Origin of the sequence: Thermocrinis jamiesonii (genome assembly GCF_000702425.1) — a bacterium.
Classification (GTDB): domain Bacteria; phylum Aquificota; class Aquificia; order Aquificales; family Aquificaceae; genus Thermocrinis; species Thermocrinis jamiesonii.
Window position 1 is genome coordinate 1 of sequence record NZ_JNIE01000004.1, and the last position, 111429, is coordinate 111429.

Genomic DNA, 111429 nt, shown 5'->3' on the forward strand with positions numbered 1-111429 from the left:
CGCTTTTACTTCTGTGATAGGAGCACTAAAATATGCACCACAGCTTGGGATAGACAAAGACATAGCGGGCGCATACGTGATAGGAAGAAAAGCTTTAGGTTTTAAGGAAGAAATCCCAGAGAACTATCTAAAACTTCTTTCAGACAAGGAATACTTGGAGTATGCAATCTGCACTTACGAAAAGAAAGAAAAAGAGCTAAAAGAAAAACTCAAGAAAGAGACAAACCAATACAAAAGAAATGCCATAAACTCTGAGCTAAAGCAAGTTCAGAAGGCAAAGGACTTGCTTTTAGAAAAACTTAAAAGCCTTCAGGACGAGCCAAGTTCCTGTGAGGGAGCCAACGGAAGGAATCCCAAGCAAGGAGGGACTAAAAAAGTCTCTCAAAGTGCTTGGCAAGTTCTGAAGGCAGCCCTCCTCTTCCCTGTTCTTGGAAAGATTCTACCAAGGGACCTTTCTCCTCTGAAGCCTTTATTGGTGGAAGGGGCGTGGGACAGGGTGAGGAGAAGGTTAGTTCCCTTAGAGGTTGGGGGGACGTCCCAATGAGGGATTTTTCAAACAGCCTCAGCAGTGGTAGCATCCCACCTGGCTATATGAAGAAGTAGCCAAGAGACCAACTCCTCTTCTATAAATTTCTGAACTTCCTTTGGCTCTTTATGCTTTCTCCACCGTTCCAAAAGTTCGCCTATTCTTTTTCTCATGCTGTCGTGTTCTGCTTTGTGCATGGGATAGGCAAAAAATTCTGCTTCTCTCATCAACTCCTCTTCCGTTGTGAAGTGATCCTCTATGTCCTGAATCAAAAGCTGGAGCAGTTGATCTACCACATCTGCGTTTCCCTCTTGGCAAGCTTGATGAAGCTCGTTTATAATCTCCAGCTCATCCTCGTGCAATGCATTCATTATCGCATTGGAAACCATCGGCAAGTCCTCTTTTCTTAACACCATCCTCAACACCTCCTTAAGTTAGTAAGTATAAACTTACTTATTAGAAAAAAGATGACAAAGCTCACGTTTTGATAAAATCTTTGGTGCCATGGGAGAGATTTTTATAGTAGGTCTTGGTAGAATGGGGCAAGGAATAGGGAGGAGGCTTGTTAGGTTTGGACACAAGGTCGGGGGCTTTGATGTAAATCAGAAGAGTAGGGAAGAGGCAAGTGGATATTTCTCAGTTTTTGATAGTTTGTCCTATGTGAAAGAGTTCTTTGAGGGAAGAAAGGTGGTTTGGCTTATGGTTCCTCACGGTGTGGTAGATGAAGCAATAAAAGAGATCGTGCCATACCTTGACAAAGAAGACATTCTAATAGACGGTGGAAACTCTTACTACAAAGATTCACAAAGAAGGTATGAAGAGCTAAAAAGCAAAGGGATTTACTTTTTGGACGTGGGGGTAAGCGGTGGAGTGTATGGAGAGGAGCTGGGATACTGTCTTATGGTGGGAGGGGACAAAAACGCTTTTGAGTTTGTGGAACCTATGTTGAAGGACCTTTCTTACGAAGGAAGGGGTTATGCCTACCTTGGTCCTTCTGGAGCGGGACACTTTGCTAAGATGGTTCATAACGGCATAGAGTATGCCATAATGGAAGCTATAGGAGAAGGCTTTGAACTGCTAAAAGAGAGTGGTTTTAATTACGACCTTAAGGAAATCGCAAGAATTTACAACACGGGAAGCGTTATAAGGTCTTGGCTTATGGAACTTGTCCAAAAATCCTTTGAGGAATTTGGAGAGCTTGAAAACATAAAGCCCTACGTAGAAGATACTGGAGAAGGTAGATGGACTACTTTGGAAGCTGTGGATTTGGGAGTGCCTGTGCCAGTTATAGCCCTTTCACTTTTCATGCGCTTCAGATCCAGACAAGAAAACTCTTTTAGGGACAGACTTTTGGCTGTTTTGAGATACCAGTTTGGAAGACACAGCATAAAGAAGCATGAATAGACCTAAGGCAATCTTCATCTTAGGTGGCACCGGAGACTTGGCAAAGAAAAAACTTCTGCCTGCACTTGCAAAAATTAGAAAAAACAGAGATGACTTAAAGGTAGTTTATTCATTGGCACGTTCCAAAAGCGAGGAGTGGGAAACTATAGCCTGTAATTTAGACCCAGACTTTAGAATTTTTTGCAACTTCATTCCCTTTGATGTCTCAAAGTGGGAAGATTATCTAAGATTGGGTCAAGTTTTGGAAGGGCTTAGTGGATACGAGCTCATATTTTATCTGTCCCTTTCGCCATTCCTTTATGAGCAGGCTATACTAAACCTTGGAAGACTGCTGAGAAACTTTTCCAATCCCAGAAAGCTGGTGGTGGAAAAACCCTTTGGTTTTGATTTGAGCTCTGCCCAAAAGTTAAACAACCTTCTTTACAGATACTTCATAGAAGAAGAAATATACAGAATAGACCACTTTTTGGGAAAAGACACTGTCCAGAACATCTTCTCCCTTAGGTTTTCTAACACCATATTTGAGGGGGTATGGAACAAAAACTTTATTGACCATGTGCAGATAGTGGCAATAGAGGATGTGGGTGTGGAAAACAGAATAGACTTCTACGATAAAGTAGGAGCTGTAAGGGACATGCTACAAAACCATCTACTTCAAATGCTTGCCTTTACTGCGATGGAACCTCCCTGTCTTATGACTCCCCAGTTTATAAGGGACGAAAAGGTTAAAGTTTTGAGAAGTTTAGACATATCCGAGTTCGTTAAAGGACAGTATGAAGGATATCCCAAGGAAGGCTCTCGCACAGAAACTTTTGTGGCAGTTAAAGCTTACATTGAAAACCTAAGATGGCAAGGTGTGCCTTTTTATCTTATGACTGGGAAAAAGCTTGGCAAAAAGCTCACCCAAATTACAGTGGTGTTTAAAGAAATCCCAAAAAGTTTTGTCTCTTTGTTGGACTGTGCGCCAAAGCAAAATCGCATAACCTTTCAGGTAGCACCAAAGAACAGCCTAAGCATAGCCTTTGAACTAAGACCACCTACGGGCAAGTTTATAGCATGTCCAATAGAAACTGTTATGGAATATAACATAGAAGAATCCATAGGACAACCTTTGCCAGAAGCTTATGAGACCTTACTTGAGGACATACTGGACTCGGATCAAAGCCTTTTCATAAGAGCGGACGAGATAGAGGTAATGTGGGAAAAGGTAGAACCCTTGCTTTCTGAACAGGAGCTGGAGGTCTATAAGGAAGCTACTATCCCCAACGGTGCCATAAAGCTTATGGAAAAGGACCGTAGAAACTGGATCCTGTAGATGGAGAAAAGATTACTTTTGCTATTCCTTAGGCTTTCTAATGTTTTCCTCAGAAGAAAGGACCAAATAAACATCGCACTGGCAGGCGGTAAAACACCTATGGAATTTTACAGGCTTCTTTCAAAACAAAACTTGCCTTGGGAAAAGTTCTCTTTCTTTTTAACGGACGAAAGGTATGTTCCGCTGGACTCTGACAAAAGCAATTACAAGAACATAAAAGAAAACCTGGGAGAAAAGGCTAAGCTTTATCCGGTGGATACAAGCCTTCCCATAGATAGAGCTTGCGTGGAGTATTCAAAGCTTTTGCCAAAAAGTTTGGACATAGCCCTTTTGGGAGTGGGAGAGGACGGACATACCGCTTCTTTGTTTCCAAGGGCAGAGTGTAAGAAAGTTACCGAAAAGGTATGTATTTCTTCAGCACCCGATGGAACACAAAGAGTTTCTCTAAGCTACGAGTATTTAAATCTTTCTTGCGTGGTGATCTTTGCTTTAAAAGGTCCAACAAAAATAGAAGCATACCAAAAGCTGTTGAGAGGGGACGATATACCAGCAAGCAAAGTAAAAGGCAGAAGAAAAACCTTTGTAGTTTTTCAGCCATAAAAGTTCTTCGCATTTTGCCCTGCGTTGTGTTATAATTTCTAATAAGTCTGTGGGTCCAAAAGGGGACCCATGTCAAATTGGCAACTGAATATGGTGTGGTTTCCTTAAAGGGTATTCCTCTAATTCTTTTAGTGATGGGCTTCGGAGGGCAATAAAATTGTGGTTTTTACTACTTTCTTCTTCTTGCGTCTCATAACTTTTAAATTTATGCCTTTATGCAAAAACATAAAGTCATAATTATGTAATTGCACAAAGTCATAATTATGCACGATTGTTTAAAGCATTGGGAGACAAGGACTTAAATTTGACAATAACACACTCAACTTTGCACAACCTCGGATTTTCGGAAAATAACCTTCATTTGCGAGGGGTACCCCCTTGATAAAATTATTGATTTGTCTTATTTTGATTAAGGTGGTAAGTTGGGGTTCTAAGCCCACTGTGTGGGATGGAGACAACTCACGCTCTATTCTTGTTATCGTCGTTTCCGAGAGTTCTAAGCCCACTGTGTGGGATGGAGACGCTTCTCTACCGACAATATCCTCAAACCTAAAAGACTGTGTTCTAAGCCCACTATGTGGGATGGAGACTGGCACTACCTCCTTTTATTGGATTTTTTGTTTCTTTGTGTTCTAAGCCCACCGTGTGGGATGGAGACACTTGCTTTGCTGGGATTTTGCCCAGCGGAGAATGAGTTCTAAGCCCACTGTGTGGGATGGAGACATCATGCACCCACACTTCTTCAAATGGGGTTTCAATCACTGTTCTAAGCCCACCGTGTGGGATGGAGACATATCTGGTCTTAGTTTATGGATTACGTAATCGTTATAGTTCTAAGCCCACTGTGTGGGATGGAGACTTCCAGCCAGTTTCCTTCAAAGACTATTGTCTTTACCTCTGTAGTTCTAAGCCCACTGCGTGGGATAAGGAGCTTACCTTTGTTTGGCAATTTGACAGCAACGTGAATTTGAAAGATGGAAAACGGATTCATAGCTTACCTTCTGATAGTGATTGCTCTCTTTTTGTTTTTTGGCTTAGCACTTTTGGTTTTAGCATACTTTCTAAATCTCATCTCTGAAGCCTTTCTTCTCGTCGCCTCTTTTATAAAGCTCGCAAAGCTTTTTAGACCAAAAAAATTTCTGAATTCCCAATGAACTGTGTGGAGTTGAAATAAAGACTGTGATAAGCTTGTTTGCCTGTGGAGTTGAAAATGAAAAAACTCCTTTCCTTTGCACTCTTTGACTCCGGAGAGACTATTCTTGGAGCGCTAATTTTTTCCACCTTTTATCCCCTTTACATAACTCAGCACATAGACCCCAAGCTTTACTCTTTCTTATACGGCCTTGCTTTCTTTTTTTCCTTTTTTATAGCCTTGCCTTTGGCAAAGGTGGCAGACAGCAAAGCCTTCAGAAAGCAATTTTTCACACTCTTTACCCTTTTGACCGTTTTTATGGGTGCGTTTTTGAGCTTAACAGCGCACAATCCACAAAGAAACCTCTTTATTTACCTGTGCATGGTAGTTTTTCACCAACAGGCTATGGTGTTTTATAACTCCCTGCTTGCGGGGCTTACTCAAAGAGGTTTTGCCTCGGGCTTTGGAGTGGCCTTTGGATACTTAGGGTCTTCCGTAAGCCTTATCTTTTTGGCAAGTTGGCTGAAAGTGCCGGAGGTATTCTATCAGGTTTCCCTTCTGTTTTTGATTTTAGCCCTTCCTGCCATAGCAAACTTGCCCAACCCATCTTCCAAAAAAAGAGTAAGCATAAGACAAGTAATAAGCGACAAAAAATTCTTACTTCTCATACTTTCCATCCTAAGCCTTACCGAAGTAGCCAATACGCTTATAGCCATGATGGGTGTTTATCTGAAGAATGCCTACATGCTTGAGGAAAGGGAAATCTACAGGGTGATAGGGCTATCTGCTTTGGGTGGAGTGCTGGGTGGAATAGTCTTTGGAGTGCTAACGGACAAGTTGGGAGTTAGAGCGGTTTTCCCTATGGGGTTTCTACTTTGGCCTTGTTTTTTACTTTTGCTATTTTTCATACCAAGGGACTTTGTTTTGATCTTGGGACTTTTGGGAGGGCTTTCTCTTTCGCACCTTTGGACTACCTCAAGGGTTTTGCTGATAGAAAGGTTTCCCGCAGAAGAAGTTTCCGTCAGGATGTCCTTTTTGTCTTTAACTGAAAGGATCGCATCCACCACAGGGCTTTGGACCTGGAGCCTTTTTATGCTTCTTACTCAAAACAACTACAAGCTGTCCGCTTTGTTGATGATTGTCTTCCCAACGCTGGGTTTTTTACTTTACTGGTTTTCCAAAAGATAGCATTCCCACCTGGGTGGGCTTAGGTTAATTCCACAACCAAGGGAAGAAAGGTCGTAAATTTTAAAGTGCTTTGGTTCAGATGGTGTATGAACAAACAAAAAAGCGGTAGCCTGAGGTATGTATTTGTCCTTTTCCTTCCAAGACTTTATCGTCAAGATGATTTTTCTTAGCTCTTCCTTTACCTGTTGGGAGGTAAGCTTAGTTTGGGAAGAATTGTCCCTAAGTATCCACACGCCTTCTGGGATGTTTTCCAATATCTCCAAAGCCCTGTCTTCTGAAGGTATCCCGTAAAAACGCACAGTATAATTTTAATTCACTATGGAAATTTTTGTGCTTGATACCAGCGTTTTCACAAATCCAGACATATACTCACAGTTTGAAAAGGATCAATTGGGAGCCATAGAAAATTTTCTCTCTCTTGCTTCCCATGCAAAAGCCCAGTTTTACATGCCCACCTCTGTTTATGAAGAGTTTAACAAGATGGTCTCTTTGGGAGAGCTAAAGCCAAAGTTTGAGCTTGTGGTGCGCATAAGGTCTCCAAGACGGTTTAATCTAATGATCCCGGCGGAATTTCTGTATGAGTTTATAGAAGAAGTAAGATACAGAGTAAATAAGGGTTTAAGGGTAGCAGAAGAGCACACAAGGGAAGCGGGCAGGCTTTCAGAAACAGAAACTGGCAAAGTGATAAACAAGCTTAGGGAAAAATACAGAGAAGCACTCCGAAGTGGAATAATAGACAGTAAAGAAGATGCGGATGTTTTATTGCTTGCCTACGAATTGGACGGAATCCTCATAACAGGAGATGAAGGACTACATCGTTGGGCAGACAGGGTTGGAATAAAGCTCGTAGACCCAAAGAGCTTTAGATACATCTTGGAAAGCTTAGCAGGTATTAGATGATAGCTATCATATTGCATACTTTAAAAATCTTCTTATCTTTTGACTAAAACTTTTTAAGGAGGTAAGCCATGCAGCAAGCAGTTTATAACTTTTTTGCTACAGAGAGGGCAGTACAAGAGGTGACACGTATAGCGAAGGAGAACAACATAGCAGAGCCTATCCTAAGGATAAGGGTTGTCCCAGGAGGTTGCTCTGGGTTCCAATACGCTATGGGCTTTGACGACACCATAGAGGAAGGAGATTTCGTCTTTGAATTTCCTGGACTGAAAATAGCCATAGACCAGTTCTCTATGCCATACGTAAATAACGCAGAGCTTGACTATGTAATGGACTTTATGGGCGGTGGTTTCACAATAAGGAACCCGAACGTAACTGGAACTTGCGGTTGTGGAAACAGCTTCTCCTGCGGATAAGCTTATTCCCCCCTCTGGGGGGTCTCCACCACATACACTTCTACTTCTTCAGGTGCTAACTTTTCTAAGGAAATAAGTAGTTTATAGGGGTTGCTAACTTGGACCTTAAGGGTATGTTTTCCCGCAGGCAAGCCCCTAACATCCACAAAAGGTTTAACTCTATCTATCATATCCGTTGATACTAACCTTTCTATAAAGGCTATCTTCATCCTGACTTTTTTTCTGGAGAGCTTATACGTGTATTTTTGCTCTGTGTTTCTTATTTCCAGTTCCTTTTCTATGGATATCACCGACTTTGTTCCAAAATTGACTGCAAACCAAAAAAGAAAACCTATGATTAAAGCCAAGGCTTTGTAGTGAAGGTCTTCCAAAAAGAGCTTCCTCAACATGCTAACTGTTCTAAATGTTCGTAAAACTCAGGATAGGAAATTGCTACACAATCTGGATCGTCTATGATTGTTTCACCTTCTGCTACAAGTCCTGCAATGCTAAAGCTCATAGCTATTCTATGATCTCCGTAGGTCTTTATGACAGCTCCCTTAAGATATTGTCCTCCTTCTATAGAAAAACCATCCTCATATTCTTCTACCTTAGCACCCATTCTCCTTAAGTTCTGCACTATAGCCTTAATTCTGTCACTTTCTTTTACCCTCAGCTCTTGCGCACCCCTTACTGTAGAAACCCCATCCGCAAAAGCCATAAGTATGGCAAGGATGGGAATTTCGTCTATTAGAGTTGGCACCTCTTCTTCTTTAACCTGAATAGGCTTTAGCGTATCTGCGTATCTAACGTATATGTCAGCTACCTGTTCCCCAGATATTTCCCTAAGATTTTCATAGCTCAACTTTACTCCCATTTCTCTTAGCTTTCTAAAGAAGCCGTCCCTTGTGGGATTTATAAGCACATCTTTTAGCAAAACTTCACTACCCTTCAAAAGAACTGCACCCGCAGCAAAAAAGGCGGCAGAAGAAGGATCTGCGGGACAAACCACATAGGCAGGCTTAAGAGTCTGTCCTCCTTCTAACTTTACTACCCTTCCTTTGTCCGTATCGTAAGATACAAGTTCCACACCCATAGCCTTTAGCATTCTTTCCGTGTGATCCCTTGACAAGTAGGGTTCATAAACCTCTGTTATACCCTCAGCCCTTAGACCGGCAATAAGAATGCAGGACTTTACCTGGGCAGAAGCCTTTTTGTTAAAGATTGAAATACCTTTCAAATGGCCTCCTCTTACCGCTATGGGTAGTTTATCTCCCTTCTCCCTACCGTCTATTTTTGCGCCCATTTCCCTTAGGGGTTCCACAACGCGCAACATAGGTCTTCTTTTCAAACTTTGATCGCCTGTTAGCACTGAAAAGAAAGGTTGAGTGGAAAGCACACCTAACATAAGCCTTGCGGTAGTCCCCGAGTTTTTTGCATTTAGAATTTTTGTTGGTTCCTTTAGCAAAAAGTTTGACCCCTTTATTTTTAAGGTCTTGCCCTTCTTAACAATCTTAACACCTAAGGCTTTTATTATGCTTAGCGTAGCTAATGTGTCTTTGGACTCAAGCCAGTTTTCCACCACACTTTCGCCTTCTGCCAAGGAAGGTAGAATAACCGCCCTGTGGGAGATAGACTTGTCAGACGGAACCCTTAACTCTCCCTTCAAACAACGGACTTTCTGTATGATCTTCACACTTTACGATTATAAGAGATTTCAGGTCTTCTTTGCTTACAACTTGTATCCTCTTTTGAGGCCGGGTAAGTTTATAATTTTTTCTCTATGAAAGACATCAAAGAATATAATCACTTAGAAGTTGAGAGCAAACACTCCCAAAGATGGCTATCCTTAGCCATATACCACAGTCCAAAGCCTAATCCAAAGAATAGATTTTCGGTGGTTATTCCACCGCCTAATGTGACCGGGTCCCTTCATATGGGGCATGCTCTTAACATAACCCTTCAGGACGTAGTCTGTAGATGGCAAAGAATGCTTGGCAAAGATGTGGTTTGGGTTCCAGGGTTTGACCATGCGGGTATAGCTACGCAATACGTGGTGGATAAAAAGGTGCAGGAGGAAGGAAAAAACAGGCTTGAAATGGGAAGGGAGGAGTTTCTAAAGAGGGTGTGGGAATGGGTGCCACAGTCAAGAAACAGCATAAGGGACCAGCTTGTAAAACTTGGTGCCAGCGTAGATTGGAAAAGAGAGAGATTTACCTTGGATGAGGGCTTTTCAAGGCTTGTTAGATATGCCTTTAAAAGGCTTTACGAAGAAGGTTTGATATACAGAGGGGAGTACATAGTAAATTGGTGTCCTAAGGACCTTACTGCCCTTTCGGACCTTGAGGTGGAACACGAAGAGGAAGAGGGAAAGCTCTATTACATAAGGTATCCGTTGGAGGGAGAAGAAGGGTTCATAACCGTTGCAACCACAAGACCGGAAACTATGCTTGGAGACACCGCGGTAGCGGTCCATCCAGAGGACGAAAGATACAAAGCTCTTGTAGGCAAAAAAGTTAGACTTCCTTTTGTAAATAGAGTAATACCCATAATAGCGGACGAGAGGGTTAAGCCCGAGTTTGGAACGGGGGCAGTAAAAATCACTCCAGCTCACGATCCTTTGGACTTTGAGATTGGTAAAACCCATGGGCTTGAAATGGTACAGATAATGGATGAGTTTGCAAGGATCAACGAAAATGGGGGAGAGTTTGCGGGGCTTGACAGATACGAGGCAAGAAAAAGGATAGTGCAAAGATTAGAAGAACTTGGTCTTCTTGAGAAGGTAGAAAACCACAGACACAGCGTAGGAAAGTGCTACAGATGTAAAACTGTCCTTGAGCCTATGGTATCCACTCAGTGGTTTGTCAAAGTTTCGGACCCAAGGATAAAAGAAAGGGCAGTGCAGGCGGTGCTTGGATTCCTTCAGAAAAAAGGAAAAGAAACTAACCTTCAGATCTTATACACCCAGGGGTTGGAGGTCACCCTAAGGGTAGTAAAGGACCATCAAACAAAGCTTGTGGTTTTCATAAAGGAAGGCGTGGAGTTTGTGGTGGGGAAAAAGGACGGAGAAATATCCTATATTTACGTTCCCGAAGGCAGAGAGGACCTGTTGCAGATCGCAAAGGATCTTGGTGAACAATTCAGCAAAGCTAACCTTGTAGTCAAAGTCAAAGATGGTGCGGTTCTTATAAGGGAAGGTTTGGAGGAAAAGCTAACTGGCAGTCTTCTTTTCATTGCAGACCAGGAGGGGCTGAAATTAGAAGACAAGCTTTTGGAGAGTGGAGAAGTATTTTTGGAGGCGGTTCAAAAGTCTTTAAAGGTCAAGTGGGAAAGAAATCAAAAGGTTTGGGAAGAGGAAAGAAGAGTTCGCTTTGTGCCGGAAAATTGGAAAAAGATATACCTTCAGTGGATGGAAAATTTAAGGGATTGGTGCATATCCCGTCAGATATGGTGGGGGCATCGCATACCCGTTTGGTATTGCAAAGATTGCGGACATATAAACGTTTTTACAGATGACGACTTTGACCGAGTTTATGACAAACTTATTTTCAACCTTCTTGCGGACGGAAAAATAAAGGAAGAATTTACACCAGAGGAGGTAGAAGCGGTTTTAAAGTCTCCATCCTTTGTCCATCCAGAGCTAACCGTGCTTGAATTTTACAAAAAGTTTGTCTTTCACAAATACCACGCTACGGATGTCTCTGCCCATTCCCTTAGGCTTTTCTTTACGCAAGACCTCAATCCCACCGCACTAATAACAAACAGAAGGAGCAGATATAGGTATAACCCTCAAACAAAAAAGTTTAGGTTTGTGCTTTATTGTAAAAAGTGTAGGTCGGAAAATCTTGAGTGGGAAAGGGATGTGTTGGATACTTGGTTTTCCTCTGCCCTTTGGCCCTTTGGAGTCTTTGGCTATCCCGAAAACACGGAGGATCTAAAGAGCCTTTATCCAACTAACCTTCTTGTGACGGGCTTTGACATAATCTTCTTCTGGGTTGCCCGAATGATCATGATGGGAATGTTTTTTATGGAAGATATTCCCTTTGAGGATGTTTATATACACGCTCTTGTGAGGGACGAAAAAGGACAGAAGATGTCAAAAACAAAAGGAAACGTCATAGACCCACTTGATATCATAGAAAAATACGGTGCGGATGCTCTAAGATTTACCTTAGCCATTCTTACCCAGCAGGGAAGGGATGTAAGGCTTTCGGAGAAAAGGTTTGAAGGGTATAAACACTTTGCCAACAAGCTTTGGAACGCAGGAAGGTTTATACTTCTAAACCTGGATGAGGACATTTTGTCCAAGATGCCCTACATGGCACCACCAAGGTGGGAAGACCTGTGGATCCTTACGCTTTTGAACGAAACCACCCAAAAGGTAAATAAAGCCCTTGAGGAATATGAGTTTTCCTTGGCCTGTCAGAGCCTTTACGAGTTTGTCTGGTCAGAGTTTTGCGACTGGTATATAGAGATGAGTAAGTTGAGGCTCTATGCGAAGGCTCAAAGCGAAGAGGAAAAAGACAGGATAGAGAAGGAAAGCATAACCGCTCAAGCCTTTCTTTTGATGGTGTTTGACAGGATCCTAAAGCTTCTTCATCCCTTTATGCCCTTCATAACCGAAGAACTCTACCATCATCTTCCTACTTCAAACAAAGAAAGCCTTTCCCTTGAGAGCTATCCCACCTACAACCCTCAAGAAGTGTATCCAGAAGCAAAGGAGAAAGTAGAAAGGCTAAAGCAGATAATCACATCCATAAGGTCCCTTAGAAGCGACCTAAGGATAGAGCCTTCTAAAAAGATAAAGCTTTTCTACAGAGCAAACCAATCTTTGGAGTTGGTAAAAGCCTTTGAAGACTACATAAAGGCTCTGGCAAAGGTGGAGGAGCTTGTGGAAGTTTCCGACAGACCCTCTGGCTGTATAGCAGGTTTTTCAAAGGACTTTGAATTCTTCATACCGGTAGAAGGAAACGTAAATGTTCAGGAGCTTTTGCAGTCTTACAGCAAAAAACTTTCGGAAGTGGAGAAGACCTTGAACACTTTCCAAAAAAGACTGGAAAATCCCCAATTCTTAGAAAAGGCACCGGAGGAGGAAGTGGAAAAAGTAAAACAAGCGGTCCAAGAGCTGTCCCAAGAAAAGGAAAAGATAAAGTCCCTCATAGAGCTTTTGGAAGAGGTGATGTCAGGCTCCCAGATCTCTGATTAGCTTTTCTATTCTTTCCCTTAGTTCGTCCCTTATTTTTCTGAAAAACTCAAGCCTTTCTTCCTCTGAACCTTCGGCTTTTGCGGGGTCCGGAAGGCTCCAGTGTTCCCTTTTTGCACCCGGCACAAAGGGACAATTTTCGGCCGCGTCATCGCAAAGGGTTATAACCAAGTCAAGTTCTCCGTAAGGTATGTTCTGTAAGGACTTAGGATATTGAGAAGAAATATCTATACCTACCTCTGCCATAACCTTTATTGCTAAGGGATTAACAGAGGAAGCAGGATTGGAGCCTGCGGAGTAAATTTCTAAAGCCTTGTTATATAGCTTAGCAAAATATTTGGCAAAGCCTTCGGCCATCTGACTTCTAGCAGAATTTCCCGTGCATATAAAGCCTATCTTCATTATAAATAATTATAAAGCCTTCTCTTTTTCCCAAACGTTTTTGCAGGATTAAGCACTTTACTAATTTCTCACCCGACGTATATTTTGTGATATAATTATTTTTTTGGAGGTAAAAAATGAAGAAAGGAATACATCCAGAGCTTAAACCCACAAAATTTGTATGCGGTTGTGGAAATACATTTACCCTACTTTCCACAAAAGGAGGAACCGTTTATCTTGAATCGTGTAATGCATGCCATCCTTTTTACACTGGAAAGTTAAGGATAAAACCCTTTTTGTTAGAATCTACCACTAAGTCCGAAAATGCTTCCTAAGGACTTAGAAGAAAAGTTAAAAGCTATCCATCAAAAATACTCTCAGCTACAGTTAAAACTTTCAGACCCAGAGGTTATAAAGGATAGGCAGTTATACCTAAGGCTGAGCAAAGAATTTAAAGATTTAGAGCCTGCCTATGAGGCTTACTCAAGATATATGAAAATACAAAAGGAAATAAGTGATGCAAAGGAACTTTTGAAAAGTAAAGAGTTTGAAGACTTAGCAAAAGAAGAGCTAAAGAGATTGAAAAAGGAAGAGGAAAATTTAGAGAAGGAAATAAAGAGACTTCTCCTTCCTACCGATGAAAGGGATACAAAAAATGTCATCTTAGAAATAAGGGCAGGAGTTGGCGGAGAAGAAGCTGCTCTATTTGCGGCAGACCTTTTGAATATGTATCAAAAGTATGCAGAAGAAAAAGGTTGGAAGTTTTCCATACTTACCGCACAAAAAACCAGCTTGGGTGGCTACAAAGAAGTAATAGCTTTGGTAGAAGGTAAAAATGTCTATTCTAAGCTAAAGTATGAAAGCGGGGTTCATCGGGTTCAGCGCGTTCCAAAGACAGAAGCAGGAGGAAGGATACACACCTCTACCGCAACGGTAGCAGTCCTTCCTGAGGTGGACGAAACGGAGGTGGAAATAGACCCTAAGGATTTAAAAATAGAGACCTTCAGAGCAAGTGGTGCGGGAGGACAGTATGTAAATACCACAGAAACTGCAGTTAGAATTACACATATTCCTACGGGTATAGTGGTGTCATGCCAAGACGAGCGGTCCCAGTTTCAAAACAAGATGAAAGCCCTGAAAATTCTATACGCACGGGTAAAGGACTACTATGAAAGACAAAAAGAAGAACAAATAGCTAAGGAGCGCAGAGAACAGGTAGGTATGGGAGAAAGAAGTGAAAAAATAAGAACCTATAACTTTCTCCAGAACAGAGTAACGGATCACAGAATAAACTATACCTCTCACAGGCTACAGGACATACTAGAAGGAAAGTTGGACGAAATAATATCCGCTTTAGAAGAGCACGAAATAGAAGAAAAGCTAAAGTTAGTTCTCCATCAAGTTTAAGCTGTGGAGCTCAGAGAATTACTTAAAAGACTTGACATAGTGGATGTTATATCCTCATATATAGATTTACAAAGGACGGGCAACAACTACAGGGCAAGGTGTCCCTTTCATCCAGATGATACTCCATCTCTTTACGTATCTCCTTCAAAGGGTATATGGAAGTGTTTTGGTTGTGGCGTGGGAGGGGACGCAGTAAAGTTTGTAGCTCTGTATGAGAACATAAGCTATACAGAAGCGCTCTTGGAATTGGCTAAAAAGTATAAGTTGCCTGTAAAAGTTAAACTTAAAAAGAAGGACGATAACGTACTGATTGCCCTACGTATGGTGGCAGAATACTATCACAATAATTTGAAAGAAAGTCTTCAAGCTTTGGAATATCTCAAAAACAGAGGTATTCAGGAGAGGACTATAAAAAAGTTTCAGCTTGGCTATTCTCCCTCCTCGGAACAGCTGGTTAGCTTTTTAAGAGAAAAACAAATCCTGGAAATCTACGAAAAGACGGGGAACATTACAAAGATAGACGAAAAACACTACAAAGACCTGTTAGCCGGCAGGCTGATAATCCCAATAAGGGACATAAAAGGGCACGTAGTGGGTTTTGGTGGAAGGTCCTTAAAAGAAAACAGTCCTAAATACATAAACTCTCCGGAGACAGAATTTTTTAAAAAAAGAGAAACGCTTTATGGATTTTATGAAGGGCTAAGCTATATTAGGGAAAAAAGAAGGGTCATAATTGTGGAAGGATACTTTGATGTTATGAGTATGCATCAAGAAGGTTTTCCAGAGACTGTAGCACCCATGGGCACATCCCTTGGACCGGATCATGCTAAGATCATATCCGCTTACGCTGAAGAAGTCATTTTAATGTTTGATGGAGACGAAGCAGGAAGAAAAGCCATAAAGCAAACCGCACCCCACCTTCTAAGGGAGGGTTTGAAAGTCAAAGTTTTCCTTCTTCCAGAAGGAGAGGATCCAGATACCTTTGTAAAAAAGCAAAAGAAAGAACTTCAAAACGCACTGAAAGAAGCAAAGGACATCTTCAGTTGGCTATTGGCAAAAAAAGACAGTAAAGCCATAGAGGATTACCTATACTTTTGCGGTTTTGTTAAAGATAAACTCCATCAAATTGACCTTTTAACTACCCTTTCTAAAAAAACCAACATACCCGTTTCTGTTCTTGCGGATAAACTGCCCAAACATCAAGAAAAACCAAAGGAGCAAGCAAAGGAAAAGCTTAGTTTTCACGAAAGGGTTTTCCTTTTTGGATTGTATAATGGTTTGGGAAATAAAGAAGATCTATACAAACTCAACCTATCGCCGTATGCCATGGAGCTTGCAGAAGCTATACTTAGGGAGGACTATCACCTTGTGCCAGAGGAGATAAAAAACCAAAGCCTTTACAATTTAGAGAGAGCTTTTGAAGAAAGTTTAAAGCATCTGATGATAAAGGGTAAAGTGGAAGAGAAAACAAGCTTGCAGGAAATAAGGCAAAGAAAGACCACAGTCAGACTAAGAGGAATAAAAGAGGATTTATAATACTCTTTGCAGGAGGTAAGGTATGGATAGAAAGCTTTTGGAGAATTTAACTGTCCAAAGGGAAAGTCCAGAGTATCTTCAAATAAGCATGGCTGCTGCTATGACCTTGGGTATAGTGCCTGGACAGTTTTATAGAAATACAAAACTTAGTTGTATAAATACGCTTCTGACCTATCCTTCCGGATGCCATGCTACCTGTGCTTACTGTGGTCTTCAGAAGGCAAGGGAAGTGGAATACTCAAAGAAGAACTTCATCAGGGTTGAGTGGCCTACGGTAAAGCTGGATGAGATAATAGATAGGGCAGAAAAGGTAGGACATGTAGAAAGACTGTGCATAGCCCAGATAACTCACCCAAGAGCCATAAGGGACACCAAGGAAGTGTTGGAAAGGGTTGTAAAGAGGTTGGGAGATAAGATCTTTGTTTCTTTATTGATAAACGCCACGGGCACAACCTATCAGGATATACTTGATTACAAAAGGCTTGGGGCGGACACGGTTACAGTAGCAATAGACTGTGGAACACCGGAGGTGTTTGAAAGACTAAGAGGAAGACCTATGAACAGCCCTCACAGGTGGGAAACATTCTGGAAAGTTTTGGAGTGGGCTTGCGATGTGATGGGGGATGGTTATGTAGGGTGCCACCTTGTGGTGGGACTGGGAGAAACAGAGCAGGAGATGATAGAGACAATTCAAAAAGTTAGAGACTTAGGGGCAAGAACTCACCTTTTCTCTTTTTGGCCCGAAGAAGGTTCAATGATGGAGAAAGAACCGCCCTGTCCCGCACCTCAGTTTAGAAGAGTTCAGTTTGCAAGGTATTTAATAGACAATCAAATAGCCCGATATGAGGACATGAAGTTCAACGAAAAGGGACAGGTTATAGACTTTGGCATTCCAAAGGAAACCTTTGAAGAGCTTTTCTGGAGCGGAAGGCCGTTTATGACTTCTGGATGTAGAGGGAAAACTACCGAAACCGCTTGCAACAGACCCTTTGGAGACAGCTCACCAACAGATATAAGGAGCTATCCTTTCAAGCCTAACAGAAAAGATTTAGAAAGAATAAGAAAACAGCTCTTTGATTACGAGATGACTACAAACTATCCGGACATACTAAATCCAAGCGTGTTTAGATATCAATGAGCTTGGAAGGTTTGATAGCAGACTTGGGTTATGCAGGATTTGCAGGGTTTGTGGTTGGCTTTGCGGTAAAAAAGCTGTTGAACCTTTTTTTGATGCTGATGGGACTTTACCTTCTCTCCCTTTTTTGGCTTCAGAGTAAAGGCTTTATTGATATAAACTGGACCCAGCTTTGGGTCCTTGTAAAATCTTTGTTCTCTGGAGTGGATGAATTCGTCAGGGGTATTTTTAAAACAGTAGCCTTTTCTTCTGCCTTTTCGGCAGGTTTTTTCTTGGGATTTAAAACAGGATAGAAAGTGAAAAAAAACATAGTTTTGTGCATAACCGGTGCCAGCGGAAGTATCTATGGATACAGACTACTTGAAGTCCTTTATAGTATGAACTTTCACTTGGACCTTATAATTTCTACCGCAGGCGCTGTGGTGCTAAAAGAAGAGTTAAATCTTTCGTTAAAAGACGTTAAGCAAAAGTTTCCAAAGGTTCGCCTTATCTCTGAGAAAGCTATAGCGGACAGAGTAGCCAGCGGTTCAAGACTGATAAACTACGCTGGCGTTTTGATTGCCCCCTGCTCAATGAGCACGCTCGGTTGCATAGCAAATGGTATAAATCAAAACCTCATCCACAGAGTTAGCGAAACAGCCCTAAAGGAAAAGGTTCCGTTGGTTCTGATCATCAGAGAAGCTCCCTATTCTTTGATCCATTTGGAAAACATGCTCAAAGTTGCCAAAGCAGGTGCTGTTATCCTACCTGCCAGTCCCGCTTTTTATCACAAACCCAAAAGCATAGAAGAGATGGTGGATTTTGTAGTAGGTAAAGCTTTGGATTGCCTAAGGATTGAGCATAACCTCTACAAAAGGTGGAAAGCAGAAGAGCTCCCCTCCGCATAGACAAACATTCCATGCATACTCACCCTTAAGGGAGAGATTTTTAAAATATTTAGGTAGGTTGTTCGAAAAATCCTTCATTGGGATGTCCCTTCAGCAGATAGAAGATTTTTCGAAGCAGCTTTATATTTAGGCGTGAAATTAATGAATAGTTGCAAGACCAAGGATTAAATTTTTTTTTATTATGTGGAGAGTGCTTTATCGTGTATTGGTAGTTTTATTGGTAATTTTCGCAACAGCTTACAGTGCTCCTATACCATTTCTCAAGCCCTCTTTTCTAAATCTGAAAGAGGATTTAGAAGATTCGGTCCGTGAAGGAAAGTATCTGTTTATTATGTTTCATCAAGAGGGCTGTCCTTTCTGCGACAAGATGAGAAGGATTACCTTCCAAGATAAAGATGTGCAAAACTATTACACAAAACACTTCAATATGGTGGAGATAGACATAAGGGGAAGTTTGGAAGTAGTGGATTTTGACGGTAAAAAGCTCACAGAAAGACAGTTTGCTTTAAAGCACGGCGTTAGGCTAACACCCGTCTTTATGTTCTTTGACAAGAAAGGCGAAGTTATAGCCAAAGTGCCTGGCTACATAGAACCGAAAGAGTTTATACTTATAGGAAGGTGGATAGTGGAAGAGCACTACAAGAGGACTAATTTAGTTAATTTTTTGAGAGAAAATAAAAAATGATCCTTTTCTTCCTGCTTCTGCTTTCCCTATGCTACGGGCAGGAGGTTGTCAAGCTTGACATAAAAAAAGCCTATCAGTTGGCACTGAAAAACAATCCGGAAATTAGAAAAATGCTAAACGAGTTATCCTCTTTGGAAGCACGGGAAGTGGAATCCAAGCTTTTTTTCCTTCCCAACATAGTCTTTGGAACGGGTGTTATTTATAACTCTCAAAGGAATGAATGGGAAAATCCTTACGGAATTAGTTTTTTGAGCACGCTGTATGAATACAGAAAAACAATACCTAAGATAAGATCTGCCAAACTTAGAACGGAAATACAGAGAGAAGTTAAGAGCCAGTTGGAGAAAGAGCTAAAAGTTACTCTTCTTGAGCTCTTTGTGCAGGCAGAGCTTTTGGCAAAACTTACAGAGGTGAAAAGGGAAGAGATGGCAATAGCCTTTGTTAGGTTTGATAGAGCAGTTCAAAGAAAAGAGCTGGGTCTTACCACAGACTTGGAGGTGTTTAAACTTGAAGCGGTATATAGGGAAAAGAGGGCTGAGCTAATAAAAGCGCAGTATGAGTATAACCAAACCCTATATAGGATAAAAAAGCTGGTTGGGTTGAAGATGAATGATTTTATAAACTTGGAAAGTATACACTTTGAGCCAAAGAGGGGAAGCCTTGATAAAGAAAAACTACTTAGTATAGGTAAAGAAAAGAGCTCAACTCTGAGGATAAAGAGGCTTTTACTTGCCATGTATGATCATAGATTGGAAGAGTCCAAAAGGTTTTTTGACCTTAGACTGCAACTAAGGGGAGAGATAGGAAACACTTTAAGGACAGGAGCCCCCATAACTAAAGCATACAGCCAAGAAGGTTGGCGCGTTGGTGTGGAGATAATACTGCCGATCTTTGATCCAAGCGCTCCCTTTAATCTAATTGAACTTAGCAATCAAAGAAACTCTTTGCTTTTGGAGATTGAGGACTCTATAAAACAGCTTGAGCTAATAATACATTCAGCAGATTACGAATATTCTTATCTCATCTCCAAACTGGATCATGCATTGGTTATGGACAGGTATGCAGAGGAAAACCTCACCCTTAGAAGGTCCGAATACGAACTTGAGCTTGCCTTTGATTTGGGCTATGCGATGGCAGAAAAATCCGAGTCAGAAAGACAGGTTATGAAAGCAAAATACGAAATAATGCTGTTCCTTGCTAAACTATACAGTACTCTTGGCTTAGATCCGTTTTTAGTTTTGGAGGGAAGCCATGATTTTATTAAGTCTGATTAGTCTTTTGATGTTTTCCTTTGGTTTTTCTCAGGAAGTGGAAGTTCATGCTATAGTCAAGGGGGTAGTGAAAAAGATCTATGTGAAAGAAGGGCAAAGAGTAGAAAAAGGCCAACTGCTTGTGGAGATAGATCCTTCCCTTTATCTTTCGGAGATTGAAAGACTTAGAGCACAGCTCTTAGCCCAAAGGCTAAAACTTGACAAAGTTGAAAGGGATTTCAAGAGGTATGAAAGCCTTTACGAGAGGGGGTTACTCTCAAGAAGTGAATACGAAGATTGGAAGAACAAATATGAGAGGGAACAAGCCGTGTATCAGTCTATCCAATCTGAGCTCAAAGGTTTGGAAAAGTTAGTGGAGTACTGCAGAATAGTTTCTCCTACCAAGGGTGTGGTAAAAAGGTTGCTGGTCAGAGAAAACTCCTTTGTAAATGGAAAGATGAGCCCCCATCTTCTAATGGTTATTGAGGATAGGTGAATTTGGGATTTTCTAAAGATCACTCTTCTTCTATCAAACTTTCTATTGGGACTTCTTTTAGTCTTTCCACACCGTAAGGATTGGCTACCCATGGGACTTTCAAAAAAGGGTAGTCAGCGGAAGAATGGCAGTTTATGACTATCTTTGTTCTTATAAACCCGTTTCTTTTCAACAGTTCTGCCTCTTGCATTGAGAGGGGCTCTTCCCTTGCTACTGCATAGAGTAAGCCTTTAGTCTTTAAGATTTGAACCAAAAACTTTACTTTTTCAGACCTTTCTTTTAAGAGCTTTGGTAAGCTTCTTTCTCTTCCCATAAACCTGTCTATCTCTTTCTGTTTTTCTCCAAGCTTGACAAGAAAATTTAGCCACTCATCCACCATCTGTAGGGAACTAAAAAACCTTAGAATCTGTCCGGTTGGAGCAAAGTCCAAGACCACATACTGATACTTAGGGAGAAGTTCAGCAAGCTTGTCAAACACGGCGGTTTCTAAGGAAGTGGGGGAAGAGGATATGAGAGATGCAAACTTCTTTGCCCCTTCAAGAACAGACATTGATACACTCTCTTCCAAACTTTTTAGAACTCTGGTTACATACTGCTCTGCGATCCTTTGAGCGTCAAACTCCACCGCATGTAAGTTTGGGGAAACTTGCACAATCTCACTTCCCACAGAAACTCCTAAGATCCCAGATAGAGAGTGGGCTGGGTCTAAGGAAGCCAAAAGGGTGGAACCCTTTTCGGAGAGCCTTAACGCCAAAGCGCAGGCTAGCGTACTTTTCCCAACGCCCCCCTTCCCACCGAACATATAAACCCTTTTTAGCAACACGGCAAAAAGCTCAGGCTAAAATGCTCTAAACCCAAGGTCCTGTGCCAAAGATGAAACTCCGAGAGAAGTTCTGGATAGAAGTCTAAGATGTATATTCCAAGAGGATTATCTAAACCAAACCAGTCTAAGAACATACAAAAGAGAAGGGCAGACCTCAGATCTCTGAAGTCCGCCTCCACCGGTCTTTTGAAGTGAAGCAGAACAAATTCCGAAAGAAGTTCTCTTATTTTACGCTCAGAATCCACTTAGCAAGTTGCTGGGCTTCTGCATCAGTCACGTTCTGAGGAGGCATAGGCACAGGACCCCAAACTCCAGCTCCACCCTTTTTGATCTTACCAGCCAAGTAATTCACAGCGTCTGGTTTGCCCGCATACCTTTTAGCTACGTCTGCATAGGATGGGCCTACTTTCTTTGCCTTCAGGTCGTGGCACGCCATACAGCCCTTTTGCTTAGCAAGTTGCTCACTGGCAAAAGACACACTTGCAAGGCCTACCATCAAGAGCACGAAAACCTTCTTCATGACAACACCTCCTAAGCAAGGTTATTCAAAGTATTATAATATAAGAAACTTACCTAAAAAGAACATGAAAATTGGTATCTTTGACTCGGGTGTAGGTGGATTAACTGTTTTAAAGGCACTTAGGGAAGAGCTACCCTCTGTGGATTTTTTTTACTTGGGGGACACGGCCCGGGTCCCCTACGGAGGCAAGTCCAAGGAAACTATTCAAAGATACAGCCTTGAGTGTGCGGAGTTTTTGCTTTCCTTTGGTGTAGAGCTTTTGGTAGTTGCCTGCAACACCGCCAGCGCTTATGCTCTGGAGGCTTTGAAAGACAAACTTTCCATTCCAGTAATAGGGGTAATACAGCCAGGAGTGGAAAAGGCTATAAAAATTTCCAAACAAAAGAAGATCGGGGTAATAGGAACACGGGGCACAATTCAAAGCAAGGCCTATCAAAAGCTTTTGGAAAGCTATGGCGCACAGGTTTTTGCAAAGGCTTGTCCTTTGTTTGTCCCACTGGTAGAAGAAGGCATACTAAACGGAACCATAGCTAAAAGCGTTATAGAATACTATCTTCAGGAGCTGAAAGGTAAGATAGACACACTTATACTTGGTTGCACCCATTACCCTCTCCTGAAAGAGCCTATAAAACAGTTTATGGGAGAGGTGGATGTGGTAGATTCGGCAGAAGCGGTTGCTAAGAAGGTTAGTCAGATAGCAAGGAATGAGGGTGAAGGTAACCTAAGGCTTTTCTTTACAGACAATTCTCCTAACCTTAGAGCTATGATAAGGCTAATACTTGGACAGGATCTGAAGTTTGAAATAGTGCCAGTTCTTTGTAGGCTTTAGTGTTATGCGAGTGTTGGTGCAAAGAGTAAAAGAGTCGTGGGTTGTGGTTGATGGAAAAGAGGTTGCAAGAATAGGAAAGGGATTGAATCTATTGCTTGGTATAAGGGTGGGAGATACGGAACAGTTGGCAGACAAGCTCGTGGAGAAGGTAGTAAATTTGAGAATATTTGAAGATGAAAGGGGAAAGTTTAATTATTCTTTACTGGACGTGGGTGGTTCTGCACTGGTGGTTTCCCAATTTACCCTCTACGCAAATACTCAAAGGGGCAGAAGGCCAAGCTTTGAAGAAGCAGAAAAGCCCGAAAGGGCAAGACAGCTTTACGAGTACTTTGTAAAGAAGCTTTCCGAATATGTGCCGGTTCAGGCAGGCATCTTTGGTGCTCACATGGAGGTTTTTATCCTAAACGACGGCCCAGTTACTATACTATTAGAGCTTTAAAGCTCAATTTCTAAGAGCATACCAAAGGGAACAGCCAACCCACTAAGGTATAACGTGCCCGGTTTAAGCAAAGGCAGTAAATTCAAAAGCTTCCAATCCCTTTCTCCAAAGAATACAGACACCGCATCCAAATCGTTTTTCGTCACAAGCCTAAAAATGGCTTGAGTGTTCATTTGGGAGAGTATGTATTTGTTTAGGTTTGCTGGTCTTTGGGTTATGGCTATAAGCCCAACTCCAAACTTTCTCCCTTCAAGGGCGATTCTTTTTGTCATCTGCAAGGCTATGTTTTCTCTTCCTGTGGGCAAATCTGTGGCTCCTCTTTCTGGTGCAAAGTTGTGAGCCTCTTCAAGAACTACCAATCTTCTTTTTCCATCCTTCATAGAGGAGAGGAATATTTCTTTCATAATAAGCCCCACAATGTTAAGGCGAGACTCTGGATCAATAAGGTCACTCAGATCACACAAAACTATTCCCCTTTGAGAGCTAACGATTTGCGTAGCCTTTTGCCAGACATCTTTCTGATTTCTTGTAGATTCTTCCCCAAAGTCCCTTGAGAGTAGTTCTAAAAGCTCTTGGGAGTATTCTTTGATGTCCTTGGGTGCGTCCAAGAGCATATCCTCCAAAGACCTTTCGCTGTAGGCTATTTTTCTCAAGTCTGGTTTTAAAAGCTTTCTTATTTTTCCAAAAAAGCTTTTCTCTTCTGTAGATTTTTCACTTATATCAATTCCATACCTTTTGAAAAGCTCCTTTACATCATCCACGCATATTGGAAATAGGGTATAGGGAATTTTCACATACTCCAGATTGTCATCTCCAAGCCTTTTATGGTATTCTCCAAACAGGTCTATAACAAACACCTGTGCGTAGTTTAGGTCTTTTATGTTTTTTAAAAGCCTTGCTACAAAGGTGGTTTTTCCAGAGCCTGTGGTGCCTAAGACCGCCATGTGCATACTGGCAATCTTTGTAAGGTCTAAGTAAGCTGGAGTTTTAACTCCAAACAACCTTCCTGCAAATACTTTAACGTCCATAGGGTAGCCCGACATGTTGGTGCTCATAAGCTCCAAAAGCTCTTCCTCTTCGTCCATTTTCAATAACTGCGTTCCAACGTCCAAAACCCTCAAGGGAACACCAAAAGAGCTTTCTTTTTCCTCCTCTTTGGTTCTTACATATTCACAAACCATATGAACTCTTCCAACTTTTATCCTTCCACTTTCTTCCGCCATACTGTTTATCAATGCAACAACCCAGTCTTTTTGCACCATTTTCACGTTTTGCAAAAGGTTTTCCATGCCTAAGCTGTTTATGTGGTTTATCTTGCAAACCAGAAAACCTTTTTCTGTATTTACTTTTAAGAAACTTTGCTCGGGTAATTCCTCCAAAAGAAGCACGTCCAGTTCTGTGGAAGAGTAAGACCTTATAACTACCGCCACTGTCCTTTTGTCTATCTTTACCGATTCCTTCTTTACAACTTCCCAAAGGTCCAAAAGCTCTTTAATTTTAGCTCTATCTTCTAAACTCACCACCGCTTCTAAGTTGCCCTCCATAACTCCCGTATAGGTAAGGTTGGCAGAACCTACGTAAGCCTTCTTGTCATCCACTATTACAAACTTTGCATGCAACCTCGGATTTATGTAGATCTCACCGCCAAAATCTCTAACTGCTTTAAAAACTCTGTAGTCGCTTATTTCAAGGTCCTTTTTTTCGCCAGCTCTGAGTATAACCTCCAACTTTACTTTGGGCTTTATTGCCCTTATGAGCTCTTCCAAAATCTCCCCCCTAATCCAAGCGGAGACTATCTTTACAGATTCTTTCGCAGAGGATACATCTTCCAATAATTTCTGGAGGATCATAATATTAAATTATCTTACAGGCACCCCCACCGAATATTCATAAACCAGCGTGCCTCCAAGGTTGCCCTGATAGAATACTCCTAAAACCAAAGCAAGACAGAGAATTAAATGCAAAATTCTAAACGCAGGATTTTTGTTTATTAAAAAACTAAACAAAAACACCGCCAAAGACAAACCAAGCAAAACAAACCCTACGCTTTGGTGCGTGTGAAGGATCTCTTGCGCTTTTTCTTCTATGGGAATGTTTGCCATGCTTTCGTGGGCAATATAACCAGTTGTTACAGAGCCAGCTATAGCAAAAAAGCTCAGAAGGGAAAGGGCTATGATGATGTCCCTTTCTCTTCTTTTAGTCAGAGAGTAAAAAGCAGATACCAAGAAAAGGATAGTAGGTAGGGCTATTGAAAAGTGAGTGGTGGGCGGATGTAGCTTAACCACCGGCGGATAGTGGATTTTTTCTTCGGGCTTTAACTCTTGGGTTGGCACTTTTTCGTGGGATAGTGCAATGCTTAGACCTAAAGCCAGAACCAACAGTATCTTTATCATGCCAGAACCTCCTAAAACCACATCCTCAATCCTACTAAAAAAGTGCTTTCTTCAACTTTTCCCCTTAATTCCTTTGTTTTTCCGTAGTTTCTTTCCCAAGAAAAGCCCACATAAGGAGCTATTTCTCTTTTTATTTCATACCTTAGCCTGATAGAAAGTCCTACATTGCTTATTCCCTTACCTATTTCAAGCGGTTCTATAGTTTTAGCGCTTGCTAAAACTTCCACTTCCGGCTGAAGCACCAATCTTTGGGTTAAAAGAAGGTCATACTCTGCTTTTAATTTTCCGTAAGGCTCTCCTTTGTGAGTGAGGTAAAAACTAAGCTCAGTTTCAAACCAATAGGGAGCCAATCCTACCAATTCTACTGCAAGCCTGGTTCTTCCCTCGTCTTTTTTTCCCGCATAGCCACCCCCAACCCTTATGTCAAAAAAGCTAGAGATAGCCTTTCCAAAGAGCAGGTCTGCCCTTTCAAACTCCCAATCTCCCCTTTTTAGTTCTTTCTTTGCTTCTAAACTAAGCCATAATTTGTGATAATCTCCTCCGTAAAAAGAATCAAGCTCTAAATTTAGGTTTTTTTCCTTTTCTCTGTATTCCAACTTATCCACAAAAACACCCCAATACCTTATTGGATGCATAGGCTCTATGGGATAGAACTCCTGCCCAAAGGTCAGAATAGGTATAAAAATTACAAAAAATATTTGCCTCATCATCCCACTTTCACTATCCTAAACATTCCTGCGTCCATGTGATACAGGATATGGCAATGAAGAGCCCAATTTCCATAGGCATCCGCCTTGACTATAACCTCCACCACCTCAGCTGGCTTTACGTCTATGGTATGCTTTCTTGGGTTTAAGGTGTCTCCCCCGTTGTCTAAATACATCCACATGCCGTGAAGGTGTATAGGATGGTGCATCATGGTGTGATTTATGAACACAAACCTTACAGTTTCTCCATACCTCAAAGGTATTACATCTTCAAACCTTGAGCTTAGCTTTTTGCCATCGTAAGAATACATCCTCCAGATGAATCTCTCCATGTTTCCTACCAAATGGATCTCTATGGTGCGTTCTGGTTTTCCTATGGGATACTCCTCTGCACTTACAAGATCTGCGTAGGTTAGAACTTTGTGCTTTTGATTTCTCAGCCCTACCCCAGGATCGTCAAGCTTTGGCATAGGGTTACTTACTACCATGTCCGCATCCACACCAAAAGGGTTTTTACTCACATCCAACATCATCTTATAGCCCTCGTGGTGATGATTGTGTCCGTGGCCCATGTGTCCGTGATGTCCCATATCCTCCATAGTCAGTTCGGGCACTTCTCTCTTTGGTGGTGGGACTGCTTTCATACCTTTCCTTGGGGCAAGGGTTCCCATAACAAAACCGCTCCTGTCCATAGCTTCTGCGTATATGGCATAGGCTTTTTCTTCTTTTGGTTCTACGATTACGTCGTACGTTTCTGCTATAGCAATACGAAACTCATCCACATCCACCGGATAGACATTTTGACCATCCGCTTGGACCACTGTCATCTTTAAGCCGGGTATTCTCACATTAAAATAGGTAGCAGCCGATGCGTTTATAAACCTTAGCCTTACCTTTTCGCCCGGTTTAAAAAGAAAGGTTGGATTCTCTTCCGTGGTTTGGCCGTTCATCAGGTAGGTGTAGGTATAGCCTGTAACATCTGCTATGTCTCTTGAGTCCATCCTCATCTGAGCCCACATGAGCCTTTCTTTTAGGGTTGGATAAAAGCCCTTTTCCCTTGCCTCCCTTAAAAAGTCCCCCAAAGTTCTTTTTTGAAAGTTGTAATATCCCGGGTGTTTTTTTAGGTTTGAGAGAATACGGTGAGGGTCTTCGTCCGTCCAATCGGAAAGCATGATCACATAATCCCTATCTGCTTTTATAACATCCTCTTCCTTCGGCTCCAGAATAAGCGGACCATACATACCCAACTGCTCTTGCATCAAAGAATGAGAGTGATACCAGTAGGTGCCATATTGAACAACCGGAAACCTGTAAGTAAATCTACTTTTGGGAGGTATTCCGGGGAAAACAACACCGGGCACACCGTCCATCTCATTTGGCACAAGCAAACCGTGCCAGTGGATAGAAGTAGGCTCATCCATCTCGTTTATCACATGAATGACCACTTCCTTTCCTTCCTTAAACTTAAGAAGGGGTGAGGGTAAAAGGCTGTTTATCAGAGTTCCCACTCCCCTTCTTTGTCCCACCTCCACAGGCTCCTTTCTTACAACCAACGTATATTCCAAAAGCTCATCCTTTTCTCTGGCATCTGCCACCTCAAGCCTTCTGAAAGCGGAAAAACTCGGAACAGAGTAGGCAATGCCAAAAAGAAGCATAAGCTTTAAAAAGTCCCTTCTATGCCAGCTCATTTTACCACCTCGTATTTATCTTCGTATCCACCTTTCCCGCTCTTGATTCCGTGAGGAGAACCAACACCTTTTATGTTTTTGTCCCTAAGAACTAACCTTACACCCTCCGGTGGCACATGACCCTCTATGAATCTTCCATCATAGACCATAGTGTGGCAAGACCTTAGGTTTATAGGAATGTTCAGCTTGCTTTTTATTCTATCCAATTCCTCGTAAGAAACTTTGACTTTATTGATTTTGAACCCCTCCTTTTCCAACTTGGAAAAGTAAGACGTGCAACATCCACAGTTTGGATTGTAGTAAGCTGTTATCTCTGGTTTTGCAAAGGCAAAAAGCGAAAAGACGAAAAAGAAAACCAAGCTCATCTTAGCATCTCCTCCATCATCTTTTTCATATCTGGGTTTCTTTCAAACATCTGCTTCATCATCTCCCTTCTTTCTTGCATCATATACCTCATCATCTCCTCCATATGTTTTGGATCCTCCATTACTTTCATACATCTATGAACCTGGGGGCTCATCCTGTGGTGATGATCTTGGCTTTGCTGAGCATAAGAAACTAATACAGAAACAACTAGTGTAAGGAAAGCTAAAAAAGACAGAACTTTTACCATAGCTTCACCTCCTGCTTTAAGTATATGAACTACCCGACGTTAATTCAAGCCTTTTATTTATCGTTATTTGTGCAGTTAAATTAATATAAAAAACAAACGATGATATAGCTCACCTAAGTGTTTGGATCTGTATGTTATTTTTATAAAAAACCATAAAGGAGGGTGTAGTATGGAAACTTTAGCCTTTGAATATAGAGCCTACAAGCCAAGACCTTTTACAAAGGAAGAAAGAGCACACACCACCATACTTTTTGGTGGGCTCACCTTTAAGCACGAAAGACTCATGGAAGGAGCCTTGGAAAATATGGGATACAAGGCAAAAGCTCTTCCAAACATAGAAAGGATTGACTTGGACATAGGCAAAGAATACATAGACGTAGGTGCTTGCTGTCCTACTACCTTTACAGCGGGAAACCTGGCAAGAACTCTTATGAACATTGAAAAGTCAGAAGGTAGGGATGCGGTTAAGAACAATTACGTATTTGTTACAGTGGGAGCATGCGGTCCATGTAGATTTGGACAGTATCACGAGTCTTACGAAAGGGTTTTGGAAGGGTTAAACCTCAAAGACTTCAGGATCTTTCTTTTGGACCTTTTACAGCTTGAGCAATCTGTAGAGGGTGGGGGTTTGGAAATAAGCATGCCACTTACTTTGGGGCTTGTTTTTTCCATGTTTATGGGGGACTTACTAACAGATATGGAGTATGCAATTAGACCTTACGAGGTTAAAAAAGGACAAACGGACCAAGTTTTAAATCAAAGTGTAGAGCTTTTATACGAAAAGCTAAAAAACAGACCTATTGTAGGTAAAAAGCTTAGGAATTTGCTTTGGCACATATTCACAGACTACTTTGTAAAGGCTCTCGAGGAAGTAAAAGCGCTGTGGAGCGAGATAGAAGTGGATAGGCTTCAGCCAAAACCAAGGGTGAAAATAACTGGGGAGTTTTGGCTTCAAACTCACGAAGGAGATGGCAACTATAACATAAAAAGATGGTTAGAAAAAGAAAACGCAGAAGTAATACCACCACCTGTGGCGGTTTGGATGGACTATCTGATAAACATGGAGCTTTTCAAGCTGGAGGATGCCAAGCCTTTTGTGAAGAGATACTATCTAAAGAAAGCTATAATTTCCTTTTTTGCATGGCTTTACAGAAGAACTTACGACAAGCTTAGAAAAGCTCTAAATTACATTCCCAATCCACTGCCAGACCAGAGAGAACTAAAGGAGCTTGCAAGACCTTACTTTTACTACAGATTAACCGGCGGTGAAGGGCACATGCTCATAGGAAAGGCTCTATATTCGCTCAAGCACAAACAGGCTCATATGATATGCGAGCTATCTCCTTATGGTTGTTTGCCCAATACTATGTCCGTTGGAGCTATGGCAAAGGTCTTGGCTGACTATCCGGATTTGCTTTATGCACCCATAGAAGTAAAGGGCGATTCGGAGGTGCATGCATACTCTCGTTGTCAAATGGTGCTAACAGAGGCTAAAAGAAGGGCAAAGCAGGAGTTTGAAGAGGTCTTAGAAAAAACAGGTTTAACTATTGAAAAGATAAGGGAGTTTGAGGCAGATCATCCAGAGCTAAGAAGGGCTACCTACAGGGTGCCAAGATACGGTTATATTGGCACTGCAGCCAATTACGTTTATCATATAGCAAAGCTGATGGGGAAGGTAAGATGATAGTCGGTATAGATGTAGGTAGCACTACCTGCAAGTATGTTTTGGTGGACGATAACGGAAAGATATTGGACAAAGCCTACGAGAGACACAATACGAAGACCGCCGAAAAGGTTTTGGAGTTTTTGCAAAGACTTGAAAAGCATTACGGTTTGACCGCTGGCAGAGACAGGGTCTACTTTACGGGCTCTGGTGCTACGCTGTTGGCTCCGTTGGTGGGTGGTAAGTTTGTTCAAGAAGTGGTAGCAGTTTCTACTGCGGTGGAAAAACTACATCCGGACGTGAGGTTTGTAAGTGAAATAGGTGGGGAGGACATGAAGGCTATCTTTTTTAAGGAGGTGGAGGGCAAAAGGGTAAAGCAGGTGTTTATGCAGAATGCTTGCGCAGGGGGAACGGGAACTTTTATAGAAAAGACCGCAAGAAAGCTTGGCATTCCACAGGAAAAACTCAGTTCTATGGGATACATAGGCTATAGTCTGCACAAGGTTAGTGCTAAGTGTGGTATATTTGCGGAAGCTGACGTGAATACTCTTCAAAAAGCTGGAGTGCCGGCAGAAGAAATAATGGCATCCCTTTTTGAGGCGGTGGTCTATCAAAATCTGACACAGCTCACAAAGGGAAATACTCCCATGTATAAGGTGCTACTTTTGGGAGGTCCAAACCTATTTTTCAAGGGGCTTCAGGAAGCCTGGAAGGTTCATCTCAGAAGAATCTGGAAGGAAAGAAACATCATTGACTGTTCAGAGGAGGAGATGGATCAGTTGGTTGTAGTTCCTGAAAACTCCCTTTATTACGCTTCACTCGGATGCGTGTTTTACGCCATGGAAGAAGAAGGGGGATACTACCAAGGTTTAGAAAAGCTTAAATGGTGGATAGAAGAGGGGCAATACGAAGAAAAGCTAAGGGAGGGAAGAAAGGGTTTGGTATCTTCCAAAGAAGAACTGGAAGAATTTCTAAAAGAATACGAAGGACAGTACAAAGTTATAACGCCAAAGAAGGTTAAAAGGATCGCAATAGGTTGCGATTTTGGTTCAACTACCGCCAAAGCGGTTTGTGTCTCCGAAGATGGAGAGCCTGTATTTTCCTGCTATCAGCTCAGTAAGGGCAATCCCATAGAGGACGCAAAGGGGATATTTAGACAGATAAAAGATTTCTTTGGGGAGGATGTGGAAGTTATAGGGCTTGGGCTTACTGGTTATGGAAAGGACCTTTTAAAGGATGTGCTCGGTGCGGACTATGCGGTGGTGGAAACTGTCGCTCATGCTACTGGAGCGCTGAAGTTCTTTCCGGATGCAGACTGCATATGTGATGTGGGAGGTGTGGATGTAAAGATCCTGATCCTTAGGAACGGGTCTGTGGTGGATTTTAGATTAAACTCTCAGTGTTCCTCTGGAAATGGTGCCTTTTTGCAGGGCGTGGCAGAAAGGTTTGGCATACCACTGCAGGAGATAGCTTCCTTAGCCTTTACTGCAAAGGCTATTCCAAGCTTTACCATGGGATGTGGAGTGTTCTTGCAGAGCGACATAGTAAATCAGCAAAGGAAGGGGTGGAAGGCAGAGGAGATACTTGCGGGACTGTGTTACATCCTTCCAATGAACGTGTGGATATACGCAGGAAACATAAACAACTTAGCCCAAATAGGTAGGAAGTTTGTCCTTCAGGGTGGAACCCACAAGAACTTGGCAGTTGTAAAGGCCCAGAGGGACTTTATAAGGTCCAAGGTGCCTGGGGCTGAAGTGGTAGTCCATCCCTATCCAGGAGAGGCGGGAGCCCTTGGTGTAGCCCTGCTCGCTTTGGAAGCCAAAGGAAGGACAAGATTTAGAGGCTTTGAAGTTATAGAAAATCTAACCTACAAAACCACCACTTCTGCGGACACAGTTTGTAGGTGGTGTCCTATGAACTGCCAAAGGACGTTCATAGATGTATATGTAGGAGAAGGTGAAGGAAGAAGTTGGAGCAAAGTTCCGTTGGAAAAGGGATGGTTAAGGTTAATAGTTGGCAATGCTTGCCCAAAAGGCTTGGTGGAAGACGAGCAGGAACTAAAGGTATTACAGCAGGAGTTAAGGAGGGTTCAAAATGAGTTTCCTAACCTTTCCCAAATTGCTAAAAAGGAAGCCTTCAAGCCAAGAAGAAAGCAAAAAATCCATTAAGGTAGGAATACCAAAGTTTTTAAACATTTGGGGAACTGCTCCATTTTGGGTAGGATTCTTTGAAAGCTTGGGACTAAGGGTAGTCTTTAGCTCAGATACTTCAGAAGAACAGTACAGAACTTACGGAAAGGGAAGGATAACTATGGATAGCTGTTTTCCTGTGAAGGCTTTAGCGGGTCATATAGGAGAACTGCTTCAAAAAGATATAAACATCCTTTTTGTGCCTATGATCTATTCCCTTCCTTCCTTTTTAAAAGGTCATGTGTTGGACACTCTGTGTTGCACAAGGGTGATGATGGCTCCAGAAAACATAAAGGCAGGTTTTCTAAAGGAAAGGGACGAGTTTAAGGAAAGGGGTATAAAGTATGTTTCTCCCTTTGTGCCTTTTGCAGAACCTGAGCTTTTACCAAAGTATCTTTACGAAGCCCTAAAAGATGCGGTGGATGGTCTAACTTACAATCAGGTTGTTCAGGCGGTAAAAGAAGGTTTTGAAGCCCTTGAGGAGTTTGAAAGGTCTATGAGATCTAAGTCCCTTGAGATAATGAGGTGGTGTGTAGCAAACAACAGACCAGCCCTTTTGGTTCTTGCAAGGCCCTATCACATGGACCCAGGTATAGGACACGAAATAGATGCTGAGTTTCAACTTTATGGTTATCCCATCCTTTGGTATAACTACCTTCCAATAGATGATTGGCTTTTGGACTGGCTTGGCATATCTTTGGACATATCGGACGTATGGACCTCCTCTTACAGCTCAAACACCAACGAGATAATCTGGGGTGCAAAGTTTGCAAGTAAATTCCCTTGGATAACAGGAGTTATAAGACTTTCCTCTTACGAGTGTGGTATGGACCAGCCAACCTTTACTCCAGTGCAGAAGATCGTAGAATCTTCGGGCACTCTGTTTTTCAAATTTGGAGAGCTTGACGAGACCAAACCTGCGGGCAGTGTAAAAATAAGGGTGGAGACCATAGTGTATTATTTGGAAAAATACTCCCAAGAAATAATCAAGAAAAAACTCAGCAGGCTTGGTGATATTCCTAAGAAACTCTTAGAACCAGTTTCCCAAAGTGCATAGAGTTTTCCAAGTATCTGTGAGCTTCTTGGGCTTGGTGCAGCTCAAAGACTCTGTCCACCACGGGCTTTAAAAGCCCCCTCTCAAAGAGGGTAGTGATCTTGAAAAGGTCTGCCCTTGGTCCCATGTAGGTGCCCAAAAGTTCAATCTCTCTAACAAACAGATACCTTATGTCTATCTGTGCGTTTGAGCCTGTTGTGGTGCCAAAGAATACAAGCTTTCCACCTTTTTTCAAACACTCCACGCTCTTCCAAAAGGTTTTCTCCCCCACATGATCCATCACCACATCTACCCCTTCCTTAAATAGCTGCCTTACCTTTTTAACCACATCTTCTTTGTAGTGATCTATTACCACATCTGCCCCAAGTTCTAAGCATTTTCTTGCCTTTTCTTCATTGCCTGCGGTAGCTATAACAAAGGCACCAAAGAGCTTTGCTATCTGTATGCCTGCTACACCCACACCGGAAGACCCAGCCCATATGAGAACTCTGCTGTAGGGTTTAATCTTTGCCTTTCTCACCAAAGCATTCCACACCGTAAGAAAGGTAAGAGGATAACTGCATGCTTCTTCAAAGCTAAGATTTTTTGGCTTAGGTATTACGTTCCTTGCGGGAACTTTTACAAACTCCGCATATCCTCCCTTGCTTTTAAGCCCAAGTATGTCATAATCCTTGCAAAGGTTGTCCCTTCCAGACTGGCACTCATAACAAACTCCGCAGGAAAGGCCAGGAGCGATGATAACTTCCTCTCCAACCTTTACATTTTTAACCAGACTGCCTACCTTTTCTACCACACCGCTAACGTCAGACCCAAGAACGTGGGGAAGCTCAGGCTTGACCGCCAAAGCCCCCATCCTAACCCAAATGTCCAAGTGATTAAGGGCAACCGCCTTTACTCTAACAAGGACTTCATCTTCTTCTATACTTGGCTTAGGAAAGTCCTCAACAAATCTTAGGTTTTTCTCATCCCCAAAGTTTTCCAAAATTACTGCTCGCATAAGCAAAATTTTAAAATAATATAAGTCGTGGAAAAGATAAAAAGAAAATTACCATGACTGCCATAGCCACACTAAGGACTGGAAGGTATTTCGTTGGCTATGAGATTGTTCCAGAGTATGTCCAGTTGGCTTACCTTCGCATAGAAAAAAGCTTGAATAAAAATAAAAACAGAATGGAGAGTAAAGTGTATTATACTTTTATAGATACATAACCTGATGAAACACCAGATAAACCCAGAAACGATTAGGGAAGCGCTGAAGAGGAACAAAGTAAAAAGCGAAAACTACAAAGGGCTAGAATATTTAAGGTTCACAGATGATTTTAAGGACATACCCAGAGGCACAGCTATATTTAAAACCACCGTGGTTTGGGGATATCCACATATAGGTAGAATATTCCAACTTTCCACGGGAATTAGAGAACAGTTTAGCCAAGCTTTTTACGTTGAAGAAAAGGTAGATGGATACAACACGAGGATATTCCTGTATGAGGACCAAATTTTAGCCCTCAGCAGAGGAGGGTATGTATGTCCATTTACGACAGAAAGGGTTTTGGATTTTATAAACCCGAAATTTTTTGAAGACAACCCAGACCTTATACTGTGTGCAGAAGTCGCCGGTCCAGAAAACCCCTATGTGGATGAACATCCTCCGTATATTACAGAAGACATAAAAATTTTCGTGTTTGACATCATGAGAAAAAACTCTCGGGAATTTCTTCCTTACTCGGAAAAAGAAAGACTCATAGAGAAATATGGGTTACCTTCCGTAGAGAGGTTCGGATTATTTACACCGGATGATGTGGAAGATATTAAAAAACTGCTGAAACGTTTAAATGATGAGGGAAGGGAAGGTGTGGTTTTTAAGGAAAATTCAGAAAAGAATAAAAGAGTAAAATACGTAACTTTATATTCAAGTCTTAAGGATATAGAAATAGCCTCTGTTAATCTCCTTGGGTTGCCATCCGATTATTTTACCAACAGACTGCTCAGGTTGGCTTTATTTATGGAAGAGGAAGGCATCGGTGCAGACCAAGAACTATTTCTGAATGTAGGCAAAGCATTCCTAGAAGGTCTTTTAAAAGCTATCGAGTTGTCAAAGAAGGAAAGGAAGGTTTATAGAACCTTCAGGTGTAGGTTCAAGACAAAGGAAAACGCCCTTCTGTTTTTGGAAAGCATAAAACACGCCTCTTCCCAAATACAGGTTATTGAAAGAAGTCTAAAAAAGGAAGGAAACTTTTGGGTCTTGGAGTTTGATAGGGTTTACCTGAATATGACAGGACTTCTTGGTCATCTGCTGGCAGGTGGCTCTATTTTTGATTGAATGTAATCTTCCATATCTCTAAATCTCTTTTCCTCTTCCTTACTCAGCTCATGGTCATATCCAAGCAGATGAACTATACCGTGTATTAAAAGTCTTTTTACTTCTTCCTCAAGGCTTGTGCCCAGCTCTTTGGCTTGAGCCCTTGCAGTATCAACGGATATTACCACATCTCCCAAAAGCTTCCATCCACCCACCTCTTCTCCCATCGGGAAGGACAGAACATCCGTAGCCTTATCTTTGTTTCTGTATATCCTGTTTAACTCTCTTATCTCCTCGTCTGAAGTTATTAATATACTTAACTCAACTCCTTCTAAACCTAAGGCATCCAATATTTTGTGAGCTAAATTACTGAGATACCTGGCTTTTAGACCTTTTACCTTTCTCTTTACCAGCACTCTGTTTCTTTTCATAATCTTCGTAAGCCCTTATAATCCTTGCAACTACTGGATGCCTTACCACATCCTCCTGACCAAACTTTACAAAACTAATCCCTTCAACGTTGGCAAGCACATGAATAGCCTCAACTAACCCAGATTCTTCCTTTCTTGGCAGGTCTATTTGAGTTATGTCTCCAGTAATCACAACCTTTGAACCAAAGCCAATTCGGGTTAAAAACATCTTCATCTGTTCCCTTGTGGAGTTCTGCGCCTCGTCCAAGATTATAAAGGCATCGTTTAAGGTTCTTCCTCTCATAAAAGCCAAAGGAGCTATTTCTATTATATTCCTCTCAAGCATATATGCCGCTTTGTCGTAATCCACCATATCGTAGAGTGCATCGTACAGAGGCCTTAAGTAAGGGTCTACCTTTTCCGCTATGGTGCCAGGAAGATAACCTAACTTTTCTCCTGCCTCTACCGCAGGTCTCGTTAGTATTATCTTGCTTACTTTCTTCTCCTTTAGATGGGCCAGTGCCATCGCCATTGCCAAATATGTCTTTCCTGTGCCTGCGGGACCTATTCCAAAAACAACATCATTCTCCTTAATGGCTTTAACATACTTCTTTTGGTTTTCTGTCTTTGGAACTATAGCCTTTCTTTTGTGGGTAATTAGTATGACCTCTTCCGAGTCTGGCATTGTAATTTCCGAAACACCTTTTACGAAAGCCTTTGCTCTATCCCTCACCTCCGCACTGCTGAGTGGTCCTTTAGCAAATTCCCTCATCATCTCTCTTATGAAATTACTCATGTTCCTAACCTTTTGCTCCTCTCCCCTTATCAAAATCTCTGTCCCTCTAGCTAAGACTTTAACTCCAAAGAGTTGGGAAAAAAGCTTTAGATTCTCATCCCCCCTTCCTACTATAGCGTAAAACCTTTCGTCAAAACTTCCTAAGTCTATTATCTCCTCTACCTTCTCCATGCTACGCTCAGTTACTGTTTTAAAATATAAAACGTATTTAGAGAAATGCAAACAAAACATCTGATAACCGTTAAGGATTTGAGCGTAGAGGAGATAAAGTATCTACAAAGTCTTTTCAAAGACTTTAAGGAAGGGAAAAAGGCTAGATTGGACGGAAGGGCGATTTTGCTATTTTTGGAAAGCTCTACTCGCACCAGACTTTCCTTTGAGATAGCCCTTAGAGACTTAGGTATGGAACCTTACTACATTGGAAAAGGTGAGTCTTCTATAGAGAAAGGTGAAACGTTCAAGGATACCATAAAGACTATATCAGCCTTAGGTTTTAGAGTTCTTGTGTTTAGGGTTCCCTTTGTGCTTTATCCTTATGAATCCTATTTGGTTGAAGATATAACCCTTATAAACGCTGGCGATGGGACACATCAGCATCCAACCCAAGGCCTTATAGATTTGTTTACAGCCATGGAACACTATCCTTCTTTGGAGAACTTAAAAATTCTCTTTGTGGGAGACATACTCCACAGTAGGGTGTTTAGGTCCTCTGCAGAGCTCTTTAGGTTGTTTGGCGCTCAATTGGGTGTTTGTGGTCCTGCAACCCTTATTCCTTCTGATCTTTCACCTTTTGGAGAGGTTATGGTTTTTGATAACGTAGACGAGGGCATAGAATGGGCGGACTTAGTAATTTATCTTAGATTGCAGGAAGAGCGATTTAAAGAGAATTACATAAACTCAAAAGAGTCATACTTTTTACAGTTTGGTCTGACAAAAGAAAGATACAGAAAACTTAAGGGATACTTTATGCATCCGGGACCTGTAAATGTTTATGTGGATGTAGATGGTGAAGTGCTATACGGTGAAAAGTCTTTGGTTTTGCAACAGGTAAGAAATGGTCCTTATGTGCGCAAGGCTGTTATCTATGGTCTTCTTGATAAACACTAAGCTTATCCAATGTCCATTTCCTCCGCTTCTACTTCACCTAAGATTTCTATCTCCGGTATGTGCTTTTTAATGAAGTTCAGCACCTGCAATGTTCTTTCGTAAGTGTGCGGAGTGGTTATAAGATAGACTTCGTCTTTCTTTTTTTCCTTTGTGCGGACAATGGCATTTCTACCAGACCCATCCATTAAAGCTGTAAATAGACCTATTTTTGACACCGGTATTTTAAGAAGGATTATCTTTGCCTTTATCTCTTTCATAGCTTATTATCTTGGCGTTGAAAAGTGTCTTTATGTTTTTTACACTTTCGGGTAATTCCTCCTTCTTCTGTTCTTCCTCCACTATAAACTCAAGAAAAGGGAATTTTGCCTTCAGTTTTTCTATCTCCAAACTTTTAAGCTCCTTCTCTCCTACTTTTATGTATATCCTCCCTTCCTTTTCTTCCCAAGGTAGTCTTTTTAGCCTCTCAAAATCTATTCTCTTTAGATTGCTCTGGAGTATTTGCCAAAGGTCTTCCTTCCGATCCTCCTTAGGCTGTTCTTGGATCGCTTGCTTTTCCTGAGGATTATCCCCAACCTCTTTGTTTTCCTTCAAGGCTTTTATAAGTCCCTCTATGGGTAGGATATCCTTTATGATTGCGCTTTTTACTATTGCTATCTCGCATGCCTTAAAGAGGTCCATAGCTCTTGATTCTATCCGGGCGGTGTTTATTAACTTTTCCAAATACAGTAGGGCGTTTAAGTTTGCGGATATTTCCTTGTGAAAGGGTTCCACTTTTATCACCTTTTCTGGCTCTTTCAAGCTCTTGTAAATTATTAGATTTCTAACTTCCTCTTCCACAGAGTCCCAGAATACCGACAAGTTGTAACCCTTGTCCCTTATGTCTCTTAAAAATTTCAACGCGTTGTCTGTATCTCCAGAAAGCAAAAGTTTTATAAAGTCCCTAACCTTTTCCTGAGAAAGTATGCCCAAAAATTCTTCAATGATTTGCTCTTTTACTTGCCCCTCTCCAAAGGTGGCGGTTTGATCAAGCAAAGATACCGCATCTCTCATCCCCCCATCGCTTATGCGGGCTATGGTATAAAGAGCCCTTTCTTCGCACTGTAGATGTTCCTGCTCACATATAAACCTCAGATATTTAACTATGTCTTCTTCCTTTAGCTTGCTAAAAATTATGCGCTGGCAACGGGAAATTATTGTAGGAATGATTTTTTCGTATTCTGTGGTGCAAAGGATGAAAACTGTTCTTGGCGGAGGTTCTTCAAGGGTCTTTAAAAGGGCGTTAAAGGCTTCCTTTGTTAGCATATGTGCCTCGTCCAGTATATACACCTTATACTTGCCCTTTATGGGAGTATAAGAAACTGCGTCTCTTAGGCTTCTGATATCATCTATTCCTCTGTTGGAGGCGGCGTCAATTTCTATCAGGTCTGGAAAGATCCCCTTATCTATGGCTATGCAATTTTCACATTCTCCACAAGGCTCTCCATCTACCGGTCTGAGACAATTTATTGCCCTTGTTAAAATCCTTGCGGTTGTGGTTTTCCCAGTTCCCCTTGGACCAGCAAAGATATAAGCGTGTGCCAGCTTACCAAGCCTTACTGCATTTAGCAAGACCCTGCTGGCAACCTCCTGCCCCACTAATTCAGAAAACTTCCTTGGTCTGTACTTCCTTGCAAACGGCACATACATGTTTAATACGATTTTAACCTAACAAAAAGCACTCCCCTTTCCATGTAACTTAGTTTTTCCACAATTCTTCCGTAAGGGTCAATAACCGCTGTATCTCCGGAATTATTAACCCAAACCACAAACTTTTTAAACCTCAAAGATGCCCACTGGGCAAACCTGAAGTGCTGGAAGGTGCAATCGCTGTCTTTAAACCATCCATCGTTTGTAAGGACAACAATAATGTTAGCGCTCTTTGCCAGTTTCTCCATGAAGCTATAGTGAGCTATTTCAAAGCATATAGGAACCGCCATGCTAAAGTCCTTGTACTTTATGGTTTTTATCCTTTGCCCTGGGTTATAGTCAATGCCCCCTATGGATTGGAAAATGTCTTTTAAAAACTCAAAGGGTCTTGGTATAAATTCTCCCACAGGCATAAGTTTTACCTTGTCGTAGTAATCCACAAGCCTTCCTTCGGCAAACAGATAGGCGGAGTTGTAAGGCTTTAGGTCTTCCCTTATGTCTATAAGGCCCACAAGTATGGGAGCTTGAAGACTAAGCCTGTATAAGGTTTCTGTTTCCTCCTCCGAAAAGTAAAAGTGGAAGGCAGACTCTGGAAGAACTATCAGGTCCGGCTTTTCTTTTATTGCCTTTTCTATCATTCGGATTATTTCTTTTGAGTGCTTGCTAAAGGTTTCTCTGCTCAGCTTATCTTCTTGAGGCACTGCGGTTTGAATGAGGGCTAATTTTACTCCCTCCAAGGTGTTTGGTTCGACTCTGTAAGATACATAGCTTATGAGAAGAAGGAAAGCTATTTTTAAGGTGAGCAAAAGGATCTTTTTTTGAAGGATTAGATAAGCAAAAAGCCAACACAGAAAGGTGTAAATCGGTATGCTTATAAAGTAAAGTGAATATTTAAACACCTGCACTTGAGATATAACCTCTCCTATTAACAGCCACGGGAAACCGCCAAAGGGAAAGTGGGACCTTATCCATTCAACAATCGTATAAAGTATGCCATAGGCAAGTGGTGAGTTTTTTAGAAAATTCTTAGAGACAAAGGCTGGTATGAAAAACTGAAAGATTGTAAATATCAACACAAATAAGGAGAATATGGAGTAAGACAGAAGTGGGTTTAGACCACCAAATTCTATGCTGGATATATTGGCACATCTGAGGGACAAAAAGACAAACGTATAGCCTCCAAAAGTCCAAAAAAATATAGACCTATTCTTGAGAAAAAGAAGAAGGGCTGGAAAGAGTAAAAACCAAAGGTTTAGTTTGGAAAAGGGAAAGTAAAGAAGGGTTCCTGTTAAGAGTGCCAAAAGAAAGTTTTTCATGTTTTTGAAAGGGTTAGCAAAGCAACGCCTGATATAATTAGCAAAACTCCCAATAACTTTTGTAAGTTTAAGCTTTCCCCCAATATCAGAAAGGCAAACAGAGCACTCCACAACGGTGAAGTGGATGCTATGGGAGACACTATGGAAACATTACCGTGTCTTATCGCCTCAAAAAAGAAGAAAAGACCTAAGAAGCCCGATAAAATCCCGCCCAAAACCAAAAAAACTATTTCTTTAGATCCTATAACAAAGGAGCCATCTATCAGCATGTATAGGACGGATGCTAAAAGAAAGGCTGAAAGGTTATGAACTGCTAAGGCTAAAAGATTATTCACCTCAGACTTCAGACCTATTTTTATAAAAACTGGAGCTAAACCCCATACCAAGCTGGCAAGTAAGGCAAAGATTACGCCCCTCACAGCTGGAAAACCCCAATTACAGGTGCGTGGTCAGAAGGTTTGGGTTCCTTTCTTTTTCTTGGCCAAGTATCCACAAATACGTCCTTTAGGTTTTCAAGCAAAGGTTTTGTTATGAGCACATAGTCAATTCTCATTCCTTCGTTTTTCCAAACCGCACCTCCTATGTAGTCCCACCAAGTAAATTGAACCTTGTTTGGGTATAGAAACCTAAAGCTGTCCACAAAACCCCACTCCAATATTCTCCTTAGAGCTTGTCTTTCTTCTGGCATTGTGCCTATGGTGTCTCTTAAAATCTCTGGATCATACACGTCTATGTCTTCTAAGGCTACGTTCATATCTCCAACTAATATAATCTTATCGGTAGGTTTATAGTTCTTGTTTAAAAACTCATAAAAGGCTTGGTAAAACTCCAACTTATAGTAAAACTTTTCTTTTCCTCTCTCTTCTCCGTGGGGAAAGTAAGCGTTTATGAGCCATACCTCTTCAAACCTACCGCCTATAACTCTGCTTTCCTTGTCAAACTTGGGATTATCTATACCTTTGAAAAGGTCCTTTAGTTCAAATTTGGAGCATATGGCTACTCCGTTGTAAGTTTTCTGTCCATGCACAAAGCACTTATAACCTAAGGTAGCAAAATCCAAGGAAGGAAAATTGTGATTTTCGGTCTTTATTTCCTGAAGACAAAGCACTTCCACAGGACTTCTTTTAAGCCACATAAAAACTAATTCTTTTCTTGCTCTTATGGAATTTACGTTATAAGTAGCTACTTTGATTAGCATAGTCTCTTTAACACTTTGATAAGTGCCTCAAGAAAAGCATCGTTTTCTTCGGGAAAGCCCAGGCTTACCCTCAAACAACCCCTTAGCCCAGGAAGGTAAGACACATCCCTTACCAAAACTCCCTCTTTTATAAGCTCTTTATGGACCAAATCCGCAGGATAAGGTGTGCTAAAGAGAAAGAAGTTAGCATCAGACGGATAAACTTTGACGCCTTCTAACTTGCTTAGCTCCTTCATAACTCTCTCCCTTTCCCTAATTACCATCCTTATGTGCTCTTCAATCAAAAAGTAGAATTCCGCAAGCATAACTTTGGCTATTGCCTGAGATGGATAGGTTATGTTAAAGGGCAGTCTTACCTTGTTTATCTCCATAGCTATATCTTCTTTTGCAATCAGAACACCTATCCTAAGCCCCGCAAGCCCTATCTTTGAAAGGGTTCTGAGCACTACCGTGTCTTCTCTGCTCAGCGCATCTTTGAGGAAGGTCTTTCCCGAAAAATGATAGTATGCTTCATCCAACACAGTAAAAACTTTCTCTTCCCTTATCCTTCTTATTTTCTCCTCGCTAAAGCAGTTTCCTGTAGGATTGTTCGGATAAGAAAAAAAAGCTATGGCTGGATTTTTTTCTCTGATGGAATTGATAAATGCGTCAAGGTTTAGGTCAAAGTCCTCCTGAAGGGGAACCTCTATTTTTTCCCTTCCCAATACGCTGGCGCATATACCGTACATAGGAAAAGTTGGTATGGGATATATCACACCTCTGTCAAACTCCCCAATGGATATAGAAAGATACTGTATAAGCTCATCTGAACCGTTACCCAAGATCAAGTTGTTTGGAGACACCCCAAACCTAAGGGCTATTATTTCTTTCAACTCAGCGGAATAAGGGTCAGGATAGCGATTAAAAGGTATGGAAGAGACCACTTCCCCTATCCTCTTTTTAACTTCCTCCGGAAACCTTATGGGAAGCTCGTTGGAGGAAAGTCTTACCTTGCAGGAAGTGGTCTCTGTTTTGTAAGGAGAAAGGTCTTTTATCCTCTTAGGGATCATTCCTTCTTTTCTTCTTCTACTTCCTCCTCTTCTTCCATCTCCTCACCTTTTCCTAAGTATAGTTCAAGTTCAGCTACTGTAGATTCCATAAGCTTGTCTTCCAATATTCCCTTTATTAACCTGTTTAACTTTCTTTCATCACCCATTGCAATACCGTTCAGCACATAATACAGTCTTTTGGGCAAAGATAATGATATTCTTCTGTATCTTGGACCGCCTTTTTTTCTTCCTCTCTTAGCCATTTTGTACCTCCTGATAATTTTTGAATTTCTATTTTATCACTAATTTTTGCATTGTTGTTTTCCTTTTCAACAAAAACTGGAAAGATATCAGGTTAATTTAATTATTCTTAAAAGCTCTTCTTTCCCTTTTCCCTCTTTTGCAGAGGTAGGAATGATGGGGGCGTTTGTTAAGGCTTTGATCTTTTTTATGACTTCTGCTTGCTGTTTTTGATTTGCTTTGTCCCATTTTGTAAGAACTACTACGTATTTGTATCCCTCAAGAAACCGTAACATCTGTTCGTCCAATGGAGTTGGCCCAATTCTACTGTCTATTAGCAAAAACACCATAGCTATTCTATCTTTGCAATCCGAAAAGTATTTTTCTATGATCTCCTTCCATCTTTCTCTCTCTTGTCCAGATACCTTTGCATAACCATAGCCCGGTAAATCTACCAAGTATTGATCTTTGCCGAAAGAAAAGAAGTTTATGGTTTTAGTCCTTCCTGGTTCTTTACTAACGTAGGCTACTTTTTTACCTGCCAACATGTTTATCAAGGATGACTTCCCTACGTTTGATCTTCCTGCAAAGACCAGGTGTTTTTTGTGATCTTTTGGAAAGTTTTCCGTGAAAGATCCACAAAACTTTACTTCTCTATCCATTCTTTGATTTCGCCCACCAAGTAAAAGGAACCTATCACCAAAATGTCTTCCCTAAGATTTAGCACTTCTTCCGCTGATTTCAAAGTTATTATTTCCTGAAAGTTTAACCTTTCCGCTTCTTTTACTAACTCAGACAGGCTTTCACCTCTGTGGTGTCTGATCTCCAAAAGGTATATTCTTTCTGAAAAATCTCTGAGAATTTTCATAGAGTCTTTCCATTCTTTTTCTTTTAGACCTGTGAATACAGGAGTGAGCTTTATACCGCTTGCTTTTAGTTGGTTTATCACAATCTTTACGCTGTCCGCATTGTGCGCACCGTCCAAAATTAAAAGTGGTTTTTCTCTTAAAACCTCCATCCTCCCTTCCAATTTTGTATTTTCCAAAGCTAACCTTACCTTATCTTCCTTTAGCTTTACAACTTGCGCTGTAAGGGCCAAAGCTATACTTGCGTTGTCTATCTGCCACTTTCCCCAAAGGCCAAGTCTCACGTCTTTTATATGAAAAAAGTCCGATGTAAATTCCTCAAGATACGTTTGCATACCATTTACTACTCCCTTAGCAAAAAAGTCCATTCCTGCCACCAAAAGGTCTTCCTTTTGGCAAACTTCCAAGGCTAAAGGATAAAGGGGATATTTTGGACTTCCCAAAACTATAGGTCTTCCGGGAACATATATGCCGAGCTTTTCCCTTGCCCTTTCTTCTGGAGTTTTCCCAAGCCACTTAATATGATCCCTTTGTATATTAGTTATTGCACAAGCGGAAGGATTACAAACTCTGGTCGCATCCCATCTACCTCCCATACCAACTTCAAAAACTGCAAAATCTACTCTTTCGTCTTGAAAAAACTTAAGGGCTATGAGCGTGCATGCTTCAAAGTAAGTTAGCTCAAATCTCTCAAAAACCAGCTTTAGATCCTCCACATAATACTTCAGTCTTTCTTCGGAAATTTTCTGTCCGTTTATCCTCCATCTTTCCTTTTCATCAAACAGATGAGGAGAGACGAACCAACCTGTTTTATAACCATGATGTCTTAGGATGCTCTCTGAAAAGGCACAGGTAGAACCTTTACCGTTGGTGCCTCCAACAAGAACAGAAATGTAAGGAGGGTTCTTTAATCCCACGTATTCAACAGCTTTTTGGATTCTGTCCAACGTGGGAACTATCTTGTAGTCTTTTCCTCTGTAAAGCTCATAAAGAACCATAGGAAATAAACATTATAGAATTATAATACGCCTTTAAAGGTTTAAAATTTGCTCTGCCTTTTCGTAAGCACCCTTTGTCATTTGAAGAAGCTCCAATCTATTTATGCCGGTAATTTTCTCTATGTTAGTTAGTATGGCAGAGTTATAAGGATCCTCCGAAGATTGAATAGTTGGATACTTTTCTTCCAGCTGAGAAGCAAAATCAAGAATCTCTCTTAGTTTTTTATGTTTTCCGGTATATCCGTCAAGTATTACCCTATCAATGTGAATTTCCTTCAGAAAACTTATTTTATCAACTCCTAAAATCTCATCTATCAGTGAGAAAAGTCCCATAAGGTAAGCCGCATCTTCTAAGTCTGGCATAATGCGCTTTGCCATTTGACTTGCTAAGAAAGCCCTAATTAGAGCCTTTTTCCAAAGAACAGGATTTTCCACACTTATGTAGTCATTCATAGCAAGTAAAAATATGAAGTTTCTAATATTCTTCATACCTAACATACTACACGCTTGTTCCACGCTTTTTATCTCTTGAATAGGTGAAAAATAAGCAGAGTTAACGAACCTGAGAAGTTTTGCAGTTAGACCCGCATCGTAGGATATAAATCTGGCTATTTCTTTAATACTTTGGGCACTGTGTAGCATAGGTATTAGTTTTACTAAATTATTTTTCAAATATGGTGCTGTTTCAAATTCTTTTAAAACGTAAGGTGCTCCTAAGTAGTTTCCTTCAAAAAAATCTCCAATTTCAACTGCTTTATTGTATTGTTTTTCATTTTCTATTTTTGTAATTAACAGTTTTTTATCTTTAGCCTTTAAGCTTGTAACTTTTGTATCAGTTAGATGGTGAAAATCTACAGTTATAAGAAAAGCTTCTTCAACAAATTGTTGATAAGATTCTTTCAGCAGAATATCGTAGGATGCAGCTAACAGTATTCCAGATTCCTTAAATTTCTCTGCTCTTTTTAGTGCCTGATTTATGACAATGGTTCCTACTTGTATCTGAGGTGGTATCAGCTCCAGTATTAGCTTTTCTGGGGGCAGATTTTCAAAAGCTTTATTAAGAAGAGAGTCAATAGATACGTTTAACATAATTTTCTTGCCTTCGCCTATCTTATTAACACCATGCTCCATAAGGATCTCCAGTATTATGTGAGTAGATCTGTTATAAGGAACTTCCTTTGGATACTCTAACATATTCCCTTTTTTGCGAAGATATACTTCGTATGCTACTACATTGTCTTTTTTGTCAAAAATGGGCTGTTTTGCTATTAAAAAACTCATGGAGACTTTCTTTTAATTCTGGATACAAAGGATATTGTTCGCATAACTCTAAAACTTGGCTCTTAACCCTTTCTATAACAGTTTCATCTTCCAAGTTTTTTATAACCTGAGATATAAGCCTTGCTATGAGCTTCATCTCCTCTTCCTTCATACCCCTCGTGGTTAAGGCTGCAGTGCCCAACCTTATACCGCTTGTTTTTGTGGGCGGTAGTGGGTCAAAGGGAACTGCGTTTTTATTTACAGTTATGTTGGCTTTTCCTAAGGCATCTTCCACCTGTTTGCCCGTAAGTCCAGTGTTTCTTAGATCCACCAATACTATATGGCTATCCGTTCCACCTGTAACTATCTTAAAACCTTCCTTTTGCAATTCTTCTGCCAGCGCCTTTGCGTTTAGAACCACCTGTCTGGCATAGGCTTTAAATTCTTCCGTCATAGCTTCTTTAAAGGCTACCGCTTTTGCTGCGATCACGTGCATTAGGGGACCGCCTTGGGTGCCAGGAAACACTGACTTGTCTATTTCCTTTGCAAACTCCTGCCTGCAGAGTATAAATCCACCTCTTGGACCTCTTAAGGTTTTGTGGGTGGTGGATGTTACAAAGTGGGCATAAGGGACTGGGTTTGGATAAACTCCACCTGCAATCAATCCAGAATAGTGAGCCATATCAACCATTAGATAGGCTCCCACCTCCTGAGCTATCTCTGCAAGCTTTTCCCAGTCTATTACCCTTGGATAAGCTGACGCACCCCCCACGATCATCTTAGGCTTATACTCTTTGGCAAGCCTATAGATCTGATCGTAGTCTATGAGCTCTGTATTTGGATTTACTCCGTAGTAAATGGCATTGTAAAGCTTTCCTGAAAAGTTTACCTTAGCTCCGTGGGTGAGGTGTCCGCCGTGGGCCAGATCCATTCCAAGGATGGTATCTCCCGGCTTAAGAACCGCCATATAAACCGCCATGTTTGCCTGACTTCCAGAATGGGGCTGGACGTTGGCATGCTCTGCACCGTAAAGTTTTTTAACTCTCTCTATAGCCAACCTTTCTGCCTCATCCACCCATTCACAACCGCCGTAGTATCTTTTACCGGGCAATCCTTCCGCATACTTGTTGGTCAAAACTGAACCTTGGGCTTCCATAACCGCAAGAGAAGTAAAGTTCTCTGAAGCTATCATCTCCAAATGGTAAAACTGCCTTTCGTATTCTTTTACCACAACCCTGTAAATCTCTGGATCTGTCTTTTTAAGATGTTCCATAAACGACCTCCTCCTTTTTTAGCTTACTGAGGTAAGTTTCCCAATCTTTTGGAAACTTTTGCATAGCTTGTCTGATGAGCCTGCCTGCTACCGCACCCAAACCGCATATGGATGTGGGCTGAATATACTGATTTACAAACTTAAACCCTTCCCAATCCCTTTCTGTAGCTTTTCCTTCAACGATCTTTTTTAAGAGATAAACCTGTTCGTGTGTTCCTACCCTGCATGGAGTGCATTGACCACAGCTTTCGTGAGCGTAAAACTCTGCTATATCCAAACACGCCTTTACTATATCATCCTCTTCAGTTAGCACTATAACTGTTCCAGTTCCACCAAATCCAAAGGGGGAGTAGTCCATAGGTGTATCCAGCTCTTCTGCAGAAAAGCAATCTAAGGCTCCAGAAAAGACAGCCTTAACTTTTTTGTTTCCTATGGTTCCGCCAGCATACTTGTATATAACTTCCCTAAGGGTAGTGTTCATAGGAAGCTCGTAAACACCGGGCTTTTTTACTTTTCCACTAACCGGAAAGAGCTTTGGTCCCGGATAGTCGCTTGGTCCTATGTATCTGTATTCTTCCCAACCCATACCAACTATTAAAGGTATGTTGCAAAGGGTTTCTACATTATTGACTACAGTAGGTCTTCCAAAAAGCCCATACTGAACTGGATAGGGTGGCTTTATCCTGGGAAAACCTCTTTTCCCTTCCAAAGACTCTATTAAGGCACTTTCTTCCCCGCAGATGTAAGCACCCGCACCTCTTGCTACGTATATTTCAAGGTCAAAGCCAGAGTTTAGTATGTTTTTACCCAAAAAGCCCTTAGCCTTTGCTTCTTCTATGGCGTCCTTGAGTATGTAATATCCCGCAGGGTATTCACCCCTTATGTATATAAAAGCCTGATTTGCACCTATGGCGTATGCGGAGATTATTATACCCTCTATGAGCAAATGGGGATCTCTCTCTATGAGTATTCTGTCTTTGAAGGTGCCCGGTTCAGATTCGTCCGCATTGCATATTAAATACCTTGGGGCTGGATTTTGGACTGCAAACTTCCACTTTTTACCCGTAGGAAAGCCTGCACCCCCTCTGCCCCTAAGTTGGCTTTTATCCACCCAATCTATTATCTCCTCTGGACTCATATTGAGAGCTTTTTCTAAGGCTTGGTATCCTCCATCCCTTAGGTAATCCTCTATAGTATGTACTTTTGGCTTTTTGGCTCTTCTAAGAAGTAGGTTTAAAGTAGTTTCTGCGTAAATGTTAGGTATATTTGGATAGGATCTCATAGAGCTTCTCCTCGCTTTCAAATTTGTAAGTGTCGTTATCCACCATAAAAACTGGCGCTTCAGAACAGGCACCTAAGCACTGAACCGCTATGAGCTTAAACCTACCATCCTTGCTAACCTCTCCCACCCCTATTCCCAAGTGTTTCTTTATAGCGTCCAAAAGTCTTTTCTTCCCCATCAGATTGCAAACTATACTGACACAGACCCTTATTCTGTGTTTGGCGGGCTCACCCCTGTCAAACATGTCGTAAAAGGAAACTACATTCTCCACATGGTTTAGTGGAAGGTTCAAGATCTGAGCTATTCTCTCTAAGGCAAAGGAGGGGATGTTTCCATAGTAATCCTGCACTTCGTGCAGACAAAGCAGTATGGCTTGTTCCCTCTTTGGGAAATAGTTTGCGTAAGCTTCTAACTTTTGTTCAAGCTCCACAGGTAGCATATTAAAGATAAAATTATAATACGCTGGGTGAGAAATTAAGAAAAAGGCAAGTTTTCTTGTCAGAAAGCCCTTTGGAGGGCAGGGATTTTTAATATCCCTAAACCCCACCAAAGAAGGTTTTCAATTACATCAGCAGGTGGTTGCTTAAAAACTTGGGAGTATGTTATAATCCTCTATGAATTCTGAGGGCTTTTGAATAGCCCTTGTCAAATTGGCAAGTGAATAGGGATAGTCTTTCCTTTTGTTTTGTCTCAATTTGAGATAAGCTAAGACTTTGTTTCTCAGGCTTCTGAGAGACATCAGTCATCACAAAAACATAAAGTCATAATTATGTAATTGCACAAAGTCATAATTATGCACGATTGCTTAAAGCATTGGGAGACAAAGACTTAAATTTGACAATAACACACTCAACTTTGCACGACCTCGGATTTTCGGAAAATAACCTTCATTTGCGAGGGGTACCCCCTTGACAAAATTATTGATTTGTCTTATTTTAATTAAGGTGGTAAGTTGGGGTTCCTAATCTACCGTGTGGAGTTGAAAGCGCCCCATTAGAGTTGAATATAATGCACGCTTTTCCAGTTCCTAATCTACCGTGTGGAGTTGAAAGTTTCTTTACATTACCTTCTCTTCTGCTCACTAAAGGTTCCTAATCTACCGTGTGGAGTTGAAAGTGTTTTGACGAATTGGGAGTTTTTGAAAACATACCGTGTTCCTAATCTACCGTGTGGAGTTGAAAGTACAAAGCCGAAGCCACCTTTAGTCTTGTAGTCTTACCTGGTTCCTAATCTACCGTGTGGAGTTGAAAGGCCTTTAGAACTTTTTTTACAACTCATTAAGTTTTATTAGTTCCTAATCTACCGTGTGGAGTTGAAATAGCGAACTGAGGAGTTCAAGCAAGTTGAAGTTGTTAAGTTCCTAATCTACCGTGTGGAGTTGAAAGGCTCTCATGTTTTTCAGCTTGTCAGTTGAGTATATGAATGGTTTGGTTTTTATGTGCTTATAGAGAATTGATGAGGATTTTAGATGAACCTGCCTTTTTCACCAAATCTGACACTTACGGATTTTGTGAAACATAAACCTATGTGCTTAGGTAATTTCTCATTTACCGCTTGGATGACTATAATACTAATGTAGTGTTTTCAAACAAGCATCAGATTAGCCTAAAGCTTCCAAAGGAGTATTGGAACTCGGCGTTGGACCTTCTTTTGTCCAAGGGTTTTTACAAAAGAGATGTAGCTAATGCTTTTTTATCACTCACCGATGGAAACAACTTCATAAACTTTTACTCTTCTGGTGTTCTTCTTATCCAAGGTAAAGATGCGCAGATTTTAAAAGAAGAGATTTTGAAGTTGGTAAAGCTGGAGCGTGTGGTTGTTGGATGTGATGAGGCAGGAAAAGGAGATGTTTTTGGTCCATTGGTGCTGTGCTGTTGCATCTTAAAACCAGAAAACTTTGAGAAGGTCCTGAGCTTGTCACCAAAAGATTCCAAAAAAATCAAAGACGAGGAGCTATTTAGAAAGATTCAGGCGTTGGAAAATTTGGTAGAGTTTCGGTGTATCTTCTTAAGCCCAAAAGAACTTAACCAAATCTACAAGGAAAAACCTAACCTAAATAGAATACTGGATTGGGGCTACCTAAGACTTATAAAAGAAGTTCTGAAAGAGTATCCAGACGCTAAGGTAACGGTGGATGCTTACTCTCACCGAAATCCTTTTGGAAGTTTAGCAAGCTTTGAACACAAGGCAGAGGAAAAAGTAGAAGTGGCTTGTGCCAGTATGAAGGCACGCTATGAGTTTTTAAAGTGGCTAAAAGCTCATAATCTTCCCAAGGGTGCTTCTTTGGAAGTTATGCAAATGGCAAGAAGAATGTTAAATCAAAAGAACTACGAGGACTTTGTTAAAGCCTTCTTTCTAAAGTAACCAATCCTGTCAAAGATTTCGTAAAGCACAGGGAGTAAGAAAAGGCTAAGAGGTAGTCCTGTAAATATACCACCTATGACCACTAAGGCAAGGGGTTTTCTGAGCTCTGAGCCAGCAGTAAGACCGAGGGCTACGGGTATCAACGCAAAAACTATGGTTATGGTAGTCATGATTATAGGCCTTAGCCTTTCTCTTCTTGCCTGAAGTATGGCTTCTCTGGTGGGAAAGCCTTCCTTTTTGAGTTGTATAATCCTTTCTATAAAGAGTACCGCATCTCTGACGATAATGCCCACCAGCAGTATTATTCCAAAGTAAGAGGGGACACTAAGAGAAGTATTTGTGAGCCACAAAAGCCCAAAGGCTCCCATTATGGACAAAGGCACCATTACCAAAACGGTAAAGGGATGTCTGTAGCTTTCAAACAAGGACGCAAGGACCATATAAACACCTACCAAAGCAACTATCAAAGCCAAACCCAAGCCTTGAAAAGCTCTGGCAAATTCCTTTGCCTGTCCTACCGCTTCGTAAGTATAGCCAGGTGGAAGGTTGTTTTTAAGCCAATCCTCCAGCTCCTTTACAGCCTCTGCCAAGGACTTCTCTCCAGACAAGTTTGCAAAAAAGGAAAAAGAATACTGTCTGTTGTATCTGTTTAGAAATTGGTAACCAGTTCTCTGTTCTATCTCTACCACTTCAGAAAGTGGCACTAAGGATCCGTTCAAACTTTTGAGATAAACTTTCCTTAGGTTTTCCACATCTTCCACAAAAGAAGGAATAGCCTTTATATAAACATCATAGCTTTCTGAGCCAAGCTCATAGGTTGCTATCTGCAGTTTTCCAAAAAGCACCCTCAAGGTAGTAGAAACCTGCTCCACACTTATACCAAGGTCTGCAAGCTTTTCCCGATTAACTTTTATATGCACCTGTGGTTCGTTCAACCTAAGGTTCGTATCCACATCCCTGTATCCGGGTCTTCCTCGGAACTCTGCCACAAGTTTGTTTGCTATATTCTGAAGCTCTTCTATATCTGGACCTTTAACCGCATACTGTATATCCACCTGCCTTCCACCTCCCGGACCTACTATACCAGCAGACTCTACGCTAACTCTCACATCCCTTAGCTTTGCAAACTCTGCCCTTAACATTTCCATAACTTCCCTTTGATGGGGTCTTTTGTCCCTTTCCACCAGATAAACAAAGGCTAAACCACCATTAACAGTTGGTCTTCCTGCCACTCCCTGACCCATAGCCAAGCCGAACCTTTCTACGTATGGATTTTTTCTGATGATCTCTTCTACTTCTTTTGTTTTTTGTTCGGTAAATTCAAAGGATGAGCCTACGGGCGTTTCAAACCTTATCAAAAACCTACCTTCATCCACCAGTGGAAAAAACTCCTTCTTAGTCATTCTAAAAAACTGAAAACCAATCACTACGCTGACTAAGGAAAGGCCTATAACTATAGCTTTGTGGTCCAAAGACCACCGAAGGGCTCTATCAAAATAGCTTTCAAACCTTGCATAGAGCTTAGTAAAGGGGTTTTCTGCTGGAACCTTATCTACCAATCTGGAAACAGCCATAGGCGTAAAGCTTATGGCAACCAAGTAGGAGATGGCTATGGCTACAACCAAAGTTAGAGCAAAGCTTCCAAAAAGCTTACCTATTACACCCTTCAGAAATATGATAGGTATAAATACGATTATCAGAGAGGAGGTTGAGGCAAGCAGTGCAAAGATGACCACTCTTGTCCCCTTTTCTCCTGCTTCTAAAGGTGGTAAGTTTTCCTCTTTGCGCCTTCTGTAAATGCTTTCTAAAACTACTATAGCATCGTCTATAACTATGCCTACTGCCACAGCAAGAGCCAAAAGGGTAAAGGTGTTCAAAGACTGGTCTATTTGATAAAGAAAGAAAATTGTTCCAAGAAGGGCAATGGGTATGGCAAAGACTGGGACAAAGGTGAGCCTTAAGCTACCTAAGAAAAAGTAAACAACCAGTGAAGTTAAGAAACTCCCGATGATTATCTCCTCCACCGCAGCCTTTACGCTGTCTTTTACAAACACGCTGGCGTCAAAGCTTGTAGCCATCTTCAAATCAGGCGGAAGCTGTTTATTCCACTCTTCTATCCTTTGCTTTATTCTTTCCACAGTGGCTACAGTGTTTGTTTTGGACTGTTTGTATATCACAAAAGCTATAGCCTGCTCCCCCATAAACCTTGCCATACCTCTTTTTTCATCCTCTCCAAATTCTACATAACCGATATCCCTGAGCCTAAGGTTAGGGTTTATAAAAATGCTTTCCAGTTCCTTTGCGTCCTTTGCCTTGCCGTAAAATCGGATTATGTAGTCTCTTTCCTTTCCGTATATTGCACCTGCAGGTGAATCTAAGTGATTTTTAACTACCGCTTCCACAACTTCCTGAACAGCCAAGTTCCTTGAATAGAGCTTTTCTGGATCTATCCTTATCCACATTGCGTTGTCTCTAAATCCACCCAAATCCACCTGTCCCACTCCGTCTATCCTTTCAATATCCCTCTTTATAATCTTGTCAGCCCAATAGGCTAAGGTTTGATAGTCCGCAGTTTTTGAATAAAGAAGAACAACCAATATGGGTGCAAGGGAAGTATCTACTTTTCTAACTAAGGGAGGATCCACACCCTCCGGAAGCCTTCTCATAGCCCTTTGGACCGCATCTCTAACTTCCTGAGCTGCTATATCTATATCCTTTTCAAGGGAAAAGGTAATAGTAATCCGAGAAGTGCCAGAAAAACTTTGGGAAACTATAGACTCTATACCACTTATGGTTGATATTTGATCCTCTATTACTCTGGTTACATTCACATCCACCACCGTAGGATCAGCACCGGGGTAGGTGGTAACTACGCTAACTGTGGGAAAATCTACATCTGGAAGTCTATCTATGGGTATGTTCCGCAGGGAATAAAGACCCAAGAGGATAAAGGCAAACATAAACATCCATGAGGTGACCGGTCTGTGAATAAAAAACCTATACATTAAATGGCTATTATATCTTAGCTATAGGTCCTTACGTTATATTTCTATGACCTTTAACACCTCTTCTAAGACTGGCGGTAAGACTTTTGGTTGATTGCATACCTTTATGGCGGTGTCAGGATCCTTTAGCCCATTTCCGGTGAGGGTGCAAACTACCACCTCACCACCACGGAAAAAGCCTTCCCTACAGAGCTTTATAAGTCCTGCTACGGAAGCGGCAGAGGCAGGCTCACAGAATATACCCTCCTTAGATGCGATCAACTTATAGGCATGCAGTATTTCATCATCGCTTACCGCATCAATCAGACCACCTGATTCCTTAGAAGCCTGAAGGGCGGATTGCCAACTGTAAGGATTGCCTATCTTTATGGCTGTGGCTATTGTTTGTGGATTCTTTATGGGATAGCCTTTAACTATGGGTGCAGAGCCCTCCGCTTGCCAGCCCATCATTTTGGGCAGTTTGTCAATCTTTCCTCGCTCGTAATACTCTTTATATCCTTTCCAATAGGCTGTTATGTTTCCTGCGTTTCCTACGGGTATAAAATGATAATCTGGAGCAAAGCCCAGTGCGTCGCATACCTCAAAGGCACCAGTTTTTTGCCCCTCTATCCTGTATGGATTTACCGAATTAACCACCTCTACTGGAAGTATCTCCCCTAACTTCCTGACTATTTCTAAAGCATCGTCAAAGGTTCCTTGAATTGCCAAAACCTCCGCACCGTAGATAACAGCCTGTGAAAGTTTCCCAAGGGCTACCGCACCTTTTGGAAGAAGCACATAAGCCTTTAATCCAGCCCTGGCAGCGTATGCGGCAGCAGACGCAGAAGTGTTTCCAGTAGAGGCACATATTACAGCCTTTTTTCCACTCTCTACAGCCTTTGATATGGCAAGGGTCATACCTCTGTCTTTGAAAGACCCAGTGGGGTTTAAGCCCTCATACTTTAGGTAAATCTCTCCCTTAAAGCCAATTTCCTTAGCTAAGTTGTCTGCCTTTATAAGAGGAGTGTTTCCTTCGCATAGGGTTATTACAGGCGTGCTGTCGCTAACAGGCAAATATTCCCTATAGTGATGTATAATTCCTCGCCAGTATTTCACCTTAAAAAATTATACTACTCATACTTAACCAACATTCTTTTTGCTACATCCTTTGCCTTTTCTTTACCCTCCAGCTTTTCCAAAAGTTTTAGTCCAAATTCTAAGGCAGTTCCCGGTCCTTGACTTGTTATCACCCTTTGATCTTCTACCACAGGCTTGTCTTCAAAGATAGCAGGTTTTATTTCTTCCACTAAGGTAGGATAGACGGTTGCCCTCTTTCCTTCCAAAATGCCAAACTTTGCCAAAGCTGTGGGTGCGGCGCATATTGCGGATATGTATTTACCCTTTTGCTCCATGGCTTTTACCAGCTTTTCCACCCTTGGGTCCTGTTTTAACCTTTCCACACCACCAGCTCCTCCCGGCAGAATAACCATATCAAGTTCATCAGGGTTCAACTCATCTACAGTAACATCTGGAACTATCCTCACATTTCTTGCGCTGGCTACAGGTTCCTTGCTCAATCCTGCAATGACAACCTCTACTCCGCCCCTTCTTAGCACATCAATGGGGGCTACAGCTTCCACTTCCTCAAAACCTTCCGCAAGTATGATGGCAACTTTTTTAGCCATTTTAACCACCTCCTACTTAAAAATTTCTTTTTCCCTTACCCTTGGGTCAAGGTATGCCAAAAGCAAATCTGCTACAAAGTTTCCAAAAAGTAACATTATGGTGCCTATGTAAAGCCCACCCATTACTAAAAACAGATCTGTTGCCAACACCGCATCAAGCATTAAAGAACCAAGCCCGGGCCAACCCACTATTATCTCCACAAGCGCAGCTCCAGACAACAGCCCCGCTATCTCGTATCCTATGAGAGTAGTAAATGGATTCATGGCGTTTTTTATAATGTGCCTGATAAAGGTCCATCCCCTTAAACCCTTAGCCCTTAGCATAAGGACCATGGGAGAATTTAAAACTTCAATAACAGCACTCCTCATAAGCCTAATAAGTCCTGCGGTGGATATTAAGGTTATAGTAATTATACCCACCAATAAGCTTTGCCAACCACCAACTTGGAAAAAGGCACTTTTTGAAAACATCAAAAGAAGAAGAAAGGCTAAAAAGAAAGAAGGGAAGGACATAAACACATAGGATATAAACCTTATGAGCTTATCTATGGTGGATCCTTCCTTCATGCCTGCCAAAAGACCAAGGGGAACCGCTATAAGCCAAGAGAGGACCGCAGAAGGAACAGTCAAAAGTAAGGTATTACCTATTCTTTCCTTTATCAGTTCTAAAACTGGAGTATGATACTGAAAGGAAATTCCAAGGTCAAACATTAACGCAGACTTTAGCCACTTTAGATATTGGATCAGTATGGGCTGATCCAGTCCGTATTGCTTTCTTAAGGCTTCTATGGTTTCTGGGGAGATCTGCGGGTTTAGTTTAAGCTGGGCAAAGTAGTCTGCAGGCGCAAGCTTTATAATCAAAAAGGAAATAAAGGTTACACCTACGAGGGTAAAAAAACTTTGAATGAGCCTGAGCAAAACAAACCTGAGCATCAGAAGTAGTTTGCTATAAAGTGTGGCGTACTTTCAAAGTATCTTTTTATCTCTTCCTTGTGCTTTTCCTTTACAAACCTAATCACCTTGTAATCATCCCAAAGTCCTATAATGGGTATGCTGTCTGGTATGGAGTCCTTATTTTCCACAAAGTAAAGCAGGGCACAGGTAAAGTCCTTTTTAGCCTCTTCTTCTAATTCAAAATCTTCGTCCAAAAGAATTCTCAGCAAGAGCTTTGCGTCAAGAATAAGGTTTCTGACATGCTCCATAGTGGGAGCTATCTTGGAAAGTTTTTCCTCCACCAACCTTTTTAACTCCAAGGTATCAATTTCTCTGCAGTATTTACTGAGCTTTGCTTCCATGTGATAAAATTATAAAGCTATGGGAGTAAAAATAGACATAAACAGCATACAGAGAGATATGTTTATTGAACACAACGGACAGCCCTACAGAGTTCTTGACTACGAGCATGTAAAGCCCGGAAAGGGGCAGGCTTTTGTGAGGGTGAAGGCAAAGAATATGCAAACACAGAACGTCATTGAAATAACCTACAAAGCGTCTGACAGCATTGAGTTGGCAGACTTTGAGCAGGTTTTTGCAGAATACTCATACACCGATGGAGAATACTACTACTTTGTTAGTAAATCTACCTACGAGATTCTTCCGGTCCAAGCCAAGAGCATGGAAAACGAAGCAAAGTTTTTAAAAGAAGGTATGGAAGTTGTGGTCTTTATCTACAAAGGACAACCCATAGGAATAGAACTTCCAAGGCATGTAGAGCTTAAGGTAGTTGAAACCGAACCTGCCTTTAAGGGAGACACAGCTGCGGGCGGTTCCAAACCAGCAAAGTTAGAAACTGGAGCGGTAATACAGGTGCCCTTCTTTGTAGCAGAGGGAGATATAGTAAAGGTGGATACGCGCACAGGAACATACGTAGAAAGGATTAAGTAATGGATAAAGATTTCCTGAAAGAGCTTATAACTCTTATAAAAGAAAGCAACATAAAGCTTTTTGAGCTGGAGCAAGAAGGAGTAAGGCTAAGAATAGAGACCCACCAAAGAGAAACATTACAAAAGTTTGAAGCACCAAAAGAAATAAAGCACTTAGAAGTAATTCCCCCATCGCAAGAGACAGAAGAAGGTAAGCTTCACGTTATAAGAAGTCCTCTTGTGGGAACTTTTTACAGGGCACCTTCCCCCGGAGCTCCTCCCTTTGTGGAAGTAGGAGATATAGTCTCTCCAGGGCAGGTGCTTTGCATCATAGAAGCTCTAAAGGTTATGAATGAAATAGAGAGCGACGTTAGGGGCAAGGTTGTTAAAATACTGGTGGAGAACGGAGAGACTGTAGAGTACAACCAACCACTGTTTTTAATAGACACGAACATTTGAAAAAACTACTCCTCTACAGAAGGGGTGGCTTAGGCGATACACTTCTTACCTTTCCCATTTTGGAGATTTTCAAAAGAAAGGGCTTTTACACCGTAGCGGTAGGAAACACAGATTATTATAAGATAGCCAAAGCGATAGGTTGGGCAGATGAAACTCTCTACGAAAAGCCAGTTGGAAACTTTGATCTTGAAATTTCAATAGGATTGGATGGTATATACCCTTTTCCAAAGGAAAGGATTTGGATCGTTGAGTATTATCTAAAAAGCTTGGGACTTTCGGAACCCTTTTCCAAAAAACTTCCCTTAGAAGGCTACGACCAATCTCCTATCAAAGACAAAGTAGTTCTGCATCCGTCCAGTGGATCAAAAAAGAAAAATCCACCCTTAGAGCTTTTTACAAAAATAGAGGAGTTTTTCGTTGATCTTGGTTATGAGTGTATTTACCTCATTGGTGAAGCGGATAGCTGGCTAAAAAGTTATGTAAAAAACTACGTGGAATTTTTAGATCCTTTTGAGATGGCAAAGCACCTAAAAAGTGCAAAGCTCTTTGTGGGTAATGACAGTGGAGTGTCTCACCTTTCTTCTTACTTAGGAGTTCCCACCTTTGTTTTCTTTGGACCTACCGATTGGAAGGTTTGGAAGCCCATAGGAGAAAAAGTTTTCCCCATAAGCTTAGAACTTGAATGTAGTCCGTGTTTTCCCAACACTTGCCCAGAGAAGTTTTGTTTTAATGTAGATAAACTTTTTGAACTACTGAAGAGGCATAAGTCTGTAGGGTTTTAAAAATCCCCCTTCACACAAGCCCACTCCCAAAAAACCTTCTTCGGAAAATACTCTAACATACCCAAAGCACTGGATTGGTGATCTTATCTTTGCACCGTTTCTAAATAGTCTGTATTCTTTCCAATTTAGTTTTACAGCAGGAAGAAAGTTCAAAGCTTGGTCAACAGGTATGGCAACTCCCCACAGGTCTTGGATAGTTTCTAACCTTTCATAAGACAAAGCCATACTTACAGACCAATCCCCCACCTTTGTTCTTCTAAGCTCAGCAATGTGAGCTCCGCATCCCAGCCTTAAGCCTATATCATTTACCAAACTCCTTATGTAAGTGCCCGCAGACACCTCAAACTCAAAAACCACCTTCGGAATTGCACACTCCACCAACCTGGCTCTATAAATTTCTACCTCCACAGGCTTTAGCTCCAACTCTATACCCTTCCTTGCCAGTTGGTATGCCCTTACTCCCCCTATCTTCTTTGCAGAAAAGGGTGGAGGTCTTTGGATTATCCTACCTACAAATTCCGCCATAACCCTTTCCACATCTTCGCAAGAAACATCTACATTTCTAACCTTTAATACCCTTCCCTCCGCATCGTAAGTGTCCGTCATCACACCAAGCATGGCTGTAGCAACGTAAGTCTTGGTAAGTCTCAGAAAAAATTCGGAAAATCTCGTAGCCTCTTCTATAAGAAGTATTAACAGTCCTGTAGCAATAGGGTCTAAGGTGCCGGTATGCCCTACCTTCCTAAGACCAAAATTCTTCTTTACTTTCTCCACCACTTTAAAGGAGGTTATACCCTTTGGTTTGTCAACAAGGAGAACGGACGGAAACATCAGCTGAGAAAATCTTTGAGGTGCTTTTTTATAGCCATGTTCCTGAGTTTTCTGAGGGCCCTTGTCTCCAACTGTCTAACCCTTTCTCTGGAGATGTTTAAGATGTCTCCTATTTCCCTAAGCGTTTTTGGCTCTTCTCCACCTAAACCAAATCTCAATTCTATCACTCTTCTTTCTTTTTCTGGCAGTTTAGCGAGCATGTCTTCAATTTCTTTACCAAGGATTTCGCTCAGCACCTTCTCTTCCACATCCGCAGTCCCATGTTTGCTAAGAAAATCTATAAAAGAGGTGTCCTCTTCTTCACTTACAGGCGCATCAAGGGACAATGGCACCTTGGACATCTGCAAAAACTTCTCTACTTCTTCCGGAGATATCTTGTAACCTTCCTTTTTTATTCTCTTTCGTATCTCCTCTTCTGTGGGTTTCCTTCCTAATTCTCTTTCCATTTCCTTCTGCAATAGCTCTTTGGTGTATTCGTAAGCTACTTCTTCTGAAGTAGGTTCCCTCTCATATTCCTTGTAGAGCTTGCTGTATATACTGCTGATGCGATTTATTAAATGGGCTTGTTTGAGAGGTATTCTTATTGCACCAGTTTGCTGAGATAGAGCTTGCATGATTGCCTGTCTTATCCACCAGACTGCGTATGAGATAAACTTCACTCCTTTGTCTGGGTCAAACCTTTTTGCAGCTTCCATAAGGCCATGATTACCAGCTGCTATAAGCTCAGAAAGAGGCAGTCCATATCCCAAATACTGCTTGGCTATGCTTATGACAAACCTAAGGTTCGATTCCACCAGTTTTCTGTAAGCTTCCTGGTCACCCTCCTTTGCCCTCCTTGCTATCTCCTTTTCTTCCTCAGGCTTTAACAGTGGGATCTTTGATACCTTCTTAAGATACTGAGCTATTAGTTCTTGTTCGCTATCGGGTATCATGTCGTCACCTCAGATAAAGCACTAAATAAAAGTTATTCCCTCCTCTTCTTACAAGAAGCAAAACTCTATCTTTTCCTTCAGATTTAGCTTTTTCTATTTTCGCAAAAAAATCCGACACGCTCTCTACGGGTTGATTGTTCACCATAAGAATTATATCACCCCTCCGTAGGCCACTCCTCTGTGCCAAACTACCCCGAGCTATATCAACAACCAACACCCCCTTCACACCTAACCTCTTAACCTCCTCTGGAGAAAGGTCCCTTAGTGTCAAACCAATGTCGCTTGCCTGTTCTCTTGGTTGGACAAAGCTAACCTCCTCCGGCATTTCTCCAACCTTTACCTTAATCTGTTGGGTTTTACCGTCTCGGATTATGCTTAGCTTAATCTCTGTGCCAGGTGGAGTTTTCATTATTCTAAACTGAAGGTCCCTAACTTCTCTAACCTTCTCGCCATCCACCGCGACGATAATATCTCCAGCTTTTAGTCCAGCCCTCTCTGCAGGGCTATTGGGTGCTATCTGAGATACTAAAACCCCCTCCTTTACACCTATAGCTTCTGCAATCTCTGGAGTTATCTCCTGGATAACCACGCCTAACCAACCTCTTGTTACTTTACCCTTAGCTATTATCTGATCTGCGACCCACTTGGCTAAGTTTATTGGTATAGCAAAACCTAAACCTTGCCCTTCCGCTACTATAGCGGTGTTTATACCTATGACCTCTCCGTGGATGTTTATGAGAGGACCACCTGAATTGCCGGGATTGATGGCTGCATCTGTTTGAATAAAGCTCTCATATTGGGTTATACCAATGGACCTCTTTAAAGCAGAAATCACTCCTATAGTCACGGTCCTTTCCAAACCGTAGGGATTTCCTATGGCTATTACCAACTGACCGACTTTTAGCTTATCTGAATCTCCAAGCTTTGCTATCCTGTTTGCGGCGTTTTCTATACCCTTGGCATCTACCTCAACCACTGCTACATCGGTTTTTGGGTCTCCACCCACGAGCTTGCCTTCCCTTTCAGTATGGGGGTCAAATCTTACCCTTATGCTCTTTGCTTTTTGAACCACGTGATTGTTGGTAAGTATGTAAAACCTATCATCCTTCAGAGCCATGATAACTCCCGACCCTAAGGACCTTCTTTCTTGGGGTATCTGAAAGGGAAAGAAAAAAGGAAACTCATCTTCAGGACTAACCAAAACCTCCTGAGTGGAGTATATGGCTACTACGGAGGGAGAAACTTTTTCTACAAGCTCTGTAAGCTCTTTCTCAAACTGAGCCAGCGCGCCAGACCCATAAGTGACAGTTTGAACATCGGTTTGTAGTTGAGAAGTTTGGACCTTCTGTGCTTTACAACCTTCTATACCAACGAGTAATATTAGAATGAGCAAAGAAATAAAGACCATGGGGATCCTCCTCATTTGCAGACCTCGCAAGAAAAGAATAACACTACAAAACTTGGTTTGTCAATGGAAGAAAGTATCGTTTCAATAGACTTTTTTGATCTAAAAATTTCTCCATTAGACGGATTGTAAGAGCTACCAGTATAGTGAAAAAACCTAAGGAGATCCCATCTTTTAAATGGTATATCTATGTTTTTTATTTCAACCTTTCTTAGTTTGCCTCCCAAGTTTTGCACACTTTCAAGCACCTTTTCCGCAGGATAGAAAGGGAATTTGAGCTCTTTTAAACTGCCTTCAACAGGCATTGCACAAAGAAATCTTCTTTTGCAAACCCTGAAGATCTCTTTAAAGACCACACCTATATCCGTCCAATGCAGGGCAAAATTGCTAATAACACAGTCAAAGCTTTTATCCTTGAAAGGCATGAAGTTAGCATCGGCACATATCCCTAAGAACCCCTTACTCTTGTATACCCTTAGCATGTTCAAAGACAGATCAATGCCCACAACGTTTTTTAATCCCACACTGCTAAAGCCAGTGCCACATCCCACATCCAACACGGAACCTTCAATGGCGTCCAGCTGTTTTAGAATCTCCGCACTCAGTCTTTGGGGAATGGCCCAGTCTTCGTAAGTTTTAGAGGCCCTTGAGAACCTCAAGGATAATACCTTCATCTTTTGGAAAGTGTCCTCCGTGGAACGTTATTAATTTAGCCTTCTTTGTTAAATTGTAAAGTTCTACGCAGGCTCTAAAAGGAACCACCTTATCGTCTGTGCCGTGCAAAAGAGTAATGGGAGTTTTTATGTATGGAACATAGCTTCTTATGTCCGTAAGGAAGTAATCCTCAAGAAGCTTGGCGGATTTGTCTATGTCTATAAAATCCTCAAAGAGTTTTGGATAAGCCCTTGACCTAAATTCCTTTAAAAATCCCTCCCTTTCCCTTCTGAGCCTAAAAAGAAAGCCCCTTAATTCTTTTCTATCCCAAAGACAGTTAAAACAAGCGGTTGAACCCAAAAGCACCAAATGGCGAACTTTTGAAGGATAAAAAAAAGCTATCAAAAGGGCTAAGGTTCCTCCCAAGGACCAAGCGATAAGGATGGAATTGATTGGGATAGTAAGAGCGATCTCTTGGGCAAGTGCTCTTAAGTTTAAACTCCTGAAATTAGACCTTCCGTGGTAGGGAAGTTCTAACTTGAGCCCAGGGAAGTTTTTGAAGACTTTAGAAGAAAAACCCCAACCGTGTATAAAAACAAGCGGGCCCGGAGGGACTCGAACCCCCGACCTAGGGATTAGAAATCCCTTGCTCTGTCCAGCTGAGCTACGGGCCCTCGGGGCGACAGGACTTGAACCTGCGACCTCTGGCTCCCAAAGCCAGCGCTCTACCACCTGAGCTACACCCCGTGCTAATATATTTTAATTTATGGAGCTTCTCCTTGCAACTCAGAACAAAGGGAAGATAGAAGAAATAAGCAGAATGCTAAGGCCCTTGGGTGTGGATGTTATACCTCCAAAGGAGGAAGTGCCTGTGGAGGAAGAGGGCAGATCCTTTATGGAAAACGCTTATCTAAAAGCTCTGGCTTACTTTAAAAGGTATGGCATACCAACCCTTGCGGACGATTCTGGGTTAGTGGTTCCCTCCTTGGAAGGCTATCCCGGCATATACTCCAGCAGGTTTTACTCCTTAGAGTGGGGCGGTAAGGAAGAGGTAGAAACATCCAAAGATCAGGCAAACATAAAGAAACTCCTAAGGCTTTTGGAAGGCACTTCAGACAGGAGGGCATACTTCAAGGCGGTTGTTTGTTTAATGATAGATGAAGAGCTTTACATCTTTGCGGAGGGGATTTGCCATGGAGAAATCGTAAAAAGTCCAAGGGGTTCAGGGGGTTTTGGGTATGATCCTGTATTTAAGCCCATCGGTTATGAAAAAACCATGGCAGAGCTTTCTCCGGAAGAAAAGGACAGCCTGTCTCACAGAGGAAAGGCTATAAGAAAACTTTTCCAGCTCTTAGAAAAATGCAAACATTCTATCTTTTACCAGAAAGCAAGTTTAGCCTAAGCCCACCTGAGGGTAAGGTAGTTTATAGGAAAGAGGGCGAAGCTAAGATCAGATTTCTTGATTTAGTGCCAGCCAATCAGGTGGATGAAAAAATACCTTACCCTTTACTTAACCCACTGCAGACCCTTTTTTATCACACTTACAGCTTTGGCAGTGCGGTAGTTTCCGCTCCAACCTCTGCGGGGAAAAGTTTGATCGCCTATTTGTTTTTTAAAAGACACACAGGAAGGAAGATCTACACAGCTCCCACAAGGTCACTGGTTTATGAAAAGGCTACCGAACTTCGCAAGTATTACAAAAAGGTGGATATTAGGACAGGAGATAGGGTGGTGGAAAGTTTTAAAGAAGTTTCCGCTGAGGTAGTAGTATGCACGTATGAGAGTTTGGTTCAAGCTTTCAGAAACTCAGCAAGGTGGATAAAAGATATTGAAGCGGTAGTGGTAGATGAGATCCACCAGATAAAAAAAAGGTGGGTTGTGGAAGAACTTTTAGCCTATGCTATAAGTGAGGGCATAAACATCTTAGGTCTTTCTGCAACCATGCCTGGGGTTGAGGAGCTATCCAACTGGATAAAAGCCGAACTGCTTATAAAGAGTCAGTGGCGTCCCGTTCCATTGGAAAGACACTATCACCTTTTGAGCGAATTTGTAGGAATAAAAAGCGACGAAGATAAAACTTTGGGAAAGCTTTGGGATGCCCTTTGGCAGTTAAGCAAAAAAGACGAAAAGGTTATTCTTTTTGTCCCTCAAAAACGCCTTGGATGGCAACTTTTGGAGCTTGCCGACAAAGAAAAGGTGGGTGTGATGAACCAAACCTTGCCCTTTGAGAAAACCGAGGAAAGGGAACCTGAGATCGCCTTTCACAACGCAGATGTGCCAAAAGAAGAAAGAGAAACCATAGAAAAAGAGTTTAGAGAGGGCAACCTTAGGTTTTTGATAGCTACGCAGACCTTAGCCTATGGGGTTAATCTTCCCGCAGACAGGGTGCTGATACTGGTAAAGATGTTTAAAAACAGAAAATGGACATGCATACCAGATGAGCTTGATATACTCCAAATGGAAGGAAGGGTAGGAAGGCTCGGACTGAAAGAAAAAGGCTATTCCCACATTCTCATTCAGGGCGGAAAAAAAGAAATGCTGGAGGACTTTATACAAAGAACATTCTTGAGAGGTTTTACGACGAGTTTAGAAGAAGAAAAGAGTACGGATGCACTGAGTTTTTTCATCCTGCTTGGCTATTTATACGAAGGTGCCAACTATAGGAAATTTTTGAAAAATTTCTACTCTTTTAGTAAAGTTAGCTGGAAGTTATGTCAGCAAGTGGAAAGGTTTTTGAGGGAAAGGTCTTACATTGAAAGAAATTCCATAACTCCCAAAGGTGTTCTTTGTGTAAAAACGGGTGTGCCACCTACAAAGCTGGAAGAGTTTATCCGTCGGCAAGACCTAAAACTCCCAAAAGAAGCTATAGTAAGACCTCTCTTATACACAAAACGCTTTGATACCCTTTATGACTTTGTTCAAAAGGGCGAAAGCTTCAAAGAAGACGACTACTTCATAAGAGGCAAACTTGTGGTGTGTGGCAAAAATTGTCTTGAGGACAACACCCACCAGTTTCTTTTTTACACAGAGGGATTAACCTTTAAGTATCCAAACTTAAAGAACCCACCGGGGGAGTTTTCTTACCTTGGCACCGATGCCCTGCATCTTTTAAGAACACTGTGGGAACTCAAAAAGGGCGGTTTTATCTCAATGAACAGCTTAGAGCTACTGTCAATAGCTCACTCCGTAAAGTTTGGTATAAGCGTAGATTATGCATCCTTATCAGGCATTAAAGGTGTAGGGCACCTTAGGGCTAATCTCTTAAAAAGAACCCTTCAGAGAGAAAACCTAAAAGCTCCTCCACTGTTTGGACAAGCTTCTGAGCTTTTGGAAATGGTTTTACCACTTGAAGGGCTTATGTTAGAAGTGCTGATGGAGGACAGAAAACTGGATAGAAAAAAAGCGGAAGATGAGCTCAAAAAACTTATGAAAGTCCTCAAGAACAACGAAAAAGGTAGATTGATAGACGATAAGATCCTTCTTATGTTTGGTTTTTTGAACTTTGGACCAAAGGTCCTGAGCATGAAAAAAGGAGATATCATAAACGAGCTAATCTCTATGGTATATTTTTAATACTATGTTAAGGACTGCCCTAAGTGCGCTTTTGCTTGGAATACTCTTCATACTGTCTTGCCAAAACAAAGAAGTTCAAACTTCCTCCGAAGTTAAAGACCTTATTCCTAAATCCCAGTATGCCATGCTTATAGTGGAAAGTGAGAGCTGTATATACTGTAAGCAGTTAGATAAGGACCTGAGGAACGACCCGAGGCTAAAAAACGCACTGAAAGGAATGGATGTTTTGAGGTTGTTGGCAGAAAGCAATGCAAGGGTAAGGTATAGATTGGATGGTAAAGAAGGCGAAACGACGGAAGAAGAGTTAGCCAGAGCACTAAACGTAAGGGCTTATCCTCACATAATCTTTTACGATTCAAAGGGGAACATAGTTCTGAGAATACCAGGATACGCACCACCAAAAACCCTTGCCTGCGCTATAGAATATGTGAAAAACGAACTATACAACAAAGAGAACATAAACCAGTATCTTAAAAGAGAAAACTGCGTTTGAGTTCAACTATTGGTTATAGCTTTTTTAGAAAGAGCTGTATGGTAATTTCTCATACAACGTAAGAAATGTTTTATAATAATCTTCCTATGGGTGAATTAGAAAGGTTTGAGAATCTTTTGGAGACAACGCTGGGTATAAACAAGACCCTGAAAAGAGGAGAAGTTGTAAGGGGGAGGATAGTAAAAATAGATGAAAGGACCGCATACATAGATATAGGTTATAAAGTGGAAGCCATAATGCCCAAAGAAGAACTTCCCGAAGGAGTAAAGGAAGGTGATGAGATAAAGGGAATTCTCGTGAAATTCTCAAACGGCATACCTATACTATCCTTCAAAAGGTATTTAAAGGAGAGGTTGTATGGATTTCTCAGATCTGCTTATGAAAAGGGCAAGCTTGTGGAAGGTAGGGTGGAAGAAGATCTGGGGAACGAATACATAGTGAATATAAGTGGGCTTAAAGCAATTCTGCCCAAGTCAGAAGCTAGGCAAGGCCTGAGAAAGAATTCAAGAGTAATAGCAAAGATTAAAGAATTTTCAGCATCAGGAGATAGTTTGAAGGTTGTTCTGAGTGAAAAAGACTTCATAGAACAGCGTAGAAAAAGGAGAAAAGAGCGGATACTTGCTAAATTAAAGGTTGGAGATGTGGTAGATGGAAAAGTTATAAAAATAGATCCAGAAAAAGGTGTAACCCTGTTGGTAAAGAACATACTGAGGGCCTTTTTACCTAAGGAAGAACTGTCTTGGGGTAGAGACAAAAACCCCTACAACTACACCGAAGTGGGAGAAAGGTTAAGGGTAAAGGTAAAGAGAATCCCAAAGGATGGGGAGTTTATCTTTGTAAGTCTTAGGGAATTGAAGGGTAATCCGTGGGAAAAGGCTAAGGAATCCATAAGCAAAGGGCAAATTCTCAGTGGGAAAGTAGTGGATATTACGGATAAAGGAGTAATAGTGGAGATCTTTGAAGGAGTAGAGGGATTCGTTCCAAAGGACGAGGTATCTTATGACAACACAATGCCAAGTAAATGGGACAGGGTAAATGTTAAAGTTTTGGAGTTTGAACCAAATCAGAGAAAACTTATTCTAAGTATAAAAAGGACCCTTCCTAAGCCTTGGGAAGAATACTTGAAGAAACATCCTGTGGGTAGCAGGGTAAAAGGCAAAGTTGAGAGGTTTGAGGGTATGTCTGCAATAATAGACTTGGGAGAAGTCAAGGGTATAATTCACAGGAGTGATCTTTCTTGGACAAGACCAAGTAGGATAGAGGAGGCGCTCAAGATAGGAGAAGAGAGAGAATTTGCGGTTTTGGGATTGGAGGGTAAATACGTAAAACTCGGAATAAAGCAGTTACAAGAAAATCCTTGGGATGTTTTTGTTAAAAAGTATAAGGTTGGAGATAAGGTTAAATTGAAGGTAAAATCTGTGCATTCCTTTGGAGCCTTTTTAGAATTTCCCGAAGGATTGGAAGGACTGCTTCCTGTATCTGAAATGGAAAATATAGAAAACATAAAGGTTGGGGATGAGGTTGAAGTGCGTATAATTGACATAATACCCAATTCAAAGATAACTTTAAGTGCAAAGGAAGAAAAGAAAACAGAAGAAATTATCACCGAAAGCTCTGAAAGCGGTTTTACTTTGGGAGAACTGCTAAGGAAAAAAATGAAGCTGTAAAGATGACCAAAAGGGATATAATACAGAAATGTTATAATCGTATGCCTAATTTCTCAAAATCTCTAATTGAGAAAGCCTTAAACCTTATGCTTAAAGAAATATGCCTAAGCTTGAGCAAGGGTGAAAATGTTAAAATATACGGCTTTGGCACATGGAAGAGGGTAAAAGTAAAAAGGAAGGGTAAAAAAGAATTTGGTGTTAAGTTCAAACTTAGCAGGAAACTGCTATTATACTTGAATACTCCGAATGTAAGTACTAAAATAAGAAAATAACGGGGTGTGGCGCAGGTGGAAGCGCGCTGGCATGGGGGGCCAGAGGTCACGGGTTCAAGTCCCGTCACCCCGATTCTTAAAGGATTATTATAGGAGTAAGTATGAATATAAATTTCAAACTGTTGGACGAGGATGTTGAAACACTCGTCCTAAGAGTTTTCCTAAAAAGTATAGACCTCCTGGGTGGTTTGCAAAATTTTGTTGAGCACAGAAGGATAAACTGGTTACCTTCACTTCTTCTGGCTTGCTATTCCGTTGTTCTTAAAGAAGAGTATATGAAAACAGAACAGGAGATAGCTCAGCGCTTGAAGATAACTCCTCAAACAGTAAAGAACATACTAAGAGCTGATCCGTCAGTGGAGATAGTTAAGACGGAAAAAGAGGGAAAGGATATAAGTGTTCATACCGCAGGGAGCATAGCAAAAATAGCTTACAGATTGGTAAAGTATGGTTTGGATGACGTTAGAATATCCTTAGAGTTTTCTAAGAGCACTGTGAAGGCTTTGGATATAACTTGGGCATACGTAATTCTAAAAAAGCTTAAATGGAATGACTTTCCCATAGCATCCCCTCAGGACATAAAAGAAAGGCTTAAAAAAATTTACATAAAGGGAAGGCTGGCGGAAGAAATATTAGAGGATCTTGATTATCCTATAAATACCCCTGTTGAGCTGATAAAACTCATAAAAGAAAACCTAAAAATGTATGGTCTTGAATGAAGTATGTTGGATATTTACTTTTGCTTATTCTGTTTATCTACTTTGTATTCATAAAGCCCTACATAATACTTTACAAAATTGAATTCAAACTTGAAGGAATTGAAATAAACCTAAGGCAAAGAAGTCTCAAATTAAGAGAATTTCTACTTTTCATTCCCAAATTCAGAGACAGTATTTACTTTCTTAGGATAAACGGATTTAGTATGTACGGAAGTAAATTAGAAGCTAAGGAATTATCCGTTATAACAGTATCCCTAAGAACTGCTGAAAAACCTTTTGATTATGATTTTACACATCTCACAAGAATTCTAAATAAGCTTAACATTAGCTTAGAGAGAGCTTACGTTTCTGTAAATTCACCAAAAAACTTTGAAAGTATAACTGTATTCATCAGCAATACTTATTTGAATAACAGAAGGCTTTTTTCTGAAAGGCCCACAATTGTTTATCACATAAGAAATAGTAAATCAGAAAAAATTGAAATATTTGTCAAGGAAGCCTATTTGGATGGACCGGTTTTTAACTTGGTGTCAGCACAAGTTGCAAGCGAAAGGTACTTTTTTAACTTAGAAGGAAAGTGGAAAGGTAAAAAAGGAAACTTTACCGCCACAGGTTTTATAAACAAGCTTTCTGGAAACATTTTTAGTATTGATCCCATAAAGGTTAAGGCAAGCGGTTATATAGATTACACGAGCATAAAAGCAAACTTAGAAGTTCAAACTGACAATCTGAAAATAAGAGAAAAGTCTTATAGAGACCTAAAAGGTAAGGGTAGTTATACCTACATCTGGCGCAAAAAGAACTACATTTCACTCAAGTTTGATGGTGCTGGTTTGGAAGGAATTCTAAAATACGACATAAGCAAAAATACTTTGGAGTCTGTGTTAGACAGGTTATCCGTTGATAAAAGCTTACTTTCTGTAAAAAGAAACATTGCAGGGGTGTTTTCTGGAAACATTTTTGTGGATATTCAAAACAAAAGTGTTAAATTGGATGGGAATATAAAAAATTTAGTATTAGATAAAATACACCTTGGAACTGCAATAATAAGGTCAAAAGCTACCTATGGTCAAAAAAATCAAGGAGACATTGAGTTCCTTTCCAAAATGTTTGATATAAGGGGAAGGTTTTATGAAAGGGATTTTGCGGGGAAACTGCGTGTAAAGGGTTTTCCGTATGCGGACGACAGGTTGAGTGCAAAGGTTTTTTATGAAGGAAGTCTATACTACCTAAGGGGTATTCTGCAAAGTGTAGGGAGAGGTTCCGCTATAGACGTATCTGTAAGTGGCATAAATATAGGAAATTTAACGTTTGACTTAAACCTTATTAATCCTAAATATCAGATTGTAGCAAAGGGTCATAACTTCCAATTACATGGAACAGGAAGCATTTTAGAGAAGTCTTTTGATGGTAATATAAATCTAAGTAGATTTAGCTTAAAAGAAAGAGAGTTAGAGATTTCTGATTTAATCGGTCGTGTGTTTGTTCAAGCATATGGAGAAAAAATTAATTTAAATGGCAAAGTGGAGGGAAAACTAAGAAGGGAAGATTTGGAAGTGCAAGGTGTATCGGAGTTCTATCTTAGCAAGTCGGAAGGCAAACTTGGTGGGGAATTTGTTAGTAACCTAAGGAACATAAAATATGGAGATTTTGAATTTAAAAGTGGTTTGCTTACGGGAATAATAAAGAACGAAGAAGTAAGTTTTAGCTACAAGATAGAAGAAAAGCTAAAAGGTTCAGGGAAAATCTCTTTTAAAGATTTTAGCTTTAGCACTCAAGGACAATGGCAAGATAAAGTAGGAGAAACCCTATTAAATCTGGCATACAAAATACAAAAGTCTGGTGACTTTATTGTGGGAAGCGCTAAAGGAGAGGCTAAGATCAAGGACTTTCTAATTCCGGTAGATACCAACCTACAGATTAGGAAAGATAAAATAAAGGTAACTTTCAAGGAATTTAGAACTCGTAAGGGAATTCTAACTATGGACTTTGGAAGAATAAACTTAGAGGACGGAAAGATAAACTTTGAAGGTGCAAGTATTAGGTTTAACTCTGAAGAGATAATAAAGATACCTCCTTCAGAAGGTTATTTTAACCTTAAGGCAAGGAATCTTGAGTCCGAGATTAACATAAGGGGCTATGCTTACGGACAAGCCAAACTTCTTTATAGTCCTACTTCTGGTTTTAACTTGGTCTCCGAAGGCAGCATTGATTTGGGAAAGGTGTCTAAGCTAATTCGGAGCAAAATTAAAAGCACTCTGGTAGGAAATATTTATTACTACCTAAATACAGACGGAAAGAAGTGGAACCTGGTCCTTTTGTCAAAGGAACCGATTAAGCTTAGATCCAGATACTTGGGCTTGCCATTGGTAGGAAACGCTTACTTTTTTGGGGATGGAAAGGTATTCAAGGGGTCTGCAAACTTTGTGGGAAATGGATCCTACTTTAGAATGGAGGCAGAGGGAACGGAGAAGAGGTTGACCGCAGAGTTTCGTTTAGAAAAAATTCCTGTAATGTATAAGGACGCAAGCCTTAGGGGGAATGTGTTTCTAAACGGTAAAGGTAGTTTAGAAACAGATTACAGCAATCTTAAGCTAACTTCAGAACTTAGCTTGGGTGGCATGGTAGATGTGCAAAGTTTTCCAAAGGAGAAACAGCACAAGAAGGATGGATTTAGTGAGAGGATAAGCCTTGACCTAAAAATTTCTTCTTATGAGCCACTCAGAGTGTATTTGCCTGAAGGATACATCTACTGTTTCTTGGATGGGTATGTGAAAGGAACGCTGGGTGATCCCGACTACAAAATTAAATTCTCTTTCTCCGGTGGGGAGTTGAGGTATTTCAACAGAAAATTCCATGTAAAGTCGGGTAGTTATGAGTTTGACAAAAAAAGAAAAGAGATGGACCTTGTAATAGCATCTTCATTACCTGAGTTTGTGGTGTTGATAGACCTAAAAGGTGATCCAGATTATCCTAAGGTTACTCTGCGGTCTGAACCACCAAAGGAACCAAGACAAATACTAACCAGCCTGATCTCGGGCGGTGGAAGTGCGGAAGGTTTGATTTCTTTTGGAGACGTGCTAACTTCCCAAATGCCCCAAATGGCTGGTCTTACAAAAGGTTTAGAAAAAACCTTAGGCACGGAGATAAGCATTTCTGTTTCTCCCAAACTCGATAGCTCTGGGGAAATAGGTGTTTCAACAAAAATCTCGAAGGATGTAACGGACAGATTGTCTGTGGAATATCAGTATAGCAGTTTAAAAAACCCAAAAGAAAGCTATGTGGGTGGTGGTGCAAAAATCTCAAGCGGTGTTTCAATAGGTGGGCGTATCAATTCTGATAGATCTAAGGAGGTTAAGTTAAGGATTAGGGGTAAATTCGGCTTTTGAATTCATGAGTCTCAGATAAACCATTAGATAATCAAAAAATGACAAAACTAATAAAAAGTATGCTACGTAAAGTGTGATTTTTATGTTAAACAACACTACAAAAGGGATTACGACGCATATGTAAGCGGTGGTTAGCTTACCTAAGGGTCTAGACTTTGGTATAGTCTTTTTGATTAAAGATATGTGAATGCTACCAAGTAATATGAGCACATCCCTTAAGAACAACACAAATAAAAGATTTGGAGGAATAATGTAAAATTTGTAAGTAAATACATATAAGGCTGTAAGTATAAGTATTTTGTCTGCAAGAGGATCAAGAATCATACCTAAATTGGTTTCTTGCTTGAACTTTCTTGCAATGTAGCCATCTATAGCGTCTGTTGTTGATAAAACAACAAATAAAACAAGAGCTTTGTAAAAATCAAGAAACAGCATCAACGGGCTTAGCAAAAGTCTGGTTAAGGAAAGTAGATTAGGTAGATTCATAAGTGTTATAATAACTGAATATAGCCCATTTAGGAGGATGCTATGGCTGTGGTGGTTAGGATTCCTACACCTCTTAGAAGGTTGACAAACGGACAAGGTGAAGTTCAAGTAGAGGCACGTACAATTAGAGAAGCTATAGAAAAGTTAGAAGAACTGTATCCTGGCTTTAAAGAGCGTTTGCTTGATGAAAACGGTGAGCTTAGAAAATTTGTAAATCTATATCTCAACGATGAAGACATAAGGTTTTTAAAAGGTATAGATTCTGAGCTGAAGGATGGAGACATAATCTCTGTGGTGCCAGCCATTGCTGGAGGCTTTTAACCTCCCGAAATTGCATTAACTACTCTTATCTCATCCTGCGCTGAAACTACTTGATTCTCGTCTGCTATTTCTCCATTCACTATCACAAAGGCATAATCCCTTGATAGATTTAGCTTCTTAAGTATATCCCTAACTGTGACTTCTTCTTTATCAAAATTAAGGTCTATTAATTTTCCTCTGTAGTGCAAAGATAGCCTCATTGTTTCCTGCTCACACCTTACTCTGATAATGTAATGCAGCGGAAGAGGAAATGCAAGAGGAAGGCTGAACAATCTAGAAAACTCCAGCTATCTGAAAACCACAATTTTCACATTTACCCTCTTTCAGATAGGTTTTTACCTTTTCTCCCAAATAACCACTCCTTTCTATAACAATGGATCTACAGGAAGGGCAGTAGGTGGAGGTTAAGGAAGGATCTGGGTAGTTTCCCACATATACGTAGTTAAGACCTTCCTCTTTGCCTATTTCGTATGCTTTTTTAAGGGTTGATACAGGTGTGGGTGGAACGCCTGTCATAAGGTATGCGGGGAAAAACCTTGAAATGTGCCAGGGAATGTCTGGAGAGATATCTCTAATAAATCTTGCTATGCTTCTTATCTCACTCTCCGAATCGTTATAACCTGGTATAAGAAGGGTCGTTATTTCTATCCATATACCGAGCTTGTATGCTTTTTCTATGGTTTTAAGCACGGGCTTTAGCCTTGCATTGCATATGTTTCTATAGAACTCATCCGAGAAGGCTTTGAGATCTATGTTCATGGCGGAAAGAAAAGGCACAGAGGCCTCTAAAACCTCTTCAGTTTCATATCCACTGGTGACAAAGATATTCTTTATGCCTTTTTCGTAAGCCAGCTTCATTGTATCATAGGCAAACTCAAAGAAAATGACCGGTTCGTTGTAGGTGTATGATATGGAGGGTATTTGAAACCTCTCTGCGATCTGTATTAGGTCCTCCGGTGTATAGCTATCACCAAAAACTCTATAATTATTCAACTTCGGATACTGGGAAATCTCCCAGTTTTGGCAAAACTTACAGGAGAAATTACAACCTACGGTGCCAATAGACAAGGTTTTTGTGCCGGGTAAAAAGTGATAAAGGGGCTTTTTTTCCACAGGGTCTATGTGAATGGCAGATACTAAGCTATAAACAGTTAGGTATAACTTCCCCCCTTCATTTACGCGCACCCCACATTTTCCATACTCTCCGTCATCCAGCATGCATCTTTGTTTACAAGCTTTGCACAAAACTTTACCGTTTTTCTTCTCAGACATCCAAGCTAAAGCTTTCATAAGTTTTAAATTTATCTTTGTGAGGATAAGAAAGCCGGCAGTTGCAGGGAGTTTTTATCCAAAGGATCCAGAAAAGCTGAGAGAAGTGGTAAATAGACTGCTTGGAAATCCTACATCAAAAGTGCCACTGGGAGTAATAGCTCCTCATGCTGGTTATGCCTACAGTGGAAAGGTAGCAGGTAAGATCTATGGGCTTTTTAAAGGTTTTAAAGGTCTGAGTTTTCTGCTTATAGGTCCATCCCACTTTGTAGATTTTGTAGGTATTTCCTTTGGAGACTACGAATTTTTTGAAACCCCCTTAGGGCTGGTTAAGGTTGACAAGGATAGAATAGAGGCATTTCTTAAAAGATTCAACCTTCCGCAAGCCTTGGACAACCTACCACACTTAATGGAACATTCCTTAGAGGTTCAGCTACCCTTTTTACAGGTAGCTGTGGAAGAATTTTCCATAATACCAGTCCTTTACGGAAGGGTTAGGCCAGAATTCTTGTTGGAAGTCATAGAGTTTTTCTGTGAGGATGAAACTCGGTTTATTGTGAGTTCGGACCTAAGTCACTACTATCCAGACGAAATAGCAAGGCGCATAGACGCTTATTGCCATGAGGGTATTATCAAGTTGGACCAAAAGATTATGAAAAACTGCGAAGCCTGTGGAAAGGTTGGGATTTTAGCTTCTTTGATGTGGAGTAAAAGGAAAAACTTAAAACCAGAGCTTATAGCTTATGCTACATCTGCAGAAGCCTATGGGGATAGGGATATGGTGGTAGGATACGGCGGTTATGCCTTCTTTTCCTGAAGTAATACTACACAAAAACAAGCTATACCTTCCGATTGGCAAAAACCTTCTCTTGTTTTGCCTTTTACAGATATGCGCTCCTGCTCTATTCCCAAAAGCAAGGAAAGATTCTGTATTATCTTGTTTTTGATAGGTGCAATCTTTGGCTCGTCTGCAATTAAAGTGCAATCCACATTGACGATCATGTATCCTTTTTTTGAAACCTTCTCAAGGGCAGACTTTAAAAAGAGGCTAGATTGGGCTAATTTCCACCTCGGGTCTTTGTCCGAAAAGAGCTGACCTATATCTTCTTCTCCTACCGCTGAAAGAAGAGCGTCCGTTAAAGCATGAAGCAGAACATCTCCGTCAGAGTGTCCTTTAAGTCCCTTTGGAAAGTCTATTAGCACTCCTCCCAAAACTAAAGGCTTTCCTTCCTCAAAGTCGTGCGAATCAAACCCAAAACCTATCCTAAACATCAGAGTATATCCTTAAGGATATCTATCGCAAAATCTACATGCTGTTTTTGGATTATTAAAGGTGGAACAAACCTTATAACCCGCTCGGAAGTGCAGTTTATAAGCAGTCCCCTTTCTAAAGCCTTTAGGACCACCTCTTGGCAGTTTTCATTCCTTTCCAGTCCAAGCATAAGACCCTTTCCCTTTACTTTCCCAAAGGTGCTAAGCCTTTCTTTAAAATACTGTCCTACCTGTTCCACGTGATCCAAAAGCTTGGAAACCTTTTCTATAACTACCTTTGCGCAGGCACAGGCTAAAGGATTTCCCCCAAAGGTAGAGCCGTGACTCCCGGGCTTGAAAGCTTGGGCTATCTCCTCTTTTGCCAACACACAACCTATGGGAAAACCACCCCCAAGCCCCTTTGCCAAGGTGATAATGTCCGGTTCTATTCCATAATGCTCGTAAGCGTAAAACCTTCCAGTCCTTCCCACACCAGTTTGAACTTCATCCACTATAAGAAGAATACCTTCCCTTTTGCAGATTTCTTGAACTTCTTGAAGAAATTCCACATCAGCTTCGTTTATACCACCTTCTCCCTGTATAACTTCTAACATTATGCCAGCCGTTTCCTTTTTCAAAAGTCTTTTTACCGATTCTATGTTGTTAAACTCTGCGTAATCAAAACCTTCCAGCAATGGCTCAAAACCTGTATGGATCTTTTCTTGTGCAGTAGCGGACATAGCTCCAAAGGTCCTTCCGTGGAAACCATTTTTAAATGTTATTATCCTGTATCTTTTTTCTCCTTTTTCCCAAAAAAACCTTCTAACCAGCTTTATGGCTCCTTCGTTTGCTTCCGCCCCGCTGTTGCAGAAAAACACCTTTGCACTTGTCCAAAACCTCTCCACCAAAAGTTTTGCCACTTCCTCTTGCCATGGATTTTGGTATAGGTTGGAAACATGCCACAGTTTTCTTGTTTGCTCGCAAAGGGCATTTATCAAGTCTTCGTCCGAATGTCCAAGCACATTTACCGCCACACCCCCCACAAGGTCCAAGTATGCTTTACCCTTATCGTCATACAGATATACCCCCTTTCCGTAAACAAAGGAAACTGGAAGCCTTTTGTAGGTATCCATCAAAAAGCTCATGAAAGATACTCCTTCAGTCTTTCTAATGCAAGCTTTAGCTCATCTTCCTTTCTTGTGTATGCAAGCCTGACAAATTTGTGCGTGTTGTTTTTTCCAAAATCTACACCGGGGGTAAGGGCTACCTTTGCTTTTTTGAGTAGCTCAAATGCAAACTGGTATGAGTCTTGGGTGTATTCAGAAACATCCGCCCAAAGGTAAAAAGCGCCTTCCGGCTTTGCATCTATCTTTAAGAAATCCTTTACACCTTGGTAAAGCAAGTCCCTTCTTCTTTTAAAAGTTTGTTTTACTTGGGATAAGTAGTTGTAATCAAAGGCTCCCAAGGCAGCGTATTGACTAAGCGTTGGAGCACATATAAATACATTCTGAATAACAACCTCTGCGGGCCTTATAAGCTCCTCCGGAAGCACCATCCAACCAAGCCTAAACCCAGGCATGCAGAAAAACTTAGAAAATCCATTTATCACAATAGCTTTGTCCCAAAATTCAAGGGCAGTTCTTTCTTTTTTCTCATAAACCAGTCCATGGTAAATCTCGTCCGAAATCAGATATATCCCTCTCTCCTTGCAGTATTCGCAAAGATTTTTTAAATTCTCCTCATCGTACAAAGTGCCAGTGGGATTAGAGGGGGAAGAAATATGCACCGCTTTTACTTCCAAACCTTCCAAATGTTCTGGCGTTATCTGATAGTTGGTGCTTGCATCCACGTTTATAAAAACAGGCTCTATGTTTAGTAGGTTAGCAAAGTTTTTGTAGCAAGGATAAGACGGGTCCGCAAGGGCTATCTTATCGGAAGGTTCAAGAATTATAGAATAAGCAACCAAAAAAGCTCCAGAGGTGCCAGTGGTAATAACTATCCTGTTGGGTGAAACTTCTAAACCGTAATAATCCAAGTAATGCTTGGCTATTCTTTCTCTGAGTTCCCAAAGGCCCAAGGCGGGTGTATAGTTAAAAAGATTGTTCTTTATTGCAAAGTTTAGCCTTTCTATTACCTCCGGCGGAGGCTTTAGGTCCGGTTCTCCTATCTCCAAATGGGTCACATCGGGAATGTTTTGGGCTTCTCTAAGAAGATCCATTACTATGAAGGGGCTTATGTTTCTGTTGAACACAATAAAATTATTTTAAATGTGATAGAATAATTTCATGCAAATTAGAATGGCGGAGTCTCCCACAGAGGGACACCCGGACAAGCTGGCAGACTTGATTGCAGATGCCCTTTTGGATGAGTTTATAAAGAAAGACCCTTACAGTAGAGTTTCCTTAGAAGTTATGGTAATTTCAGGCATGACCTTTGTGGCGGGCCATGTATCAACGGAAGGTTATGTGGATATTCCAGGGGTGGTAAGGTCCATAATAAAAGAAGTAGGATATAACAAACCTGAACTTGGTTTTGATGCGGATGCTTCGGCGGTGATAATTTCCATAGAAGAGCAAAGCCCAGACATAGTCTTGGGACTATCTCAGGAAGGAGCGGGGGATACCGCTACGGTGGTTGGTTATGCCTGCAACGAAACAGAAAACTACATGCCCCTTCCCATAACCGTTGCCCATAGCTTAGCTAAAAAGATAGCGGAGTTAAGAAAGTTAGGAAAAGCACCGTTTATAAGACCGGACGGAAAGGCTTTGGTAACGGTAGCATACGAAGGCAACTCTCCTATCTTTGTAAAGGATATCATTCTCTTTGTTCAGCATGACCCAGACGTGTCCCTTGAAAAGCTAAGAGATTTCCTTATAGAGGAAGCGGTAAAAAAGGTTGTGCCAAGTAGATACATCAGCAAAGAAACGAGGATAATGGTAAATCCTTCTGGAAGGTTTGTTTTGGGAGGTCCTGTTGCAGACGTGGGGCAAACAGGTAGGAAAATAGTATCCGACGCATACGGAGATACCGCCTATTCTGGAGGAAGTGCCTTTTCCGGAAAGGATCCTACAAAGACTGACAGAAGCGCTTCTTATTTGGCAAGGATGATGGCAAAGCACGTGGTAGCCGGTGGCTACGCAGACAGGTGTTTGGTTCAGCTTGCTTATGCCTTTGGTGTTAGCGAGCCTATAGCCTTTGACATAGAAACTTATGGAACAGAAAGAATAGAAAAGGAAAGAATAAAAAAGGCCCTTCTTGAAATCTTTCCGCTTAACCCAAGGAGAATGATAGAGTTTTTGGATCTGAGAAAACCCATATACAAAAAGACCGCATGTTATGGGCACTTTGGCAAAGAAGAATTACCTTGGGAAAAGCTTACCAAGTTGGAGGAGTTAGCAGAAAAGTTAGGAGGAAGCATAAACTCATGAAAACTGGACTGATATACGATGACATATACTTGGAACACAACCAAAGGGGGCACCCGGAAAACAAAGACAGACTCATATGCATAGTGCAGGAGTTAGAAGCAAGAGGCCTATTCAAACACGTAATAAAGATAAAGCCAAGAAGGGCTTCTGTAGAAGAGGTTAGCCTAAACCACGATATAGGCTACATCCAAGAGATTCACGACTTTTGTTTGGCTGGAGGTGGATACTTAGACCCAGACACATACGCATACGGCCCATCTTACGAAGTAGCGCTCCACGCTGTAGGTGCGGTATTGGAAGGCATAGACAGCCTGCTCTCAAAAGAGGTGGAAGCGGTTTTTTGTGCTATAAGACCACCAGGGCACCATGCGGAGAGGTCAAAGGCTATGGGATTTTGCCTATTTAACAACATAGCAATCGGGGCTCACTACCTTTTGAAAAAGGGTCTAAGCAGGGTATTTATCATAGACTTTGATGCCCACCATGGAAACGGCACGCAAAGAAGTTTTTACGAAGAGGATAGAGTTTTTTACTTTTCCTCTCACGAGTATCCCTTCTATCCAGGCACAGGTTCAGCAGAAGAAAGGGGAGTAGGCAAAGGCTATGGATATACTTACAACGTTCCTCTTAGTGCAGGAGCAGGAGACAAGGAGTTTGAAGAGATATACTCAAAACTTGTCCCGAAGCTCATAAGAGAATACTCACCGGAGTTCCTCTTAGTTTCCGCAGGGTATGACATACACAAAGATGATCCCCTAACCTTTTTGAACGTAAGCACAGAAGGTATAGGAAAGATCGTGGAAAACATCTTAAAAACCGCAAAGGATTTAAACATTCCAATTCTCTTCGCCCTTGAAGGAGGATACAACCTAAAAGCCTTAGCCCAATCGGTAGCTTTGACCATAGAGAAGATGCTGGAGGCATAAATGCTAAAACGGATAAAACATTATCTTTTTCAATTCCTCTCTTTCCTCTTAGTTGCTTATGGCTTTTACCTTCTGTTTCTTTTGCTCCTTGATACGTTCCTCAGAATAAATAGACCATTAGCTTTCCCAATAGCAGGTTTGATTACCTTAACTTTGGTCATCCTCACCTTACTTTACTACCTTAAGCACAAAAGATTTCCTCTATGAGAATATTCTAAAAAGGTTATATAAGTTTTTTTAAAACCAGTATAAGAAAAAATTAATGAAGCTCTTTTAGCATGCTTTTATATTATTTTTTATGATAAGCATTATCATCAAGCTGCTGGTTGTGGGATTGCTCTTATATGGAAATGCTTTTGCCGATGATAAAATAAATAGGGCTATATCTGAAAACAAGTTGGTTGTATTCTACTTTAAAAGCCAGTTTTGTTCTTACTGTGCGCAGGTAGAGGACTTTGTTTTTTCAGATGAGGAAGTGTTTAAAAAGCTCTCCAACTTCGTGTTTGTAGAGTTAGACATAAGGTCAGATGAAGGAAGCAAGTTAGCCAGAAAGTTTGGTGTGCCAGGAACTCCCACCGTTGTGATATATGACCCAAAAACAGATAAGGTAGTTGGTTTGATCTTTGGTAGCAGACCAAAAGAGGACTATCTGAAAACCATAAACAAAGCTTGCAAGCTTTATAACATAAAAACCTGTTAGGAGGTTAAGCCATGAACAGAAGGAAGTTTTTACTGCTAAGTGCAGTGGCGGTAGCTGGGCTAACCCTAGCGCCAGCAATCAAGCCAGCCTTTGCCTCTTCCAAGTTAGAGGAAGAGATTAAGAAAAGGATAGGGGTTGATCTAAGTGCCATCAAAGAAAGTGCAGATATCAAGCTAACCGCCCCAACCATCGCAGAATCTGGAGCGAACGTGCCAATAACGGTAGAATCCACCATTCCTGTAGATAAGGTAGAAAGGCTTTGGATCTTTGTGGACAAAAATCCCGTACCGTGGATCGCAGATGTAAAGTTTACTCCAGAAAATGGAAAGGTTTATCTTTCTACAAGGATAAAGATGGGAGGAACTTCCAACGTTAGAGCTATTCTTCAGCTAAAGGACGGAACCTTTGTAATGGCAACAAAAGAGGTTAAGGTTACCGCCGGAGGTTGTGGTTAATAAAGTTTTTTAAATCAAACATAAAGGAGGTGTGGTATGGCTATAGGGACCGCTATAGTTCGTGTGCCAAAGGAAGCAAAAAAGGGTGAAATCATCAGAGTCCAAATGGTTATTACCCATCCTATGACGCCACCGAGGAAGGACCCGCAAACTGGGCAAGAAGTGCCTCCCCACAACTTAACCAAGCTCGTCCTTCTTTACAACGACAGAGTAGTTAGCGAGATGAACATGGGAGCGGGAGTGAGTGCCAATCCCTTTATAGCACTGCCTCTTAAGGTGGAGGAATCTGGGGTAATAAAGATAGCCTATGAAGACAACAAAGGAGGCAAATGGGAAAAAACCGCAGATATAAAAGTGGTGTAAAGGAGGTTTAAACCATGGGTAAGAAAGCTATTCTTCTGAGTGCTGTCCTCACCAGCCTTTTGGGGGCTGGCTTTGTAGGTTATAAGCACGCAAAAGCCCAAGACCAAGAGCTTTCCCCTGAAGAGGAAATAAGGCTTGTTCAGGAGTTCAACAGAATGCTGGCCGAAGGGATAAACCCAGGGGAGATATGGGCTGAAATGGGTAAGGAAGCGTTCAAGAAGTATAATCTTGACAAGTGTGATTTTGGTTTGGGACCAGGAAAGATAGAGGGAGCCCTTGCCCAACTTCCACGATACTTTCCAGATGCCAAAAAGGTAATGGACCTTGAGACAAGGATTGGTTGGTGTCTACAGCAGTATGCAGGTATGACACCAGACCAGGTTAAAAAGTTTGCAAAAGAGTGCTGGGGTAAAAGGCAGTGTATGGGAGAGTATGATGCAATAGTTATGTATATCTCCATGGCTTCCAACGGATATAAGATAAACGTAAATCTCAAGGATCCTCAAGTTAAGAGAATGTACGAGATAGGAAAGAGGATCTACTATACAAGGCTTGGACCTTGGGACTTTAACTGCGCTACCTGTCATGCGGGGCAAAAAGAAGCGAGAATAAGAGCAACCCGTCTTTGGAGTGCGGACAGACCAGGGGAAGCTGGAAAGGCTGTCTCTATATTCCCCAAATACTTGGTAAGATGGTCTCAGCCTATGACCATGCATTACAGATATGCGGAGTGTATAAGACAGATGAGATGGCCCACCTTTGAACCCCATTCGGACTTAGCAGTTGCTCTATCCACATTCCTGTATGCTACCGGCAACGGCACCGAAATAAAAGTACCAGGTATAGGGAGGTAAAAGATGAGGAAAAGAGTTTTGATTGCAAGCTTGTTAATAGCTGGTTTGCCACTTATCGCTGTATCTAAGCAAAAACAAAAAGAATCTGTGAAAGAAGAAGAAGTAATGGCAGTGCTAAAAAGTGGGCTAGATCAGGATCCAAGGTTTGCGTGGAAGCTCAATCAAGACGAATCCCAAAAAATATGCTCTAAGTATCCATCCAGAGAGGCAATGCCTGCAAAGGAAATTCAAAGGGTGATGGAGCTTGAAGCAAAAAATATAAAGTATCCACAGTGGGGTATATACTGGGGAGATTGGAATGAGGGTAAAAAGCTCGTGAATAGTTCAAGGGGTGGAAGGTTTGCAACTTATGGTTTTTCCGACAAACCTACAGATAAGGGTGGAAACTGCTATGCTTGCCACCTTATAGAAAAGGGAGTTCCCGGTGGAACGATGGGTCCCCAGCTTACAGGTTATGGCAAAAGGTATGGCATTACCAAAGAGAATATGAACACACCCGAAGGCTTGGAAAAGCTGAAAACCGTGTATAACATCATCTACAACGCTTGGTCTTTGTATCCCTGCTCGTCTATGCCCAGGTTTGGGTATCACGGCGCTCTTACCCCAGAGGATATAATAAATATAGCGACTTTCTTACTACATCCTGACTCTCCTGTAAACAAGTAAAGCACCTTTGCGGGGCTACTCCCCGCTTTTTAAACTAAAAAGAGGAGGCGAACATGGCAATCTCAAGAAGGGAATTGCTGAAAAGTTCTGCTTTTTTGGGTTTAATCGCTCTTGGTGGAACGTCTTTTGCAAAAAGGAGAAAGCCCTCTTTTGAAGAACTATTAGACTTTAAAAGTTACGGAAACCTTACTTTGATCTTTACTTCGGATATTCATGGACACTTAAAGCCAGTATATTTCCCAGAGCCCATGAATTTGTTAGCTCCCAACGAGCTAAGGGGAACGCCTGGTTTTCTAACTGGAACGGAATTTATGAAGTATTACAACATAAAACCCGGCAGTGTGGAAGCTTACACTATGACTTGCAGTAGCTTTATAAGGCTTGCAAGAGAATACGGAAAGACGGGTGGTGCTCCACAAATGGCTACTGTGATAAAGACCATTGTGCAACAAAGGGGAAGGGACAAGTGTCTCATTCTTGACGGTGGAGACACTTGGGTTACATCCGGTATATCCCTAAAAACAGATGGAATGGCAGTAGTAGATTGGCTAAACTACATAGGTTATGACTACATAGTGGGGCACTGGGACTTTACAGTAGGAAAGGAAAAGTTTTTGGAAATTGTCAATAAACACCTGAAGGCAAAGTTTATTTCCTACAACATAACTGATGACCTTTTTGGAGACCTTATATTCCCCCCATACGATGTAAGGGAGGTAAATGGTGTTAAGGTTGGAATAATAGGTAGCTCGTTCCCATTCACTCCCATAGCTAATCCAAGGGTTTACACAGAAGGTTGGAGGTTTGGAGTAAGACCAGAGGAGCTTCAAAATTACGTAAATGAGCTGAGGGAAAAGCACAAAGTAGATTTGGTCATTCTACTGTCCCACGATGGACTACCCTTAGACATAGCGCTGATGAAAATAGTAAAAGGAATAGACATAGTTATTTCTGGACATACCCACGATGTAACACCTGCGCCTGTGAAAGTTGGGGACACGCTTATAGTATCTCCGGGTAGCCATGGAAAGTTTGTGGGAAGAATGGACTTGGAAGTCAGTAAAGGTAAGCTTGTAGGATACAGGTTTAAGCTAATACCTGTTCTGTCGGAGGTAATACCCGAGGACAAAGGAGCTAAGGAGCTTGTGCAAAAGTGGTATAAGCCTTACGAAAAGGAATTCAACACAGTAATAGGCACAACGCGCACGTTCCTTTACAAGAGAGACACACTTTACAGCACTTGGGACAGGTTGATAGGAGAAGCTTTGGCAGATTATTTCCATGGAGTGGATGCGGTAATGTCCTTGGACGTCGCAACTTCTCCGGGCTATAGATGGGGTCCTGCAGTTCTTCCCAACAGTCCCATCAGAGTGGAGGACGTGTATAATGTGCTTGGTATAACTTACCCTGAGGTTTTCCTCCTAAGGAGAAAGGGAAGAGACCTTTTGGTGCTTTGGGAGGACATAGCGGATAACGTATTCAACCCAAACCCACTCTATCAGCAAGGTGGAGATATGTCAAGGATATATGGAGTGGAGTACGAACTGAAGATAAATGCCAAGCAAGGGGAAAGAATAAGAAACGTGAGAATAAAGGGCAAACCTCTTGAAGCGGACAAGGAATACCTTGTAGCAGTTTATGGCGGACCACCACCTCCAGGAGTGGAACCAGAAAAGGTAAATATCAGAGATATCGTGATAAACTACATAAAGAAAAAGAGGGAGATAGTGGTTGAGAGGAAGCCAAACGTGAAGGTTTTAGACCATCCCTACAACACAGATTGCTTTTGGAGGTAAAAATGGTAAAGGTGCTTTTAATTACCCTCCTGCTCTTTCTCTTTTCTTTTGCCAAAGACCCTATAAGGGCAATGTATCTGACCTATCCCCTAAGGGAAAAGGACTTCAAAAAGGCGGTGGATAAGTTAAAAGAAGGAATGGAAGGAAGACAGGTAAAAGTTATAAGAGTTTTAACCATCTCCGATGCTATAAGGGCGAGAGGTTCTACCGAATTTCCAAACTACTATGTTATCTTTGGTTGTGAAACGCCCAAGATGAAGGAAATTCTCACAAAAGCGCCAGCTTTGAGCAACGTCATTCCCTGTAGCATTGCGGTTCATCAATCAAAGGAGAATGGTAAAATATACGCTACGATAATAAACGAGAATATGTTTCTTTCTAAGTATGGACACAAGCTTACCAAAGAGGAAAGGATGGAGATAAAAAAGACTTATAGAAATATTAGGCTTGTCTTAACCCAAATGAGCGGTGTAAGGTTAAAACCTGCTAAGATGCAAGCTATAAACCAAGAACTGGTTTATGAAGAGGAAGTTAAAAATTTAGCCTACGACGATTTCAAGATACTTTTTAAGACATCCCTTGACGGGGTAAATATGAACGTGTTGGATGTGTTGGATGTTAGCGAAGAATCTCCAAAGTTTTCCATATTCTTAGCGTGTAACCTATCTTACGGAGAGGCAATACTTAAGGATATTCCCCAATTTGGCACTTTAGCACCCTGCAGGGTTTATGTTTACGAAAAACCTGACGGTTCGGTGGGTGTGGGATACATAAACATACCTTTCCTTTTAAAGTCTTACGAAAAACACATGAGCAAAGAGAAGGCTGAGATATTCCGCAAAGCGGATCAAGATATAAAATCTGCCATAAAAGAAGCAAAGGGTGAGTAACCTTAAAATAAATACTTGTGAAGGTTGTCATTTTAGAAGAGGGGGCAGACTTGGATGCCCTCTCTACCGCTTACGGCGTTTTGCTTCTTTACGATGATGCTTATCTTTTGAAACCCTCTTTGCTTTCAAGAAAAGCAAGTGAGGTATTCAAGAGGTTCAGAGATAGGTTCAGGGTAGTGGAGGAACTGCCACAGAAGTTTGACTTAGTGTTGGTGGATAGCCACAACTTACAGGATTATAAATCTTTTCAAGTAGAAGAGATCTACATATACGACCATCATCCCAAGGCTCCAAAAGGGTTTAAAGGTAAAGTGGATATGGTAGGAAGTGCAACAACGCTTATTGTAGAAGAGCTTCAGAGGTTAAACAAAAGAATATCTCCAGAAGATGCAACCATATTAGCCTTTGGCATATACGAGGATACGGGTAGTTTGACTTATGAGGGCACCACAGAAAGAGATGCGTTGGCTTTAGCTTGGCTTTTGAAAATGGGTGCCTCTTTGAGAACTATAAGAGAATACCTTAGGGAAAGCTTAAGTAGAGATGAGATAGATTTTTTAGCTAAGAGTTTGACTGCAGTTGAAAAACTTTTCTTAAATGATTCCAAGATAACGATCTTTGTTCTAAAGTCCGAAGACTATAATCCAGAATTTTTGCAGGTCATATACAGGTTAGAGGACATAAAAGATTCAGACGCCTTTTTCGTCATAGTTTCTGCGGGAAGTAAAACTTACCTTTTTGGAAGAGGATTAAAAGATAAATTTGACACTTCAAAGGTTTTGGAAGTGTTTGGAGGAGGAGGTCATTCCTTTGCCAGTGCAGTAAAGTTAGAAAATGTGGAGGCAGAGAGAGTCAAAACTATCTTGGTGCAGGTGCTAAAAGGAGAAAACCCTGCCATAAAGGTAAAGGATATTATGAACACTCCAGCTTTTGCAGTCAAAGAAGATCTTACAGTAGAGCAGGCTCTTTTTGAACTTACGAAAAGAAACTATGCAGGTGCTCCTGTAGTAGACGAGAAGGGTAGATTGGTAGGTGTGGTTTATAAGAAAGTGCTTTTGAAGGTTCATAAGCTCTTTCCTTCAAGGCAAGTAAAGGACTTTATGCAGTCTGACTTTCACACTCTCTCCACAGAAGATTTTATATGGGATGCGGAAAAGATCCTTTCTACTTTTGGTGAAAAGTTAATACCGGTGTTAGAAAATGGTAAGTTGGTTGGTGTGGTTACCCGGTTAGATCTGATGCAAGCTATAAGAAAACAAACTCAGCCCTTAAAGTCTTTGCATAAAAAGGTAAAGCTTCCTTCAAAGGTGGAAGAAATAGCAAAGAAGGTGGGCGAAGTTTGTAAAGAGCTTGGCTTTAGAGGATACCTTGTGGGGGGAGTGGTCAGGGACATACTTATGGGAAAAAATATATGGGACCTGGACTTTGTTATAGAAGGGAATGGCTTAGAAGTTGCCAAAAAGGTAGCAGAGCTTTATGGTGTAAATATCCATCCCTTTCCCCAGTTTGGAACAGCCCACTTGAAAGTGGGAGATTTTAAGCTTGAGTTTGCCACCACAAGAAGGGAAACCTATCCCCATCCCGGCGCATATCCCGAAGTGGAACCAGCTTCCATAAAAGAGGACCTTCTAAGAAGGGACTTTACCATAAACGCTATGGCCATATCAATCATGGAAGATGATTTTGGAACATTAATAGACTACTTTGGCGGGCTAAGGGACCTAAAGAACAAGTTAATAAGAATACTACATCCCCTTAGCTTCATAGAGGACCCAGTTAGAATACTCAGAGCCTTGCGCTTTGCAGGTAGGTTTGATTTCAAGTTGTCCAAAAGCACTGAGAAAGCTCTAAAAAATGCTTTATCCTTAGGTATTATCAAGCATGCGCCAAAAGGCAGACTTTTAAACGAGTTAAAGCTTGTGTTCAGAGAGGAAAAACTTCTCAACATCTTAAGGCTATACAGAGAGTATAGGATCTTAGAACAGTTGATAGAAGACTTCCAATGGACACCTAACTTAGAAGAAAAACTTGAAAAGTTGAGGGAAATTATCGTATGGCATCGCATAGAATTCCCAGACAGGGTTATAGAGTATGGATGGTTATACCTGATAATACTTTTGCAAAATGTAAAAGGGGAAGATTTTTTGATAAGGATGAGCGCACCCGGTTGGGTAAGGGAGCTATACACCCTTTATAAAACACAAGCTAACGAAATAATAAGAAAACTCCAACAAGCTAACAAAAATTCCGAAATCTACTTAACCCTCAAAGGATTCCACGAACCCTTTTATCTACTTATTGCGCTTGACGACAGGGTAAGACAAAAAGTAGTTCTATACATGGAAAAGCTCAGTAAGGTCAAGGTAGATGTATCAAAATTTGCGGGTTTGAAAGGCAAAGAGTTAGGAATGGCTATAGAATCGGAAAAGCTAAAACTAATGGATAGTATATAATTTCATCCATGGAACTTAAAAAGCTTCCCATAGTCGAATTTGAAGCGCCAATAGTTGAAATTAAAACTGAAACGCCCACCACAAAGACCCTTGTTTTCGCTCTAAACGGCATAGAGTTTAACTTTTATCCCGGACAGTACGTTATGCTTCAGGTTCCTTATCCAAACACAGGAGAAATATTAAAAAGGGCATATTCTATAGCTAATCCTCCCACTAAAAAAAACGTATTAGAGCTTACCATAAAGCGCACACCACAAGGAAAGGCTTCTGTTGTTCTTACACAGGAAGTTAAGGTAGGAGACAGGTTTAAAATAAAGGGTCCCTACGGGAAGTTTGTATGGTTACCAGAAATTTCCAAAAACATAGTGCTCATAGGAGCAGGTAGTGGTATAGTGCCCCTTATGTGTATGCTAAGGTATATAGTAGATGCAGGCCTTTCTGATGTGTTTGCTACGCTCCTTTATTCAAACACCCATTACGAAGAGATCATATACAGGGATGAGCTTGAGGCTATGAAAAAACACCGAAACATCAAGATTGTTCATACTCTTACAAGGGGCGCACCTGAAGGTTGGAATGGTTATACTGGAAGAATAAACGAGGATATGATAAAAAAGGAAGTTGGGGAATTAAGCGGTAAAGTCTATTATCTGTGTGGCCCACCAGCTTTTGTGGACGATATGAGCTGTATTCTTGAAAGGTTGGGTGTGGATAAAGAAAGCATAAAGAAGGAAAAGTATGATTAAATTTCAATTAATTTCAATAATAGTAAATAAGGAGGTAGAAGAATGAGAAAGCTATCTTTAGCACTACTACTAATGGGTGGGGTGGTGTTTGCTGAAAGCGCGCAAGAAAAGCAGTTGGACCCATGCGGTAGCCCAAAGGAAGTTTATTCAAAGTATATGCTGGACAAGTGCTATGAGGGATACTTTAAAGCTATAATGGAGGCGAAAAAATCTGCAGAAGAAGCTCTGAAAGTTGCGAATGAAGCAAACAAAAAGGTTAGCGATTTAGAAAGAAGGGTGGGGAAACTGGAAGGGATAGCAGACGATCATGAAAGGAGAATAAAAGCATTGGAGGGAAGAAGAGTGGAAGCGCCTAAACCCGAAGTGGGACCTTATAAGTGGCAATTGGAAGAGGTAGGCACCGTGTATTTTGATTTTAACAAGTTCAAAATAAAACCTTCGGAGGCAAGTAAATTAGACGAAATAGCTGGAAAAGTAAAAGAATCGGGTAAAGAAGTGTTGGTGGTTGGGTTTGCGGACAAAAGAGGACCATCCAACTACAACTTTAATCTTTCAATGTGGAGAGCACAGATGGTTGCCAGCTACTTAGCCCAAAAAGGCGTAGATATAGGCAAAATGAGGATAGCATCTTACGGAAAAGAAGTAGCAGATTTATTGGGTAAAAAATACTCTGATCAGAGAGCTGTTAAGGTATTCATAATACACTAAAAAGAAATTGGGGCGAATGCCTCACTTTATGCCCTTTTCTTTCAAATTGGTATAATTTTTAACTTCATGCTGGATAAGATCAGGAACTTTTCCATTATTGCCCACGTTGATCATGGTAAATCCACTTTGGCAGACAGGCTGTTGGAATTTACGGGCGCTGTCTCAAGGAGGGAACTAAAAGAACAGATGCTAGATACCTTAGAGATAGAGAGGGAAAGGGGGATAACAATAAAGCTTCAAGCGGTTAGGATGGAATACAAGGGATACGTTCTTCACCTTATAGACACACCGGGGCATGTGGATTTTTCTTATGAAGTTTCTCGTGCCTTAGCTGCTTGCGAAGGGGCCTTACTCTTGGTAGATGCGACTCAGGGCATAGAAGCCCAAACTGTAGCCAACTTTTGGAAGGCTGTGGAGCAAGACTTGGTTATCATACCGGTCATAAACAAAATAGACCTTCCCGCAGCTCAGCCTGAGAGGGTAAAAAAACAAATAGAGGATATATTAGGATTGGACCCAAATGAAGTTATCCTTGCCTCTGCGAAGGAAGGTATAGGTATAGAGGAGATCTTAGATGCAATAATAAAGCGCATTCCACCTCCAAAGGGTGATCCTCAGGCACCTTTAAAGGCTCTTATTTTTGACTCTTACTATGATCCCTACAGAGGAGCGGTAGCCTTTGTCAGAATTTTTGACGGAGAGGTAAAGCCTGGCACGAAGATAAGACTTTTTTCAACGGGCAAAGAGTTTGAAGTAACAGAAGTGGGTGCACAGACGCCCAAAATGACCAAGTTTGAAAAGTTATCCGCAGGTGAGGTAGGATACATTGCAGCATCTATAAAGGATGTGAGGGATATAAGGGTGGGGGATACGATAACTGACGCCAAAAGACCTGCAAAGGAGGCAGTGCCAGGATTTAGGCCTGCCAAACCCATGGTCTTTGCGGGACTTTACCCTTCTGAAGGATACACCTTTGAAGAGCTGAGGGATGCTTTGGAAAAGTATGCTATAAACGACGCTGCGCTGTATTATGAGCCAGAAAGTTCTCCAGCCTTGGGCATGGGCTTTAGGGTTGGTTTTCTGGGACTTTTGCACATGGAGATCGTGCAGGAAAGGTTGGAAAGAGAATACGGTGTAGGTTTGATTACAACCGCACCAAGCGTCGTATACAGGGTTAGATTTAAGAACGGAACAGTGAAGGAGATAAAAAATCCATCTGAGCTTCCGGAAAACTGGGGCCTTATAGAAGCCATAGAGGAACCCTTTGTAAGCATAACCATAATCACACCAAAGGAATATGTAGGAAGCATTATGAACCTGTGTCAGGAAAAGAGAGGGATACAAAAGAGCTTTAGGTATTTGGACCCTAACACCGCTATATTAGAGTATGAAATGCCGCTTAGTGAAATACTTCTTGATTTTCACGACAAGGTAAAAAGCCTCTCTAAGGGATATGCTTCTTACGATTATGAGTTTATAGGCTTTAGAAAGGAAGATTTGGTAAGGCTAAACGTATTTATAAACAACGAACCGGTGGATGCCCTATCTTTCATAGTTCATAGAGATAAGGCTTATAGAAGGGCTCGGCAGATCGTAGAAAAGCTAAAGGATGTAATTCCAAGACAGCTTTTTGAGGTTAAAGTGCAGGCAGGGATAGGCAGTAAAATAATAGCTTCTGAGAGAATACCACCACTGCGTGCCAATGTAACTGCCAAGTGTTATGGGGGGGATGTAACGAGGAAGAAGAAGCTTTTGGAAAAACAAAAAGAAGGTAAAAAGAGGCTAAAGCAGTTTGGAAAGGTAGAGCTTCCTCAGGAAGCCTTCCTAAGTGTGCTAAGGGTGGACTGACGATGATAAAACTTCTCTACTTTGCCATCTTAAAGGAGAAGATAGGCAAGCAAGAGGAAGACTTAGATTTTGTAGGAAGTGTAAAAGAGCTCAGGGAAAGGCTTATTGAGCTATACCCCCAGCTGAAAGATGTTTTAAAGGTTTGCCTTTTTGCGGTAGATTACGAATATATTGGAGAAGATTTCATACTCAAAGGGGGAGAAAAGGTTGCAGTAATACCCCCAGTTAGCGGTGGATAAAAAAGCTCTAATAATCAGATTTTCCTCTTTGGGTGATGTAGTCCTAACTTCCTGCCTTTTTGAACCGTTGATAAAAAGAGGTTTTAAACCACACCTGCTTACCTACACCCCCTACGGAGAAATCTTCAAGGACGATCCCAGGGTTGAAGTAATAGAGTTAAGAAAGGATGAACTTTTCAAAAACTTGGAAAGGCTTAAAGGTTTTGACCTGTATTTGGACATGCACAAAAATCTAAAAACTTTTATGCTTAGATTACTGTTAGGAGGCTTTTGGAGAAGCTATCCAAAAGAGAGTATAAGAAGAAGGCTTGCTATTAAGTTTAAAGCGCTTAGAACTTCCTACAGCGTGGTAGATTCTTACCTAAGAGCCATAGGGGAAAAGGGATATAGACCTTCCATCATCCTATCTGAAAATAGGCTCAATAGGTTAAAGCAAATTTACGGGGAAGGTTTTGTAGCCATATCTCCAGGAGCTAGGTATAAGAAAAAGAGATATCCACATTTCGTAAAAGTAGCGGAAAGGTTAAGGGAAAAGGGCATTAGGGTAGTTTTTGTAGGAGCCCAAGGAGAGTGTGAAGGAATGGATGGTTTTGAAAACCTCTGTGGAAAGCTTTCCCTCTTAGATACTGCGGGTATCATAAAGCTCGCCAAGGTTTTTGTTGGAAATGATTCTGGGCTTTTGCACATAGCAAGGGCTGTAAAAACCAAAGCGGTGCAAATATACGGGGGAACCCATCCTACCCTTGGTTTTTCCCTCTTTCCAGAAGAAGGAAAAGTTCTTGTGAAAAACTTACCATGTCAGCCTTGCACCCTCCACGGAAAGGGAAAATGTAAGTATGGAACTTATGAATGCTTAAACATCCCTCCAGAGGAGGTAGCAAGTGAAGTGCTTAAACTAATCTCTCAAGAAGGGCATTAGCACCACTTATCTTTTGATAGGCAGAGGAGATAACGTAATAGAGCTGTTCGCCTTCCGCTATAGTCAGATCATACAAAGTAAGACCAAGGTCCTTTAGTAGGTAGTATAGGGTTGAATACAGGTTATCATCGAGCTTTTTTGTTGGGTCTGGAATGTTTTTGTAAATTTCAAGTACGTAATCGCACAGTCTCTTTATGGTGTTGGCTATGTTTTTTATTTCAGGATCGTGCTTGTATAGAGAAATCACCTCTTCGTATCTTTCTTCTATCTCTTTTGAAAGAGTTCTAAATAGCATATCCTCCAATATCAAAACACTTCTATCCATGAATATCTCCTAACTGAGAAAGATAATCAAGTTCTACAAATTTGCAAGTATAGACTCTATACGGTTTAATAGTGCCTCTAAGCTTTCTGTTTGTTCCACCCCTTCCATACTGTATGTTTTGTAACCTAGAATCCTCTTATTAAGTATAAGAGCGTAGGCTATTTCAGAGAGCGTTCCCCAATGTCCTCCTATGGCTATAACAAACTCTCCGCTGGCGACAACTATGGGATTTCTGTTCCAGTTCATACCCGTATTTATCTTGATATCCACGTAAGGATTTGCCTCCTCTCCAGTGTAGGTAGTCATTATGCCTACAGTCAGACCCCCTTCCTCCTTTGCCCCTTTGCAAACCGCCTCCATAACACCACCCCTTCCACCACAGACCACTACCAAACCTTTTTTAGCTAAAAATCTACCCACCTGATATGCCACTTCGTATTCTTCTTCATTTGCCTGAGAGGATCCTATTACAGCAACAACTCTAAACATGTCTTATATATTTTATCTTCATCCCAAGACCTTCCACCGCCTGCCTAAACTCCTTGAACTTGAAAATTCTTCTATCGCACAGAATGATTGTGCCAAAGTCTTGAGAGCTTCTCATCATCCTTCCAAGTCCCTGCCTAAACTTTATAAGCGCCTTCATCTTTTGATATTCAAAAGGTTCTTCCCCAATCTCTTTTAAGTATCTTATTCTGTGATAAATAAGTGGATCTTCTGGGCTGTCAAAGGGAAGTTTAGCCATCAGTATTCCCTTTTCCCCCTTAACATCAATCCCAAACCAAAGACTTTCCAATCCAATAAGCGCCTTTATCTGTCCCTTTCTTAGAGCTTCAACGAGAAGAGACAATCTGTCTTCTCCTTGAATAGCTACACCTTCTTCGTCTTTAAAAAGTCCTAACTGTTCTTTATTTGTCAGCAAGACCAAAACCCTATCGTGGAGAGTCCTTAATCTTTTGTATGCCAGTTTTAAGCACTGTTCCCACTCTTCTTTCTCCTTTGGGTTTGCGTTATAAACTACAAACTCCACTCTGTGATATGGAAATGTGTGAGGAAGGTCGTAAAACTCCCCCACTATGCCCATAGTTTGGTAAAGATCCTCTGGGTCAACTGTAGCGGAGGTTATGATCACTCCCTTATAACCACTAAGGTCAAAGTATCCAGCTGGGAAGACGGGAAATTTTTCCAATCTGTAGTTAAAAGCCTTGAGCCTACTGCTCCACCTTCTGCTAACAGAAAATCCCATGTCTGCGGGAGGCGATTTCATAACTTTGTAAAAGTCCTTCAATCTTTGAATTTTTTTCTCCAAGAGTTCGTAAGTTTTTAGCTTTTTTATGACCCTTTCCTCTTCTTCTGTAGGTTCATCAAAGCTTACGTTAAGCTGAAAGTATTCTTCCCAGTTTAATAGACTGGACCGCTGAAGGTAATCCCTAAGTCTTAGACTGATCCACAGTTTAGAGATAAGGTAGTTTTTGATCTCTGATATGAGCTTTTCCTTTATTCTTTTGTAATAGAGGTTTATTGGTCTTATTATCAGCTCTTCAAAGTCCCTTAAGTAGGGGCTTAGGTCTTTAAGTGGTATTTGCTGTGTATCTTCGTTAAACATCTTTGAAAAATGGCGTTCAAAGAACTCTTCCACGTCCGCCTTTGCCTCCGGCAAAAACTGAGCTATTCTTTCCATTATCTCCACCCTTAAGGTGTAAGTAGATACACCGTCTGTTAAAGAGGAAGTTACGTATTTATCAAGCTCGTGGGCTTCATCTATTACCAAAAGTCTATCCTCTGGATTTTCAAACTCCTTAAGTGCCAAGAGGGCATGGTTTACTATAATGATCCTTGCCTTCCTCTCCCTTCTTTTTAACCTACTCCAATAATAACACTCTTCCCTGTATTTACAAATACCTCTGTAATGAGGAGTGCAGTAATCATCCTCTACGCAGATCTCTTTCCAAAGTTCCGCATCCACATGCGCGAATTCCCAATCTCCATCCCACTCACCTTTCAGCATATCTTCTATCTGGGAAGGTCTCTTATCGGATTGCAGTTGGTAGAACCTATCAAGGCACAGGTAATTACTCTTTCCTTTCAAAACCAAGTAGTCCAATTCCTCTCCTGTTAGGTAAGAGTGATAGACTTTTAGAGTTTCAATGTCCCTTCTTAACTGCTCCTGCAAAAGTTTGGTGCCTGTTGAGATTATGGCTTTCTGTCCTTTTTCCAGTATAGGTATAAGATAGCCGTATGTTTTACCTGTACCCGTTGGTGCTTGAATTATGCTTATTCCACCCTTTTCTATGGTATGGGATACAATTTGAAAAAACCTCTCCTGTGCTGGCCTTCTTTCAAGTCCTTTCTTTAACAGAAAGTTGTAAAGTTGGAAAGGCATTAGCCAGGAGGCCAGCTCATAGATCTTCCACCTATTAGGTGGAGGTGCAGATGAAACACACTCTGACCTGCGTGCTCACCAACGTTAAAGACCAACCTGTAACCACCTTTTGTGCTGTCTGGAGAAGCTAATCCAAACTCTTCCCCTATTTTCCTTGCTACGTAGAACATGTGTCCCACAATGTGTTCATCTTCCTGTTCCAAAGACTGAATGCCAAATATGTGCTTTTTGGGGACTATCAGTATGTGAATAGGTGCCACAGGGTTTATGTCGTGGAAGGCATACACCAAATCGTCCTCATACACACCCTTTGAAGGCGCTTCCTTTTTGATAATCTTACAAAATATACAGTCCTTCATCTTCTTTTACCTCCTATGTTGAATTTTTATCTGAACACCTCCGCCAACTTCTACATTGCTGGCTGATACAAAGACGCACGAACTCAAACTAATCAAGCAAAAACTTAAGGACACGATCAGTTTTGGATGCAGGAAGACCCATAACCGTGTAAAAGTCTCCCCTGATCCTTTCCACAAACTTAGCACCCAATCCTTGCACACCATAAGCGCCAGCCTTGTCCAATGGTTCTCCTGTTTTAATGTATTCATCAATCTCTTCATCGTCAATGTTTGTGAATTTAACCCAAGCGATGTCGTGGAATAGAACTTTGCCTTTGGGAGATAGAATGGCTACCGCAGTTATAACTTTGTGCCATCTACCAGACAATTCTCTTAGCATACTTTTTGCTTCCCTTTCGTCTTTTGGTTTTCCAAGAATTTTATTGTCCAACACCACTATTGTGTCTGCACCCAAAACTGTGGAAAATTTGTACTCCTTCCACACCTTAAACGCCTTTTTGTATGCCAATCTTCTTGCGTTTATCAGTGGATTCCCTTTGTATTCTTCTTCAATTCTCGATGGAATAACAAAGAAGTGATAGCCGAGCATTTTAAGTATTTCCACTCTTCTTTTAGACTCTGAAGCCAGTATGAGAAACCTCACGAAATTAACCCCTTGTTTAATTTAAGTCTTTGCTTGCGCATCTTATGTTAAATTATAACATTGTGCAGTTTGACAAATCGTTTTTGACAGCCGGTTTAAGATTTTTGTTATTTTTCTTCTTTACAACATATGCTCTGTTCTATGTTTCAGATTACATTACGAAGGCAGTTATAATAGTCCTTTCTGCAATTTACATAACTCTTTCCTTAACCGCCTACTTTTATCCTTGGACGTTAAAAAAAATAAAAGACTACTTTGACTATGTTTTTATCCTCCCCTTAGCTTTTCTATCAGGGGAGCCTGTGGCGGTTTTATCACTGCTGGTGCCAGCCCTATATACTTTTCCAAAAAGCTTAGTTCCTTTTTTAATTTCCGTTGTCTCCACCTGCTTTTTGCTCTGGTTTAACCTTGGTTTTAAGGGACTTTTATTCATACCTTTAGTCTTAGCTTTATCTATATCCCCCTCTTCTGTAGACCTTCTGAGAAGTCTTCAAAAAGAAAGGAAATACATCAAAAAACTAAGAGATTCCTACAGATCAATCCAAAGTGATTTAATGTCCCTTGAAAAGGAAAAAAGGGAAAAGGAAAGGCTGTTAGAACTGTTCAAACTGCTTGACAGACGAACACCAGAAGAGTATCTTAAGGGTATTAAGGAAATGTATGGTCTAAGGGCGATTAAAGTGTTAGCGCTTAAGGATAATTCTACCGAAGAGGTGTTAGCAGATTACCAAAAAATGGTATTTTCTGTGCCTGTAAAGTTAGAGCAGGGGAAAGCACTCGTGGTCTTTTATGTCAATCATCCTGCTGAACTGATGGATGAATCTCTTAAAAAAGAGCTGATTCAGTGTGCAAAACTGTTAAGTCTTTACATAGCAGGCTTTGAAGACAATTTAAGCAAAGAACAAGTTAAAATTGCAGTGTGAGGTAAAGCTATGGAAGTTTTGGAAAGGGAAGAAAAAAAGATTTTAGATCTGTCTGGTCTTATGTGTCCCTTGCCTATAGTGATAACTTCAGAAAACGTTAAAAGATTAAAGGAAGGTGATGTTATAAAGGTGATATCCACAGATCCCGGCTTTGAAAGGGACATATACAACTGGTGCAAGCAAACGGGAAACCAACTCCTAAGTATAAAAAAGGAAGATGGAAAGGTTATAGTGGAAATAAGGAAGATGTCCCATACATCAGAACCTTCCCTATGGTATTGGATAAAATTCCACTCCTTAGGAGTAAAGCTTCACGTGAGGCAGTTTCTAATGATGATAAACCCCTTTTCGGAAAAGCCAGATCATTTTATAACTTTTTCCGCAATATCGGAAGGAGTTAGGGCAGAAAAGTATCTGAAAGGAAGGGCAAAGCTAATACCCATACCGGACGAAATAGACCCAAGGTGTGGTGTGGTGCTTGCGGTAAAGGGAGAAGAGAAAGCAAAAAAAATATACCAAGAGCTTTCCAAGGAGGGCTTTTTTGTGGAAGCAATATACAGGAAAGAGGGTAAAAATTACAGGAGGATATACCCCTGAGCTTCTTGCAAGAAGTCCTTCTACATAAGAAAAGGACATTAAGAAAAGACAGAGATTACATAGACCTTTTGCAGGAAAAGATAAAAAGAAGGGATAGGTTTTTCTCCTTTGAAAGGGTGCTCAAAAGCTGTAGGACAAGGATAATAGCAGAGGTAAAAAAGGCGTCCCCCTCTGCAGGACTCATCAAAGAGGTTTCTCCAAGTGAGCAAGCTAAACTTTATCAAGAGGGTGGAGCGGTAGCCATTTCTGTCCTAACTGAAGACAAGTTCTTCAATGGTTCCTTGGAGGACTTAGAAGAGGTAAGAAACACTGTTTCTCTTCCCCTTTTGAGAAAGGACTTCATCTTTGATCCGGTGCAGGTTTTAGAAGCAAAAGCCTTTGGAGCGGATGCCATCCTTCTTATTGTTAGGATACTTGAGTATGAACGTTTGAGGGACCTTTTGGCTTACGCAGAAAGCTTAGGATTGGATGTCCTTGTGGAAGTTTTCAGTATAAAAGAGGCAGAAAGGGCCCTAAAGGCTGGAGCCAAGATCATAGGCATTAACAACAGAGACCTAAATACGCTTAAGGTGGATCTGAACCTTTCTAAGGAACTCGCTCCTAAGATCAAGCAGATGGGAGCAAAGTTTTTGATAGTGGAAAGCGGGATAGAAAACAGGGAACAGATCCTTGAGTTTGAGTCCTTAGGAGTGGATGCCTTTTTGGTCGGCACTGCTCTGATGAGGGAAAAGGATCCAGTTAGAAAGCTCAGGGAACTGCTCGGTTTTGTGGTATAATTGATTTACACCCAATTTCAAAGGAGGTTTTATCATGGACCTAGAAAGTAGGATTAAAGAAATTATAGCGGACCAACTTGGTGTAGAGGTGGAAAAGCTCAGGGATGATGCAAACTTTGTTCAAGACCTGGGAGCGGACTCTTTGGATGTGGTGGAATTGATTATGGCCTTTGAAGAAGAGTTCGGTATAGAAATACCAGACGAAGACGCTGAAAAAATAAGGACGGTGGGAGACGTTATAAATTACCTTAAGGAGAGAGTAAAAACTTGAACCGGAGGGTGGTAATAACCGGCCTTGGAATTGTAAGTCCCATAGGAACGGGTGTAGATAAATTTTGGAAAAACCTTGTTGCAGGAGTAAGCGGTGTAGACAGAATAAAAAGGTTTGATCCAGAAGAGATAGGTCTTAGCGTTCATATAGCTGCCGAGGTGAAGGATTTCAATCCGGAGCTTTACTTTGACAAAAAGGAAGCCCAAAAGGTCTCAGACTTTATAAAGTATGCGGTCGCAGCAGCAGAAGAAGCTATAAAGGACAGCGGACTGCTGGAAGACAAGTTTGATCCTTACAAAGTGGGTGTGATAATAGGCACGGGCATAGGTGGGCTGAGAGATATTGAAGAACAGCAAAAGATCCTTATGGAGAAAGGTCCAAGAAGAGTCTCACCCTTTTTCATACCTTACGGCATATCCAACATGGCAAGTGGGCTAATAGCCATAAGGTTTGGGCTAAAAGGTCCCAACTATTGCGTAGTCTCTGCCTGTGCTACCGGAAACCATTCTATAGGTGACGCCTTCAGGCTCATACAAAGGGGAGACATAGACATAGCCATAGCGGGTGGTTGTGAGAGTGCAATCACCCCCTTAGGTGTAGCTGGCTTTGCGTCCATGAGGGCATTATCTACCAGAAACCATGAACCACAAAAGGCTTCAAGACCCTTTGACGCAGAAAGAGATGGCTTTGTTATGGGAGAGGGCGCAGCCATACTGGTTTTGGAAGAGTATGAACACGCAAAAGCAAGGGGAGCAAAAATATACGCAGAGCTTGTGGGATACGGAGCAACAGACGATGCTTATCACATAACCGCTCCGTGTGCAGACGGAGAAGGCGCCTATATGTGTATGAAGCTTGCTTTAGAAGACGCAGGTATTCCGCCGGAAGAGGTAGATTACATAAACGCCCACGGAACTTCTACGCCTCTGAACGACAGAGCTGAAACTCTTGCTATAAAAGCCCTTTTTAAGGAGCATGCCTACAGGCTAAAGATCAGCTCAAATAAATCTATGGTGGGTCATCTTTTGGGAGCGGCGGGAGCATTAGAAGCGGTCGCTACGGTAAAAACCATTCAAGAAGGTATAATCCCACCTACGATAAATTTAGAAAATCCAGATCCGGAGTGTGATTTGGATTACACGCCAAACGTTGCAGTCAAAAAGGAGGTGAATGTGGCGATTTCCAATTCCTTTGGGTTTGGTGGCACTAATGCCTGCCTTGTTTTCAGAAAACTATAGAGAACTGCAGGAAAAAATAGGCTATTGCTTCAAAAACGTAAAGTATTTAGAAACTGCCCTTACCCACAGGTCATACAAAAACAGTGGAGAAAACTACGAGCTTTTGGAATTTCTGGGAGATTCTATAGTGAACTTCTTAGTAGTGTGTTTTCTGGTAGAAAATTTTCCTAACTACAAGGAGGGAACCTTGGCAAGCATAAAGGCATACCTTGTAAGTGAGGAGTTTCTCTCTTCCATATCGGAAGAACTGGGAATGCAAAATTACGTGAGAATATCGGGCAAAAGAAGGTTCATTAGTAGTTCTGTGTTGGCAGACTTATTTGAAGCACTTTTGGGTGCAATTTACATGGATTCTGGAGGAGACATGAACGGACTAAAGCAGTTGTTCTTTAAAAAGTACGGAGACAGACTAAGGGAGGTGGTGGAGAAGGAATTATACAAAAAAGACTACAAGACGCTCTTGCAAGAGCTTACGCAAAGCAAATGGAAAGAAAGACCCATTTACAGAGTGGTGGGAGTCAGTGGAAAAGAACACGAAAGGGTTTTTGAAGTTGAATGTTGTATAAGAGAATACAGAGCTATAGGAAGGGGGCGTAATAAAAAGGAAGCTCAACAAGAGGCAGCCAAAAAGGTTTATGAAATGCTTCAGAACGCATAAAAAGGTTTTGCCTATTTTATTTATAAACCAAACACTACAGGTTTGCCTTCTGCTACCTTTATCGGTGTTTTGTGTCTTAAAAGGTTCAAGGAAAATTCTAAGTTGTTGTATAAGGTTATGGAGTAGTTGTCCCAAAAAACACAGGTGCCTGCAAGGCAAAAGTAGCCTCCGCTTGTGGGAGCTATTTGTTCTGCAATCAAAAGGGTGTAGTTTCCCATATTAGAAACTGCGCTGTCTTCTGCTCTTACCACCACCTTTATATCCGGCATTAAAGGCTTTATGGACGCACTGCAGGCAAGCATAACCTTTTCTACATTCACCTCGTTTTTCTCATTTTTGTTATACCTTCTTATCTTTGAAGTGACTAAAAAGTATTTGTCTCCGTTGTGGTTGTTTATCTCATCTATTACTTCGTCTGGATTTAGCTCCATCCCAAATCTTCTGGCAAGGGAGTTGCAAGTATCTGCAATGTGGTCTTCGTTCTTGTAATATCCTCCCAGTATTACCTTCTTTCCCAGCTCCCACACCCAGCTTTCCACATCTTGCGCTTCTTTTTCCGTAAAGGGAATTTCTGGATAGTTAAACACTATGGTGTCATACTCTTTTAGCTTTTCCCAGTTATCTACTTCCTCTATGATTATGCCATTCTTTTCTGCTTCTTTTTGTAGTATTGAAAAGTAGTAATGGTCCGTGACAGTAAATTCTTGGTGAGTAATGCTCCAAGCGACTCTGGTTTCCATAGAGAAATATTTTAAAACATCTTTTCTGCCATATCTACCGCTTTAATAAGAGCCTTTGCTTTATTAACAGTTTCCAACCATTCTTTGTGCGGTTCTGAATCTGCCACAATGCCCGCACCCGCTTGGACAAAAACCTCTCCATTTATGCACACAAGGGTCCTTATGGCTATTGCCATGTCCATATTGCCTTCAAAAGATACATACCCTACGCTTCCTGCGTATATACCCCTTCTTTCTGGCTCTAATTCTTCTATTATTTGCATAGCTCTTACCTTTGGTGCGCCAGAGACAGTCCCTGCAGGAAAACAAGCTTTCAGAATGTCAAAGGGAGAAAGCCCTTCCAAAGCTTCCCCCTCTACATCGCTAACCAAATGCATGACATGAGAATATCGTTCCACCCTCATAAAGTCTTTTACCACCACAGTTCCCGGCTTGCAAACCCTTCCCAAATCGTTCCTACCCAAATCAACAAGCATCAGGTGTTCGGCCCTTTCCTTTTCATCCTTTAACAGCTCTTCCTCCAAAAGCTTATCTTCTTCTTCGTTTTTTCCTCTTCTTCTGGTGCCTGCTATGGGTCTTGTGAGCACTTTTCTTTGTTCTACTCTAACAAGAACTTCGGGAGAGGAACCCACTACCTGATATTCCAAAAAGTCCAGATAAAACATATAAGGTGAAGGGTTTAAAAATCTTAGCACCCTGTATATGTCCTCTGGATCTACCTTAAAACTTCTTTTGAACCTTTGAGATAGCACTACCTGTATTACATCGCCTTGAGCTATGTATTCCTTAGCTTTAAGCACAGCCTTTTCAAACTCTTCCTTTTTAAAGTTTGACTGCCAGATTGAAAGGTCAGGTTCCCTATCCTCGTAATGCTTCGGATAAACACATTCGTTATAGACCCTTTCTAAGACGTTTTCCACAAGGTCTTTTGCCTTGGAGTAACTTTCCTGCGCATCCTCTCCAACAAAGATGGGAGCCACCACCTTTATCTTACCGCTTAAGTTATCGTGTATCAAAACGCAGTCCGTCATAAAAAAGAAAACTTCCGGAAGATCCATAACCTTTGGCTTTTCAATCTTTATAGGCTCAAAAAACCTTATCACGTCGTAAGATACATAGCCCACCAACCCTCCCCAAAACCTTGGCAATCTTTGATCCTTATAAACTCTTAGATTTCTTAAAAGCTCCCTTGGATACTCAAAAGGATCCTTAGTTTCAAACTCTAACTTTTTACCTCCATCCCATACTTCAGCCCTTCCGTCTTTGAACTTGTAATACAGCCTTGAGCCAAAGGCTATGAAGGAAAACCTTCCCCACTTTACTCCACCTTCCGCACTTTCCAAAAGAGCCCTATACTGCCCTACACCCTTTAGCTTTAAAAAAAGACTAAGGGGTGTGTCTGTGTCTGCCAACCTTTCCACAAAAATTGGTATTACATCGTATTCCTTTGAGAGACTTTTAAACTCTTCAAAGCTTAAACTTAGCTCCACCTAAACTGCCTCAAAAATCTCAGATCGTTTTCGTAAAAAAGCTTTATGTTGTCTATCCCAAAGTAAAGCATGCACAATCTCTCCACTCCCATCCCAAAGGCAAAGCCTTGATAAAGCTCGCTGTCTATTCCGCAGTTTTCCAACACCTGAGGATGAACCATACCACAGCCCATAACTTCCAGCCAACCGCTACCCTTACAAACTCTACAACCTTTTCCACCACATACCAAACAACCAATATCTACCTCCGCTGAGGGTTCTGTAAAGGGAAAGTAAGAAGCCCTAAACCTTACGGGCACATCCGCCTCAAAAAACTCCCTCAAAAATTCCTCTATGGTATGCTTCATGTGTTTGAAGTTTGCACTCTCATCTACCACAAGCCCTTCCACCTGATGAAAGACGGGGGAATGGGTTGGGTCATCGTCCCTTCTATAAACCCTTCCGGGTGCTATCATATATATTGGCGGTTTTTGAGAAAGCATTACCCTTATTTGAACCGGAGAGGTGTGGGTCCTTAGAAGGTATCCTTCTTTATTTACATAGAATGTGTCTTGCATGTCCCTTGCGGGATGCTCCTTTGGAATGTTCAGGAAGTCAAAGTTATAGCTTTCAAGCTCCACCTCTGGACCTTCCTCCACAGAAAAACCCATACCCACAAATATGTCCTGAATTCTTTGCAAGGTTTGGGTTATAGGATGGATAGCTCCCGCATACTTAGGAAGACTAACGGTTAATTCTTGCCACTGTAAAGAAAGTTCTTTTTCTACTTTCTCCCTCCTAAGCCTATCCTCTGCACGCTTGAGGAGTTCTTCTACAAATTCCTTTATCCTGTTTAGCTTGGCTCCCTGTTCCCTTCTCTCTTCTGGAGATAGACTTACGATCTCCTTAAGTGCTAAGGTTATAAGCCCCTTTTTACCCAAGTATTTAGACTTCACTTGCTGAAGCTCTTGAAGGTTGGATACTTTGCCTATATCTTCTTGAGCTTGTTTTTCAATATCTTCTGGGTTCATGCGGTAGCTAACGCTTGTTTAGCGATTTCCACTATTTTAGAAAAACCTTCTGGATCCCTTATTGCCATCTCTGCTAACATCTTCCTGTTTAGCGTTATTCCCGCTTTTTTCAGACCATTCATAAACTTGCTGTAAGAAAGCCCGTAAGCTCTTACTGAAGCGTTGATTCTGGCTATCCAAAGTCTTCTGAACTGTCTTTTCCTTTGGCGCCTGTCTCTGTATTGATACTGCAGAGCTCTAAATACATACTCCTTTGCCCTTCTGTAGCTTGTGTGCTTTTTACCTCTAAATCCTTTAGCAAGCTTTAGGATCTTCTTCTTAAACTTTTTAGAGGATGGTCCCTTTACTCTCATAGTCGCCTCCTATAAATCAAGGGATTAAATTATAACACACTGTGTATTATAATCATTCCCTATGAAAAAAGTAGGGATAGTATTAGGAACAAAGCCCATAACACCCTTGGAGTTTTGGGTGGGAGTGGAAGCGGAAAGCTTGGTTCAGTTGGATGATGTGCTTTATGCAGAGTCGGAGGTCGGAAGCCAAAAGGTTAAATACTACGGCATAGTGCAAGAGGTGCAGAAATTTTTAGAAGGTGCTCAGTGGGTTTACGATGCCTATCTTGCAACGCAGGGCGTGATACCAATAAACATAGCTTACGTAGCAAAGGTATCTTTGACCAGGGTTGAGCCGGAAATCTTTATTCCACCCACACCGGGGGATCCTGTTTATATAGCCGAAGGTGAAGAGTTTGAAAAAGCCCTCTATTACGATCAGATGAAGGTAAAAATACCTGCAGGTCTTTCTCGGTCCGGAAAGGTAATATACCTCAATTATCACTTTTTGGACGGCACGGAAGGTGCTCATGTTTCTATCTCCGGCATGTCCGGTGTCGCAACTAAAACCTCCTATGCTCTGTTTTTGCTTTACTCCATCCTATACCACAGCAACGAAAGAAGGATAAACGCCATCATATTTAACGTAAAAGGCAAAGACCTTCTGTGGATAGACAAGAAAAACAAAAAACTCTCAAAAGAGGATGAGGAAGCTCTAAGAAAAATGGGCATGAAACCAGAACCGTTTAAAGACGTAAAGTTTTATGTCCCACCACACCCTGGAAACTACTCTAACCCAGACCCTGAACGTGATGACTTTATTCCGTTTTACTGGAGTATGCGGGAGTTTGCGCAGGAAGGACTCCTTAGGTTTATGTTCGTAGAAGAAGAAGAAACAAAGTCCCAGGTACCATACATTGTAGAGAGGATTGCAAACAAGCTTTACTACTTGGCAAAAGAAAGCCCAGAAGGCAGACTCTTAGACAGTTATGGCAGAGACATTGAATCACTTCAGGACTTAGAAGATAGACTTACGGAAGCAATAGAACAAGCAGAAGCGGGTGAAAGAGATTTATACAGGAAGTGGTTCGGTGATGCATCCATACAAACTGCCAGAGCCTTTCTTAGAAGGTTTTCAAGGTCCGCATTTCACATCAAAAGATTTATCCATCCTACCCAATCCAGTCCTATAAAATGGGAAGAAAACAAAGTCTCTGTTATAGATATAAGCGGTCTTCACAGCATAGCCCAGATGTTCATAGTGGGTGCTGTTCTGAAAAAGCTCTTTGAAGAGAAGGAAAATAGGTCTCATCCGTTCCCTAAGGTTTTTGTCGTTTTGGACGAATTAAACAAGTATGCACCTAAGGATGGGTGGAGTCCCATAAAGGATGTGGTTTTGGACATAGCGGAAAGGGGTAGAAGCTTGGGTGTTATACTAATAGGAGCTCAGCAAACCGCCAGCGAGATAGAAAAGAGGGTTCTTGCTAATTCCGCAATCAAGGTGGTAGGCCGTATGGATAGCAGTGAGCTTTTAAGTAAAGAGTATGAGTTTCTCACAAATAACTTCAGACAAAGGGCTTTGATTCTCAAAAAAGGGACTATGATACTGTGTCAGCCGGACATTCCTACGCCTCTGATGGTAAAATTTCCTAAGCCTCCTTGGGCAACAAGGAAACAGGAAGTGGAGGAGGAGGTGTATGTTCCAGAAGATTTTAATAATTTTTAGCTTACTATTTTGCTCATTTTCTTTTGGTGTTCAGGTAAGCTACAGAGAAGGAAATTATCCGGATAAAAAGCGTTTGGTTTTAGAGTTTGAAAAGAGGGTAGATTATAGAGTATTGCTCTTGGAGAATCCCAAAAGGATAGTCGTAGATGTTATGGAAGAGGTAAGACCACCCACAAACATAAAAGCGCGAGTTGGAAAGCACCCTTGGGGTACGCGCTTTGTCTTTGACACAGAATACTCTGAGGTAAAGGCCTTTTCTTTGGAAGATCCTTTTAGAATAGTCATAGATGTTTATAAAAACACGATTCCGGATGATGATCCACTCATAGCTATACTTGATCCAGTTGTGCTTAAGGTTATTGCTTATAGGGATACTAAAAACGTTGAAGGAAGGCTGATTTCTGAAAGAGCTAAAGGGACTATAATTACTCAAAGGAGAGTGATAGTTTTGGATGCGGGACACGGAGGACGTGATCCTGGTGCCATAGGATACAAAGGTATAAAGGAAAAGGATATAAACTTAGCCATTACTTTAAAGCTTGCTCAGCTTTTAAACAAAGATGGAAGGTTCAAAGTTATCTTAACCAGAAAAGACGATACATTTGTTGGGCTGGAGGAAAGGGCAAAGAAAGCTTTACGCAACAGGGCAGACCTGTTTGTAAGTATTCACGCTAATGCATCTCCAAAGGGAATTTCAGAACACGCTAAGGGAACAATGGTCTTTGCCATATCTTCCGAAGCAGCACAGAAGAAAAAGGAAGCTATTGTTAATAACGATAACTACGCTAAGCTTGCAATAGGAGTTTCTGACGTTCCCCTTAGTGTTAGGAGGATCATGGCGGATTTGGCGCTAGATGTAACGCTTTATGAAAGCGTCCAATTCGGAAACATACTCTCAAAAAAACTTAAAGCGCAGTTGGGGAGAGAAGTTGAGTTTAAGGGTATCCAAAGGGCTGGCTTTGCAGTGCTTAAAACACCTGGCATACCCTCTGTATTGGTAGAGGTAGGTTTCATAACCAACCCACAGGAGGCCCTTTTAATGAGTGATCCACAATTTCAGGAAAAATTCGCCAAAGCCATGTACGATGCAATCGTAGAATATTTCTTTCCAAACATTTAAATAACTAAGGAATCCCAAAGAGCTTATGAACCTGAGGTAGAACTCTTACAGTAAAGCCAAGTTTTAGCAAAGCGGTTTGCAGATTTAGAGCCTTTTCAAAAAAGACTAACTTATTTCCTTCCGGCTGAAGAACTACCTTTCCTTCTTCAAGTAGTCTTCTAAACTCTTCCTTCAGTAACACATCTTGACTTAACACATCATCAACCACAAACTTAAGCTCTTTGGCATACTGAATTATCTTTGGATGAACGAACCAGTTGGCTGTCCATTTGGGAGAACACGTTATATGGAGCTGTTCTGCAAATCTCTCCAAACCTTTTTGCCACAGAGTTCCATTTGTTTCTATCTGCACGAAGTATCCCTTTGATATTAGCTCTTCCACCAAGAAAGTTAGTCCCTCTTGCGCTAATGGCTCTCCACCTGTGATCACCACGTGTTTGATCGGATATTCGGACAGATGAGCCAGAAGGCTGTCTATTGGCACAGACTGTTCTTTTGAAAAAGGTAAAGCTGAAGGTTGATCACACCAAGGACACCTTAAGTTGCACCCTTGGAATCTCACAAACAAAGCGGGAAGGCCCATAAGGAGCCCTTCACCTTGTATAGATGCATAAACTTCATTTATGTTTAAATAGATGGTTTTTCCAGTTTCACTTCGTAGCATTCTATTATGTCTCCTACTTTTACGTCGTTGTAATCTTTGAGTTTTACTCCGCATTCAAAACCTCTTGCGACCTCTTGCACATCTTCTTTGAACCTTTTGAGACTCTCTATCTTGCCTGTGTAGATCACAACTCCGTTTCTCACAAGCCTTGCGTTAGCATTGCGCACTATTTTGCCTTCAAGCACGTAACAACCTGCTACAGTTCCCACTCCCTTTATCTTGAAGGTCGCTCTGACTTCCGCTGAACCAAGGGTAACTTCCTTTTCTACAGGTTTTAGCATACCTTTGAGAGCATTTTTGACATCCTCTATAGCCTCGTATATGATGCTGTACAGTTTGATATCCACCTTCTCCTTTTCCGCTGCTTCCTTAGCCTTTACGTCTGGCCTTACGTTAAAGCCTATTATCACCGCTTGGCTTGCCTTTGCCAGCATAACGTCGCTCTCCGTGATTCCCCCAACCGCACCGTGTATTATCTTTACTCCAACTTCAGGAGTTGATAATTCTGTTAAAGACTTCTTCAATGCTTCCAAGGATCCCACCGTGTCAGTTTTGAGGATCACCTTCAGCTCTTTTAGTTCTCCCTCCTGTATTTTCTTAAATACATCCTCAAGCATAATGCCTTTAGATAGCTTTTCCTGTTGCTCTTTCTTGATTTTTCTCATCTCAGCTATCTGTCTTGCCTTTTTCTCGTTCTCCACCACTCTAAAGGTATCACCAGCCATAGGCAAATCTTCAAAGCCAAGCACCTCCACTGGCATAGAGGGACCTGCTTCTTTTACCCTCCTTCCCTTATCGTCAAACATTGCCCTTATCTTACCATAAACTGTACCAGCTACTATAACATCCCCCACCTTCAAAGTCCCTTCTTGAACTAACAAGGTTGCCACAGGCCCCTTCTGTTTGTCCAGCTTAGACTCTATAACCGTTCCCTTAGCAGGTCCTTCATACCTTGCCTTTAGCTCCAAAATTTCTGCCAACAAAAGTATGTATTCCAAAAGACTGTCTATGTTCTGTCCTGTTTTTGCGGAAACATCCACAAAGATAGTATCACCTCCCCATTCCTCGGGAATTAGTCCAAGTTCAGAAAGTTCTCTGCGCACCCTCTGAGGATCCGCTTCAGGCTTATCTATCTTATTTACCGCTACTATTATGGGCACATTAAAGGCTCTGGCGTGGTTTATAGCTTCAACAGTTTGAGGCATAACTCCGTCATCAGCTGCAACCACCAAAACCGCAATATCGGTTACCTGCGACCCTCTTGCCCTCAAAGAGGTAAAAGCTTCATGTCCAGGTGTATCCAAGAAGGTTATCTTTCTACCGTCCTGCAGTTCCACTACAGAAGCACCTATATGCTGAGTTATTCCACCCTTTTCTCTTTGGGCTACGTTAGTCTTTCTTATTGCATCAAGCAAAGTAGTCTTTCCGTGATCCACGTGTCCCATAACAACCACTATAGGTGGCCTGGGAAGTTTTTCCCCCTCTTCGATTGTCTCTTCCTCTAAAACCTCTTGCTCTTCTTTTTTTATCTCTGCTAAGAAACCAAGAGATTCAGCAATTTGAACCGCCAATTCTGGAGGAACACTTTGATTTATCGTAGCAAGCACTCCCCTTTTTAGTAACTCTGTTATGATTACGTTGGGAGAAGTTTTTAAAAGCTCCGAAAGTTCCCTTACTGTGATGATCTCTGGAATTTGCACGATCTTAATCTCCTCTTCTTTTTCTTCCTTTTTCTTTTTTTCAACCTTTTTTTCAATCTGCTGTTCCAACTTCTTTAAAGCCTGCTGTTCCTCCTTGCTTATCTTTTTCTCCTCTCTTTTTGGTTTTTCTTCTGCCTTTTCCTCTTTTGGTGGTGGAGGTGGAGGTGGAGACATTGTCTGCTGGAAGGTTTGCATAGGCTTTTCCGCAGGGGCAGTCTTTCTTTTCTCCTTAATTTCTGTCTTTGCTGGGGACTTTTGTTTTTCCTCCGCAGAAGGTTCTTGGAAAATCTTTTGTTCTTCCTCTAATTTTTGTTGTTCGGACTTTTCCTTTTCAAAGTAGTCCAGTATTATCTGGACTTCTTCATCTTCTAAGTAAGCAAAGTTTCCCTTGTTTATGCCCCATTCCTTTAGAACCTTTTGTATTTCCTTTACTTTTACACCTAAGTTCTTAGCTAACTCTTGCACTCTAATTTTTCCCATACCATATAATTCTAAACCAGAGTTTGATGTTGTTCAAAAAACTCATCGGGGCATCCTCAAGTGCTACTGAAGTTTGCGATATAGCACAAACAAAGAAAACATTCCAAAAATCGCGGAAGACAACAACAAAAACACATGAAAGACAAAGGCAAGCTTTATCCCGCCCATCAAAGACTCTCCGAAAAGTTTTTGGGGTATGGAAAAACTAAGCTCATACGTGCCAAATCCGCCAAAGCTATGAATTGGTAGGATCGTGCTTAGCTCTCCACCTAAAAAGCTTAAAAACAGCATCACAGAAGGCTCCAAACTCACCAAAAAAACAAGGCTTGAGAATTTCAAAAGGCTGGAGCAAAGAGAAAGAAAAAAGCTAATCGCAAAGTTAAAAAAACCTACCTGAAGGCTTTTGAGCTTTGCAAGTGGAAAATAGGAAAGAAAAGAAAAAAACACAAGCAAGAAAGGGACCAAGTAAAGGTTTAGCCTGCCTTCTTTCA

At 41.2% G+C, this 111429-nt stretch carries 121 protein-coding genes, 3 tRNA genes and 2 CRISPR repeat arrays (1 of these 126 only partly in view); of the genes, 64 read left to right on the forward strand and 60 right to left on the reverse strand.

Annotation, left to right across the window (positions count from 1 at the left end):
• The coding region (locus K217_RS0104185) for a DUF2192 domain-containing protein (protein ID WP_029551878.1) at positions 1-544 on the forward strand (544 nt) is incomplete at its 5' end.
• Between the two features lie 8 nt (positions 545-552).
• Here the strand turns inward: K217_RS0104185 and K217_RS0104190 are convergent.
• A complete protein-coding gene (locus tag K217_RS0104190; protein ID WP_029551879.1) occupies positions 553-942 on the reverse strand; it encodes a bacteriohemerythrin in 390 nt (129 codons plus the stop codon).
• Between the two features lie 88 nt (positions 943-1030).
• On the opposite strand from K217_RS0104190, the gene gnd reads away from it, so the two are divergent.
• The 5 genes from gnd to K217_RS0104215 all read left to right on the forward strand — a co-directional run bounded on the left by gnd (position 1031) and on the right by K217_RS0104215 (position 6165).
• The gene (gnd, locus tag K217_RS0104195) at positions 1031-1930 is read left to right on the forward strand and encodes a phosphogluconate dehydrogenase (NAD(+)-dependent, decarboxylating) (RefSeq protein ID WP_029551880.1); all 900 of its coding nucleotides are present in this window, start codon (positions 1031-1033) and stop codon (positions 1928-1930) included.
• On the forward strand, positions 1923-3245 hold the full coding sequence (locus tag K217_RS0104200; protein ID WP_029551881.1) for a glucose-6-phosphate dehydrogenase: 1323 nt from the start codon (positions 1923-1925) through the stop codon (positions 3243-3245). The genes gnd and K217_RS0104200 overlap by 8 nt, the downstream gene beginning before the upstream one ends.
• Complete coding sequence (pgl, locus tag K217_RS0104205) at positions 3246-3845, forward strand: 6-phosphogluconolactonase (RefSeq protein WP_029551882.1); 600 nt, start codon at positions 3246-3248, stop codon at positions 3843-3845.
• 427 nt (positions 3846-4272) lie between these two features.
• Positions 4273-4776: direct repeats of the CRISPR family, unit length 29 nt; unit sequence GTTCTAAGCCCACTGTGTGGGATGGAGAC.
• A 43-nt stretch (positions 4777-4819) separates the two neighbouring features.
• The gene (locus K217_RS0104210) at positions 4820-4999 is read left to right on the forward strand and encodes a hypothetical protein (RefSeq protein ID WP_029551883.1); all 180 of its coding nucleotides are present in this window, start codon (positions 4820-4822) and stop codon (positions 4997-4999) included.
• A 56-nt stretch (positions 5000-5055) separates the two neighbouring features.
• On the forward strand, positions 5056-6165 hold the full coding sequence (locus K217_RS0104215; RefSeq protein WP_029551884.1) for an MFS transporter: 1110 nt from the start codon (positions 5056-5058) through the stop codon (positions 6163-6165).
• Here K217_RS0104215 and K217_RS0104220 read toward each other — a convergent pair.
• A complete protein-coding gene (locus K217_RS0104220; protein WP_029551885.1) occupies positions 6144-6464 on the reverse strand; it encodes a hypothetical protein in 321 nt (106 codons plus the stop codon). The two genes, K217_RS0104215 and K217_RS0104220, sit on opposite strands and share 22 nt — an antisense overlap.
• A 19-nt stretch (positions 6465-6483) precedes the next feature.
• Here K217_RS0104220 and K217_RS0104225 point away from each other — a divergent pair, with 19 nt between their 5' ends.
• Positions 6484-7065 (forward strand): RNA ligase partner protein, encoded by a 582-nt coding sequence (locus K217_RS0104225; RefSeq protein WP_029551886.1) that lies wholly within the window; start codon positions 6484-6486, stop codon positions 7063-7065.
• A gap of 68 nt (positions 7066-7133) precedes the next feature.
• Positions 7134-7478 (forward strand): HesB/IscA family protein, encoded by a 345-nt coding sequence (locus K217_RS0104230; protein ID WP_029551887.1) that lies wholly within the window; start codon positions 7134-7136, stop codon positions 7476-7478.
• A gap of 2 nt (positions 7479-7480) precedes the next feature.
• Here K217_RS0104230 and K217_RS0104235 read toward each other — a convergent pair whose 3' ends face one another.
• Positions 7481-7867 carry a YbbR-like domain-containing protein gene (locus K217_RS0104235; RefSeq protein WP_029551888.1) on the reverse strand — a complete coding sequence of 129 codons (387 nt, stop codon included), beginning with the start codon at positions 7865-7867 and terminating at the stop codon, positions 7481-7483.
• Positions 7861-9153: a 3-phosphoshikimate 1-carboxyvinyltransferase gene (aroA, locus tag K217_RS0104240; protein WP_029551889.1), complete on the reverse strand. Its 1293-nt coding sequence runs from the start codon at positions 9151-9153 to the stop codon at positions 7861-7863. The genes K217_RS0104235 and aroA overlap by 7 nt, the downstream gene beginning before the upstream one ends.
• Before the next feature lie 87 nt (positions 9154-9240).
• Here aroA and K217_RS0104245 point away from each other — a divergent pair, with 87 nt between their 5' ends.
• Positions 9241-12663 (forward strand): valine--tRNA ligase, encoded by a 3423-nt coding sequence (locus K217_RS0104245; RefSeq protein ID WP_029551890.1) that lies wholly within the window; start codon positions 9241-9243, stop codon positions 12661-12663.
• Here the strand turns inward: K217_RS0104245 and K217_RS0104250 are convergent.
• Complete coding sequence (locus K217_RS0104250; RefSeq protein ID WP_029551891.1) at positions 12640-13062, reverse strand: arsenate reductase ArsC; 423 nt, start codon at positions 13060-13062, stop codon at positions 12640-12642. The genes K217_RS0104245 and K217_RS0104250 overlap by 24 nt on opposite strands.
• 116 nt (positions 13063-13178) lie before the next feature.
• Between K217_RS0104250 and rpmE the strand changes: the two genes are divergently transcribed.
• The 9 genes from rpmE to K217_RS0104295 all read left to right on the forward strand — a co-directional run bounded on the left by rpmE (position 13179) and on the right by K217_RS0104295 (position 20437).
• Positions 13179-13376 (forward strand): 50S ribosomal protein L31, encoded by a 198-nt coding sequence (rpmE, locus tag K217_RS0104255; protein WP_029551892.1) that lies wholly within the window; start codon positions 13179-13181, stop codon positions 13374-13376.
• A complete protein-coding gene (prfA, locus tag K217_RS0104260; protein ID WP_029551893.1) occupies positions 13366-14448 on the forward strand; it encodes a peptide chain release factor 1 in 1083 nt (360 codons plus the stop codon). Before rpmE ends, prfA begins: the two co-directional genes overlap by 11 nt.
• 3 nt (positions 14449-14451) lie before the next feature.
• Entirely contained in the window at positions 14452-15984 is a 1533-nt protein-coding gene (gene dnaG, locus K217_RS0104265; protein ID WP_029551894.1) for a DNA primase, read from the forward strand.
• Between the two features lie 22 nt (positions 15985-16006).
• Positions 16007-17122, forward strand: coding sequence for a radical SAM protein (locus K217_RS0104270; protein ID WP_029551895.1), 1116 nt, complete (start codon positions 16007-16009; stop codon positions 17120-17122).
• The gene (locus K217_RS0104275) at positions 17119-17412 is read left to right on the forward strand and encodes an FUN14 domain-containing protein (protein ID WP_029551896.1); all 294 of its coding nucleotides are present in this window, start codon (positions 17119-17121) and stop codon (positions 17410-17412) included. The genes K217_RS0104270 and K217_RS0104275 overlap by 4 nt, the downstream gene beginning before the upstream one ends.
• Positions 17413-17415: 3 nt before the next feature.
• Complete coding sequence (locus K217_RS0104280; protein ID WP_029551897.1) at positions 17416-18006, forward strand: UbiX family flavin prenyltransferase; 591 nt, start codon at positions 17416-17418, stop codon at positions 18004-18006.
• Positions 18007-18187: 181 nt separating this feature from the next.
• Positions 18188-18691 (forward strand): thioredoxin family protein, encoded by a 504-nt coding sequence (locus K217_RS0104285; RefSeq protein ID WP_029551898.1) that lies wholly within the window; start codon positions 18188-18190, stop codon positions 18689-18691.
• Positions 18688-19965 (forward strand): TolC family protein, encoded by a 1278-nt coding sequence (locus K217_RS0104290; RefSeq protein WP_029551899.1) that lies wholly within the window; start codon positions 18688-18690, stop codon positions 19963-19965. The genes K217_RS0104285 and K217_RS0104290 overlap by 4 nt, the downstream gene beginning before the upstream one ends.
• On the forward strand, positions 19943-20437 hold the full coding sequence (locus K217_RS0104295; protein WP_029551900.1) for an efflux RND transporter periplasmic adaptor subunit: 495 nt from the start codon (positions 19943-19945) through the stop codon (positions 20435-20437). Before K217_RS0104290 ends, K217_RS0104295 begins: the two co-directional genes overlap by 23 nt.
• Before the next feature lie 19 nt (positions 20438-20456).
• Here K217_RS0104295 and K217_RS0104300 read toward each other — a convergent pair whose 3' ends face one another.
• The 3 genes from K217_RS0104300 to K217_RS0104310 are packed head-to-tail and all read right to left on the reverse strand — an operon-like array spanning position 20457 to position 21780.
• Positions 20457-21239 (reverse strand): ArsA family ATPase, encoded by a 783-nt coding sequence (locus tag K217_RS0104300; RefSeq protein ID WP_155991120.1) that lies wholly within the window; start codon positions 21237-21239, stop codon positions 20457-20459.
• A gap of 11 nt (positions 21240-21250) precedes the next feature.
• Positions 21251-21505, reverse strand: coding sequence for a DUF7990 family protein (locus K217_RS0104305; RefSeq protein WP_029551902.1), 255 nt, complete (start codon positions 21503-21505; stop codon positions 21251-21253).
• Positions 21484-21780: a c-type cytochrome gene (locus K217_RS0104310; RefSeq protein WP_029551903.1), complete on the reverse strand. Its 297-nt coding sequence runs from the start codon at positions 21778-21780 to the stop codon at positions 21484-21486. Before K217_RS0104310 ends, K217_RS0104305 begins: the two co-directional genes overlap by 22 nt.
• Positions 21781-21844: 64 nt before the next feature.
• On the opposite strand from K217_RS0104310, the gene murI reads away from it, so the two are divergent.
• Positions 21845-22609: a glutamate racemase gene (murI, locus tag K217_RS0104315; RefSeq protein ID WP_029551904.1), complete on the forward strand. Its 765-nt coding sequence runs from the start codon at positions 21845-21847 to the stop codon at positions 22607-22609.
• A gap of 4 nt (positions 22610-22613) precedes the next feature.
• Positions 22614-23048 carry a D-aminoacyl-tRNA deacylase gene (gene dtd, locus K217_RS0104320; RefSeq protein WP_029551905.1) on the forward strand — a complete coding sequence of 145 codons (435 nt, stop codon included), beginning with the start codon at positions 22614-22616 and terminating at the stop codon, positions 23046-23048.
• On the opposite strand, the gene K217_RS0104325 is transcribed toward dtd, so the two are convergent.
• Genes K217_RS0104325 through K217_RS0104350 form a run of 6 tightly spaced genes read right to left on the reverse strand, consistent with a single transcriptional unit; the run spans position 23045 to position 28449 of the window.
• Positions 23045-24898 (reverse strand): helicase HerA domain-containing protein, encoded by a 1854-nt coding sequence (locus K217_RS0104325; RefSeq protein ID WP_029551906.1) that lies wholly within the window; start codon positions 24896-24898, stop codon positions 23045-23047. The genes dtd and K217_RS0104325 overlap by 4 nt on opposite strands.
• Before the next feature lie 9 nt (positions 24899-24907).
• On the reverse strand, positions 24908-25441 hold the full coding sequence (locus K217_RS0104330; RefSeq protein WP_052178077.1) for a DUF2231 domain-containing protein: 534 nt from the start codon (positions 25439-25441) through the stop codon (positions 24908-24910).
• 11 nt (positions 25442-25452) lie between these two features.
• A complete protein-coding gene (locus tag K217_RS0104335) occupies positions 25453-26151 on the reverse strand; it encodes a copper resistance protein B (RefSeq protein WP_029551908.1) in 699 nt (232 codons plus the stop codon).
• Complete coding sequence (locus tag K217_RS0104340) at positions 26148-27836, reverse strand: copper resistance system multicopper oxidase (protein ID WP_029551909.1); 1689 nt, start codon at positions 27834-27836, stop codon at positions 26148-26150. The genes K217_RS0104335 and K217_RS0104340 overlap by 4 nt, the downstream gene beginning before the upstream one ends.
• Positions 27833-28201 (reverse strand): DUF411 domain-containing protein, encoded by a 369-nt coding sequence (locus tag K217_RS0104345; protein ID WP_029551910.1) that lies wholly within the window; start codon positions 28199-28201, stop codon positions 27833-27835. Before K217_RS0104345 ends, K217_RS0104340 begins: the two co-directional genes overlap by 4 nt.
• Positions 28198-28449: a hypothetical protein gene (locus K217_RS0104350; protein ID WP_029551911.1), complete on the reverse strand. Its 252-nt coding sequence runs from the start codon at positions 28447-28449 to the stop codon at positions 28198-28200. Before K217_RS0104350 ends, K217_RS0104345 begins: the two co-directional genes overlap by 4 nt.
• 169 nt (positions 28450-28618) lie before the next feature.
• Here K217_RS0104350 and K217_RS0104355 point away from each other — a divergent pair, with 169 nt between their 5' ends.
• The 3 genes from K217_RS0104355 to K217_RS0104365 are packed head-to-tail and all read left to right on the forward strand — an operon-like array spanning position 28619 to position 33358.
• Entirely contained in the window at positions 28619-30133 is a 1515-nt protein-coding gene (locus tag K217_RS0104355; protein ID WP_029551912.1) for a hypothetical protein, read from the forward strand.
• Positions 30130-32280, forward strand: coding sequence for a BadF/BadG/BcrA/BcrD ATPase family protein (locus K217_RS0104360; RefSeq protein WP_029551913.1), 2151 nt, complete (start codon positions 30130-30132; stop codon positions 32278-32280). Before K217_RS0104355 ends, K217_RS0104360 begins: the two co-directional genes overlap by 4 nt.
• Complete coding sequence (locus tag K217_RS0104365) at positions 32207-33358, forward strand: acyl-CoA dehydratase activase-related protein (RefSeq protein ID WP_038028111.1); 1152 nt, start codon at positions 32207-32209, stop codon at positions 33356-33358. The genes K217_RS0104360 and K217_RS0104365 overlap by 74 nt, the downstream gene beginning before the upstream one ends.
• On the opposite strand, the gene K217_RS0104370 is transcribed toward K217_RS0104365, so the two are convergent.
• Positions 33321-34352, reverse strand: coding sequence for a zinc-binding dehydrogenase (locus tag K217_RS0104370; protein ID WP_029551915.1), 1032 nt, complete (start codon positions 34350-34352; stop codon positions 33321-33323). The genes K217_RS0104365 and K217_RS0104370 overlap by 38 nt on opposite strands.
• 53 nt (positions 34353-34405) lie before the next feature.
• On the opposite strand from K217_RS0104370, the gene K217_RS07770 reads away from it, so the two are divergent.
• Positions 34406-34564, forward strand: a complete 159-nt coding sequence (locus tag K217_RS07770) for a site-specific DNA-methyltransferase (RefSeq protein ID WP_197017592.1) — start codon at positions 34406-34408, stop codon at positions 34562-34564.
• A 4-nt stretch (positions 34565-34568) separates the two neighbouring features.
• Entirely contained in the window at positions 34569-35675 is a 1107-nt protein-coding gene (locus tag K217_RS0104380; protein WP_029551916.1) for an RNA ligase, read from the forward strand.
• Here the strand turns inward: K217_RS0104380 and ybeY are convergent.
• Together ybeY and K217_RS0104390 are read right to left on the reverse strand one after the other, a co-directional pair.
• Complete coding sequence (ybeY, locus tag K217_RS0104385; RefSeq protein WP_029551917.1) at positions 35642-36085, reverse strand: rRNA maturation RNase YbeY; 444 nt, start codon at positions 36083-36085, stop codon at positions 35642-35644. The genes K217_RS0104380 and ybeY overlap by 34 nt on opposite strands.
• Entirely contained in the window at positions 36021-37031 is a 1011-nt protein-coding gene (locus tag K217_RS0104390; protein WP_029551918.1) for a PhoH family protein, read from the reverse strand. The genes ybeY and K217_RS0104390 overlap by 65 nt, the downstream gene beginning before the upstream one ends.
• Before the next feature lie 45 nt (positions 37032-37076).
• On the opposite strand from K217_RS0104390, the gene K217_RS0104395 reads away from it, so the two are divergent.
• Positions 37077-37967 (forward strand): aspartate carbamoyltransferase catalytic subunit, encoded by an 891-nt coding sequence (locus K217_RS0104395; RefSeq protein WP_029551919.1) that lies wholly within the window; start codon positions 37077-37079, stop codon positions 37965-37967.
• Positions 37968-37969: 2 nt separating this feature from the next.
• Here the strand turns inward: K217_RS0104395 and K217_RS0104400 are convergent, their stop codons facing one another.
• From K217_RS0104400 to nuoE, 13 genes are all read right to left on the reverse strand, one after another.
• A complete protein-coding gene (locus tag K217_RS0104400) occupies positions 37970-38224 on the reverse strand; it encodes a DUF4911 domain-containing protein (protein ID WP_029551920.1) in 255 nt (84 codons plus the stop codon).
• The gene (gene dnaX, locus K217_RS0104405) at positions 38190-39653 is read right to left on the reverse strand and encodes a DNA polymerase III subunit gamma/tau (RefSeq protein ID WP_029551921.1); all 1464 of its coding nucleotides are present in this window, start codon (positions 39651-39653) and stop codon (positions 38190-38192) included. The genes K217_RS0104400 and dnaX overlap by 35 nt, the downstream gene beginning before the upstream one ends.
• 2 nt (positions 39654-39655) lie before the next feature.
• Entirely contained in the window at positions 39656-40969 is a 1314-nt protein-coding gene (gene lnt / locus K217_RS0104410) for an apolipoprotein N-acyltransferase (RefSeq protein ID WP_029551922.1), read from the reverse strand.
• Entirely contained in the window at positions 40966-41388 is a 423-nt protein-coding gene (locus K217_RS0104415; protein WP_029551923.1) for an EamA family transporter, read from the reverse strand. Before K217_RS0104415 ends, lnt begins: the two co-directional genes overlap by 4 nt.
• Complete coding sequence (xth, locus tag K217_RS0104420; RefSeq protein ID WP_038028112.1) at positions 41385-42167, reverse strand: exodeoxyribonuclease III; 783 nt, start codon at positions 42165-42167, stop codon at positions 41385-41387. The genes K217_RS0104415 and xth overlap by 4 nt, the downstream gene beginning before the upstream one ends.
• On the reverse strand, positions 42161-43216 hold the full coding sequence (gene hisC / locus K217_RS0104425) for a histidinol-phosphate transaminase (protein WP_029551925.1): 1056 nt from the start codon (positions 43214-43216) through the stop codon (positions 42161-42163). The genes xth and hisC overlap by 7 nt, the downstream gene beginning before the upstream one ends.
• Positions 43213-43458 (reverse strand): hypothetical protein, encoded by a 246-nt coding sequence (locus K217_RS0104430; RefSeq protein ID WP_029551926.1) that lies wholly within the window; start codon positions 43456-43458, stop codon positions 43213-43215. The genes hisC and K217_RS0104430 overlap by 4 nt, the downstream gene beginning before the upstream one ends.
• A gap of 87 nt (positions 43459-43545) precedes the next feature.
• On the reverse strand, positions 43546-44097 hold the full coding sequence (gene yihA / locus K217_RS0104435) for a ribosome biogenesis GTP-binding protein YihA/YsxC (RefSeq protein ID WP_029551927.1): 552 nt from the start codon (positions 44095-44097) through the stop codon (positions 43546-43548).
• Positions 44082-45299, reverse strand: coding sequence for a bifunctional folylpolyglutamate synthase/dihydrofolate synthase (locus tag K217_RS0104440; protein WP_029551928.1), 1218 nt, complete (start codon positions 45297-45299; stop codon positions 44082-44084). Before K217_RS0104440 ends, yihA begins: the two co-directional genes overlap by 16 nt.
• A 33-nt stretch (positions 45300-45332) precedes the next feature.
• Complete coding sequence (locus tag K217_RS0104445; protein ID WP_029551929.1) at positions 45333-46580, reverse strand: EAL and HDOD domain-containing protein; 1248 nt, start codon at positions 46578-46580, stop codon at positions 45333-45335.
• Positions 46546-47832, reverse strand: a complete 1287-nt coding sequence (locus K217_RS0104450; protein ID WP_029551930.1) for a serine hydroxymethyltransferase — start codon at positions 47830-47832, stop codon at positions 46546-46548. The genes K217_RS0104445 and K217_RS0104450 overlap by 35 nt, the downstream gene beginning before the upstream one ends.
• On the reverse strand, positions 47819-49114 hold the full coding sequence (gene nuoF, locus K217_RS0104455) for an NADH-quinone oxidoreductase subunit NuoF (RefSeq protein WP_029551931.1): 1296 nt from the start codon (positions 49112-49114) through the stop codon (positions 47819-47821). The genes K217_RS0104450 and nuoF overlap by 14 nt, the downstream gene beginning before the upstream one ends.
• Positions 49089-49553, reverse strand: coding sequence for an NADH-quinone oxidoreductase subunit NuoE (gene nuoE / locus K217_RS0104460; RefSeq protein ID WP_029551932.1), 465 nt, complete (start codon positions 49551-49553; stop codon positions 49089-49091). The genes nuoF and nuoE overlap by 26 nt, the downstream gene beginning before the upstream one ends.
• A 518-nt stretch (positions 49554-50071) precedes the next feature.
• A CRISPR array of direct repeats spans positions 50072-50499; the repeat unit is 29 nt; unit sequence GTTCCTAATCTACCGTGTGGAGTTGAAAG.
• Between the two features lie 169 nt (positions 50500-50668).
• On the opposite strand from nuoE, the gene K217_RS0104465 reads away from it, so the two are divergent.
• Entirely contained in the window at positions 50669-51478 is an 810-nt protein-coding gene (locus K217_RS0104465; RefSeq protein WP_052178079.1) for a hypothetical protein, read from the forward strand.
• On the opposite strand, the gene K217_RS0104470 is transcribed toward K217_RS0104465, so the two are convergent.
• The 5 genes from K217_RS0104470 to K217_RS0104490 are packed head-to-tail and all read right to left on the reverse strand — an operon-like array spanning position 51442 to position 57442.
• Positions 51442-54483, reverse strand: a complete 3042-nt coding sequence (locus K217_RS0104470; protein ID WP_029551934.1) for an efflux RND transporter permease subunit — start codon at positions 54481-54483, stop codon at positions 51442-51444. The two genes, K217_RS0104465 and K217_RS0104470, sit on opposite strands and share 37 nt — an antisense overlap.
• A 36-nt stretch (positions 54484-54519) precedes the next feature.
• Positions 54520-55578, reverse strand: a complete 1059-nt coding sequence (gene thrC, locus K217_RS0104475; RefSeq protein WP_029551935.1) for a threonine synthase — start codon at positions 55576-55578, stop codon at positions 54520-54522.
• 14 nt (positions 55579-55592) lie between these two features.
• Complete coding sequence (locus K217_RS0104480; RefSeq protein ID WP_029551936.1) at positions 55593-56147, reverse strand: DJ-1 family glyoxalase III; 555 nt, start codon at positions 56145-56147, stop codon at positions 55593-55595.
• Positions 56148-56159: 12 nt separating this feature from the next.
• Positions 56160-57080, reverse strand: coding sequence for an ABC transporter permease (locus K217_RS0104485; RefSeq protein ID WP_029551937.1), 921 nt, complete (start codon positions 57078-57080; stop codon positions 56160-56162).
• On the reverse strand, positions 57080-57442 hold the full coding sequence (locus tag K217_RS0104490; protein ID WP_029551938.1) for a DUF1232 domain-containing protein: 363 nt from the start codon (positions 57440-57442) through the stop codon (positions 57080-57082). The genes K217_RS0104485 and K217_RS0104490 overlap by 1 nt, the downstream gene beginning before the upstream one ends.
• A gap of 19 nt (positions 57443-57461) precedes the next feature.
• Between K217_RS0104490 and efp the strand changes: the two genes are divergently transcribed.
• Genes efp through K217_RS0104505 form a run of 3 tightly spaced genes read left to right on the forward strand, consistent with a single transcriptional unit; the run spans position 57462 to position 59250 of the window.
• The gene (gene efp / locus K217_RS0104495) at positions 57462-58031 is read left to right on the forward strand and encodes an elongation factor P (RefSeq protein WP_029551939.1); all 570 of its coding nucleotides are present in this window, start codon (positions 57462-57464) and stop codon (positions 58029-58031) included.
• A complete protein-coding gene (gene accB / locus K217_RS0104500) occupies positions 58031-58468 on the forward strand; it encodes an acetyl-CoA carboxylase biotin carboxyl carrier protein (protein ID WP_029551940.1) in 438 nt (145 codons plus the stop codon). The genes efp and accB overlap by 1 nt, the downstream gene beginning before the upstream one ends.
• Positions 58465-59250, forward strand: a complete 786-nt coding sequence (locus K217_RS0104505; RefSeq protein ID WP_029551941.1) for a glycosyltransferase family 9 protein — start codon at positions 58465-58467, stop codon at positions 59248-59250. The genes accB and K217_RS0104505 overlap by 4 nt, the downstream gene beginning before the upstream one ends.
• On the opposite strand, the gene truB is transcribed toward K217_RS0104505, so the two are convergent.
• The 7 genes from truB to K217_RS0104540 form a co-directional block, all read right to left on the reverse strand.
• Positions 59218-60081, reverse strand: a complete 864-nt coding sequence (gene truB / locus K217_RS0104510) for a tRNA pseudouridine(55) synthase TruB (protein ID WP_029551942.1) — start codon at positions 60079-60081, stop codon at positions 59218-59220. The two genes, K217_RS0104505 and truB, sit on opposite strands and share 33 nt — an antisense overlap.
• Positions 60081-61013: a sigma-70 family RNA polymerase sigma factor gene (locus K217_RS0104515; RefSeq protein ID WP_029551943.1), complete on the reverse strand. Its 933-nt coding sequence runs from the start codon at positions 61011-61013 to the stop codon at positions 60081-60083. The genes truB and K217_RS0104515 overlap by 1 nt, the downstream gene beginning before the upstream one ends.
• A gap of 4 nt (positions 61014-61017) precedes the next feature.
• A complete protein-coding gene (locus K217_RS0104520; protein WP_029551944.1) occupies positions 61018-62436 on the reverse strand; it encodes a Do family serine endopeptidase in 1419 nt (472 codons plus the stop codon).
• Positions 62433-63092 carry a methyltransferase domain-containing protein gene (locus K217_RS0104525; protein WP_029551945.1) on the reverse strand — a complete coding sequence of 220 codons (660 nt, stop codon included), beginning with the start codon at positions 63090-63092 and terminating at the stop codon, positions 62433-62435. The genes K217_RS0104520 and K217_RS0104525 overlap by 4 nt, the downstream gene beginning before the upstream one ends.
• Complete coding sequence (locus K217_RS07635) at positions 63055-63708, reverse strand: alpha/beta fold hydrolase (RefSeq protein WP_081820032.1); 654 nt, start codon at positions 63706-63708, stop codon at positions 63055-63057. Before K217_RS07635 ends, K217_RS0104525 begins: the two co-directional genes overlap by 38 nt.
• A tRNA-Arg gene (locus K217_RS0104535) sits at positions 63673-63746 on the reverse strand. The genes K217_RS07635 and K217_RS0104535 overlap by 36 nt, the downstream gene beginning before the upstream one ends.
• A tRNA-Pro gene (locus K217_RS0104540) sits at positions 63747-63819 on the reverse strand.
• Between the two features lie 19 nt (positions 63820-63838).
• Here K217_RS0104540 and rdgB point away from each other — a divergent pair.
• The 8 genes from rdgB to K217_RS0104580 all read left to right on the forward strand — a co-directional run bounded on the left by rdgB (position 63839) and on the right by K217_RS0104580 (position 73185).
• The gene (gene rdgB, locus K217_RS0104545) at positions 63839-64474 is read left to right on the forward strand and encodes an RdgB/HAM1 family non-canonical purine NTP pyrophosphatase (protein WP_029551947.1); all 636 of its coding nucleotides are present in this window, start codon (positions 63839-63841) and stop codon (positions 64472-64474) included.
• On the forward strand, positions 64432-66645 hold the full coding sequence (locus K217_RS0104550) for a DEAD/DEAH box helicase (protein ID WP_029551948.1): 2214 nt from the start codon (positions 64432-64434) through the stop codon (positions 66643-66645). Before rdgB ends, K217_RS0104550 begins: the two co-directional genes overlap by 43 nt.
• 4 nt (positions 66646-66649) lie before the next feature.
• Positions 66650-67138, forward strand: a complete 489-nt coding sequence (locus tag K217_RS0104555) for a thioredoxin family protein (RefSeq protein WP_029551949.1) — start codon at positions 66650-66652, stop codon at positions 67136-67138.
• 86 nt (positions 67139-67224) lie between these two features.
• On the forward strand, positions 67225-68805 hold the full coding sequence (locus K217_RS0104560) for a S1 RNA-binding domain-containing protein (protein WP_029551950.1): 1581 nt from the start codon (positions 67225-67227) through the stop codon (positions 68803-68805).
• Between the two features lie 2 nt (positions 68806-68807).
• Complete coding sequence (locus tag K217_RS0104565; protein ID WP_029551951.1) at positions 68808-69077, forward strand: HU family DNA-binding protein; 270 nt, start codon at positions 68808-68810, stop codon at positions 69075-69077.
• A tRNA-Pro gene (locus K217_RS0104570) sits at positions 69078-69150 on the forward strand.
• Positions 69151-69178: 28 nt separating this feature from the next.
• On the forward strand, positions 69179-69796 hold the full coding sequence (locus K217_RS0104575; protein ID WP_029551952.1) for a bacterio-opsin activator: 618 nt from the start codon (positions 69179-69181) through the stop codon (positions 69794-69796).
• Positions 69793-73185, forward strand: coding sequence for a translocation/assembly module TamB domain-containing protein (locus tag K217_RS0104580; RefSeq protein ID WP_029551953.1), 3393 nt, complete (start codon positions 69793-69795; stop codon positions 73183-73185). Before K217_RS0104575 ends, K217_RS0104580 begins: the two co-directional genes overlap by 4 nt.
• Here K217_RS0104580 and K217_RS0104585 read toward each other — a convergent pair.
• Positions 73156-73671 (reverse strand): CDP-alcohol phosphatidyltransferase family protein, encoded by a 516-nt coding sequence (locus K217_RS0104585; RefSeq protein WP_081820033.1) that lies wholly within the window; start codon positions 73669-73671, stop codon positions 73156-73158. The genes K217_RS0104580 and K217_RS0104585 overlap by 30 nt on opposite strands.
• Positions 73672-73713: 42 nt before the next feature.
• Between K217_RS0104585 and K217_RS0104590 the strand changes: the two genes are divergently transcribed.
• On the forward strand, positions 73714-73992 hold the full coding sequence (locus tag K217_RS0104590) for a MoaD/ThiS family protein (protein ID WP_029551955.1): 279 nt from the start codon (positions 73714-73716) through the stop codon (positions 73990-73992).
• Here the strand turns inward: K217_RS0104590 and K217_RS0104595 are convergent.
• On the reverse strand, positions 73989-74192 hold the full coding sequence (locus tag K217_RS0104595) for a MoaD/ThiS family protein (RefSeq protein WP_029551956.1): 204 nt from the start codon (positions 74190-74192) through the stop codon (positions 73989-73991). The two genes, K217_RS0104590 and K217_RS0104595, sit on opposite strands and share 4 nt — an antisense overlap.
• Positions 74193-74265: 73 nt before the next feature.
• Entirely contained in the window at positions 74266-75282 is a 1017-nt protein-coding gene (amrS, locus tag K217_RS0104600) for an AmmeMemoRadiSam system radical SAM enzyme (RefSeq protein ID WP_029551957.1), read from the reverse strand.
• Positions 75283-75301: 19 nt separating this feature from the next.
• Here amrS and amrB point away from each other — a divergent pair, with 19 nt between their 5' ends.
• Positions 75302-76078, forward strand: a complete 777-nt coding sequence (gene amrB / locus K217_RS0104610) for an AmmeMemoRadiSam system protein B (RefSeq protein ID WP_038028113.1) — start codon at positions 75302-75304, stop codon at positions 76076-76078.
• Here the strand turns inward: amrB and ispF are convergent.
• From ispF to K217_RS0104625, 3 genes are read right to left on the reverse strand one after another with little or no spacing between them, the layout of a single operon-like run.
• Positions 76060-76533 (reverse strand): 2-C-methyl-D-erythritol 2,4-cyclodiphosphate synthase, encoded by a 474-nt coding sequence (gene ispF, locus K217_RS0104615; RefSeq protein WP_029551960.1) that lies wholly within the window; start codon positions 76531-76533, stop codon positions 76060-76062. The genes amrB and ispF overlap by 19 nt on opposite strands.
• Entirely contained in the window at positions 76533-77657 is a 1125-nt protein-coding gene (locus tag K217_RS0104620; RefSeq protein ID WP_029551961.1) for an aspartate aminotransferase family protein, read from the reverse strand. Before K217_RS0104620 ends, ispF begins: the two co-directional genes overlap by 1 nt.
• A complete protein-coding gene (locus tag K217_RS0104625; protein WP_052178083.1) occupies positions 77654-78730 on the reverse strand; it encodes a pyridoxal phosphate-dependent aminotransferase in 1077 nt (358 codons plus the stop codon). Before K217_RS0104625 ends, K217_RS0104620 begins: the two co-directional genes overlap by 4 nt.
• Positions 78731-78797: 67 nt before the next feature.
• On the opposite strand from K217_RS0104625, the gene metK reads away from it, so the two are divergent.
• The 16 genes from metK (at position 78798) to K217_RS0104705 (ending at position 93503) form a co-directional block, all read left to right on the forward strand.
• Positions 78798-79940, forward strand: coding sequence for a methionine adenosyltransferase (gene metK, locus K217_RS0104630; RefSeq protein ID WP_029551963.1), 1143 nt, complete (start codon positions 78798-78800; stop codon positions 79938-79940).
• Entirely contained in the window at positions 79937-80866 is a 930-nt protein-coding gene (locus tag K217_RS0104635; RefSeq protein ID WP_029551964.1) for a histone deacetylase family protein, read from the forward strand. Before metK ends, K217_RS0104635 begins: the two co-directional genes overlap by 4 nt.
• Positions 80867-81073, forward strand: coding sequence for a hypothetical protein (locus K217_RS0104640; RefSeq protein WP_029551965.1), 207 nt, complete (start codon positions 80867-80869; stop codon positions 81071-81073).
• Positions 81074-81164: 91 nt separating this feature from the next.
• Positions 81165-81566: a thioredoxin fold domain-containing protein gene (locus tag K217_RS07485; protein WP_052178086.1), complete on the forward strand. Its 402-nt coding sequence runs from the start codon at positions 81165-81167 to the stop codon at positions 81564-81566.
• 11 nt (positions 81567-81577) lie between these two features.
• The gene (gene soxY / locus K217_RS0104650; protein ID WP_029551967.1) at positions 81578-82021 is read left to right on the forward strand and encodes a thiosulfate oxidation carrier protein SoxY; all 444 of its coding nucleotides are present in this window, start codon (positions 81578-81580) and stop codon (positions 82019-82021) included.
• Positions 82022-82057: 36 nt separating this feature from the next.
• Positions 82058-82384, forward strand: coding sequence for a thiosulfate oxidation carrier complex protein SoxZ (gene soxZ, locus K217_RS0104655; RefSeq protein WP_029551968.1), 327 nt, complete (start codon positions 82058-82060; stop codon positions 82382-82384).
• Between the two features lie 14 nt (positions 82385-82398).
• Positions 82399-83238, forward strand: coding sequence for a sulfur oxidation c-type cytochrome SoxA (gene soxA / locus K217_RS0104660; RefSeq protein ID WP_052178087.1), 840 nt, complete (start codon positions 82399-82401; stop codon positions 83236-83238).
• A 3-nt stretch (positions 83239-83241) separates the two neighbouring features.
• Positions 83242-83904 carry a sulfur oxidation c-type cytochrome SoxX gene (gene soxX / locus K217_RS0104665; protein WP_029551970.1) on the forward strand — a complete coding sequence of 221 codons (663 nt, stop codon included), beginning with the start codon at positions 83242-83244 and terminating at the stop codon, positions 83902-83904.
• 53 nt (positions 83905-83957) lie between these two features.
• Positions 83958-85700, forward strand: a complete 1743-nt coding sequence (gene soxB / locus K217_RS0104670; RefSeq protein ID WP_029551971.1) for a thiosulfohydrolase SoxB — start codon at positions 83958-83960, stop codon at positions 85698-85700.
• A gap of 2 nt (positions 85701-85702) precedes the next feature.
• Positions 85703-86590 (forward strand): DUF302 domain-containing protein, encoded by an 888-nt coding sequence (locus K217_RS07640; RefSeq protein ID WP_038028114.1) that lies wholly within the window; start codon positions 85703-85705, stop codon positions 86588-86590.
• A 17-nt stretch (positions 86591-86607) separates the two neighbouring features.
• Complete coding sequence (locus K217_RS0104680; RefSeq protein ID WP_029551973.1) at positions 86608-89043, forward strand: CBS domain-containing protein; 2436 nt, start codon at positions 86608-86610, stop codon at positions 89041-89043.
• Positions 89044-89051: 8 nt separating this feature from the next.
• Positions 89052-89789 carry a ferredoxin reductase gene (locus tag K217_RS0104685; protein WP_029551974.1) on the forward strand — a complete coding sequence of 246 codons (738 nt, stop codon included), beginning with the start codon at positions 89052-89054 and terminating at the stop codon, positions 89787-89789.
• Positions 89790-89831: 42 nt separating this feature from the next.
• The gene (locus K217_RS0104690) at positions 89832-90497 is read left to right on the forward strand and encodes an OmpA family protein (RefSeq protein WP_029551975.1); all 666 of its coding nucleotides are present in this window, start codon (positions 89832-89834) and stop codon (positions 90495-90497) included.
• 66 nt (positions 90498-90563) lie between these two features.
• Positions 90564-92345 (forward strand): translation elongation factor 4, encoded by a 1782-nt coding sequence (gene lepA, locus K217_RS0104695; protein WP_029551976.1) that lies wholly within the window; start codon positions 90564-90566, stop codon positions 92343-92345.
• 2 nt (positions 92346-92347) lie between these two features.
• Complete coding sequence (gene moaD, locus K217_RS0104700; RefSeq protein WP_029551977.1) at positions 92348-92584, forward strand: molybdopterin converting factor subunit 1; 237 nt, start codon at positions 92348-92350, stop codon at positions 92582-92584.
• A gap of 28 nt (positions 92585-92612) precedes the next feature.
• Positions 92613-93503 (forward strand): glycosyltransferase family 9 protein, encoded by an 891-nt coding sequence (locus tag K217_RS0104705; protein ID WP_231476993.1) that lies wholly within the window; start codon positions 92613-92615, stop codon positions 93501-93503.
• Here K217_RS0104705 and K217_RS0104710 read toward each other — a convergent pair.
• The 5 genes from K217_RS0104710 to K217_RS0104730 form a co-directional block, all read right to left on the reverse strand.
• Positions 93475-93828, reverse strand: coding sequence for a hypothetical protein (locus K217_RS0104710; protein WP_029551979.1), 354 nt, complete (start codon positions 93826-93828; stop codon positions 93475-93477). The two genes, K217_RS0104705 and K217_RS0104710, sit on opposite strands and share 29 nt — an antisense overlap.
• 33 nt (positions 93829-93861) lie before the next feature.
• Entirely contained in the window at positions 93862-94317 is a 456-nt protein-coding gene (locus tag K217_RS0104715) for a TIGR00725 family protein (protein WP_029551980.1), read from the reverse strand.
• On the reverse strand, positions 94310-96211 hold the full coding sequence (locus tag K217_RS0104720) for an ATP-dependent DNA helicase (RefSeq protein ID WP_029551981.1): 1902 nt from the start codon (positions 96209-96211) through the stop codon (positions 94310-94312). The genes K217_RS0104715 and K217_RS0104720 overlap by 8 nt, the downstream gene beginning before the upstream one ends.
• Positions 96211-96570 (reverse strand): histidine triad nucleotide-binding protein, encoded by a 360-nt coding sequence (locus tag K217_RS0104725; protein ID WP_029551982.1) that lies wholly within the window; start codon positions 96568-96570, stop codon positions 96211-96213. The genes K217_RS0104720 and K217_RS0104725 overlap by 1 nt, the downstream gene beginning before the upstream one ends.
• Positions 96571-96658: 88 nt before the next feature.
• Positions 96659-97213 carry a Maf family protein gene (locus K217_RS0104730; RefSeq protein ID WP_029551983.1) on the reverse strand — a complete coding sequence of 185 codons (555 nt, stop codon included), beginning with the start codon at positions 97211-97213 and terminating at the stop codon, positions 96659-96661.
• Between the two features lie 83 nt (positions 97214-97296).
• Here K217_RS0104730 and K217_RS0104735 point away from each other — a divergent pair, with 83 nt between their 5' ends.
• Genes K217_RS0104735 through rnc form a run of 6 tightly spaced genes read left to right on the forward strand, consistent with a single transcriptional unit; the run spans position 97297 to position 101676 of the window.
• Entirely contained in the window at positions 97297-98136 is an 840-nt protein-coding gene (locus K217_RS0104735; RefSeq protein WP_197017593.1) for a hypothetical protein, read from the forward strand.
• Between the two features lie 9 nt (positions 98137-98145).
• Entirely contained in the window at positions 98146-98733 is a 588-nt protein-coding gene (locus K217_RS0104740) for a sulfurtransferase TusA family protein (RefSeq protein WP_029551985.1), read from the forward strand.
• Between the two features lie 5 nt (positions 98734-98738).
• Positions 98739-99509, forward strand: coding sequence for an indole-3-glycerol phosphate synthase TrpC (gene trpC, locus K217_RS0104745; RefSeq protein WP_338065580.1), 771 nt, complete (start codon positions 98739-98741; stop codon positions 99507-99509).
• Positions 99510-99543: 34 nt separating this feature from the next.
• Complete coding sequence (locus K217_RS0104750) at positions 99544-99780, forward strand: acyl carrier protein (RefSeq protein WP_029551987.1); 237 nt, start codon at positions 99544-99546, stop codon at positions 99778-99780.
• Complete coding sequence (fabF, locus tag K217_RS0104755; RefSeq protein WP_029551988.1) at positions 99777-101018, forward strand: beta-ketoacyl-ACP synthase II; 1242 nt, start codon at positions 99777-99779, stop codon at positions 101016-101018. Before K217_RS0104750 ends, fabF begins: the two co-directional genes overlap by 4 nt.
• Positions 100990-101676: a ribonuclease III gene (rnc, locus tag K217_RS0104760; RefSeq protein WP_029551989.1), complete on the forward strand. Its 687-nt coding sequence runs from the start codon at positions 100990-100992 to the stop codon at positions 101674-101676. Before fabF ends, rnc begins: the two co-directional genes overlap by 29 nt.
• 20 nt (positions 101677-101696) lie before the next feature.
• Here the strand turns inward: rnc and K217_RS0104765 are convergent, their stop codons facing one another.
• From K217_RS0104765 to rplT, 4 genes are read right to left on the reverse strand one after another with little or no spacing between them, the layout of a single operon-like run.
• Positions 101697-102416, reverse strand: coding sequence for a hypothetical protein (locus tag K217_RS0104765; RefSeq protein ID WP_029551990.1), 720 nt, complete (start codon positions 102414-102416; stop codon positions 101697-101699).
• Between the two features lie 11 nt (positions 102417-102427).
• Positions 102428-103906 carry an anthranilate synthase component I gene (trpE, locus tag K217_RS0104770; RefSeq protein WP_029551991.1) on the reverse strand — a complete coding sequence of 493 codons (1479 nt, stop codon included), beginning with the start codon at positions 103904-103906 and terminating at the stop codon, positions 102428-102430.
• Entirely contained in the window at positions 103897-104916 is a 1020-nt protein-coding gene (gene pheS, locus K217_RS0104775; RefSeq protein ID WP_029551992.1) for a phenylalanine--tRNA ligase subunit alpha, read from the reverse strand. The genes trpE and pheS overlap by 10 nt, the downstream gene beginning before the upstream one ends.
• Positions 104913-105269, reverse strand: a complete 357-nt coding sequence (rplT, locus tag K217_RS0104780; RefSeq protein ID WP_029551993.1) for a 50S ribosomal protein L20 — start codon at positions 105267-105269, stop codon at positions 104913-104915. Before rplT ends, pheS begins: the two co-directional genes overlap by 4 nt.
• A gap of 61 nt (positions 105270-105330) precedes the next feature.
• Here rplT and K217_RS0104785 point away from each other — a divergent pair, with 61 nt between their 5' ends.
• Together K217_RS0104785 and K217_RS0104790 are read left to right on the forward strand one after the other, a co-directional pair.
• Positions 105331-106974 (forward strand): ATP-binding protein, encoded by a 1644-nt coding sequence (locus K217_RS0104785; RefSeq protein WP_029551994.1) that lies wholly within the window; start codon positions 105331-105333, stop codon positions 106972-106974.
• Positions 106946-108094 (forward strand): N-acetylmuramoyl-L-alanine amidase, encoded by a 1149-nt coding sequence (locus K217_RS0104790; RefSeq protein ID WP_029551995.1) that lies wholly within the window; start codon positions 106946-106948, stop codon positions 108092-108094. Before K217_RS0104785 ends, K217_RS0104790 begins: the two co-directional genes overlap by 29 nt.
• A 4-nt stretch (positions 108095-108098) precedes the next feature.
• On the opposite strand, the gene K217_RS0104795 is transcribed toward K217_RS0104790, so the two are convergent.
• From K217_RS0104795 to K217_RS0104805, 3 genes are all read right to left on the reverse strand, one after another.
• A complete protein-coding gene (locus K217_RS0104795) occupies positions 108099-108758 on the reverse strand; it encodes a 7-carboxy-7-deazaguanine synthase QueE (RefSeq protein ID WP_029551996.1) in 660 nt (219 codons plus the stop codon).
• On the reverse strand, positions 108722-110938 hold the full coding sequence (infB, locus tag K217_RS0104800) for a translation initiation factor IF-2 (RefSeq protein ID WP_029551997.1): 2217 nt from the start codon (positions 110936-110938) through the stop codon (positions 108722-108724). The genes K217_RS0104795 and infB overlap by 37 nt, the downstream gene beginning before the upstream one ends.
• A gap of 63 nt (positions 110939-111001) precedes the next feature.
• Positions 111002-111429 carry the 3' portion of a lysylphosphatidylglycerol synthase domain-containing protein gene (locus K217_RS0104805; RefSeq protein WP_029551998.1) on the reverse strand. The gene runs 388 nt beyond the window's last position, so 428 of the gene's 816 nt are visible here — the last part of the coding sequence; its start codon lies off the right edge, out of view — the gene reads right to left on this strand; it ends in the stop codon at positions 111002-111004.

Bases quoted from the DNA above. Each gene is read 5' to 3' on its own strand.
- K217_RS0104190 (WP_029551879.1), bottom strand. From the start codon at position 942: ATGGTGTTAAGAAAAGAGGACTTGCCGATGGTTTCCAATGCGATAATG.
- gnd (WP_029551880.1), top strand. From the start codon at position 1,031: ATGGGAGAGATTTTTATAGTAGGTCTTGGTAGAATGGGGCAAGGAATA.
- K217_RS0104200 (WP_029551881.1), top strand. From the start codon at position 1,923: ATGAATAGACCTAAGGCAATCTTCATCTTAGGTGGCACCGGAGACTTG.
- pgl (WP_029551882.1), top strand. From the start codon at position 3,246: ATGGAGAAAAGATTACTTTTGCTATTCCTTAGGCTTTCTAATGTTTTC.
- K217_RS0104210 (WP_029551883.1), top strand. From the start codon at position 4,820: ATGGAAAACGGATTCATAGCTTACCTTCTGATAGTGATTGCTCTCTTT.
- K217_RS0104215 (WP_029551884.1), top strand. From the start codon at position 5,056: ATGAAAAAACTCCTTTCCTTTGCACTCTTTGACTCCGGAGAGACTATT.
- K217_RS0104225 (WP_029551886.1), top strand. From the start codon at position 6,484: ATGGAAATTTTTGTGCTTGATACCAGCGTTTTCACAAATCCAGACATA.
- K217_RS0104230 (WP_029551887.1), top strand. From the start codon at position 7,134: ATGCAGCAAGCAGTTTATAACTTTTTTGCTACAGAGAGGGCAGTACAA.
- K217_RS0104235 (WP_029551888.1), bottom strand. From the start codon at position 7,867: ATGTTGAGGAAGCTCTTTTTGGAAGACCTTCACTACAAAGCCTTGGCT.
- K217_RS0104245 (WP_029551890.1), top strand. From the start codon at position 9,241: ATGAAAGACATCAAAGAATATAATCACTTAGAAGTTGAGAGCAAACAC.
- K217_RS0104250 (WP_029551891.1), bottom strand. From the start codon at position 13,062: ATGAAGATAGGCTTTATATGCACGGGAAATTCTGCTAGAAGTCAGATG.
- rpmE (WP_029551892.1), top strand. From the start codon at position 13,179: ATGAAGAAAGGAATACATCCAGAGCTTAAACCCACAAAATTTGTATGC.
- prfA (WP_029551893.1), top strand. From the start codon at position 13,366: ATGCTTCCTAAGGACTTAGAAGAAAAGTTAAAAGCTATCCATCAAAAA.
- K217_RS0104270 (WP_029551895.1), top strand. From the start codon at position 16,007: ATGGATAGAAAGCTTTTGGAGAATTTAACTGTCCAAAGGGAAAGTCCA.
- K217_RS0104275 (WP_029551896.1), top strand. From the start codon at position 17,119: ATGAGCTTGGAAGGTTTGATAGCAGACTTGGGTTATGCAGGATTTGCA.
- K217_RS0104285 (WP_029551898.1), top strand. From the start codon at position 18,188: ATGTGGAGAGTGCTTTATCGTGTATTGGTAGTTTTATTGGTAATTTTC.
- K217_RS0104290 (WP_029551899.1), top strand. From the start codon at position 18,688: ATGATCCTTTTCTTCCTGCTTCTGCTTTCCCTATGCTACGGGCAGGAG.
- K217_RS0104295 (WP_029551900.1), top strand. From the start codon at position 19,943: ATGATTTTATTAAGTCTGATTAGTCTTTTGATGTTTTCCTTTGGTTTT.
- K217_RS0104300 (WP_155991120.1), bottom strand. From the start codon at position 21,239: ATGTTCGGTGGGAAGGGGGGCGTTGGGAAAAGTACGCTAGCCTGCGCT.
- K217_RS0104310 (WP_029551903.1), bottom strand. From the start codon at position 21,780: ATGAAGAAGGTTTTCGTGCTCTTGATGGTAGGCCTTGCAAGTGTGTCT.
- murI (WP_029551904.1), top strand. From the start codon at position 21,845: ATGAAAATTGGTATCTTTGACTCGGGTGTAGGTGGATTAACTGTTTTA.
- dtd (WP_029551905.1), top strand. From the start codon at position 22,614: ATGCGAGTGTTGGTGCAAAGAGTAAAAGAGTCGTGGGTTGTGGTTGAT.
- K217_RS0104325 (WP_029551906.1), bottom strand. From the start codon at position 24,898: ATGATCCTCCAGAAATTATTGGAAGATGTATCCTCTGCGAAAGAATCT.
- K217_RS0104330 (WP_052178077.1), bottom strand. From the start codon at position 25,441: ATGATAAAGATACTGTTGGTTCTGGCTTTAGGTCTAAGCATTGCACTA.
- K217_RS0104335 (WP_029551908.1), bottom strand. From the start codon at position 26,151: ATGATGAGGCAAATATTTTTTGTAATTTTTATACCTATTCTGACCTTT.
- K217_RS0104340 (WP_029551909.1), bottom strand. From the start codon at position 27,836: ATGAGCTGGCATAGAAGGGACTTTTTAAAGCTTATGCTTCTTTTTGGC.
- K217_RS0104345 (WP_029551910.1), bottom strand. From the start codon at position 28,201: ATGAGCTTGGTTTTCTTTTTCGTCTTTTCGCTTTTTGCCTTTGCAAAA.
- K217_RS0104350 (WP_029551911.1), bottom strand. From the start codon at position 28,449: ATGGTAAAAGTTCTGTCTTTTTTAGCTTTCCTTACACTAGTTGTTTCT.
- K217_RS0104355 (WP_029551912.1), top strand. From the start codon at position 28,619: ATGGAAACTTTAGCCTTTGAATATAGAGCCTACAAGCCAAGACCTTTT.
- K217_RS0104360 (WP_029551913.1), top strand. From the start codon at position 30,130: ATGATAGTCGGTATAGATGTAGGTAGCACTACCTGCAAGTATGTTTTG.
- K217_RS0104365 (WP_038028111.1), top strand. From the start codon at position 32,207: ATGAGTTTCCTAACCTTTCCCAAATTGCTAAAAAGGAAGCCTTCAAGC.
- K217_RS0104370 (WP_029551915.1), bottom strand. From the start codon at position 34,352: ATGCGAGCAGTAATTTTGGAAAACTTTGGGGATGAGAAAAACCTAAGA.
- K217_RS07770 (WP_197017592.1), top strand. From the start codon at position 34,406: ATGACTGCCATAGCCACACTAAGGACTGGAAGGTATTTCGTTGGCTAT.
- K217_RS0104380 (WP_029551916.1), top strand. From the start codon at position 34,569: ATGAAACACCAGATAAACCCAGAAACGATTAGGGAAGCGCTGAAGAGG.
- ybeY (WP_029551917.1), bottom strand. From the start codon at position 36,085: ATGAAAAGAAACAGAGTGCTGGTAAAGAGAAAGGTAAAAGGTCTAAAA.
- K217_RS0104390 (WP_029551918.1), bottom strand. From the start codon at position 37,031: ATGGAGAAGGTAGAGGAGATAATAGACTTAGGAAGTTTTGACGAAAGG.
- K217_RS0104395 (WP_029551919.1), top strand. From the start codon at position 37,077: ATGCAAACAAAACATCTGATAACCGTTAAGGATTTGAGCGTAGAGGAG.
- K217_RS0104400 (WP_029551920.1), bottom strand. From the start codon at position 38,224: ATGAAAGAGATAAAGGCAAAGATAATCCTTCTTAAAATACCGGTGTCA.
- dnaX (WP_029551921.1), bottom strand. From the start codon at position 39,653: ATGTATGTGCCGTTTGCAAGGAAGTACAGACCAAGGAAGTTTTCTGAA.
- lnt (WP_029551922.1), bottom strand. From the start codon at position 40,969: ATGAAAAACTTTCTTTTGGCACTCTTAACAGGAACCCTTCTTTACTTT.
- xth (WP_038028112.1), bottom strand. From the start codon at position 42,167: ATGCTAATCAAAGTAGCTACTTATAACGTAAATTCCATAAGAGCAAGA.
- hisC (WP_029551925.1), bottom strand. From the start codon at position 43,216: ATGATCCCTAAGAGGATAAAAGACCTTTCTCCTTACAAAACAGAGACC.
- K217_RS0104430 (WP_029551926.1), bottom strand. From the start codon at position 43,458: ATGGCTAAGAGAGGAAGAAAAAAAGGCGGTCCAAGATACAGAAGAATA.
- yihA (WP_029551927.1), bottom strand. From the start codon at position 44,097: ATGGATAGAGAAGTAAAGTTTTGTGGATCTTTCACGGAAAACTTTCCA.
- K217_RS0104440 (WP_029551928.1), bottom strand. From the start codon at position 45,299: ATGGTTCTTTATGAGCTTTACAGAGGAAAAGACTACAAGATAGTTCCC.
- K217_RS0104445 (WP_029551929.1), bottom strand. From the start codon at position 46,580: ATGAGTTTTTTAATAGCAAAACAGCCCATTTTTGACAAAAAAGACAAT.
- K217_RS0104450 (WP_029551930.1), bottom strand. From the start codon at position 47,832: ATGGAACATCTTAAAAAGACAGATCCAGAGATTTACAGGGTTGTGGTA.
- nuoF (WP_029551931.1), bottom strand. From the start codon at position 49,114: ATGAGATCCTATCCAAATATACCTAACATTTACGCAGAAACTACTTTA.
- nuoE (WP_029551932.1), bottom strand. From the start codon at position 49,553: ATGCTACCTGTGGAGCTTGAACAAAAGTTAGAAGCTTACGCAAACTAT.
- K217_RS0104470 (WP_029551934.1), bottom strand. From the start codon at position 54,483: ATGTATAGGTTTTTTATTCACAGACCGGTCACCTCATGGATGTTTATG.
- K217_RS0104480 (WP_029551936.1), bottom strand. From the start codon at position 56,147: ATGGCTAAAAAAGTTGCCATCATACTTGCGGAAGGTTTTGAGGAAGTG.
- K217_RS0104485 (WP_029551937.1), bottom strand. From the start codon at position 57,080: ATGCTCAGGTTTGTTTTGCTCAGGCTCATTCAAAGTTTTTTTACCCTC.
- K217_RS0104490 (WP_029551938.1), bottom strand. From the start codon at position 57,442: ATGGAAGCAAAGCTCAGTAAATACTGCAGAGAAATTGATACCTTGGAG.
- efp (WP_029551939.1), top strand. From the start codon at position 57,462: ATGGGAGTAAAAATAGACATAAACAGCATACAGAGAGATATGTTTATT.
- accB (WP_029551940.1), top strand. From the start codon at position 58,031: ATGGATAAAGATTTCCTGAAAGAGCTTATAACTCTTATAAAAGAAAGC.
- truB (WP_029551942.1), bottom strand. From the start codon at position 60,081: ATGTTTCCGTCCGTTCTCCTTGTTGACAAACCAAAGGGTATAACCTCC.
- K217_RS0104515 (WP_029551943.1), bottom strand. From the start codon at position 61,013: ATGATACCCGATAGCGAACAAGAACTAATAGCTCAGTATCTTAAGAAG.
- K217_RS0104520 (WP_029551944.1), bottom strand. From the start codon at position 62,436: ATGAGGAGGATCCCCATGGTCTTTATTTCTTTGCTCATTCTAATATTA.
- K217_RS0104525 (WP_029551945.1), bottom strand. From the start codon at position 63,092: ATGAAGGTATTATCCTTGAGGTTCTCAAGGGCCTCTAAAACTTACGAA.
- rdgB (WP_029551947.1), top strand. From the start codon at position 63,839: ATGGAGCTTCTCCTTGCAACTCAGAACAAAGGGAAGATAGAAGAAATA.
- K217_RS0104550 (WP_029551948.1), top strand. From the start codon at position 64,432: ATGCAAACATTCTATCTTTTACCAGAAAGCAAGTTTAGCCTAAGCCCA.
- K217_RS0104555 (WP_029551949.1), top strand. From the start codon at position 66,650: ATGTTAAGGACTGCCCTAAGTGCGCTTTTGCTTGGAATACTCTTCATA.
- K217_RS0104560 (WP_029551950.1), top strand. From the start codon at position 67,225: ATGGGTGAATTAGAAAGGTTTGAGAATCTTTTGGAGACAACGCTGGGT.
- K217_RS0104565 (WP_029551951.1), top strand. From the start codon at position 68,808: ATGACCAAAAGGGATATAATACAGAAATGTTATAATCGTATGCCTAAT.
- K217_RS0104575 (WP_029551952.1), top strand. From the start codon at position 69,179: ATGAATATAAATTTCAAACTGTTGGACGAGGATGTTGAAACACTCGTC.
- K217_RS0104580 (WP_029551953.1), top strand. From the start codon at position 69,793: ATGAAGTATGTTGGATATTTACTTTTGCTTATTCTGTTTATCTACTTT.
- K217_RS0104585 (WP_081820033.1), bottom strand. From the start codon at position 73,671: ATGAATCTACCTAATCTACTTTCCTTAACCAGACTTTTGCTAAGCCCG.
- K217_RS0104590 (WP_029551955.1), top strand. From the start codon at position 73,714: ATGGCTGTGGTGGTTAGGATTCCTACACCTCTTAGAAGGTTGACAAAC.
- K217_RS0104595 (WP_029551956.1), bottom strand. From the start codon at position 74,192: ATGAGGCTATCTTTGCACTACAGAGGAAAATTAATAGACCTTAATTTT.
- amrS (WP_029551957.1), bottom strand. From the start codon at position 75,282: ATGAAAGCTTTAGCTTGGATGTCTGAGAAGAAAAACGGTAAAGTTTTG.
- ispF (WP_029551960.1), bottom strand. From the start codon at position 76,533: ATGTTTAGGATAGGTTTTGGGTTTGATTCGCACGACTTTGAGGAAGGA.
- K217_RS0104620 (WP_029551961.1), bottom strand. From the start codon at position 77,657: ATGAGCTTTTTGATGGATACCTACAAAAGGCTTCCAGTTTCCTTTGTT.
- K217_RS0104625 (WP_052178083.1), bottom strand. From the start codon at position 78,730: ATGGATCTTCTTAGAGAAGCCCAAAACATTCCCGATGTGACCCATTTG.
- metK (WP_029551963.1), top strand. From the start codon at position 78,798: ATGCAAATTAGAATGGCGGAGTCTCCCACAGAGGGACACCCGGACAAG.
- K217_RS0104635 (WP_029551964.1), top strand. From the start codon at position 79,937: ATGAAAACTGGACTGATATACGATGACATATACTTGGAACACAACCAA.
- K217_RS0104640 (WP_029551965.1), top strand. From the start codon at position 80,867: ATGCTAAAACGGATAAAACATTATCTTTTTCAATTCCTCTCTTTCCTC.
- K217_RS07485 (WP_052178086.1), top strand. From the start codon at position 81,165: ATGATAAGCATTATCATCAAGCTGCTGGTTGTGGGATTGCTCTTATAT.
- soxY (WP_029551967.1), top strand. From the start codon at position 81,578: ATGAACAGAAGGAAGTTTTTACTGCTAAGTGCAGTGGCGGTAGCTGGG.
- soxZ (WP_029551968.1), top strand. From the start codon at position 82,058: ATGGCTATAGGGACCGCTATAGTTCGTGTGCCAAAGGAAGCAAAAAAG.
- soxA (WP_052178087.1), top strand. From the start codon at position 82,399: ATGGGTAAGAAAGCTATTCTTCTGAGTGCTGTCCTCACCAGCCTTTTG.
- soxX (WP_029551970.1), top strand. From the start codon at position 83,242: ATGAGGAAAAGAGTTTTGATTGCAAGCTTGTTAATAGCTGGTTTGCCA.
- soxB (WP_029551971.1), top strand. From the start codon at position 83,958: ATGGCAATCTCAAGAAGGGAATTGCTGAAAAGTTCTGCTTTTTTGGGT.
- K217_RS07640 (WP_038028114.1), top strand. From the start codon at position 85,703: ATGGTAAAGGTGCTTTTAATTACCCTCCTGCTCTTTCTCTTTTCTTTT.
- K217_RS0104685 (WP_029551974.1), top strand. From the start codon at position 89,052: ATGGAACTTAAAAAGCTTCCCATAGTCGAATTTGAAGCGCCAATAGTT.
- K217_RS0104690 (WP_029551975.1), top strand. From the start codon at position 89,832: ATGAGAAAGCTATCTTTAGCACTACTACTAATGGGTGGGGTGGTGTTT.
- lepA (WP_029551976.1), top strand. From the start codon at position 90,564: ATGCTGGATAAGATCAGGAACTTTTCCATTATTGCCCACGTTGATCAT.
- moaD (WP_029551977.1), top strand. From the start codon at position 92,348: ATGATAAAACTTCTCTACTTTGCCATCTTAAAGGAGAAGATAGGCAAG.
- K217_RS0104710 (WP_029551979.1), bottom strand. From the start codon at position 93,828: ATGGATAGAAGTGTTTTGATATTGGAGGATATGCTATTTAGAACTCTT.
- K217_RS0104715 (WP_029551980.1), bottom strand. From the start codon at position 94,317: ATGTTTAGAGTTGTTGCTGTAATAGGATCCTCTCAGGCAAATGAAGAA.
- K217_RS0104720 (WP_029551981.1), bottom strand. From the start codon at position 96,211: ATGCCTTTCCAACTTTACAACTTTCTGTTAAAGAAAGGACTTGAAAGA.
- K217_RS0104725 (WP_029551982.1), bottom strand. From the start codon at position 96,570: ATGAAGGACTGTATATTTTGTAAGATTATCAAAAAGGAAGCGCCTTCA.
- K217_RS0104740 (WP_029551985.1), top strand. From the start codon at position 98,146: ATGGAAGTTTTGGAAAGGGAAGAAAAAAAGATTTTAGATCTGTCTGGT.
- K217_RS0104750 (WP_029551987.1), top strand. From the start codon at position 99,544: ATGGACCTAGAAAGTAGGATTAAAGAAATTATAGCGGACCAACTTGGT.
- rnc (WP_029551989.1), top strand. From the start codon at position 100,990: ATGCCTGCCTTGTTTTCAGAAAACTATAGAGAACTGCAGGAAAAAATA.
- K217_RS0104765 (WP_029551990.1), bottom strand. From the start codon at position 102,416: ATGGAAACCAGAGTCGCTTGGAGCATTACTCACCAAGAATTTACTGTC.
- pheS (WP_029551992.1), bottom strand. From the start codon at position 104,916: ATGAACCCAGAAGATATTGAAAAACAAGCTCAAGAAGATATAGGCAAA.
- rplT (WP_029551993.1), bottom strand. From the start codon at position 105,269: ATGAGAGTAAAGGGACCATCCTCTAAAAAGTTTAAGAAGAAGATCCTA.
- K217_RS0104785 (WP_029551994.1), top strand. From the start codon at position 105,331: ATGAAAAAAGTAGGGATAGTATTAGGAACAAAGCCCATAACACCCTTG.
- K217_RS0104790 (WP_029551995.1), top strand. From the start codon at position 106,946: ATGTTCCAGAAGATTTTAATAATTTTTAGCTTACTATTTTGCTCATTT.
- K217_RS0104795 (WP_029551996.1), bottom strand. From the start codon at position 108,758: ATGCTACGAAGTGAAACTGGAAAAACCATCTATTTAAACATAAATGAA.
- infB (WP_029551997.1), bottom strand. From the start codon at position 110,938: ATGGGAAAAATTAGAGTGCAAGAGTTAGCTAAGAACTTAGGTGTAAAA.